We start from the raw sequence: 115,343 nt of genomic DNA, 5'->3' as shown, positions 1-115,343 counted from the left end.
CGAAAACCAATTCAATGATCATATGCTCCCCCGCAATATATTCAGTACTTCTTGGCTCAACATGAAACCAGGGTCAAATAGTCATTGACTTGTCTGTCGTTACATAGAAATTACGCTGCATATTTAACAATGGGGGAATGAATATGAACACCAATCGATTGGCAACATTGCTAGCAGCAGGCTTTTTTCTGGCTGTCCAACCAATGGCGGTAAATGCAGGTGAAAAAACAGACTTTATTGTGGTCAATGAAGAGATGGGTGTTCCTGTTTTCCCGTATGATATTACGGACAAACCTTACAAGATTGTTGGGCCAGTCAGAGCAGGCGTGCGTAAGGCAACCATCTTCAGCAAAGAACCTTCGCAACAAAAAATATACAATGAGCTTTGGGAACGCGGGGAAAAAATGGGCGCAGATGCAGTGGTCAACGCAACCTACGGCGACAGCCACATCACTGCTATGAGTTGGGGCAAAACCAACGCCCTGGCCTTCGCAGTGAAATTTTTGACCGCAGAAGAAATTGCGGCGGGCGAAACAGGCGAGACGGCCATAAGCCCATCTGAATATACGAAAGAGATGTTCAAGAACGCCAACAAGAAGCCTAAGAAATAGACTGAGCCTAAGTGTTGAGAGTTTAAGATGGCCGGGGTGACTGCCTCGGCCATTCATTTTCAGTCTATCGCAAGTATTGTCCGCTTTGGATGCAAAGTCGACATTGAGTGAAAAGCTCAACGGTCTTGGTCCGCTAGCGCGGGATGAAAGCAAAACTCGGTCAAACTGATCCATTATGGCTGTAATTCTGATCTTCTCTGTCCGAAATTGTAAATGCGAGTGCGTTGCTTAATCCATTGAATTGTCCCATGTTTAAGCGTCGCGCTTCGAAACTGGATTAGTAGAATTTTACTAGGGGCATAGTAAAATGTCGAAATCGGATGTTTTTTCCGGCTCGAGTCATCGGGTCAGTTCTTTAAATCGTTCAGACGATTCCATTAGATTGATGGAATTTGGAAAGCGTGAAGCAGCATCGCTGTTAACGCACTTGCTGGATTGTGTTGTCGACCTAACCGGCTGCTCTGACGCCATGCTCGTCGCGTGGACGGATGGTCGTGCAGACATAATTTCATCTGTTGGCGTTCCACTATCTGCCAGACTGCGATGGAATGAGTTTGATCTGGGTACGAAATGGCAGCGCCAGATCGTCAATGAATTTGAAGTCCAGGACGCTCTCAATGATCCGTGGCTGCAGGATGAGAAATTCATTCAAGATGTGGCCAAATGGCGTTATGTTGCCAATTCACCTTTGCTTACAAGCTGGTCAGACACGATCTTTACAATCATGTGTTGTGATCCTGTCCCGGGCAAGATGCGCGAACAGGGCTTTCGTTTGAAGATCCTATCCCGGCTGGCGGACGTTTGTGCGAACGAGCTATCGCTGTTGCTGGATTTTTCAAATTTGATGGATGATGTGGAATTGGATAAAATTGATTCCTCTTCATCCGCCTTTTTTCAGGATAACGGTCAGGAATTTGTGCGGGAAATTGACGATAGGAACATAGTCAGCGACTTTTTAATGAACACGTTGATCAATGACCGGCGATTGTTGAGGCGCAAGGAAATAGAATATCTGGCGGTCTATAAATGGCGCAAAACGATCAAAGCGGAACAAATAAAAGCGATGCGAGCCATTAAAGCTTATGGCTCTACAAATCTTGAGCAGCAAATGGCCGTTGATTTGGCGCAGGCAACAACCCGTTTGCACGGAACGGACACAGTTAAGATAGTGACAAATGTACCGTGTGGACATAGCGGAAAAAAATGTCTGATCAGTAGAGTAGCACCATTAGTCGCCGAACAACTTGATCTCCCCTACTCGCAAACTTTCGCCTCTCTTCCCTCAGCGGGTAGCTCTCATCCAAAGACCAACCTTTCTCGACCACGCATGCGGCTCATCAAGAAACCTAGCGTCCCAATCCTGCTGCTGGACGACATAGCTACGTCCGGGCGACATATTGAGGAGGCCGCGACTTTGTTGCGTAAATACTCATCGACTGTATTGCCTATAGTGTGGTTGGCTGGTTGAAGGTCCGATTTCGGGATATTGTAGACATGAGAAGAACCCAACTGAAATTCATGCGAACGTGGTAAAGCAGTTCGCTTTCCAAATTGCTCTCCTCTCTTCATCGAATGGCTTGGTTCTGATCCGTTCCCAAAGTCAAGATCACCAGGTAAACATCTGAGACAATCACGCTTCGGAATGATGTTGACCAACCAAGAATTGGCTGGCCGATGGGAGTCCGACCAAGGGCCCCACTTCATCGGGACAAGGATCAAGCCTATCACCATTTTCGGGCTTACATTTCAGAAAACCGTAATGTTGTTTATTTATGGCTTACGGGAGTTGAGGTAGAACCCAATAGGGTGGTTTTGTGGAAAGCGAAGAAGCCAAGCCAATCGTCCGCTGTGCAATTTACACTCGCAAAAGCACGGAAGAGGGACTCGATCGGGAAGTCAATTCTCTGGAAGCCCAACGCGATACCTGCTCAGCGTATATTCGCAGTCAACGTCACCGAGGATGGGTGGAGCTTGCCGAACAATATGATGATGGAGGGCGATCAGGAGCAAATCTCTCCCGCCCCGCCCTTCAAAAGCTGATGGCTCATATTGAGGATGGACGCATTGATGTTGTTGTTATCTACAAAATCGATCGTTTATCGCGTTCGTTGCTGGATTTTGTTCGGTTGATTGACACCTTCCAGCGATTCGACGTTGCTTTTGTCAGTATTACCCAAGCGTTTGACACATCCGATAGTATGGGCCGTTTGGTTCTAAATGTACTTTTGACATTCGCGCAATTTGAACGAGAGCTGATGGCAGATCGCATCAGGGATAAGTTTGCGGTTCTCAAGCGCAAAGGAAAATGGACCGGAGGCAGAGCACCCTTCGGCTATGACAAAGTCGATAAAAAATTGGTAATATTTGAGCCAGAAGCAAAGATCGTCCGTGACATCTACGAACGTTACCCCAAGGCTAGGTCAGGCAACAGTCTGCTACAACAATTGCGCGCCGAAGGCGTCCACAACAAGGTTCGAATAACACAGGCTGGTCGCGCTGAGGGAGGACATTTGTTCGGTCCCGGAATATTGCACCGGGTTCTCACAAACCCCCTTTATCTGGGTAAAGTCGACTATGACGGTCAATGGTATGAGGGCGAACATGATGCAATTGTAACGCAAGCCCAATGGGATCGCGTTCAGACAAGAAGAGCGGAACGACACGAGTGTCAAATTCCCAGAAGACGCACAAGCGCTATGCTTCAAGGAATTCTATTTGATACCTATAATCGCAGAATGCACCCTGAGCTTGTCGAGAGAAAAGAGAAGCGATTTCGATATTATGCAACGGAACTTTCTCGCGAAGGTAAACGTCAGCGACTAAAGGTGGTCAGAACCGGTGCCGATGAAGTTGAAGCCTTGGCTGTGGCGGCGATCCGTGGACTGTTGGTTGACCGTCCAGCATTATCCGACGCAATTTCTGCTTTGGGCCAGTATGACGGCAAGACCTCTATGCTGTTGGGCAAAGGCCGTCAGATAGCGATCAAGCTGGGCAGTCTCGATCCACAGGCCGTTAACTCAGTGGTGCGAACAATTGTCAAGCGGGCTGAACTGGATCGAGAACGGTTACGTCTCTTTGTTTCCTGCTTTGAACTAAGCCGATTGTTGGATTGGGATGCAGTGGGCTTGTTCAAGGCTGGCGGGCAAATACCTACACGATTGCAGTCGAGAACATATCCATTAGATGCTCCTGCTGCGATTGTGCGCGAAGCAAGACAGGTTTGTTTGCCAATTGCAGTTGCATCCAACGCTTCAATGACAGACCCCAATCAGAAACTATTGAAACTGCTGGATGACGCCAGGGATGCACAAGCGGCCGTTTACGCGAACCGTGAAATGACGTTTGACCAAATTGCTCGTCAACAGGGTCACGCTCCGGCTGCCTTTTCGAGATTGGTTCGTCTAAATTACCTAGCACCAGATATTGTGACAGCCATTATAGATGGGACCCATCCACCAGGACTGAAAAGGAGTGAGTTTCTAAAAATGCCAGTGCCGCTAGATTGGTCACAACAGCGGTTGGTGTTTGGCTTTCCGGCACAACCGCCTGATGGTCAAATGATGAGAAACACCGCGAGGGGTCATGCACCGCGACGAAGCGAGTTATAAGAAGATCTAGACGCTAGGCGATTAGTATCAGCTTTGGGGATAAAGCAGGCTCCACCACCCCTTCAACATAAGATGAATTATCAACCGTTCCCCAAAGTCCGCTTTGCGCTCCAACACCAGCCATTCATATCTGCCTTTGCCGAACCCAAAGCAGTCATTGAGGATTATGCGATTTCATCGTCACCCTCAACTTCGCCCACGCCAGGAATCACCGCAGGTGCAGGCTCTCGCGGCGGATTGGCGGGACGAAACCTCGCACGGAAAGCGTCCTGATCGTTTAGTTTGATTAGTACCGGGTTTTCGCACGAAGACGCCTTCCCGAAAACCACTGCGTGGCGCGGCTGCAGCGAAGGAAGTACGGCTGCGTAGTCCGATCCAATATAGTTACCTAGGAAGTCCTTGCCTGTGTCATCAAAGGTCCGCATGGCGAAGATGGTGTTGCATTGGTTGAGGATTGTCTTTGTCACGTTGGCCGTTCGCTGTGTGATGAGCAAGCAACCGAGTCCGTACTTCCGACCTTGAAGGATAGCTCGAGCACTCGTCGCTGTGGCCATCTTGTCGCCTTCAGCTGCGACTGAATTCCACTCTGGAACTAGCGAGTGGGCCTCTTCGTAAACTAGGCAAAGACGCGCTTCGTCGGTCATCCCGAGTTCTTGCGACACAAACAACGCCGCATCAGAAAAGATTGCGGTGATTTCAGACGGCGTTAGGTGAGCTAGGTCTGCGTTGCCCTGATACATCCCAGACACCTGTTTCGTCACGCGAAACTGAGCTGGATTGATCACCCACAAATAATGGTCGTCGGCGGGAGCCATGAATTCTCGCATTTTCCCGTACACAGCTTGTTTGAAGCGGTGTCTTGAGCCTCCTTGCTCCTTGTTCTGATGTGCGACGCCACCTTGCCCAGCCGCCGCAAGTGCATCACGCCGGACTTGCTCGTGGGCTGGGTCAATAAAGTCCCCGAGGAGGTCATCATATTGATTGGTCAAGTCGAGGCAGACCACCTTAATGCCCTGCGCAATCATTCGCTCGACTAGCTCAATTGCAAGATAGCTCTTTCCCACACCGAGAATGCCGAGGATCGCTGTGTTGTGTGTTACGCACTCAGATGAATTGAGACGGACACCATATGGAGTGTCCGGGAAGTGTCCTATGCAGTCGTCTACTGGGCCATCTTCGGGCTCCTCGAGCAAAAAAACTGGGGCATTCATTCGAGGCATCCAAGGCACATGGCAAAACCGCCGACCGTCATTGTCCCAAGTGCCAATCTTGCGGGCCTTTGCCCGCGCATAACCGTACTTGTTCTTCTGTTGGACAACTTCATCACGGGTTACACCGTCCACCACCTGATAAATTACACTCTGGTTGTCCCCGATCCGCGCTTCAACTAGTGAACCCTCAGCCAACCCAGCCTCGTTGATGACCTCAAACTGCAGGTACTCTGGGATCGTTTCCGTATCTACAATTCCGCATAAGCGGTCGATCCATTGGAGCGCCCGAATGTCAGCCTTATCTTCGTCAGTTACTGTGATAGACACCGCCATGCTATCCGCAGCATAAGTGTTGACATCGTGTAGTGCTGCAAGGCGATTGGGTAGCGATGTGGTGAGAACTCTAAGAAGATTGCCTTCATCGCGCCCGACGTAATTGAGGGCTACACCTAACTGAAGTGGACCGTGCTGGTCAGAGAGTACCATTGGTGTTCCTTGGGCAATTGTGCGCGCCTCGGCCTGTCGAACTAGGACTATTCCGGGCGACTGGTGCGCTGCCACCGAGCCGATTAGGTCAGCTCGATCGATAGGCTTCGGCCGGTTCAGGAACCACAGGCCGTACTTGAATAACGCCTCCACCGGACGGAAAACTGTAATGATTAAGAATGTGACAAGGATCGCAAATACTTCCACCTGGGCATCACGATGGAATAGCCATGCCGCAGATGCGATGAGGACACCGAATAGGATGTTAGGGCTCCCTAAGCTGACTACAGCTCGTTCAAAAACTCGCCAAGTTGTTGACGGCTCGTCACTCAAGGGAGGGCGGAAAATCAACAAGAGGATGGAGACTAGTGAGACGGTTGCGCAAAAACCGATGGTCGTTCCGAGCACATAGGCATCGGTTGACCAAGGGGATACTGATGGCAGAGCGGAGACCAACGCCAACAGTGCTGTTACGCCGTTGATGAAAGCACCCGAAGGTGGTGTGAAATACGGATTAATTATACGGCTGCCGAAAAGTAGGCTGGCGATCCCACCATATAACCAAATGGCGTTCTCGTTCGGCTTCAATCCCGTATCTATGAGTGAAAACTGAACGAGGAGCAAAGCGAAGATGTAAAGTACTAAAGCAACTGCCCTAATTTTTACCTCAGGAATCAAGATTTTTCTCCCAATTTACTGACTCTTGACATGCATTTTGCGAGGCAGCAAGCCTAGGGAAAACTTTACTTGTTTGTAATTAGGCCATAATTTGACGACTTGGTGTAATTATTTGTTGTGATCGCATAGTCCATCAATCGATCCAGAGTTGACCAACTATCAATTAGCGGGTTTTGCAGAATGTATAATGTAAGCAGAGATTATGACCGCGTTCTTATTTAATGAAGATCACCCTGACATGGGTTCCATATTTGGCCCCAAGTGTGCCGCGCCAATAATCAAGGTGATTGAGAATACACCAAGTGCTCCCGCGTTAAGGCTCCTGAGAGGCGGACTTTTGCATCACCGATACTGCTATGAACTTACTGAAATCGAACTCAGCACAAAGGACGACCGCGTTGGAAAGCTGGGTGTGAGTTCATCATCGCAGTCCTATTCTCCTAGCAAAGATCGTCTGATGAGTATCATCTGTGATTTGGCCGAGACAATGGCTGAGTGCGGTTCCAGTATGCCGGTTGAACAGATTCAAAATATGCTTGGGAAGATGAATGTCTGGGTCGTCGCAATACCAGACTTAACGCCCGATCTGAGAAGCCAATGCGAGCAGGCTTTGCAAGCCTTCGGCCCATTCTTAGGTTGGGTGGAAGTAAACTGGGACAACCCAATTCATCACGATCTATTTGCAGAGTCGCTATTCCGAGACATGTTCGTGAGTGGACAGGGCCTTTATTGTCAAACTGATTGGCCTGTTGGTTCTATAGACTGGGAAGACGATGAAGCGATGGCCGCTGCGTACCAGTCTAAGAACACCGCGGTTTTGTTGAGCCCCGAACAATTCGAAGCGCAAGCACCACCTATGCCTTCGATGGGAACAATTGATGAGCGTGGACGCCTCTCAGTTTCTAGGATGGTTGGAGAAGAACCACACCACCGTGAGAAGGTTGGAAGACAACTCGCCGGCGCTTCCAGTGCAGCGGTTGGCGGCTTTGTAAATTTCAAAACAACGAAGCCAGACGGAGGGTTGGAGTTCACTGTACCGGAACAAAAGCTGACTGCTTATCTTTTGAATCTCGATCATCCAAAAGGTGGAGCCAAAGCACAGTTCTTCAAAGACAAATTGGATATATCAAAAGAGGACTGGCGGTACCTTGCAGACCAATTCTGTCAAGCTGGGCAGCATGCAGAACTCTATCGTCTCGACGTGACTGGCTATGGCGTAATGCATGGGGCTCTAGCCCTAATAACCGGCCGAAACGGGCAATGCGCAGTTGTTGAAACGGGTTGGAAATTGGGAGAAGATGGACCTGCCCAGTTCATAACCGCTTATCCGGGAGATGAAACCGAGGCTGCATACTTAGAACCTGTGGTTGGGCGGGTGCCTTCTCTGGATTGCCTACCTCCCCAGCGTTGGCAGCAAATCCATGAGCTAGCACATAGCGAAGGTATGAAGCGGGCCGAAGCCAAACAGCCGACACCCATGGTTTTGGAAAAATATGGCACCATCTGGGAAGGGATGTGCGGTTTTGGCTGGGTCTTTCTTCCCGATGCACGCAAGCCATTTCCCAAATGGGCGCTTGAGAACAAGTTAGGCTACCCATCCCGGCCCGGCGTCCACATCAGTTCGAAAGTCATAACCCAGTCAATCGACAAGAATTTCTCATATGCTCAAGGTTACGCTGAGGTCCTTAAAGCCAATGGCATTGATTGCGAGGCGCAGAGTCGGCTGGATTAGGGCCACATCTCAATCATTCGTTACCACCTCCGTCCAAGCCAAATCAACCTATCGAGTATCCTAAGCTGGTTGTCCGCATTATCACGATTTGCGGCCCAAAGCTGACCTTCGGCAAACGGCCCAAAAGCGGACATTCGCTACTAGGGCGCAACAAGCTCCAAATGCGCTACTTTTAGCGCCATGGCAAGTTCATAGATGGTCACAATGGTCGGATTGCGCTTTCCGCGCTCAAGATCAGAAATATACTGCTGAGAGAGCCCTGATAGCTCACTGAGCTGCTCTTGTGTCAGCCCTTTTTCCTTCCGGATCCGACTGACATTGTCACCAACAAGTTTTCGCATATCCATGCAAGAAACCATTGGCTTGTCTGGGTGCTCTTGTTTATCAACTATAGTATGTAAATAGTTGGAGATAACAAATGGCTGATAGCAAGGTGACAAAAGCCCTTACCGAAGGAATGCAGATCCCGTGCCCCAAATGCATGGAGCCGATGAACATAGTGGGGCAGCGTTGTCCGAACTGTCAGTTTGAGTTTTCTGAAGAAGAGGTAAGGGCAAATATTGCTTCCAAGAAAGCCATTCCAAAAGGCTGCCTGACCGTATTCGGGGTACTCGCCGCCATAGTTGTCGTCATAATTCTGGTGGCAGTTGTAGTCGGGCCGGATCAGAAAGCTGTTGCAGAAAATCCTGCCAAAAAAGAACCAGCTGCTGAAAAACCTGCTGCCACAAGAAGCGGAAAAATCAGTGCAGGGGAGGAATATACATGGAATCAGGTCGCCAAAGAAGTTGTGGGCAAGAAGCTCCGCGATCCGGATTCTGCAATATATTCCGATATGAAAGTCTATCCGGGAACTGAAGATAGATCGACAATCATTTGTGGCTACGTAAACTCCAAAAATGCATTTGGCGGTATGACCGGTAGGCAGAGATTTATCGCAGGCGGTACTGTTATGTTGGAGGAACAATTTACGAAACAGCAAATGAATATTGCCTGGAACAGATTCTGTAGGTGAGGGTGGCCCATCAAGCTAAATAGTTACCGAGCGGTTTTATGTGAGACCTTTACCTGTCTCGACTGTGTACCCGCTCAATTTCTGCATGATCAGTTTTCTGAAGGCCTTCAAGCAATTCGCTGACGGTTAGGCCCATAGCTGTCGCCAGTGTATGAACGGAATTAATCGTTGCATTTTTTATGCCGCGTTCAATGCTCGAGATGAATGTTCGGTGCAAGTCAGCACGATCGGCAAGCTCTTCCTGGCTCCAACCTCTTTGTCTGCGTTGTTCCCGAACAAGCAGGCCAACTCGCTTCTTGATTTCCATGTGTATCAAGAACCGTGATGCGGCCTATTAATCTACAGTCTACTCATCTCATTTTCAACTTGACTGTTGGTAGGTTGCATGGCTGTACACAGTCATGAATGAGATTAATAGACTACAATTCAATCCTATCTCTCCAAGAGAGGTGAGGTACATCAAGTTGGGGCCAAATAACGCATGGGCTGCATCAAGTTTCCAGAATAATCGCATTGAATTCGGACATGGCGCTGTCCCTCATGAGTACGCTGCAGCAGGTGATTGGGATCGTGTCCGTGCTTGCTGGGGTGGCGAGATTTCAAAGGGAAAAACCAGCGATTATCTGCGCGAAGTCAATGATTTCTATACATTGGGATCAGGCTGCCTTTGGATAACTTTCGCTGATGGCCGATTATATTGGGCATTTGCCGAACCAGATGTTATTCTCAATGACAGGACGTCTGAAGCTATTGGTTCTCGGCATAGGCGGGTTATTGGTTCATGGCAGTGTGTTGACAGGTTTGGAAAAACACTCTGCATGGATGATATTTCGTCCAAACTCACCAAGACTGCGGCCTATCGCCAGACGATCTGTCGTGTCGATGCCAAAGACTATGCGCTACGCCTCATAAATGGTGAAGAGAATCCTGAACTGAAGATAGCTAAAGCAGCCCAATCCGACTTCGTGGCCGCGCTATGCCCACTGATACAATCACTTCATCAAAATGATTTCGAGTTACTGATTGACTTGTTGTTCAGCCGACTGGGCTGGGTCCGCATCTCTGGCATTGGCGGCAATCAAAAAGACACAGACTTTGTTCTGGAACAACCGGCAACCAAAATGCGTGCCCTGGTTCAGGTAAAATCGGCAGCAGATCAGAGCGTTTTAGACAAGTGTGAGAGGCAGTTTTCTAATATGCCGGGGGATATTGGTTTCTTCGTCTGCCATTCGCCAACTGATAAGCTTCAGGCGCGCGGTGATCTCAATATCTGGCAGGGATTTGAGCTAGCAGAACGGGTTGCTGAAGCTGGTCTAATTGATTGGATCTTCGCGCGTGCATGTTAAAGCTGCCTAAGCCGTTGTTGGCATTTTCAAACCGAAGGAATTTTGACGCAAATGTAAACTAAGGCTTTATTTTTGTTTGCATTTTTCTGTTTCATATATTATATCTCAAATATCACAAAGATGTCTTGACCCATCTAGGTCAGCGTAGATGTCTGTTCCGTGATCTTATGTGTTGTTCTTTCTGTGACTGAGCAACAAATGCCTTTCTGTGACTGGCATATAAAGCATTCACAAATCGACAATTGAGCCGGTGCTGCCCTGTTGCGCGTGATCGTGCTAAGCGGTTCGCGCACAATTCAGTGGCCTGGCAACGAAACCTTTTTGGAGTTTGTCATGAAAGACATATCAAATATTATAGCCCGTCAAGTCACAGGCCTCAAACCCGCCAAGCGCAATGCGCGTACCCATTCGCCGGCGCAGATTAGACAAATCGCTGCCAGCATGGAGCAATTTGGATTTACCAATCCTGTTCTGATTGATGCAAACGGCCAGATAATTGCAGGTCACAGCCGCGTTGAAGCCGCCAAGCTGCTGGACATATCGGAAGTCCCAACGCTTTGCCTCGATCATCTAAGCGAAGCGCAGGTGCGAGCTTATGTCATTGCAGACAACAAACTTGCAGAAAATGCAGGTTGGGATCCTGATATTCTGGCGCTCGAGTTCCAATATCTCGACTGCCTGGATCTTGATTTTGAACTCACCATCACAGGCTTTGAAATGGCCGAGATTGACGGGATGCTCGTGATTGAGCCGGAGACGGAAGAACCGGATGTTCCGGAAATATCCGATGGCCCAGCGGTGACGCGGCCAGGCGATTTGTGGACCATTGGAAAGCATCGCCTCTATTGCGGTGATGCTACGCATAGACAATCTTTCGACGCACTGTTTGAAGGTTCCAATCCGGCGCAGATGGTCTTTACCGATCCACCTTATAATGTACCTATTTCAGGACATGTTTGCGGTCTGGGCACCGTCCAGCACCGTGAGTTTGACATGGCATCGGGCGAAATGACCGAACAGCAATTTGAAGATTTCCTGAAATCAGCGCTTGGTCATGTTGCTGCCGCGTCAATTGATGGCTCAATCCACTATGTTTGTATGGACTGGAGGCATATGACCGAGCTGCTGTCAGCTGGAAGTACTTCCTATGATGAGCTCAAAAACCTGTGTGTCTGGACCAAGACCAACGGCGGCATGGGTTCGCTTTATAGATCACAGCATGAGCTGGTATTCGTTTACAAAAAAGGCACGGCCCCGCACATCAACAATGTGGAGCTCGGCAAACATGGGCGGAACCGGACCAATGTTTGGCAATATCAGGGCATTAATAGCTTCGGTGACAGCCGGGATGAAGATCTAGCCACGCATCCCACGGTCAAGCCGATAGCAATGGCCGAAGATGCCATATTGGATTGTTCCAAACGTGGCGGGATCATTCTGGATGCCTTTGCCGGCAGTGGGACCACGCTGGTCGCGGCGCATCGAGCTAGCCGTGTCGGATATGGCCTGGAGGTAGATCCTGCCTATTGCGATGTAATTGTTCGACGCATGCAGGAAGAAACAGGTGAGGCGGCTGTACTGCACGGCACCGGTGAGACTTTTAATGCCCGCGCTGAAGTGGCTGATGAGAAGGAATTGGCCGATGCCTAAAGAATATGATGTGGGCTACAAAAAACCGCCAAAGCACAGTCAGTTCCAAAAAGGAGAGAGTGGTAATCCTTACGGCCGCCCTAAAAAACGCAAACAGGAGCCGGTTCATGATCCAAGTATGATTTTGGCGGAACCGGTGACGGTTAAATCCAATGGTAAGACGAAGAATCTATCGGCGCTGGAAGCTGGTTTACGTAAAAAGACCCAGGAAGCGCTAAAGACTACATCGACGCGGAAACTCCTGAAGGCGATCGAAATGTTCGATCAAGCAGGCTTGGTAAAGCGACCTAATGATAAGAAACATCATTCCGTTCTGCGCATACCGCGGCGATATGACAGCCAAGAGTTCATGGAAAGATTCCAGAAGGAAGGGCCGCCGCCCTGGGATGGACCGGATGATGGCTTGCCGATGGATGAATCGCAAACCGATCCTATTTCAAAATATGGAGTATCCCATGACTGATAAAGACAGTGATCAAAGCTCAGCGGGTTACGGCAAGCCCCCTAAAGACCGACAGTTTGCACCTGGCAATAGCGGCAACCCCAGAGGTCGACCGAAAGGGGCAAACAACAAGGCTACCATATTACGCGAGATTGCCGACGAAGAGCACCGCGTGACCATTGGCGGTGAAACCAAGCAGGTAAAAACCATCGATCTATTGTTCATGCGATTGCGCGAACTGGCGATGAAAGGTGATGAGAAGGCACTTGATGCCTACACGGATTGGTTAGACCGCTTTGAGCTCGAATCGCAATCCACTTGGTCATGCGGGCTGCTGTTAGGTGAGGGCTTTTACGGCCCGGGTGATACCACACTCACAGTTGAACAGGTGGATGGCACCACCTCCACTTGAACTATACCGTGTTCAGAGCACCACTGCTGTCCAAAACACCTCCAGTATTATTGGATCGTTACTCTTCTGATTCCCATTTTGCTCCCTTAGTGGACATGACCGCTTCCTTCCGATTCGGACGGTATTTATTTGGGTTTTAGGTCCTCGATAACGCTGGCATTAACCCAGAAGATGTCGACATTTCTATATTTATCTGAGGTAATATCTCGCTGGAAGAAAAGGTATTTTCCATCAGGAGTCACCCTTGCCCCGAATTCTCCAGCCACTGTGTTAATAGTATCGCCCATCTTAATTGCTTCGCCCCAAGAACCATCAGGCTTTCGGAAACTGATAAAAAGATCGGCGTTCCGAACAGGGCTATCTCTTTGACCATCCCAGATAATGTAGCTCTCATCCGGAGCAATAAAAGGGTGCGCATTCCATCTTCCGGTATTGATTTCTTTTGGGAGCGGTTTCGGGTCTTCACGTTTTCCATCCAGCTTTCGCGAATAACGAAGAACACCATTGCCGTCTCTGGTTGCTTCATCAAAAACATAAGTGCCCTTGGATGAAGTAGTAAGTCGCATAATGCGTATCTCTTCGAAAGGAGAGCCCAAGCTTTTTAATTCGGACCATCCGGTCTTGGTGCGTTCTTTGTACCGCTTGCCCAGATGCATGACTTTTCCATCAGGAGAGATGAATGGCTGGCCGACTCGGGGCGATATCACTGCTTCCTGCCATCGGTTGTTTTCATTTGTAAAAACAACAAATTCCTGTGCTCCGCTCAGCCCATTCTCTCTAATATAGTAAAACTCATTCATATCGGGCGTGAAGACACCTCCAACTTCCCAACCTTTTGTAGAAACAATACCCGGCGCAAAGACTTCGGGCGTCAGACCAGGAGGCTTTTGTCCGAGATACCGGCCTGGATCGCTACTTCGTTCTGATAGCCACCTTATGCCTCGTATAACGGTCTCCGGAAATGCGGAGCCATGGTTAGAGTCATCGATGATTGTCAACCCAGCAAAATTTAAGCCCGAGTTTCCCTTTTGCCGAAAGGCCGAACCCAGACTTTTGGTGCGGTCCATCTTATCTTTTTCTAGCTCTCCGATGGATAGAAAGACACCTGTATTTGGTGGATATTGAATGGAATTCAATTCGGTTTCTAACATTTCCAACCGCGCCATAGCTGCCGAATTGAGGGCAGGACTGCCAATAATATAGTTATCGAAACTGCCCGGTTTGGCCAAAAGGATATACGCACCAAACACTCCGCCTAGTGAGTAGCCAAAATACGTGCGTTCCCCCGGTTTTGTGCGATAACTGCTTTCCACATATTGAATAACATCATCGCGAATAAACGAAAGATGCCTTGCCGCCTGTCCAAATTGATATTTGTCTTGAAGTTCAGAGTTTCTTGACTTGACTATCGAGTAGTCCCGAAACCGGCTTTCGTGGGCCGTTTCGCCTCCTAGGTTTTGCTGCCATGATATCCCAACCAGAATAACTTCCGGCATCAAATATTCGGTAGCACCGGACAACATTTCCATATGCCAGACAGCATCTGTGGCGTAGATTACTGGATATTTCGTATCAGTGTTTTTTGCGTAGTCTTCCGGCAATTTTATGTAGAGTTCATATTGCCTATCGGCACCGCTATCGTGGATTGGTACTACCTGTGTTCGCGGCATGTCATATGGTTTTTGTTCGTTTGCCTGCGCAGTCGCAAACGGAAATAGAAGCAAGAAAATCCCTAGGAAGCACTTTTTAAATCTCATAACATCACCCATCATAGTTTTGATTCATGCTCAATTCGTAAAAGCTGGCAATACCCTCTCGGCCACCATTTGCATCGTGTTGAATTCATTGTCATGGGCTGTGGCCACAACCACCAAATCAAGTTCATCAATCGCAATGATGAACTGTCCAAATGCACCCTGAGCAGATGCCGTAGAATAGATTTTGCCACCGACTTTCATGTCGGTCTGCCACAAATAATAGCCGTAACCAGGATTAGAAATGTTATCGCCGTTAAAGAAGGCACCCTCATCGCTGACTTGGGTAATCCTCGAGGCCGCTTTGGCGACAAACGCTTCAGAAATCAGTTGTTCACCATTCCATTTACCTTTGCTCATGACCAGAGTGCCCCATTTTACCATATTGCGAGATGTCATGCCTGACCCATTGCCGCTTCTTGGCAGTCCGCCGATGGCGGTCCGCCAACTGTATTTTGCGATGCCCAGTTTATCGAGAAGTTCGGTTTTGATAAAATCGTTGGCTGTGCCGGGTACGGCCGCATCAAGGACCTGCATGACCATCATGGGGTCTATCCCATTGTAATCAAAACTTTGAGAATCCGAACTAATGGGCGCACTATGCTCAAGGTAAGCTTGAATCATCTCCAGGGTTGTTAAGCGGTTGGCATTTGCTTCAAGCTCCTCGGTTTTCTCTTTACTGACGCGAATACCCGAGCGCATCGTCATTGCCTGATTAAGGGTGATTTTTTCAGCACCTGGGGCAAATTTTGAGGAATCCAGATCCTTCAGAAAACCTACTAACGGTTTATCCAAGTCAGCCATGGTCAGATAACCCATTTCTATAGCACGACCAATCGCCATGCTGGTGTAGGATTTGGTTGCGGACGCTTGGGGGTGAGGCAGATCAATACGGCCGCGCAAGTAGTAAGACTCAAACAAAAGCTTACCTTTGTGGGTGATCAGCAGGCTATCAAATTTGCCAAGCTTACCGTCAGCAATCTCCTGTGCCAGATTGACAATCATGTCTTTGTTGCCGCCATCGACACCAAGCTCACCAACGACAAGCCCATCTTTTTTGCTGATCGGGGTTGTATCGATATAGGCATTTTTAAATGTAGGAATGGCGAAAAATCGACCTTCGGCTTCGCTGGCGACTTCATTGGTGGTAGCCACTGGTGCGAAGTTGTCATTTTCTTCGGCAGCGGCCAAGTCAGCAAAGCCCCACAACAAGGCCATCGCTAGAAAATGTTTGAATTTTGAATTGACAGTCATCCTAATCTCCTAGATTTTCATCCATAGTCACGTCCGCGATGTACGAAATCACCGCTTAAGGACCAACACAGTAGCCGTCATCGAAGGCCGGTGGTCATGGCAATAGATTGAAACTTCACCGGGGTCTGCGGCGAAAAAATCAACCGTTTTCATCGTCCCTCGTGTCACTTCGACCATCTCATTTATTTTTGGCCCCGTTATCAGAATTGAATGTTTGGGGCCGTGAACTCCAACAAAATTCAGCCGAACATGGTCACCAGAGAATACGGTCATCTGAGAGGGAGCAAATACAAAAGACCGCATCTTCCAGCGACCACGATCGTCCGGTGATGTTAGTTGAAGCCCACCACCTTTGGGTAAACGACTATCCGGAAATGGTTCGGGTGGATGTGATTCATCTCCATTAATATTGGCGTTGCCATCAAAATGAACCGAGTGAACGTAAAACTCTTTGACATTGCTTGGTTTTGATGGCTGGACGCCAGCCTGCGCGGGAAGTAGTAGCATTACCGCAGCACTGAAAACGGATAAAATTCGCGGCAATGTATCGCGCATTACATTAATCTCCATGCTTTTACCGTTGATCAAGAGCTCAATTCCAGTTTCAAGTTTGACGACTAGAATTTGAAAAGGTTCCAGCGGATTGGAAAACACTGTTGGCGCCCTATCAATAATCAGAGCGTTTCAGAAATCAGGGCGTTTCAGACCAATCCCCGGCAATGGATGTAATCCGAACACAGTTTTTCCGCCTAGCTCACTCTGATCGTGATTACCCCAATCGAATAAAATTGAAGTACCGCCTTCTAATAAACGAAACTTTTCGGAGTTTTACGCGTCCAACCTGTAGCATCTGAAGAACTTTTAGGATTTGTCCGAATGAACTCTTGTTTGAAAGCTGATCGAGCGGAGCACCAATTCAAAGTGCCACTTTTTGTGAGCGCGGTCGCGCCTTTTCAGCTTCATATCAGAATTGCACAAGGCGAGGAGTTGTTGGCTGATCAAGGTCTCAACGTGATTGATCAACAAAGCAGTATGATCAGCACCGGCTGTGAAATTGAAATTTGCGACACCATGCCTATACGGGTCAAAGGGCAGATAAAGAGTGTCAACAGAACTGGTAATTTTGACGCCACGTTTGTTCCGGTCGATCTGTCGCCGTGGACAGGAATTCTCCGCGATAGAACGTTGGATTTTGGCGCACGGCTGGACCGATACCAAAGCAACATCGCCAAACTTTCGCCAAATTCTACATCATATGAATTTACAATCGAACACAGAGAGCTCCCTGTCCGGGATATGGCTGCACGCGTTGCAAAGGAGTTAGGTGTACCGGTGCCACCAGAACTCTTGGCATTCGTGACACGCAGGGCCATAGTCAATACCGACAGTTACTATGAGGGCCCGGCTAGCAGGTGGCAGTCGGAAAAAGAGAGCGCCAGATGGCCTAGTGTAACTGAGGCAGAAATTGCTGAAGGAACACCCCCTGAATATCTTCCCGCGAAAGGCACCGACGTCCGTGCGTTTTATGATCGCGTGCGTGTGGTTTATGTCAATGTTGGCGATGGGATCGCCTATATTATATGGGACCCGACAGCATGTGAAGATCAGCCAGCGTTTTTTTGGATAGAAGAAGACACTGGTGAAACAATAGCTTTCGAATATTCCGATGGAAAACCAGTAAGCGCACAAGATGCGCTGCTCGCGCCGTTAGATTGGTCGGACCGGTGGGAATATATGCGAACTGAATGGCTCGATGAAGATTGGGCTGAGCAAGATTACTGGCTGGTACAGGCAATCGAAAAAGCTGGCTTTGATCCAGCGGACAAACGCATTCTTCCCTTCGGTATGAGTAATACCCAAGGCCATCTCATAATATATTTCGAACAACGACGTAGACTGCCGCTATTGCGCAAGGTTGTTCCACAGTTTTTTTCAAAAACCAAAGCTGGTGGCCGCGATAAATTGGTCAAAATTGTTGATGAAAGGTCAATTGGTGAATCCAAGGTCTAAAAGATCGGTATGGTAAAAGACCTGATCTACCCGTCTTTTTGCAAGGTACTTTTCGGCGGCGACATGATAATTTGGAAACTCGGGAACCTTTGACAACATATGTCGTCAAACGGGGTGAATACAAAGGATGCCGATATGAATAGTGTTGCGCAGGACTATGAAGAGATGAGTGATATCCAGCTGGCGCAGCGTGCTGCTCTCCGCGATGAGATTGCAGTTACATTGGTTACCAAGCGTAACAATCAACGTATGTTTAGGGCGGCATGGAGTGTTTTGCGAAATCATGCTGATGCCGAAGATGTGGTCCAGGAATCTTATCTGAGGGCATTTCGTTCATTGCAGAGATTTGAAGGAAAATCGTCACTTTCTACATGGCTAACGAGAATAGTATTAAACACGGCAATCGATCGAAAGCGATCCAACGATCGTAAGATGAAGGCGCTCGAAAGTCAGGATATCGCGATCATTGATGCCTATCGATCCAATTATTCATCCAATAGCGAGGCCAGTGATTTGCCAAGTTCTCAGCTAGCCCGCGCTGAACTGTCAAAGTTTTTGAAATCAGCCGTTCGGCGTTTGCCGGATCCGTATCGGACAGTTTTTGTTTTTAGGGATATTGAAGGCATGTCCATTACAGAAACTGCTGAAGTAATGGAAATTCCCCCTGCCACAGTAAAAACCCGCCTGTTTCGTGCAAGACGCTTGCTGCGAAAAGACATCGAAGCAGAATTCGGTGACGTTTTTGACGATACAATAACGTTTGCTGGAGTCGACTGTGAGGCCATGACCACCCGAATTGTCGGTGAAATTTGCCCCCATAAAACTGGAGAAGAAGAATGACTGCAAGTGAACTTACAATGCCCTCGCGCCGTGCATTAATTGGCGGGGCTAGCAAGACGCTATCCGTTGCCGGACTGGCCATGATCGTCAGCGGTTGCTCATATGCCGCAGCGCCGACCAGCGCAGGTGCTACAAGCCAGGATGTCGAAATACTGAATGCAGCAATAGCGTTGGAGCATGAAGGAATAGCGGCATATCAAATAGCTGCCACAAGCGGTTTACTGCAACCTGCGGTTGTTGAAATTGGAGTTACGTTCCAAGGCCATCACAAAGGCCACCGTGACCTACTTATCAAAGCGGTGGAGCAGCTTGGCGGAACAGCAACAGAGGAGCAATCTCAAGATCATTATGTAGAGGCTCTCGGCGTTGCTTCTTTAAAAAATCAAGAGGATGTTTTGCGTCTTGCATTAAAACTCGAGCGCGGTGCAGCGAACGCCTATCTTGGACTGATACCGTCACTCGGGAATGACTTCCACCAAGTGGCAGCGCAAATGGCCGGAGATGAAGCATTTCATGCTGCTATTCTTGCGAGTGCGTTGGGGGAATCAATCCCCAAAGCCCCTCTTATGTTTGGCTAGCTTTCAGAACTTTAGCGCAATTTGGAATAGTAACTATGGGTACCAAAGCAAGCACCTGGGTCGGCATTGGACTGACAACAACAGTGATTGGCGGAATATTGCTGGCTAACGGGTCGCAATCCCAGCAGCAAACCCGCCATGTGGCCGGCAATGTAGCAGAGATAGCTCCCTCCATCCCTTCTCTTGCATTGCCGGTCACCATGGCTGCGGCGTCCAATCATGCCGCTGCTGGAAAGAAACTATATCAGGCCAAATGCGGTGCGTGCCACTCGCTGGATAAAAATAGGGTAGGTCCGCGTCACAGAAATATTGTCGGTAAACGAGCCGGAACTGTATCCGGATTCAGATACAGCAATGCGCTCAAAAAATCCAAACTGACTTGGACGGCTAAAAACCTTGACGCTTGGCTAGCAAACCCATCGAAGCTTGCGCCGGGAACATCAATGGGTTTTCGTCTGACCAAAGCGGATGAACGTTCAGCCATTATTGCATATCTAAAATCAGTGTCTCGCAAGGCCAAATAGAAGTTGGATTGAGCTAGCGAATAAGAAGACCCAACGTGTAAATATGGAGACTTGATGTGGCGCCAACCGCACTAAAAACACCTGCGCAAATTTATAGCAGTAACGAGAATGATGAAAGCCATGTGTCCCGCGCAGAAGCTGAACTGTCTGTTCGACAGCTAATCCGTTGGGCCGGCGATAATCCAGACCGAGAAGGCTTGCTAGAGACGCCAGCGCGAGTGGTAAAAGCATTTGAAGAATGGTTTTCTGGTTATAATCAGGATCCAGCCGAGATCCTGTCGAAGACTTTTGAAGAGGTTGAAGGTTATAACGACCTTGTTCTTCTGCGCGGTGTTCGCCTGGAAAGTTACTGTGAGCATCATATGGCACCAATTATTGGCACAGCACATGTTGCCTATCAGCCTGACTCAAGAGTTGTTGGCATCTCAAAATTGGCGAGATTGGTGGAAGTTTATTCCAAGCGTTTGCAGATTCAGGAAAAACTAACGACCCAAATCGCAAATACGCTCGATGCGGTTCTCAAACCCAAAGGAGTCGCAGTTATGATTTCTGCGGAACATCAATGCATGTCTACACGAGGTGTGCACAAACATGATGTTGACACAATCACCAGCCGGTTCACGGGTTGTTTTGAAACCGATACGGGTCTGCAAAATCGGTTCTTTCAACTTGTTGGATAACAGATCCACTTTTGATGAAATCGTGTTCGGGCGCAGGTCCAAACGATGAAACGCAGAGTAAGAGGAACAATATGAAACAGTTTTTAAACCTAATCGCAGCATCATCAATCGCAATGTCTGGGGTATCGTTCGCGCAAGCGCAGCAGAGCTTGAAGGCTTTAGCTATCGGAACAATTGTAATTCCGGCCGATACAATCGTAGTTGTTACGCCAATCGAGGAAATTACTTCCAAAAAGATGAAAGAAGGAACGAAGCGGAATTTCCGTGTTGCCGAAGCCGTCACTAGCAATGGCGTGACTGTTATTCCGCTCAACGCTCCTGTTGAAGGAACCGTAACATGGCGCACGGGCAAAGGTATTTTTGGCAAATCAGCAAAGTTTGAAATCACCTTTGACAAAGTTGCAGTCGATGGGACTGAATATGCTTTGCGCGGAAAGCATCGTCAGGAAGGACGTGGTAACACTGCTGCTGCTCTTCTGGTTTCAGGTATCATTACCGGTAAATCAGCAGTTATGGTTCCTGGCCAGCTTATTAATGCATTTGTCTCCAAGGATATTTCGATCAATAACTAAAAATCATCGAAAACGACGCGGTAAATTGGCCGGGTTTTTGCCTAGTCTTTTTACGTCCAATATATGACCTAAGAACAAAGTGATAGGTTCTATTTTTATTCCGGTTCTATTAAGGCGTATCTATATTTTCACATATTCCTCTGTTCACGTTGGCGCTGTGCCCATAGACTAAATCACCCCCGTACCAACCTCCGATCATCAAAGTTGCCAAACCTGCAACCGAAAGCCCCACCGGTAGGCCCGTAAGAAAACCCAATTCTCCGTCCTCAAACCTCAATATGACGGCAAAAATATATATACACCAGCTGCATATCATAATGGCAGCATGTCGAACGATATTGTCAAACAGAGTTGATTGTGTTTTGAGCAGTTTCCCAAAATCCCATATCCCAGCCGCAATTGTAAGAACTGCTGTTGCAATGCCAATCACCAGCAAAAGCGTTGAAATTGGCCACAAGGTTTCAGAGTGAATATCTAAGCCGGCTGTAACATCTAAACCAGTACCAATGCCAAGGGCGCCGATCGGGAAATGCGCCAGCGCTGGATGCAATGGGTGCAATTTTATCATCCTTTCGATCAGCCCAGAGCCAGAGGTATTAGAGTCAGTACGCCTGCAACCGCTGCCAGAGCATGCACCACCACTATGGCTTTAGGAGGCAATGCTTTGCGTAGATGATAGGAGGCAAGTAAAAAGCCACCAAGTGCCGCGGCAACCAATATTGCTAGTGGCGTTACTATACCTGGAGATCCTTGCAAATAGGCTGCGATCAATAACAGCAATCCTCCTGCGCCCAATCCTGCATGCAGAAGTGAGACGCTCCAAGGCGCTAGATTTCCACCAAGTATTTTAACCGCCATGTAGATTCCACCTAGCGCCGCAATTCCAAATACAATAAGAGCGTATAGTTCCATGTTATTTTCCTCCTGAGTTATTGTTTTTCCCAAAACAAATTTATGGCCTCGCTCACCTCATGCGTGCGTTCCATTTGTATGAACAAGCCTCCTCGTTCAATTTCCACTAACGTCACGCTCCCGCCTAAAGTGTCACGTAACCAGAAAGCCCAGGGAAGCCCGAAGTAACTGTCTTCAGTTCCCCAAACGAGCAAGGATGGAGTCTTCAGTTCCTTTAGTTGCGGTTCATATTTTGCCAGTTCATCTTCGGACAGGGACAAAATAAACCGTTCGAATTGCTTTCTTCCATTCTCGCTTCCAAAACACGGTTCAAGCAGTTCTGCGATATCTTCCTGTTTCAGATTTTCGGGATTTTGAAAGCCGCGTCCGGGAAACTGACTGCGAGCCAGATCAATATTGGACATCATTGACGCTATGAGATTTCCCAATTGTCCATCTTTTGCTAATGGAATAATACGCCGCAGGTCTGCGGGTGGCCCGAGATTATAATGCACGTCGCAGTTCGTTAGACTCATACTCCGTACCATTTTGGGGTATTTGATCACGAATAATTGCGCAACTGCACCTCCAAAATCGCTCGCGATAATGTCAACTTTGTCATGACCCAAAGTTCGGCAAAAATTTGCTATCATTTCCGCCTGACTATCCAGAGAAAGGTCTTGACCCTCAGCCGCTTGGGTTCGGCCGTGCGCTAGTAAATCTGGTGCGAAGCATTCTCGAACAAACCTTAATTTATTTATCAGCGGTCGCCAAACAGCATTGTTAAGCATCAACCCATGAATAAAGACTGCGGGCGGCCCAGCGCCCATCGAAACAAAAGAAACAAGGCCTTCAGCTAGAGCAACGTTTTTACGTTTTTTGTGATATGATTCTTGATCCATATTTGTCCGTAAAATTGTAGGCAGAAACAATTAGACGAGAGTGGGTGAGAAAAGTTTCGATCTATGGCCGATTTCCAAGTAATCGACTTATATGTTGGAGATTCGATTGGGCGCAGCCCGAATCCGCTGCCCGTTTTTGCGCCCTTAGCGGACATTGGCGCTGCGGCTGCTTTATCTCGAAAACGAACATTAACAGTAGTTTTTGGAAATCGGTACAATGTCACCGTTCCCTCACTACCAAACTGCTCATTAGCTGGAAAACCTTAGAAGGAAGGTATCTCGAACAGGGAATCTGAAATCCCTGTTCAAGGTTGCGATTACCCTGATCAAGCGCACAAACTTCCCTGATACTGGAAAAACGATTCCCTGATATCAATCGGGAGATTTGGTCAAAAAACCATATATTCTAAATGGTTGACCGAGGATTCGTTGTAGTCCTGTCCAAAAAAACTGAAAATTCCCTGTTATTGGCACCCAATAATAGGCAAACTCCAACCGAGACCCGTTCTCGACAGACTGCACCGCGCACCACTTTTTTCCCAAGTTTTCATTGTCTCCGGATTTTGCGTTTGTGCGCATGAATAGTAGCCATATTTCCGCAGGTTAGCGATAGGGCCCGCTTTATACTGTCGAAGAGAGACCATTTGTCAGCGCCGAACACTGCCACAAAAGCCCATTTATCTCGATGGCCCAAAACGCTGGCACCAGATGCACATTTGGATTTAGGCGGTTTTGCGCTCTAGTTGAAACCGAGGAGCTGGCGCTGTGCTTTCCAGCAGAGCGGAACATTGCCAATGCGCAAGATCTTGCGACCAGTCAAATCGACGGGCTGAGTACCATCAACTATTGCCGAGATAATATCAGGTGCCAGATAGCTTATGCGAGCTAGCTGTTGAATGTGCCTTTGGTTGTATTCCGAAATCATGGGGGATGGTTCTCGACGAACCAGAAAACCCTGAGCTGCAAATGCATGAGCAACTAATCGAAGTAGAATTGGATCGGGCTCTCTAGAGGCCGCTGCGGTATTAATCGTCGAGCGATTGGAATTTTCAAATCTGTTCGATTTCATCGGACGGTATCGAGTCGGATCATATGATTCGACAACGAGGATCAGTTTGCGGATTCTTGCTGCCCAGTTAACAAAAATCAGCAGTTCATTTGCCGTTCACGCAATGGTTCAGCCTGCCGTCATCAACGTGAAAATTCCATGAAACCAGAGTGAAGGGGCACTTAAAAGCCGCCTTCTCCCGTTTACACTGCTGTCACTTTTCGAAGATCAGGGGGCGGGGCAATTACTGAGCGGCGATCTCATCAGGGTCAAAGCGGATTGCATGACTGAAAGGGTTTTTATCATGAGTATCAAGACGATGGAGAGTATGAATTTCAAGACCGCCAAGCGGGCTTTTGTTACAAGGAATGTTCGCATCAGTGATGCCAAAGGCTATCGCAGCGACCTGAAACCGCGAAATGGAGATCTTTGCGTTGCTCGGGTGAGCAAGATTGGGCATCACCAGCGTATAGAGCAGCCAGATGGTCGGCGCGCGCGGATGTTTCCTGGCGATATGATCATTGTCGCCTATTCAAACCGCTATGCGACGGATCAGTTCGAAGGCCGCGTGCCGGACAGCGTTGAACCTTGTTCTTTGGTAGCTGCCGGTGGCATAGCCGCCAGCTTGATTTCACGGCACAGCAGCACCAAAAAACCAACTGCTATCGAGCCGCTCGGAATTCTGTGCAGGGCCGACGGCAGTGCCATGAACGTGATGGACTATGCGCTTGAACAGGCAGCCGTCGGGCGTGCGGTCCGACCTCATATGGCGCTTGTGGTTGGATCCGGTATGAACGCCGGTAAGACCACCACCGTTGCCGCCATTATCAGAGCAGCAAAACAGGCCGGCCTTAAAGTGGGTGCGATCAAGATAACCGGCACAGGCGCTGGCGGCGATCTTTGGTTTTATAAGGACTCCGGTGCCAAGGTTACGATCGATTTCACCGATGCTGGCCATGCCGCAACGGTTGGCCTTACTCTGGCTCAGCTCGAAACAATCGCACAAAAGCTCTACGCCGAGGCCAGCAAAACCTGTGACATCATCATCGCCGAAATCGCCGATGGACTGTTCCAGACCGAAACTGATCTGCTGATGAAGTCGCCGAGATTCCAAGCGATGGTTGACAGTGTGTTGTTCGCCAGCGGCGATCCCATGGGTGCACTGGCCGGTGTTCGGCACATTCGGGCATTGGGTTTGATACCCAGCGCCATATCGGGTGCTCTGACGGCCTCTGATCTGGCCGCGAAAGAAGCCGCAAAGGCCACCGGTTTGCCGGCGCTGACGCTGAGTGAGTTCGCACAAAATGAGCAGGTCCTGAGTACAATCATGAAACCCGCCCGAATTGCGAAAACGCCGGTTTCCGTGGAAACCGTCGAAGGCTTTGGACTTGCAAGGGAATATTCCGATGACAGCCGGTTTACCGCAGCTAGTTAACCGCAATCGCGGAACCATCCTGACCATATTGGTCCTGAATGGTTTCGCGCAGGCGGCGGCCATAGGTGGCATTGGTCTAGCATTGAAGTTCCAATTTGATGCGATGCAACATGCAGCTTCCGGTCTGACCACTTTGGTTGCACCAGCAGCTATCATGGCGGCCCTGGCGTTGGTCATTGCCGCTCTGAAATGGCGCGAACGCATCGATATGGAAAGACTTGGTCAGGACTATGTCTTCGAAACGCGGATGCGAATTTTTAGTCATATCAGCAGCATGTCCGCCCAGGGCATCGAGGAGCTCCGCAAAGGAGTAGTGATGCTGCGTTTTGTGAATGATCTGACGGCTCTGCGCCAATGGATCAGCATGGGTATCGCAAGCGCCATAGTTGCCATGACGATTTTGGTGGGCGCGCTGGCATTTCTAACCGTTATCAATCCGATGATCGGACTGGTTTCTCTGGTTGTGATGTTTGTGGGCGCTGCATCCATTTTACTGACCGGCAAACATGTGGATCATACCATTCGCGAGGCGCGCCGCCGCCGAGGCAATATCGCTAGCAATATCGCAGAGAAACTAGGCAACATGGTGATGATCCAGGCCTTCGGACAACGGCGTACAGAGCGCAAGAAGCTCCGCCGGCAATCAAAGAGCCTGAAAAACGCTATGGTGGCTCGGGCATCTGCGACCGGACTTGTCCGCGCTCTGGCCTATCTGGTTACCAGTCTGACACTGGTCGCGGCGATGGGAGTAGGTGCCTTTGCAATATATAGCGCAACGGCGACCATGGGAGAAATTGTGGCGGCTTTCGGGATTTTGACGCTTGCAACCCCGGCGCTGAGCGGATTTGGGCGATTGTTCGAATATTGGAAAGATGCGGGCGTTGCGCGTGAAAAGATCGGTTCGATCTTTCAACGGGGTCCAGCCATTTTTCCTTCCTCCAGCCGCAAGCCCTTGCAGAATGTCAAAGGCGAGCTGCGCTTTGATAATGTTTCCTCGGGTACGGTCATCCGGGAGTTCTCCGCCACAGCCAGCCCGGGGGCAGTGATTGCTGTCAAAGGCATTAGCGGTAGTGGCAAAACAACTTTGTTGAGATTGGCCCAGCGTCTCATTGATCCTGACGCTGGCTCTATCCGGCTGGATGGCCGTGACATATTGTCAGTCCGCACCGGCGAATTGCGTAGAACGATCTCGATTGCATCCAGTCTGATGCCGCTGATGCGCGGCACCATTTGGTCGAATATCGCCTATGGATGCGTTAAAGCCTCACCGGAAGATATTCGCCGGGCAGCATATAGAGCCGGAATAGCAATCGATAATCCCTATGCCGCGTTGCATTCGGAACGTGCAGTGCATGAGCAGGGCACGAATTTGAGCGCGGGAGAACGCGCCCGCATCATTCTCGCCCGTGCTCTCGTCTGCAATCCCAGGGTGCTGTTGTTGGACGAACCAGAGCAGAATCTGGATGAACTTGGCATTGCAGCATTACGACGGGTGATCAGTACTTTCGAAGGCACGGTCATAATGGCCACCCATGATCAGCATCTGCTCGGCATGGCAGATGACATCTGGACCCTCGCCAAGCAACGCGGCCCGGCGCTGGATCGCGACAAGGATGATCAACAAACGCAAACCGGCCTTGCCGAACCTTCAAAAATAGAAAGACATGGATATGGCTTATCTCGAGAAACTAACTGTAAGAGAAGATGATATTCCCTCTCCGGACATAAGGGACCGAATACACATCCGCGGGCGTATCATGGCCTTGACTACGCGAGGACCTTGCGGGCTTTCCTATTTCATCTATCGACCGCGGCAAACTTTCGGGCAGGCTGAAAAGGTGATCTTTTCAATCCATGGCTATACGCGCAACGCGCTGCAGCATGCCGTGGTTTTACAGGAACTGGCGGAAGAAAAGGGTATGACCATCGTCGTCCCGCATTTCACCCGCAAGAAGTTTCGCCGCTATCAGCAAGTCCGGTCACATGGGCATAATCCTGCACCCGACATCGCGTTGATGGAACTGATAGATGAACTGCGCGAAATCGAGGATCTTGACCTTTCAACGATCCGTGCAGTTGGTTATTCTGGCGGTGGCCAGTTTCTTCATCGGTTGATGATGCTGCATCCTGATATTGTTGGCCGGGCAGTTCTTTTCGCGCCTGGTTGGTACACGATGCCCTATGGCGGCTACTCTTATCCGCTAGGGTTTGGACAGTCCAAGAACCTGGGAGATCGGTCGCTTTCTCTGGACGGATTTTGCAATGCCGAAGTGCTGGTATTGGTCGGTGATAACGATACCGGTCGCAGCGCGTCACTGAATCAAGACAAACAGATCGACTATCTGCAAGGTCGCACTCGGGTTATCAGAGCCCAGACGTGGGTCAGGGCGATGAATGCGGAACTCCCATCCGATTGCAGCATCAAACTGCAGGTGTTGAAGGGTCTGCGTCATGGGTTTCGCAGGAATTTTGAGACCAAGGGCTATGGTCGCCTCGTTCTCGATCAATTGCTTGATGAAGTCCCTGCACCGCCGGAAACTGATGAAAGCCAGAGCTCTTGAAACAGGTTCTCTGCGTGTTCGTTGGCGGCCTTGCGAGTTGCTTGCCGGCTTCTGCCTTGGCAGGGGAGATTAACGCGGGCTCTGACGGTATTGAACTGGAGTCCGGAGAGTTTCGCCTGACCCTGGGAGGGCGACTTCATCTTGACGCAGTGGTTTCGGACAGCGACGTCACGAATATCGAGGATGAAGTCGATATACGCCGCTTGCGCTTGGATGCCACGGTCGAGATTGGCGATGACTGGCGTGCGAAATTTGACACAGATGTTGGAGGCATCTCTACCGGCTTGCGCAATGTCTGGCTTTCCTACAGCGGCATCGACAATCTAACGATCCGTGCGGGAAACTTTACAACGCCGTTTCTCGGCGAAAGACAAAAAAGCTCGAACAATCTGAAGTTCCTCGAAAGATCGCTTTCGGCCGCACTGGCGCCGAACTTTCGTGCCGGAGCCTCGGCCACCTACGCCGGCGACAATATCGCCGCAACGGTCGCCTATCTTGGCAATGCGATTGATGCCGGGGATGACAGGCAGCCGAGGGAAGATGGAACAAGTCTGGTCGGAAAACTGGTCTGGGCACCGATCAGAGAGCGCAGCAAAACTCTATTTGCGGCCACCGCCATTGATCACCGCAATCTAAACGCCGGAGCCCGAACCCGCGTGCGTTCGACGCCGGAACTTGGCCTAAGCTTTACCCGCCTGATCGACACCGGCAATCTTCGGAATGTAGATGGTTATACAAATATCGCTGTCGAGGCCGGATTCGCTCAGGGGCCGTTTGTTGTAACAGGCCAATATTTGCACCGATTCAATGATTCCACCGATCTCGGCAATCCTGAATTCTCGGGCGGGTCGCTTGAAGCTGCTTATGTCCTGACGGGCGAACGGCAGCGGTTCAGCCTGTCGAGCGGAAGCTTCGGAACAATACGGCCATCCGGAAAATGGGGAGCGGTGGAACTGGCCGCAAGGATAAGCTTCCTGGACCTTGAGGACGGCCCAGTAACCGGCGGCAAGGAAATGAATATCAGTATGGGCACCAATTGGTATCTGGGAAAAAATGTGAAAATCGCGCTAAACTATGTGCACGCAAGGGCCAATCCGGGTCGCTTTGGATTTTCGGAATCCGTTGATGCTTTGGCAACTCGGTTTCAGTTGGCCTTTTAAAGACGAGGTAGGAGTGTTTGTCATGCCATATTCACAGGACAGTCCTATTTTAACATGCTGGTCAGAGCGAATCCCGGAAGGTGGCAAACATGAACCCCCCGTTTAGTGGAAGATTTCCGCAAATGTTCTTTAACTCGCGCAAATTGAAAATGTCGTTTCGTGTGCGGTTGTTTACGACGCTCGGTGCCTTGCTGATGCTGGCAATTTCTGCCAGCATAGCAAATTTCTACGGCACCACCCGATCCAGTCTGTTGTTCGAACGCAACCAGCTCGCGAACGATGTCGTCCACAGTTACAGCGAAGCAGCAATGCTCACCGAGCGACTGGTAAAAAAAATGACCGTGGCAGTCTATCAACCACCGAACAGTTCGATTGCGCACATCACCGAAGTAAAATTGCAGATCCAGACCCAGCTCGACATGGCCCGGCAAAATATTGCCAAGGAAGTGGAGCTGGTCGGAAAAATCGAAGATGAAGCGCAGGAGCTGGAAGAGCTGGCAGGGTTGGAAAGGTTGATTGGTAGGGCAATCAACCAGTTTGACGAGATTTTGCTGCTCCGAGATTCCGGCCAAACGGAAATGGCCCAAGAACGATTTATCGCCGTTTTGTCGAGCCAGATTGAAAGCCAATTTTCGGAATCCATCAACGCTCTGCTTGCGGAAGAACGATCGGAAATCAATGAAGCACAACGCGATATCGAAGCTCTCGGGCAACAACTGAAGATTTTCGCCAGCATCATCATCGCACTGGCATTGCTTTTTATCATGCCCGCAGTGCTGCAGCTCGCGCATATCTTCAACCGGTCCATGAACCAACTGCAGGAAGGCCTGGATAACTATGGCCAGAACCGCTTTGACTATAAAATACCCCATTTGCCGGCGCGCGAATTTGACTATTTGGGGCACCGGTTCCACCGAATGGCAGAGCAGATCGGATCTGCGCAGGAAAAGCTTCTGACTGCCAACGCCGATCTCGAGGCAACAGTTTCTTCGCGCACCGAAGAGCTGGAACAGGCCAACAAATCTTTGGTCGAGAAAGATGAGGGCCGGAAAAGGCTATTTGCCGACATCAGCCATGAATTGCGAACACCACTCACTGTCATCCGGGGAGAGGCCGAGATCAGCCTGAGAGGAAAGAAGAAGACGGCGGAAGAATATGAGTCCAGCCTGCAGCTTATCGTCGATCAGGCCATTCACACAGGGCGCTTGATCGATGACTTGCTATTTGTCGCACGCTCTCAGGCCGGGGAATTGAAACTGGTCAGAAAGCCGCTGGACATAGTCCGGCTGGTTGAAGAGAAACACCACGCGTTCGAAGCGCTCGCAGCCCGCAAGAATATCTCAATGGAGATGGAGCGGAATATATCCGGGCTAATCGTTTCAGGGGATCAAGGCCGGATTGGCCAAGTTCTTGCCATTTTACTCGATAATGCCATTCGATATGCGCCTCTAGACAGCGAGATTTTGATCTATTTGAATCGATCGCCCGGAGGGATTGCAATTACCGTCGACAACGTTTCCGACGCGGTCAGTGAGGAGGATATGCGCTATATTTTTAATCGTTTTTACCGCGGAGGCAATGCCGGAGAGATCGATGAAGGCACTGGATTGGGGCTTCCGGTTGCGAAGGCTATTGTCGAAGCTCATGATGGGACCATCGCCATTGAGCAGAAGGACAATGACATCATCTCGGCGACGGTTGTTCTCCCGGCAGAAAAGCAGATGAGGGTCGTGTCATGAGAATTTTGATTGTTGAGGATGATCTGCGCGTGGGCGACTTTATCAGTCGTGGTCTGAAATCTGAAGGCTATGTGGTCAAGCTGATTGATAATGGCGTGGCCGGATATCGGGATGCGCAAGCCAATGAATATGAAGTCATTATTCTGGATTTGATGCTGCCGGACATGTCCGGAACCCAAATCTGTCAAGCGTTGCGCAGCGAAGGCGTCTCGACACCGATTATGATGTTGACCGCCATGGATTCTATGAATGACAAAATCACCGGCCTCCGCATGGGTGCTGATGATTATATGACCAAGCCATTTTCTTTCGACGAGCTGGTTGCAAGGATAGAGGCGCTGGGACGCCGCGCCATCGGCTATAGCGAGGGCAATAGCATACTTGAGGTCGATGATCTGAGATTTGACCTCAAAGCCGTGCGCGTATGGTGCTGCGACAAAGAACTGACCTTGACTGACAAGGAGCTCGCAATTCTGGAGCTTCTGATGAGCAAACCCGGGGAATTGTTCAGTCGCGAACGGATATTGAGCAATGTTTGGGGGATGGATACCGACCCACTGACCAATGTTGTGGATGTTTATATCGCCAAGCTGCGCAAGAAAATTGATTGCAATCCCAAAGCACCTCATATCGAAACTGTGCGTGGCCGCGGCTATCGGCTTTCGAAATCGTGTGACTGAGGCCTTTTCGATATCATCCGGGAAAGAAGTAACGGGATCGCCTGAAAGCCTCTCTCGGATCCATGCTGGTCTCCGCTTATGCGTTGCCCTTGGCCTAGTCGGATCGATCATGCTTGTCCCGCAAAAAGCCGGTGCATCTGATACGGAAAATGAATTTGGGGGACAGGAAATGCTCTTCCTGCTTGAGGAAGCCTATACGCAGGAAAAGGGAGAATGGCAGATCGGTGTATCGCTAGGCCAAGCACTCGAAGGGGCGGATGAAAGACAATGGGAGTTCGAGCTCGAATATGGTCTGACCGATCGCCTGCAAGTTTTTGCGGAACTGCCTCTCAGAGATAGCCGAAGCGGCGGCATTGGCGATCCCGAAATTGGGCTGGATTACGCGCTGCTCAAGGATAACGGTGACAATATTCCTGAATTTACAATTGGTGCAGCCCTGACCGTTCCAGTCGGCGAAAATGATAGTGGCCCGGGTAATGGCGGTGTCGGATATCAACTGAGCGCCCGGCTCAGCAAGGCGCTGACCACCGATTTTTTTGTTCATGCGCTTGCAGAATATGAAGCGGTTCCCAATGCCCGGCAGGATGGTGAGGATTTTTCGTTGCGTGAATATGCACTCGGAGCTGGATTGGCTTACTCCCCCACAGAAGGACTATTCCTGGTCGCAGAATATCTGTGGGAAAACGAACGCGAAAAACAGAATGACGTTATAGAATCAGAATCCGAACACTTGCTGTCTGCCGGTATTACCTATGAATTCGACAATGACCTATCCATCGGGCTGGGTGGTGCGTTCGATCTGAACTCCCATGCCGATGCACAGCTCTTCGCCCTTGTACAATGGGAATTCTAGCGAGTATTTTTGCGACGTTTCCAGCGTCCGCTTTCGAGATCAAACGGACGTCATCTAAACGTCTGGATTTGGGGCGCAAAGCGGAAGTGATTTTTTGAATCCGTTTCATGTGCGAAAAAGCGAACCCCGGAATTCGTCAGAACCGCACACCGACCTGGACATTGATTTTGGGAGATCGGTCAGCGCTTTCGAAACGGTCTTCATTGATTGGCATGGCGGTTTCGATGTTGAAGTCCACTGGCCCCATCTGCGTACGGATACCTCCGCCAGCAGATGAAAGGGATCCGTCACCAAAGCCGGTGTCGATATTGGTAACATAACCGCCGTCGACAAACCCGTATAGCTGGACCCAGTCCAGCCAATTTGTGACGTTGTCAAAACCTTTGCGCAACTCCGCAAGGCCCATGATGCCTTCATCGCCAAAACGTTCGCTGAAATCATAACCTTTGCCGAAATAGGGACCGCCGATCGCTATCTCATTAGCAGACAGTAGAGGGCGCGAAGCGATTTGACCATTTCCGGCGATACGCGCTCCGAAGCCGTGACCAAAGTCCAGAATGGCGTTGACCCAGGCATTCGCCTTTGTGAACTCGCCGCTGCCATTGAACCGAGAGTTCAGGGGGTCGCCTCGGCGGCTCGCGCCCAATATGCCAAGCCCACGGGTCACACCGATGCCGCCGTAAATGCGGCCAGAACCGATTTTGTGATTACCGGTAAAATTGAGTGCAGCCGTCGCGATCTTGTCGTCCTGGAACCGGACACCGTCCTGCGACTGTTCAACTTCAAGATAGGCGAGCTCTGCATTGAGCCAGAGATTGAAATCATTGCTGCGTTTAAGCGACTGGCTAGCGAAGATAGACGCAAATCGACTGCGACCTGTATAATCGAGTGACCGTAAACGGCCGCCCGACTGTGTCCGCCCAGCGGAAACGGAAAAACCGACAACAGTATCGCCATCGCCAATTGTGTTGGCATATTTCAAACTCACGAAGTTGAGCTCTTTGGGCTGGGCAACAGTGGTGATGACGCTGCTCGTCAGCACGTCACTGTCGGTTAGCAGGCCAGCTATATCGAGCTGCAAACGGGCGCGGACAGGGCCGAGAGCATCCGGCCCGTAATTATCCAGCGCAGCATAGCCGCGAGCCTTCTGTTCGCGGACCGTGACGACGAGCACCCCGCGACCTTCTTCCCGCAGATAGGTTGTATTTCGAACTGTAATATCTGGCAGATCACCAGCGAGTAGCAACTGTTGCTCGACAAGTTCTGATTGGGCGGCTTCGCATTTCAGTTTCAGCAATATTCTGCGCAATTTTTTGTTGCGCGAGCCAATGATCCGCACTTCGTCAATGGCGCCCGGATCCAGTCGGACCTTTACGACGCCAACTTCGACCGATTGCGGAGGTATAAACGCACTGGCAAAAATATAACCTTCCTGGCGCGCCATCTCGGACACGGAGCTGGCCAGTGACTTCAGCACTTCTTGTGTGGCGCTTTGCCCAATATATTGCTCATATCCCGAGGCGAGCCTTTCCGCGGCAATAGGCAGTTCGCTATCGATATTTATGGCACCAATCATAATGGCATCCCCATCGACTACTGAGTTTGCCTGTCGATTTTGAGCCACTGGCAACACCGATTGTTCCGACAGGGGATTCTCGGCGCGCTGGCTATTTTGATCGCCAACGCTTTCAAAGGGATTGGCTGCTTGCTGTGCAGAAGCACCAGTGCCGGAACAGGCAAAGCCAGCCACCAATACAAGACACCCCAAACGCAACAACGTACACTCCGACAATTCTAATCGAAGGTCCGTTTACGTCTAATGTCTTAGGAAAAGCTTATCGAAACAGCTGTTTAATGAAAAATTCAGGGTGTTTCTAAACGAGAAGTTCGATCATCTTACTTAAAAGCTTGAACGAGTGGGAAAAGTTATCTCACCTGTTTGAGGAAAGTATCGATGCATAAACTGGCCAAATTCATAGCAATTGCAGCATTTGCAACAGGAACCACCGCCCATGGCGCGACTCCGGAATGGAAGCTTTCTGAAAGCAATGGAACCGTTAACATATTGCGATCGGGCGTATCGAAAATTGCCATTGCTGGTGGCGATCTTCGTCCCGGTGACGTTATCCGCACAGGGAAAAAGGGCCGTGCTGTCCTGGTCCGTGGCCAGGAATATGTGGTGGTTTCGCCAAATAGCCGGCTGCGGATTAGCGAGCCGAAGAAAAGCGGCGGTGTCATGCAGTTCTTTGAGGAGCTGGGCAACGTCATTTTCCGGATCGACAAGAAGGGCACTCCACATTTTGGTGTAAAAACACCTTATCTGGCGGCTGTTGTAAAAGGCACGACCTTTAGCGTCACGGTGACGGAAACCGGTTCCGCGGTGCAGGTTACCGAGGGTGCCGTGCAGGTTTCTACGCTAGACGGAGGTGCAACACAGCTATTGTCGCCCGGTATGATCGGAATGGTCAAAAATGGTGACCAATTCCGGCTTTCGATCACAGGTTCGGAAGAGAAAACAATCATCTCGCCAAACGGGCCAGCTGAAAGCTCGGGAACAACGGCCTCAGAAGACGTGATTGCCAGCGACATCGCCACTGGCGGTTTCGAAGGTATAATCGAGGCTCCGGTCAGTGAATCTCCGGTATCGCTGAGTGAATTGACGGGTGGTCTGGTGAACAGCGGTTCATCGACAAAAGCCAATGTGCAAATGGCTTCGGTCAATGCGCCCAATCTGATTGATCTGGCGCTGTCCAATGCGAGCACGAACGGTGTCCCCGGCACATTTGGCAATGGCAACGGTGGTGGCAACGGCAACAGCAGCGGCAACGCCAATAATGGCAATGCAGGCGGCAATGGTAACGGCGGCCGCAGTGCCAATGCGAGTAACGGCAACACGGCTGGCAATGGCAATACCAATGGCGGCGGAAGCGCCACTGCGAGTAACGGCAACGCGGCCGGTAATGGCAACACCAAAGGCGGCGGCAGTGCCAATGCGAGCAACGGTAACACGGCTGGCAATGGCAACGCCAATGGCGGCGGAAGCGCCACTGCGAGTAACGGTAACACGGCTGGCAATGGCAATGCCAATGGCGGTGGCAGTGCCAATGCGAGTAACGGTAACACGGCCGGTAATGGCAACGCCAAAGGCGGCGGCAGTGCCAATGCGAGCAACGGCAATACGGCCGGAAATGGCAACGCCAACGGTGGCGGAAACGGCAACGGAAACAACGGCAACGGCAATGGCGGTTCCAATGGCGGCGGTAACGGAAACGGCAATAGCGGCAAGGCGAACGGGCATTCGAAATAAGGCTTAACGCGACAGACGCGTTGACAGTGCCTGAGACCAACAAGCATCAGTCCGGTTGATGACAAGTTAACTAAAATTACAACCATCTGTTCTAAAGAGGGATTCTCGTTTTCAGGGAGACCGTTTTGAACGGAAAACTGCCTTTTGTTGATCTGTTGACCGCGCACCGGCTCTTGGTTGCGTGGGCACTGGCATTGCTTTCGGCGGCGTTGCTGGTCATGGCGGGTATCGGCGGCGATGTGGAGCAGCGTTTTCAGACTTTTCGCGCGGAGATCCTGGAAAAACCTGCTTCGGGGGACTTCCTGCTCGTCGAGATTGATGCAAAGTCGCTTCAGGCCCTTGATCGCTGGCCATGGCCGCGAAGCCATTATGCCGAAGCAATTGATAAGCTGTCCGGCCTGGGTGCCGAGCAGATTGTGTTCGATATCGATTTTTCTGCGCACTCTACGACAGAGCAGGACCAGGAATTTGCAGAAGCCATCGCACGATCAGATGCCTCTGTCGTGCTTCCCACATTCCGGCAGAAAGATGCCGCCGATCAAAGCCGCTATGTCGAAAGCTTGCCAATCGAAGAACTGCGCGCGCATGCTTTCCTGGCGTCTGTTAATGTGCATCCCGATAATAATGGGCAACTCAACACATACAGCTATGGCACCGTAACCGATGGCACTGTCCGCCCATCGCTCGCCAGCATGCTCGCCGATTCCTCTGGCAATATTGAGAAAAGCTTCGCGATCGATCAATCCATAGACCCAAGCACCATTCCCCGGCTCAGCTTTATCGATGTGCTTGAAGGCAATGTTCTTCCGCAGTCTATAGAGGGAAAGAAAATCCTTGTCGGCGCCACTGCAATCGAGCTGGGTGACCGCTACCCCATCAGCCGGTTCGGCGTGGTGCCAGGTGTCTTGATCCAGGCGTTGGCGGCAGAAACAATGTTGCAATCTACCGACATGGCAAATTTGGGGAAATGGCCTCCCCTCATCGCCGCTTCTGCATTTCTCATGATACTGGTCCTGTCGGGACGCTGCTCTCACACGATGTTGACCGGCGCAGTCTGGATCATCGGACTGGCTTTGTTTGCCAGTATCCTGGCGTTCGAAAAAAATGGCTATCTGACTTATTCGAATGTGCCGGCGCTTTTTTTCCTGCTCATTTTTCTTGTGCTTGAAACATTCTCCCGGACCCGATTGGCTTTGAATGAAAGTCAATTTTACAATGAAACCAGCAATTTACCCAACGAAACTGCTCTCCAACAGTGGTTGAGAAAGAATGGCGGGGCCAATATCGCCACGCTGCGAATTTCGGAATTTCGCGATCTGTTGGTGGTTACTGATGTTGAGTCCCGGATTGAATTATTCGGAAATATTGCTGAACGGCTCAAATTTCTGGCGGTTGACGGCTGTGTATATCATCTCGATTCCGATATTTTTTCCTGGATCGTCAAAGACGAATATCGTGACGACATTGCGGCCCATTTTGACACGGCGGCCACGCTTTTTCATTCTCCGGTCATCGCCGGCGGCTCAAAAGTACGACTTGATGTCAGTTTCGGTATCAGCAACGAATCAGTCGACAAAGCAAAAATAGCTTCCGAACAGGCTGCCAATGCAGGTAAAAGGTGGATGTGGCACGATGCTGTAAAAGCCAGCGCGGTAGGCGAAAAGCAAAGCCTGCTCGTCGATTTGGATCAGGCTCTGGCCAATGGCGATATCAATATTGTCTATCAGCCCAAATGGGACTTGAAGGAAGACGGATTATCCGGAGCGGAGGCGCTCGTGCGCTGGAACCATGCGGAACGCGGCAGAATCAGCCCGGACCTCTTTATTCCAATGCTGGAAAAAGCCCGCCGGATCGACGATATCACCTTGTTTGTTCTGCAATCCGCATTGCTGGATCTGGCCTCCTGGGAAGACGCCCGACCCGGCTTGAGTTGTTCGGTGAATATCTCAGCGCAATTGCTTGGCGACAGCATGTTTGTTGAAAAAGCCATTGCGCTGGTGGAGGCTTCCAAAGCCCCGAATCAGCAAGTGACCTTTGAAGTAACCGAAACGGCGACGCTGGCAGATCCCGATTTATCCATAATGGCTTTGCAACGCATCAGAGATGCGGGGATCAGGGTTTCCATTGATGACTATGGTACCGGACAGTCTACGATGAGCTACTTGCAGCGTCTTCCGGCCGATGAAATCAAAATCGATCAAAGCTTTGTGAAGACCATAGTCACTGAAAAATCCAATCAGGTGATCGTCAAGTCAGCGATTGAAATGGCGCATGCCCTCGGCTTCAAAGTCGTTGCAGAGGGCATCGAGGACGAGCATTGCTTGAACCTGTTGACCAGAATGAAATGCGATATCGGCCAAGGTTGGCACATCTCCAAACCGGTTACTGCAGATATTTTCCGGGCCGCCTGGCTTGAAACGACAGCCCTTCAGGAGCGCAAATCAGCTTAAACCGCCTTTTCCTTTCGCCTTTTGGTTTAATGGGTTAGGTGATTAATCGGTTAACTTCTGGCGGTTGCTTTCGTTAATGATCGTCCGTTAGATTTCAAAGTCGTTTCAACGGGGCAAAGTCATTGAAAGAAGTTTGGTGGGTGAAGATTACCGGTGGGGCAGAACCCATACAATTTTATGCGGGCGTAACGAATGTAGATCAGCTGATTGAGCTTGCTGAGCGCAACGGCTTCACAATCGATCTAGAGGATGTCTCAAGGGCCCCCAATGTAATGGGTGTCAAAGCAAATGAATGGAAAGCTGTACCTTGAAATAGCTCCAGTTTTTAGTTCCAATTTTTATGTCGGCTTTCACTCAAAAGCGGACGCCAGTCGAAAACGGGCTGGCGTCCAGCATCGGTCAAATCTCCGTCTTCTCAGCTAAGATCAGCGCATCTTCGATATCGACGCCTAGATAGCGAACAGTGTTCTCTAGCTTGGAGTGGCCGAGCAGGATCTGAATTGCCCTAAGGTTTCCGGTGGCCTTGTAGATGATCGAAGCCTTCGTCCGGCGAAGCGAATGCGTTCCGTATTCCTCAGGCCGCAAACCAATCGCCTCGACCCACTCATCAACAAGCCTAGCGTATTGGCGTGTGCTCAAATGTCTTGAGTGATCGACGCGGCTTGGAAAAACAAAGCCTTCGACTGACCCGCCTCTGCGTTCCAACCAACTGAATAGACTTTCACGCGCATCAGATGCAATCTCAAATTGAACTGGCCACCCTGTCTTGCGCTGCGTAATTGCTGCTCGCTTTCGTATTTCAGGACCGTTGACTAGATCGCCGATCTTAAGCTCTACGAGGTCACAACCTCTTAGCTTGCTGTCTATTGCAAGATCGAAGAGCGCACGATCGCGAATACGTTCTTCGCGATCAAGAAAGAACCGGATCGCCCATATCTGTTTTTGATTGAACGGTCTTTTGGGACCAATCTTCGCGCCGAAATTCCATGGCACGCGGTTTTGTGCAGCAGGATCAAATTGTGAATACGTCATTTGCTTTCTCCTTGGTCGGAATGACCTCGGAGAACATCCGCTTCTAGGAGCTAAGAAATCGAATACCTACGTCTTAGACTGGGGCGCAAAGCAGACCGTCCACTTTGCGCCCCAATATCGGACGTTCCGATGGAGTCTTCTATATCCTGAAAGCGGACGTCAGGACTTTATGATAACTCGAGCCTAAGAGGTCTGTAAACCAATGTTCCCCTGGTTTACTGTTGGTCAGCAATGTAAATATCTGCGGCCAGCCAAACTATCTAAAACATATAATGGTCATCCGGCGACCCTTGCGTTACCAATATTCGCTCTGTCACTTAGTATCTCCGATGAAAGCAAAGTCTATGGCGACGCAGGAAGTTTTCAAACATGATGAAAGTCGCAGTTCGGCTGCGTTGATGTCAGACCAAGACATAATTGCGCGCATATTTGATCATATCGACAACAAAACTACCGATGTTGGCCAATCCAGCTGGAAGGAGCCAACAAAAAACTATCAATCTGCCGAGCGACTTGATGCAGAGTTGGCATTGTTACGTACACGTTGGGTCGTCTTTTGTCCTTCTGCGGCATTGCCTAAATCAGGCGACTATATCGCGAGGGATACAGCTGGAATCCCATTGGTCGTAGTCAGGGGAAGCGATGGAAAAGTCAGAGCTTTTCGCAACGCATGCCGGCATCGCGGCGTCCAGATTGCCACTGGTCAGGGTTGCACCAACGTGTTTGTATGCCCTTACCATGGTTGGTCCTATGGCAATGATGGGGCACTTCGCAGCGTGCCCCATAAGGAAGGGTTTCCTGACTTGAACAAGGAAAATCGCGGCCTAGTTTCTGTAGATTGTTTGGAAAAAAATGGACTGGTGTTCATAAAGCAAGGCCCGAGCACCAATGGCGTCAAAGATGAGACCGATTTGCCCGACTTAATCCCGGACGGATGTCGCGTCATCAAATCGGAAACATTTGAAATTGAGGCGAATTGGAAGCTTCATCTGGAGAGCGCTTTAGAGGGCTACCATATCCGTTCAACCCACCAGACAACTTTCTTTCCGGTTCAATATGACAATTTAACAGTAGTTGAATCATTTGATCAGAACAGCCGAATTGCTTTTCCCTATCAAGCCATTGAAGGATTACGGGATAAACCAAAATCAGCTTGGTCATCCAACGGCAGGATAACTTTTGTTTATCACCTCTTTCCCAACATCATTATTTCAACCTTCCCAGATTGCATGCAAGTTGTAATCTTGGAACCACTCGGACTTGAATTGACGCGCCAGCATATGTTTCTGTTGTCCGATTGCGCGGAAGAGGGAAAAATACTGCACGCTATTTTAGAAGGACAGGAATTTGCCAAAGCGGGCGCTATGGAAGATCGCGAGGTAGTTCTTGGCGCACAGCGCGGCTTAAAAAGCGGCGCAAATGAATTTCTGGAATTTGGTTTGTTTGAAAGCGCCATTGGCCGATTTCACGCGGCACTAACTGGAGAGCTAGCGAACTTAGCCTCATAACAAGGCTGAAATTGTTCATCCAATTCCAAGTGTGATCTGTGTCCGCAATATCCCGAAAGCGGACGCTAGACAGTTCCATAAATTCCATTTTTCCCCAATTACAGCAGGCATATGGGCGACTGCATCATTGCAGCGCTGAAATCTTTCGAAACAACCTGATCCTGAAATCAGGCGCCGCATCTGCGGCCAGGCACAAGTAGACACCGGTAATTGACTGTCGGCGAAACTGAGGCAGATCAAAATATCCATTCGACCAATCCTGACGGGCCAATCGGTAGCTACCATAGATATGCTCACCCAATTGTTCTGATGAAATCTCGCCCAGCAAAAGACCTTTAGCTTTGGCATCGCGGCAGATCGCAATCGGTTGTGCAACGAATTTTGCAAAAACCCCTGTTTCACTGTCATGCTCAAACAAACCGCTACGATCGCCGGCAATAAATGCTGCTCGGTAGTAATCTTCATCAGTTGCAAAAAGTTCGGCAAGCCTGTCGATCTGAGCTTCAAACGCTGCCTCAACCTCGCTTGTATCAATATTTGCTTGCGCCTCGTCAATCTTGGTCAGGAGATCGCCGATGATAAGGTTCAGTATGTCCGGCTTTCCACCGATCAGGTTGTATATGGTTGGCACGGTCACATCTGCGCTAGTGGCAAGGTCTCGCAATTTCAGAGCGTCAAAGCCTTCTTTTGCGATGGTCTGCCTCGCGGCTGCCAAAATGCGCTCCTTTCGTTTTCGTTTATTTGTAGAGCGGGCAGATGGTTGTACTGAGCGTGCCGTTGTTTCCATTTGGACACCATAAACTGTGTTCGATCTTGACTCAAGATTTTAACGGCGTTAAATATTTTAACAACGTTAAAAAGAGGAGACGATTCGTGTCCAAGTTCGATTTCAACAAATCCATCGAAGCCTGCGCTTCCTATTATGGTGACGAAGCAGATGCGGTAAGAAGCTATATGAACGAGGGACTGGAAGCAGCACTTGCCTTGCCGAACCGTGGTCCCATTCGTTTCAATGAGGATGGCTCCCTTCCGCAAGACATCGCTGATGCCTATTCACAATATGGTTTCTATGTCTTTGAAGGGGTGATTGACGAACAAGAACTCAAAGATATCGAGAAAGATATGCAGGACCTGCGAAGCAGGTTTCCGACCCATCCGGGATCAGAAGTCGATTCAAAAGGGCGTCCCGCGATCGGCTTGGACAGCAAGGCGCCGGGCCTTAACTGGAGCAAGCCACTTAGCGATCCGCTTGGCGGCACTCAACTTGCCAATGGTCGCCATCAGGTAAAATTGAAAGAGCTCGATGCAGCGGATGATGCACCTGAAGCCACTCCATTCATTCTGCTGGGTTCCCTCAGGTTTTCTGATGCCGCGCTTCGCACCTATGGCCATCCTGAACTTTTGAAAGTTGCCGCATGCATTAATGGAGAGGATTTTGCACCTTTTAACGAATCTCTGTTCATCAAGGATGCAGGAGTAGGCGCAGCAGTTTCCTGGCATCAAGATGGCGACACATATTGGGATCATCAGGACTTTGATGAAAACATCCACGGTTTCAACTTCATGGTACAGCTGTATGGGAGCACGCCGGTCAATGGCGTCTGGGTTGTGCCTGGCACACACAAACTGGGAAAGATGGACATCAAGAAGATGGTTGAGGAGTCGGGCGGCGAGCGACTGAAAGGTGCAGTACCAATTGTCTGCGCACCGGGTGACGCGATTATATGCAACAGGCAGCTTGTTCACGGTTCTTTCGCCAATACCGGCTTCGAACAGCGCCTGACGGTTAATTTTGGATTTCACAAACGATCGTCTGTTCTGGACGTAAAAGGTGCCGGTATCCATTGCCCTGTCGAGACTTATGATCAAGATCTGATAAACGAGCGATCAAAGGTTATTGGATATGCGATCGATGCGCGACGGAAGAAATATCCGGATGAACAACCTTATGTTTACAAACCCTTTCTTGAATCGGGTGAAACCCATGTTTGGAATCCCGAAGCGAAAGCCAGCCTCAAAGACTATAATGTGTACGATCTGAGTATCTAGGGACACCCATTCTCAATTCGCTTTCCGAGGCAAGTTTTACATGACCGATCAGACTAAAATACTGGCGATGCATCCCGAAATGCACACGCTGTTTCCCAACAAGCCAGATCGCTGGGAATTTATCGACACGTCCGAAGACATTGATCAGGTAATTTCCAATAACGGGCATGCAGTAGAAATTCTGCTCTCGGCCAGCATTGAAAAGCTCGACAAAGATATGCTTGGCCGCTTTCCAAACCTAAAAATGATCGCCTCGATCTCGGCTGGATTTAGCAACATTGATCTCGATGAATGCAAAGCCAGAAGTATCAAGGTAACAAATTCCCCCGGAATGAATTCCGGAGATGTCGCGGACGTTGCCGTGACGATGATGACATCCCTGCTTCTGAAAATTCCGCAGAATCACGACTATGTGATGTCAGATAGCTGGGTGACCAAAGCTGGTCCGCTTCGCCACTCGTTGCGGGGTATGTCGGTAGGTATCGTTGGATTGGGTTCAATCGGTAGAGAGGTTGTCAAACGTCTTGAACCATTTGGTGTTGAACTAAAATGGTGGGGGCCGCGGAAGAAAGAAAATGTCGAGCTTCCCTATGTCGCATCTCTGGATGATCTGGCCGAACAATCACGCGGTTTGATAATATGCTGTCGGCCCGATCAGTCGACCTATCATCTTATCAACGAGAGTTTGCTTAATCGGTTGGGTAGCGACGGCATATTGGTCAATGTCTCAAGGGGCAGTGTGGTCGACGAACCAGCGTTGATCGCCGCGTTGAAATCGAGATCCATAGGTGGGGCAGGTCTTGATGTATTCGATCCTGAACCAACTAGTGGTTCCAGATGGACAGATGTGCCCAATGCCATCCTGTCCCCTCATCAAGGCGGATCCACATATCAGACACTATTTGCTCAAGCCCAGCTGGTTCAAAACAACATTGAGAATTTTCTGGATGAAAGGCCATTGCTGAGCAGCGTGCTATAGAATTTAACGTCCGCTTTTGCGCCAAAGCGGACACTAACGTTATGACCGCTTTGCGCCCCAATCTCGGACGTCAAGATTGACTCCGTTGTATCCCGAAAGCGGACATTTTTGTTATCCAGTTTGGCAGTCAGAAATATGCAACTAGCGGAAGCTCAAGGCATGGCAGCCGTTCCCAAAAAACAATTCTGGAGTACTACCATCATCTCCCGCAAAAAACCGCTTAAAGAGAATTCACTGACTGCTTGGCCCGAAGGTTTCGAAATGGATTTGATCGGCAGGTGCCCCGCGTTCTTCCAACCCTGATTGGATCGTAGCGAGAAATGCTGTCGGGCCGCATAGCATGTAGTGTGCGTCGGGGCCTGCGCCCAGCCCGATCAACCCTTCCGGCGTGATCCGTCCAGGAACATCGAATTCGATACCCTCGTTGTCGCTTTTCAACGGCTGACTGTAGTAGATTACCTTTTGCAGATTCTGATGCGCATCGCGACTATCCAGCCGGAACATATGTCCGAAATCCAATCGGTACAGATCACAAACCTCACAGTGACAATGGTTATATCATATTCGTTAAACTTCATCAGTTCAGTGAGAATGACACCAGACAGTTTTCCATCGACACAAATACAGCAGGATTCCGAGAAACCGAAATAGCTGGGGTTTGGCAACTACCTCTCCACAGTTTTGAGCAAGGGCATTGTGCTCTGATTCGACTAAATCCGGGTGCAGTTCTTGATCCAGATACCGGCTTGCCGGGTGATGAGTTACTGGTGCTGAATATCGCGACTTTAGTCATTAGCGTATCGTGTCCGCCAATTGCGCGCGGAATTTCGGATGCGCCAATTCGATCAATGCCTCGGCCCGCTGAGTCAATGATTTGCCTTTAAGGTCGGCAAAGCCATATTCGGTGACGACAATATGCGTGTCATTGCGCGGCGTCGTGACCGGACCATCGAGCGTTGGCACGATCCGCGACACAGTCCCGTTCTTTGCCGTGGACCGGCAGGCGATGATGGATTTACCGCCTTTCGAAGCCGTGGCACCGCGGACAAAGTCCAGCTGTCCCCCCGCGCCGCTATATTGGCGGCCCATCAGATGTTCCGAATTGCAGGCACCACCAAGATTGACTTGCAGCGTCGCATTCACCGACACGACATTGTCATTCTTGGAAATATGGCGCGGGTCGTTGACAATATCGACCGGCGCGCTGTGCATGGTGGGATTATCGTCTAGAAAATCATAAAAGGCGCGATCTCCCATCGCGAAGGTAAAGACACTACGGCCATGATAAGTGGTCTTCGCCTGATTGGTCGCCGCTCCGCATTCCGCCAGACGCGCCAGGGCTGGGGTCATCAATTCTGTATGGATGCCCAGATCCTTGCGATCCTCCAGCAGCGCACAAACCGCACTAGGCAAAGTACCGATCCCCATTTGCAGACAGGCGCGATCATCAATCATGCCCGCAATGGTGGATGCAATCTTTTGTTCCTCTGCGATGATCGCCGGGCAGGTCTCCTCCCCGAGTGGGACATTATTCTCAACTATGGCATCAACCTCAGAAATATGGAGCAGTGACTCTCCAAAAACCCGGGGCATTTTCTCATTCACCTCAACGATCAGGTTTTTCGCGCTTCGGGCTGCGGTTGATGAATAGTCGTTGCTGGTGCCAAAGGTGAACCAGCCGTGGCGGTCCATGGGTGATACGGTTGTGATAAAACTGTCGAGCGGGACTTTGTCTCTCAGCAATTGCGGTGAATCGCTGAATGCGACGGGCACGAATTCAACCGGCGGGATGCCTTTGCGGGAAGCATCTTTAAGCAGCGCCCGTTCTATGGAACTGAGGAACATGCAATGCGGGCGGACATGGGCCAATAGACCGGGCCGCAGCACGGTTTTTCCGGCATGGGCCATGGAGTGAAAATACCACAGTTTGAGATCGCTCAGATCGCCTGCCTCCGCGCGTGCCGCCAAAGCGGACAGCAAAGCAGGCGGTTCGGCAACCGCCATGCCCATGGCGATATGGGACCCTGATGGAATGCCATATACGGCTTTGGCGGCGCTGGTCAGCTTGGCCGCATATTGCTCTTCGAAAGCCATCAACTGGCGATCAGGGCTGCACGGCGATTTTCAGCACGCCGTCGCGTTGATTGGCAAACAGGTCATAGGCTGTTTCGATATCATCAAGTGCAAAATGATGGGTGACCAGCGGGCTTGCATCGACACGGCCAGACCCGATCACATCCATCAACCGGCGCATACGTTCCTTGCCGCCGGGACAAAGCGTGCTGACAATGGTGTTGTCCCCCAGACCGGCCGAAAAAGCATCTAGCGGTATCGTCAGGCCTTCGGAATAAACGCCAAGCGAAGACAGTGTCCCGCCAGGCCGCAATACCCTGAGTGCTCCTTCAAATGTCTGTGTTTTACCCAAGGCCTCTATCGATACGTCCACTCCGCGACCATCTGTAATCCGCATGATTTCGTCGACGGGATCGACCTTGCTGAAATCGATAACATGATCCGCGCCCATGCTTCGCGAAATGTCCATCCGTTCAGGAATTGATTCGACCGCGACGATAGTAGTGGCGCCCATCATTTTTGCGCCAGCCGTTGCACAAAGGCCGATGGGGCCTTGCGCGAACACCGCAACCGTGTCGCCAATTTGAATCTTGCCCGATTCCGCCCCGCTAAACCCGGTCGACAGGATATCGGGACACATCAACACCTGTTCGTCGGTCAACCCATCCGGCACCGGCGCAAGATTGGCCATCGCATCCGGCACTTTGAGATATTCTGCCTGTGCGCCGTCAATTGTATTGCCAAACCGCCAACCCCCTACGGCTTTCCAGCCATGATCATCTTGACCACCGCATTGAGAATGAAAACCGCACATCGAGGCATAGGACGTCCCCGTCGGTGTGATGGCCCCTGCGATCACCCGCTGGCCTTCTGTAAACCCTTCAACCGCGGAACCCATTTTTTCAATGATTCCAACTGGTTCGTGGCCAATGGTGAGGCCGCTTTCCACGGGATATTCACCCTTCAATATATGGATATCCGTTCCGCAAATGGTCGTCGTCGTAATTCGGATCAACGCATCAAGCGGACCAATGTCGGGAATCGGCTTTTCACCCAATATGATCCTGCCGGGCTCGATGAAAATCGCCGCTTTCATATGGTTTTCCATTGGGGGCTCCATAGCAATGTCAGATATGGGCCGGAAAATTAAGGAAAATGAGTGAAGGCGTCTCTACGCAATTGCGCGTAGTATCGATCGTGAGCGGCGCGGCCATTCCGTAACAATACTTATCGCTCACGCGACGCTTGCGGCCTAAATTCCCTATTCTCACAATCAATTATAGGCAATTATGGGAAGATCAGCGTGCTGAAACTTGGGGACAATTTGCAGGTTGTCAGTGTCAGCACAAAAAAGCTGACCGGTTTCTGCGCCTAATGTCCCTGCCTTTGGAATCCGCGACGATAGAGCGCGACAGCCTTTATTCCATCCGCGGTCTGACGAAAATCTATGGTGAAGGACCAACCGCGGTTTCCGCTCTGCGCGGCGTCGATCTGGACCTGCCAAAATCCGCCATGGTCGTGTTGCTCGGAGCAAGCGGGTCGGGCAAGTCTACCTTTCTCAACATCATCGGCGGGCTGGACGAAGCAACCGCCGGAACGGTAATGTTTGAGGGGCAGGAGCTGACCGCGTTCGACCCGTCTGCATTGACCGAATATCGGCGCAATTCGGTCAGCTTCGTGTTTCAATTCTACAATCTGGTCGCCTCTCTGACCGCGCGGGAAAATGTTGCGCTGATCACGGAGATTGCCGAAGACCCGATGAGGCCAGAAGAGGCACTGGCCATGGTGGGGCTGGAAAGCCGTATCGATCATTTTCCGTCCCAGCTTTCCGGTGGTGAGCAGCAACGCGTTGCCATCGCCCGTGCCATTGCCAAGCGGCCGAAAGTCATGCTGTGCGATGAACCAACAGGAGCGCTTGATAGCGAAACCGGGGTTAGGGTTCTGGAGGCGCTGGATCAAGTCAACCGGGAGCTTGGTACCACGACGTTGCTCATCACGCACAATGTTGTGATTGCCGATATGGCCGACAGGTTACTGCGCTTTGCCGATGGAGCGCTGGTTGAAGATCGCGACAACACGGAGCGCGTCGCGCCGTCGGCGATGCAATGGTAAGCCCACCAACCTGGCTGGGGTCGCTGGACCGCAAACTACTGCGCGATATTTGGCGCCTGCGATCGCAGGCACTGGCCATCGCACTGGTCATTGCCGCCGGGATCGGGATGGTGGTGATGTCGTTCGGCATGCTCCGCTCTCTCGAGGCCAGCCGCGATACCTATTATGACCGCTACCGCTTCGCCGACATTTTCGCATCTGCCGTCCGTGTGCCCGATAGCCTGCTGGAGGACATTCGCGCGATTGATGGCGTCAGCGTCGTTGAGGGCCGCCTGACCAGCGGCGCGACGCTTGACATTCCGGGGATATCCGAACCGATAACCGCGCGCATACATTCTTTGCCTGAGTCCGGCATGCCGGCTGTTAATGCCCTGGTCCTGCGTAGCGGTCGGTTGCCGGATCCTGGCCGCCCAGACGAAGTGCTTGCCAGTGAAAAGTTTGCCGAGGCCGCCCGCATAGGAATTGGTGATGATATTGATGGGCTGCTCTACGGGACCAGGCAAAAATTTCGCATCGTGGGGACCGTGCTCTCCCCCGAATATGTCTATGCCATCGGCCCGGGCCAGATATTCCCGGACAATCGCCGCTTTGGCATATTGTGGATGGGACAGGAGCATCTCTCCGCCGCGCTGGATTCGACCAACAGCTTCAATGAAGCCCTGATCCGGTTGGAACGCGGTGGCAATGTGCAGGACGTGATCGACCGGGTGGATGTCATCCTCGAACGCTATGGCGGACGTGGCGCCACACCGCGGAAAGACCAGCTTTCTGACCGTTTTCTGGAGAATGAACTGACTCAGCTCAGCAGCATGACCGCCATTCTTCCACCGATATTTCTTGGCGTCGCGGCCTTCCTGATAAATATGGTCCTGTCACGACTGGTGGAATCGGAGCGGGAGATTATCGGCCTGCTGACTGCCTTCGGTTATCGCAGCCGGACTATCATGTTTCACTACGCCAAACTGGCGCTGGTGCTGTCTCTCCCCGGGCTTGTGCTCGGCCTCTTGTTAGGTTCATGGATGGGTCGGGGACTGGCCGGCCTGTACCAGGATTTTTTCGTCTTCCCGTTCCTCACCTACCGTGCGGGCTTTGACGTGTTTTTCATCTCCTGCATGGTTGCGATTTTCGTTGTGTTGCTGGGTGCAGCGCAAACCGTCCGACGGATTGGCAAGCTGACCGCTGCCGAGGCCATGCGTCCGCCGGTGCCGCCCAATTATTCCGGCGGGTTTGCCCGATTGGTTGGACGGATTAAAGGGCTGGATGAACCGACGCGAATCATCCTGCGAGGGGTGGCTCGCCGGCCCTTGCGATCCATGCTGGGATCGGTCGGCATCGCGGCTGCGCTAGGTCTGTATATCACGTCTGCCGGATCTACGGACAATGTCCGCATGATGTTTGACCTGATGTTCGATCAGGCCAATCGAGCGGACGTTAATGTGGTCTTTTCTGAAGATCGCGATGATCGAGCTCTGTTTGAACTTGCGCGATTGCCCGGTGTGATGCGGGTCGAACCGGTGCGCTATGTCGGTGCCAAACTGAGCGCAGGTCATCGTTCCAAATCCGAAACGATCACGGGGATGAAACCGGCTAACGATCTTAACCGCTTGGTCGATTTGGACAATGGCGTTGTCGAACCGCCGATGCAGGGTCTGATGATATCCTATAGCTTGTCGAACGAGCTAAATGTCGGGCCAGGGGATCTGGTGGATATTCAAATCACTGACGGACGCCGACCCCATGTCACCATGCCGGTGACCAGCATACTCAGCAGTCCGGTGAGCAGTCCAGCCTATGTCGATTTCAAAAATCTGGGCCCGATCATGCGGGAAGGAGCATTGTCTTCCGGCGCCTATCTGAGCGTGGACGCGAACGAGACCGACAAGCTGTACCGGCGGCTGAAAGACATGCCAATGATTGCCGGTTTCTCTCAACGAGCCGCCGCTCTGCGCGGTAGTGAGGAAACGATTGCCGAAACTAGGGGTATCGTCCAACTGTTCAACGTCGCTTTCTCCGGCCTTATCGTCTTTGGCGTAGTCTATAATAACGCCCGGATAAGCCTCGCCGAGCGCGCCCGTGATCTCGTTTCGCTCCGCGTGCTCGGCTATCGTCGATCCGAAGTTTCTTATATATTGTTGGGCGAGCTTGCGCTCATCGTATTGGCCGGACTGCCACTCGGCATGATGTTCGGATATTATCTGTCGAAGCAAATCAGCGAAGCTGTCAGCGGGGATCTCTTCATTATCCCCTTTGCCCTTTCGGCCGCCACCGTCGCTTTTGCAATATTGGTTGTGCTGGCAACCGCCGTATTGTCAGCCATATTCGTCAAGGGACGGCTAGACGGGCTTAATCTTGTCAGCGTGTTGAAAACGAGGGAATGAAGTAATGGCCAGTAAACAATTCCGCCGCCCGGGGCCAAAAATCCTGATCGGAGCAATCATATTGCTGATATTGGTTGCGATTTTCTTTGCCGTCCGCACTCCGCCGATTGATGTCGATACCGCAGAGGTGGTTGAAGTCCCGCTGCTGGTGACGATCGATGACGAAGGCGAAACGCGGGTCCGCGACATATTTATCGTTACCGCACCGATTAATGGCCGGTTGCTGCGGGTGGAGCTGGAAGCAGGCGATGAGGTCGTGGCAAGCCAGACGGTGGTCGCGCGCATGATGCCGGCGCAACCCGATTTTCAGAACCCGCGCAGCGAAGCCGAAATTCGTGCAAAGATCAGGGCACTGCAAGCCACCGTGCGATCGTCTGCGGCAAGGATCAACCAGGCCAAAGCGGATCGGAAACTGGCAGCCGCCAATTTCGAGCGAACCGACGCCATATTCAAACGCGGCTTTGCGACGAAGACCGAGCATGATGCAGCCAAGGCAGCGCGCGACAGCAGCGTCGCGCAAGTGACAGAAATTTTGCAAGCTCACGAAACCGCCCAATTCGAGCTTAAAGCCGCTCAGGCCAGTCTGATGGGTCCATCCTTTGGCAATGGCCGGGACAACGCACTCAACATTACGTCGCCCGAAAGCGGATCGGTGTTGCGGGTAACGCAAGAGAGTGAAACCCTGCTGGCCGCCGGAGCAACAATAATGGAACTGGGTAATCCCGCTGATATTGAGATTGTCACCGATCTTTTATCCAGCGATGCGGTTAAAATAAAGCCGGGTAACGATGTGCTGATCGACAATTGGGGTGGTGAGCGTCCGCTCAAAGGCAAGGTTCAGCGGATAGAACCGTTCGGCTTCACCAAAATTTCGGCCCTCGGCGTTGAGGAACAGCGGGTGAATGTTATCATAGACTTTGTCGATCCTCAGACGGCAAGGGAGCGCCTGGGCCATGGCTATCGGGTGATAGTCCGGGCGGTCGAATGGTCTGGGGACAATGTTATCCAAGTGCCGATTAGTGCATTGTTCCGTGACGCTGGAGACTGGTCTGCTTTTGTGATGGATAATGGGAAAGCAAGGCTGGTTCGGGTAAAGGTCGGCCGAATGAATGATGAGCGCGCACAGATCACAGAAGGCTTGAAAGAAGGAGAAACCGTAATACTGCATCCGAGTGAAAAGATTGAGGACGGAACAAGGATCAGACTAAGAAAAGGCTCTGACGGTGGATAGCACAGGAACGGCTTTTCCAAACTGAGCAACAGCTTCAATGTTTTTTGAACACAAGAGTATCGCGGCGGTAGATGTCAGGGTGAAAAATCAAACTGGCATCGTCGGTCCCTTCCACCGTAAAATAAGCGATATAAATCGGGATGGATTCAGCCATATTCAGCGCTTTGGTGTGACCTGCATTCAATATTTCGTCTACTTCTTCACCCGAATGATCATTTGCCAATAGTGTTTTGGCAAAACCGATGGCGTCGTCCACCCTGACACATCCGTGACTGTAGGTTCTGACATCGTTGGCGAATAGTTTCTTGTTTGGCGTATCGTGTAGATAGACCGAATGAGCGTTCGGCATGATCAATTTCATCAACCCCAATGCATTGCCTGGCCCCGGTTGCTGGCGATAGCGACCGTTTTGGAGAACATAGCCTTTCCGGCGGGCGGTTGCCGGACGATTACGAACCATCGCGCCGATCCCTTCAGCCACGATCGAAGAAGGGATTTCCCACCAGGGATTGAAAATGACACCGCTGACTTTGGCATCAAATACCGGTGTCGGTGTCTCTGTCTTGCCGACAATAACAGGCCACGAGCGTATTTTTCTATGATTTTCCCATAGTGTGACTTCAAAGCTGGCGACATTGACTATCAGATAGGTTTCACCGAGATAATGCGGCATCCAGCGCCATCGTTCCATATTCAGAGCTATTCGCGCACGCTTCTGTGAATCGGTTTCCGTTCTCAATGCTTTTTTAAGTGCTTGATAATGAGGGTTTTGCGGTTTGTACGCGTCGTATAATGGCCCAAGTTCGTTCCTGCGTAGTGCCAGAGCTATCAACTTCTCATTGTCAATCAGATGGTCGCGGCTTTTGATATGCCACTGTGCGCGGCTCAAGTCCTTAAGGCATCCATCCAGATATGTTCGTGCGAGCTGTATGGCGGCAGCAGTTGCGGCACTTCCGTCTTCAAGAGGAAAATTACTTGATATCTGGCAATCGCCAAGGCTTTCCGCCGGCATATCGTTGATCAGCGCCTTCAAATGAACGACTTGAGCAGGAGTCCATTGCATCCGATTTTGTGGCTCAGCCGAAGCTGTTTCAACCGAGAATAGAACAGCGATGAAAATAAGCAGTTTTCTCATTCTCCCCTTGTTTCGGGCGCGCTTCCTCCCCACAATCAGTATATCTACCTAATCCCAAGCATACCGGATTCTGTTAGAATTTTAAGATGAAACGCAGAACATTACTGAAAACAGGCCTGTTGGGATTTGGTGCTTTGGTAGCGCCTACACTGCCAGCTATCGCCAAAACGCCGTCACTGCTTGATCCCAATTTGCTGAAAAAGGCCAAGGCGGCTCTGGACACACATCATCTGCCGATCAAACACACTGATGTGATCGGGATTGCGGATTATGCATTGCATTCGGCCAAACCCCGCTTTCATCTGGTCGACCTGATGAACGGTCGTACGACATCATTTCTGGTCGCGCATGGTAGGGGATCGGACAAAAGACATACTGGCTGGCTACAAAAATTTTCCAACATACCTGGTTCAGAGGCTTCTTCGGGTGGGAGCTATGTAACCGGGCAGGCTTATATTGGCAAACACGGCCGTTCCCGCCGTTTGGCCGGACTGGACCCAAGCAATGACCTAGCTTATCAGCGCGCCATCGTGATCCACGGCGCGTGGTATGTCGATAGCAAGATGGTGAAACAATACGGAAAAGTAGGGCGCAGCCAAGGTTGTTTCGCTTTTTCAGAAACCGATTTGGACCATATTCTGCAGCGGCTTGGCACCGGGCGAATGCTTTTCGCTGACAAGGGCTCAAACGAAATCGGTACTGCACTGATTTAGGTATATCTGCGGATAGCATCCTTGAGCACGGCAGGTGAATTTGGTTTTAGTCTCAACGGAATTGTCATGGCTCAAATAGTGCAACAAAACCCGGGGCGCCCGAACGAATTGCCGACCTCGCCGCCATCCGAAACCCCGCCACTGGAACCGGACCGGATCGACGATCCGGGATCACCCGAAACACCGCCCCTCCAACCAGAACAACCACCCCAGCGGCCACCGGAATATCCCGTGCCTGACGAACTGTCCGATTAATCTAAAGCCCGATGACAGCGATGAAACGATCAGTCCAACCGATCGACTAGGGTTTGGCCCCATTTTGCGCCCACATGGCCAAAGCACCTATGGCGAGACCTGCGCCCGTTGCGGCCACTATGCTTGCAAAGGGATGTTGCTGCACTTCACTGGTAATTGCGTCTTTCCTCTGTTCTCCAGCCTCGCGGAGCTGTTCACTGCGTTCCCGCAACAACTCACCTTTTTCCTTGAGCGTTTCTGCAGCTCTTTCGGTCCATTGCTGCATCCGTTCGGATGCATCGTCGGCGAGATCGTCCTTCAAACCGCGAATGTCTTCTTGCAGGCGTTCCAGATCGCTGCGGATGACAGCAATCTGACTGCCATAGTCGTGATCATGTTGGGGATGGCTTACCACTGCTTCTTCATTCATGGCTATCGTTCCTTCTTGTTTGTTTGATTGTAACACCTGTGGCGCAAATTATGCCCTCAGGATGACCCGGTCATTACGTAATAGCCACTAGATCGGCGGATCCGGTTATCAGCGTTTCGGCCATTCAATCGTCGGCCCCAGATCGACCATGACTTGCCGTGCATTGAAAACCTTCTGGCCATCTTGCGGCATTGGCCCTCTGCCCATTTTTATCTCCGTATGCGCTTCGAATTTTTCGACTGTCCGGACATCAACATCATAGGTCCAAAACCGGCTTCCGACATGAGGATGCCAGGTGGTCCAACCACCTCCGCGATAATAGCGCCAATGCGGCTGCCAATAGAGATAGCCCGAACCATACCAGGGGTCATAGCGCGGCGACCGATCAACATAGGTCCGCCGGTCCCGTTCGGTCCGATGGTCGATCAGCATGAACCATTCATAGCCATTTTGGTCGGTAAGCTCTGCCGCGCGGTAGAGCAGATAGCCCTCGACGCGATCGCGCGAGGTAAAAATATTTCCGGCGAAACCGACCCGATATCGATCTTCGGCCAACCGTTTGTCTGAATAGCCGCCAGAAATTTTCTGGCCAAAGAGATTGGGCTGATAGGGCGTTGCACTGGCACAGGCGACCAGCATTAGCGTCAGCATCACGGTCAGGATCGACCGGGCGCGCGCGCCAAAGGAGCGCAATAAGGGCATGATTAATCTCCCACAAGTCTGCACTGCTGGTCGGAACCAGAGCACCACAGTTTCCACCGGCGGGTCATTCCTGTCTCTACGTATTTATTCGGAGCGAGGGTGTTTGACCTGGATCGATTGCCAAATTCTTTTGATTATATCAGCCCCCTTTCGCGCCATATATCTTCACCATTATCAGCCGCGTCCTGGTGGTTGCTCGCTTCGATAAGTTTCTTGCATGCGGTGTTTTGGGACAGAAAAACCTGGCCCGTTAATTCATCAAGAAAGTGCGATCTTTTCAGGCGGTCCATAACTGGCCCTTTCACTTCGGAGAAATGCAGACGGATATTGGCGTCATCAAGCCTGTGATTGACCGCTTCGATGCTTTCCAGCGCAGATGCATCAATAGCATTGACGGCCGAGCACATCAGGATCACATGACGGACGTCCTTGTGGTCAGCGACCTGTTCCAATATGAATTCTTCCAGCCAGCGCGCGTTGAGATAGGTTAGGCTTTCATCGATCCTGATTGTCAAAATACGCGGATCGGTGAACACCTTATGGCGGTCAATATTACGAAAATGCTCTGTTTCGGGCACGCGTCCGACAATCGCGGCGTGGGGCCGCGAGCTGCGCCACAAAAAAAGCGCAAGGCTAAGAGCGACGCCTGCGATAACGCCGGGTTCAACCCCGGCAAGAAGAGTAATGCCAATGGTTGCTGCCATCGCAGCAAAATCGGTTTTGGAGTAGAGCCAGATGGTGCGCGGTGTTTTTAGATCAACCAGACTGAGTACCGCGACAATGATGGTTGCTGCTAGGGTAGCGATCGGTAGCGAAGCCAGAAATGGCGTGAGAAACAGAGCAGCGATAGCGATACCGATGGCGGTAAAAGCACCAGCGGCTGGCGTTTCAGCACCGGCATCAAAATTGACGACTGATCGCGCAAACCCACCGGTCACTGGATAGCCACCGGAAAATGCCGCGGACAAATTGGCTGCGCCCAAACCGACCAGTTCCTGATCCGGGTCGATACGCTGGCGCCGTTTTGCAGCCAGAGTCTGCCCGACCGATACTGATTCAACAAAGCCGATAATGCTGAGTAGTAAGGCCGGAATGGCGAGTTTCTGCCATAGCTCGAGATCAATCAATGGTACAGAAAAGGGTGGCAGGCTCTGTGGAATATCGCCAACCACTTGTACGCCTTTGGCCTCCAACCCCAGCGCAATCGTGGCAATTGTCGATACCGCAACGGCGGTGATTGGTCCGGTTTTGGCAGTCAGATCTGCAGCGCGGGGTTTTAACCCAAGGCGTATGAGAAGCGGCTTCAATCCCTTTCGAACCCAGAACAGAAAGGCGGTAGCCAGCACGCCTATGACAAGCGTCGGGACATTTACTGTGCCGATCGCCGCGAACAGGCTTGTTATGAGCTCAGGCATCGCAGCGCCGCTGGCTTTGACGCCAAGAATGGATTTTAACTGACTGGTTGCGATGATGATACCGCTGGCGGTTATGAACCCGGATACTACCGGATGCGATAGCAAATTGGTGAGAAAGCCGAGTTTGAACAATCCCATCAGCAACAGGAATAAACCTGACAGCAGCGCAAGCACCAAAGCGGCTGCGATAAACTGAGCGCTTCCTGGCGGGGCGATGGTACTCGCGGCGGTCAGGGTCATAAGCGATACAACTGCAACAGGACCAACCGCCAATGTTCGGCTGGTGCCAAATATCGCATAGGCAATCAGCGGCATGATCGACGCATAAAGCCCAATCTGTGCCGGTAACCCTGCGAGCATGGCATAAGCCAGGCTTTGCGGGATCAGCATGATCGTGACAATTATGGCCGCAACCCCGTCGTTGGTAAGGGTGGTCGCATTATAGGTTCGACCCCATTCGAGGATCGGAAAATATCTCGACAGCTTCATTTGCACGTCAATTCGCACCAATATGATGCGGTTTGACCATCCATTCGCGCCCCTTGAGCATCCCATGCCAGTAAACCGGCGGCAGGATCGTATCCTTCAGCAACCATGCCAGCCGGGAGGGGCGCGTGCCATTGATCAACCATGTGGGAAAGCTCGGTAACAGCTTTCCGTCATAGCCGAATTCGGCGAGGATGATCTTGCCGCTTTCCACTGTCAGCGGGCAGCTGCCATAGCCATCATAGTCGGCCACTGGCGGCTTGCTTTCCAATGCGGCCAACGCATTGACTGCGACCACCGGTGCCTGCTTGCGTGCGGCCGCCATGGTTTTGGCGTTGGGTGCGCTACAGGCGTCGCCGAGCGAGAATATATTCGGGTATGTCCTATGTCGCAATGTTGTCTGATCGACATCGACAAAACCGTTTTCTGCGGCGAGCGGGCTTGATCGTATGAAATCGGGAGCGCTTTGGGGCGGGACGACATGGATCATGTCAAATGCTTCCTGTATGCGCTTGATCCTGTCTCCGTCTTTTTGTTCGAAAGTCGCGGTTTTGGCATCGCCATCAACGGCGACAAGCGTCGATTGAAAGTTCAGATGCGCATCATAGCGCTCGACATATTCCATCAGCGCCGGCACATAGTCCTGCACACCAAATAGCACCTCGCCAGCATTGTGAAATTGCACATCAATTTTTTGCAAAATGCCTGCCTTTTCCCACCGGCTGCAGGACAAATACATGGCCTTTTGCGGCGCACCGGCACATTTGATCGGCATGGGCGGCTGTGTGAACAGTGCGCGCCCCTTCCCCAAATCCCGAACCAGACTATTTGTGTAGGGGGCAAGATCATAGCGGTAATTGGACGTGACGCCGTTTGTCCCAAGCGCCTCTGGCAGGCCTTCTATCGCGTCCCAGTCTAATTTGATCCCAGGGCAGACGATCAGCACATCATAGCTGATTTTTTGACCGTCTGCCGTCAGAACAAGCTGGCTCTCTGGATCGAATGTTTTGGCTGCGGTCTTGATCCATTTGGCGCGGCTGGGGATCAGGCGTCTTTCTTCACGCCGGGTGAAGTCCAGAGAGAACACACCGCCGCCAACCATTGTCCAGCCGGGTTGATAATAGTGAACGTCAGACGGCTCAATGATGGCCAGTGTAACATTCTGGTTGCGCTTGAATATACTCGCAGCGGTCGCAATGCCGGCCGAGCCGCCACCGACAATGACAATATCAAAATTGCTTTGCTCACTTGCCGTGACTGGTCCTCTAATATTTCCATCACTTGCCATTGAACATCCTTCCCGATGATTTGCATGGATCAGTTTGTAACGCGGTGGGCCAGCATTCCTGCCAACATGGCTGCAACGAACACCAAAGCGGGCAGGGGATTGATGGCTAAATCAGCCAATCCCGGACCGGGGCAAAGACCGCTTATGCCCCAGCCGGCACCAAACAGCACCGCTCCGATCGCGAGCTTGCGATCCAATTTCTGTGTTCCCGGCAAGGAAAAATGGGCGTCTGCAAATGGCTTTTCGATCCGCCGCTGGACCAGCCATGCGATTGCCATCGGAATGATCGCGCCGCCCATGACAAAGGCAAGCGTGGGATCCCAATTGCCAAAAAAATCGAGAAATCCCTGGACGCGCGCGGGATCGGACATGCCGGAATAGGCAAGGCCAGCGCCGAATATGCTACCGGCAACAAGTGCGATAAAAAAGCGGATCATAGCAAGCCACCCAAGCGCATCAGCCCAACCGTCGCAAAGCCGCTTGCCATAAAGATTGCCGTAGCGGTGAGCGAACGCCGCGAGAGCCTCGACATGCCGCAGACACCATGCCCACTGGTGCAGCCTGAACCGAGCCGCGTACCGAACCCGACGAGCAGGCCGCCGACAATCATCGGGACCACCGATGGTGGAAAGCGCGTTACAACACCGCCGGTTGCAAGGGACACCAAAAATGCTCCCAGGGGCAGGCCGATGACGAAAGCGATCGCTATGCTTCGTGGCGCGCCGCTATCTGCAATAGCCGTCGCCCGCGCCGCAAGTCCGCTAACGCCGGCGATACGCCCAAGGCCAAGCAGCATCAATGCTGCGGCAGCGCCGATCATCAGACCGCCAATAAGGCCTTCAACCGGCATCGCGTGAGGAAAAGCGGCGAGCATCAGACGCCGTTCAACGGCAGTTTGAGATAGCGGACACCATTATCCTCGGCCGGCGGCAGATGACCCGCACGCATATTGACCTGAACCGATGGCAGGATCAGGCGTGGCATATCAAGCGTTTTGTCACGCGCGGTTCGCATCCTGACAAAGTCATCCTCGCTTATCCCGTCATGGGCGTGAATATTGCCTTCCCGCTGCGCAGCGACCGTAGTTTCCCAGACATATTGGTCGCGACCTTCCGGCAGATAGTCGTGGCACATGAAGAGACGGGTGGTTTTGGGAAGCTCTAATATCCGGCGGAGTGAACGAAATAGCTGGCGCGCGTCACCGCCCGGAAAATCAGCCCGGGCAGAGCCGTAGTCGGGCATGAACATGGTGTCGCCAACAAACACCGCATCGCCGATCACATAGGCTATGTCGGCCGGTGTGTGACCCGGAACATGCATTACCGTCACATCGATATTGCCAATTTTGAACGTGTCGCCATCCGCAAAAAGATGATCGAAATCAGACCCGTCACGTTGAAATTCGGTGCCTGCATTGAACAGCTTGCCAAACACTTGCTGGACGGTGACAATATGCTCGCCAATGGCAATTTTTCCGCCGAGCTTCTCCTGCAGATAGGGCGCCGCCGAAAGGTGATCTGCATGGGCATGCGTTTCCAGAAGCCATTCAACCTCCAGGCCCTGATCCTCCACATACTGGATCACATCGTCTGCGGATTCGAAAGATGTTCGTCCAGACGCGGGGTCAAAATCAAAAACACTGTCTACAATCGCTGCCTTTTTCGTTTCTTCATCATGGACCACATAGGTGACTGTGAATGTCGGTTGGTCAAAAAATGCCTTGATCATGGGGATGTTTTGCTGCGCTGAAGACACTTGATTCGAGGCATGAGTAAGTACCGAGTCGGTCATGGGATATCCTCTTACATTCATAATTACATAAATCGTGTAATACATTATATATGTTGCGTCAATGGGATCGCGATGCCAAACCGGTGCCAGAGGAAGACAGAATGACAGAAGAACAACCCAATATCCCAACAATGCTGCGCGTCGGCGATACGATTCCCGACTTTGAAGCCCGTACGACACATGGCCCGATCAAGCTGTCCGATTATCGGGGCCGTTGGTTGATATTCTTCTCCCATCCAGCTGATTTCACGCCAGTATGCACGACAGAATTCATCGCTCTCGCGAGCAAGGCGGATGCCTTTGAGAAACTGGATTGCGCTCTGGTCGGTCTATCAGTTGACAGTCTATATTCGCATCTGGCGTGGGTACGCGTCATTCAGGAACAGTACGGGGCAGCGATATCCTTTCCGATCGTAGAAGATCCCAGCATGGCCGTCGGCAAAGCCTTTGGCATGATCGATGAAAATGCGACTGACTCTACTGCGATGCGCACAAGCTATTTTATTGATCCCGAGGGAGTCATTCGGGCAACGACCTGCTATCCCTACAATGTCGGGCGATCGGTTGATGAAATGATCCGCCTGCTCACCGCTTTGCAAACAGTTGCGGACGGAGAAGCTCTTGCGCCAGAGGGGTGGCAGCCTGGCGAAGACCTGCTTGCAGTGCCCCCAGCCTCCGTTGCGGATATTGACGATAGTGAAGACTGGTTCTGCCGAAAGGTGACCCCGGCATGAGCGCACTGTTCGAAAGCCGGGAATTGGCAGACCGCGCCAGTGAAAAATTGAAAGCCTATGCACAGCCGCAAAGGCTTATGATCCTGTCATTTCTCGCTGGCGGAGAAAGTACGGTCAGTGAAATCGACAATGCAACGGGCATCGGGCAGCCCGCGTTGAGTCAGCAATTGGCCGCGCTTAGACGAGCAGAAATTGTGAAGACGCGCCGGGATGGAAAGCAAATCTGGTATGAGCTGGCCGATGATACGGCGCGTTTGTGCGTCAATACCATGGAAGTTATATTGAAAGATAACCCTGATAAACAGCAGCTCTTGGAAGCTGCAGCACCTGAAACGCTCCACAAAAAAGGTGGCTGTCCAACCGCTGGAACCGCCGGCTTTGCCAAAATCCTTTAAGCGGCCGAATGATTGGCCGTTCCTCACTCATGGACCAGCAGCAATCAGATCAGTACTTCAGCAACTGTCGCTGATTGAACACGGATTTTGAGTCCGAAATCCTACCGCAGTCTCAAACAGAGGAATCGTTTTCAAAACCAAAGTCCGCTTCCGGGACAAAGCGGACATTATTACGACCATGATCAATTTACTGGACGAAACTGTCCGATTGTCCTTGGTTAGAATGGTAAGGCGCCACAATTGCTTTCAATTTCATCTCCCGCGAAAGCCGCCTTGACAAAGGATAACGTGTCGCCAGTTGACCCTGGAACAACGGCGCGGTGGTCCAGCGTAGGGTAGAGTTTCGATACGATATTAGATCCTGCTTTGCAGGCGCGCTTGACAAATGCCGACTGCATGCGTGGCGGGGTGTCCTTGTCTTTTGCACCCGTGCCAACAAATGTCGGAACGGGAAGTTTGAGTGTTGGATAGCCCATTTGGGAAAAGGCCGAATAAAGATGCTCATCCGGAGCCTGTTTGAACACCCTATCATGAGTTAGTTTTTCTGCGATCACCTTGGCTTTCACGTCTTTATGGCAGGTATTTTGAACGGACTGGGCAATGGGCATGACTTCATCGGATACATAGTCGCCCAGTTTGAATTCCTTGTTGATCCGTTGAACCAGCGAAAGGGCGAGCAGATTATATCCCAACATCGGATCAACCCGGTCTCGCGGACGGCTTTCTTGCAGAGCAATCAGGGCCTCGGGAGAGAAAAATGGCACACCGGTTGCCACCGCACCGACGATATTGACATCCGGTGCATATCCCTCGGCATAAGCCGCGGTGGCTATGGCAGCACCAGCGCCTTGCGATTGGCCGAACAGAACGACCTTGTCTGATACCGGAAATTCGGATGACTGGACGGCCCGAATGATGTCGAGATTACTATAGGCTTCCGGGCGCGTAGCAAGATAGGGATGCGTTCCGGCGGTTCCCAGGCCTTGATAGTCGGACGCAACCACAGCATAACCATTCTTGAGCCAGAATTCGAGATGATCACGATCCTGCTGCTGCCTTCCATTCCAAGACGGAGCGCAGATGTCCGCTATCCCGACCGTACCATGTGTCCATGCCATAAGCGGCCAGCCGCCGGCTGGCGCAGCGCCTTCGGGCAAAAACAGAACGCCGGAAACGGGCAATAGCGCCTCGCCATCCAGCCCATCGGTTGACGAATACAGCAGGCGGACATTCTCGCCCGCTCCGGGATTGGATTGTTGCTCGTTCAACGGTTCTTTTCTCAAGAGCATACCCGGCGCTGCCAAGGCACCGTCATAGCTGTAGAAATCTGAGAGATAGCTGTCACCCAGCGTCATATTGGAAGGTGGGTTATCCGCCTTTACCATTGATGCTGTCTCGTCCATGGTCGAACAACCGGCCAACAGCAGGCTTGAGGCAATCGCTACAATTTTTAGACTATTCTTCATAAACTTGGCTTTCCATATGGATGGTCATGTTATTAGCTGGATTTCACATCGCGAAAGGCAGTGTTGCGATCCAGATCCGGCCCCTTGGGCAGGTTCAATACCCGCTCGGCAATGATGTTTTTCTGAATTTGGTCAGTGCCACCGCCGATGCTGTTCATATAGGCCTTGGCTGCGTCGAAATTCACATTAGCGGCGTCCAGGCTTTCTTCACCATCGAGCAATGCCTCGTTGCCCATCAAATCCGTCGCTATGGCCGCTTCGCCATGCTGGATACGCGACATGGCAAGCTTCCCCAATGACATGAGCGACGATGATCCGTTTTTCAGTATCTCTTCCTTTGCCCGCTCCATGTTCAAATTGTTAAGCTCACGATAGGCTAGCGCCTGAGCAATTTTCTGCCGGACGGCTGGATCGTCATATTTGTCATATTTGCGCGCCAGTCTGATCAACTGCGGTTCACTGTCTGCCTTGGACTTGCCCTGGCGCTCAGTAATACCTTGCCCCATGATCAGTCGTTCATAGGCAATGGCGGTCTGGAAAGATGTCCAGCCTTCATTGAGATTGCCGATAATATGCGAAGCGGGAACGCGCGCTTCAGTAATGAAAACCTCGTTAAATTCGGATTCCCCGGTGATCTGGTTGATCGGCTTTACCTCAACACCATCCTGCTTCATGGGGAACAGAAAGAACGTGATGCCGCGATGCTTGGGCACGTCCCAATCTGTCCGAGACAACAGCATGCCATATTCGGCTTCCTGCGCGTTCGAGGTCCATATCTTCTGGCCGGTGATGACAAACTCATCCCCATCCGGGATCGCTTTTGTCCGAACGCCTGCAAGGTCCGAACCGGCATTGGGCTCTGAATAGAGCAGGCAGCAAATCGGGCCTGTGAGCAGTGTTGGCAACATCGCGCGTTTCAATTCATCGCTGCCAACCTTGAACACCGTGATGGCACCCAAATGAAAGCGGTCACGCGAATGGCCCGGCGCCTTGCACTTTGCGAAAGCCTTTTCGATTATTCTGGCCTGTTTTTGACGAAGGCCCAGTCCGAACCATTCGGTCGGCCAGGTCGGCACGCAGAAACCTGCTTCGAAAACTGTTTTGAGCCATGTTGCTTCGTCATAGCTGCTATCGCCTTTTGCGCAGCGGCGATCTGAATCCCAATGCGCATCGAGCCATGTATCGACAGCATTTTCTATCTCTTCCGGCGAGCTGTTTCTATCGCATATGGTCATAAAGCTGCCTCCCGCGCTTTGAGATATTGTTCCCGGTAGTGATCAGAATGTCCGAACAAAGGGATGCTCGCGCGCGCTCTGCGCCAATAGAGATGCGCAATATGCTCTTCAGTATAGGCGATCCCGCCATGCATCTGGATGGCCTGCGCAGAAACAGCGCGAAAGGCATCTTTGCAAGTGAAAGCGGCAAGCGCGACAAACTTTGCAGCATCAACAGACCCAGCATCTATCATTCTCGCGGCAGTTAGGGCTGCAGACGTGGCAGATTCGACTTCCACCAACAGCTCCGCGGCCATATGTTTCATGGCCTGAAAGGACCCAATCGGGCGTCCAAATTGATAGCGCGTGCGCAGATATTCCATCGTGATGTCGAAAATGGCGCGGGCCGCCCCCGCCTGTTCGGCTGCTGCGGCTGCGATGCTTCGCATCGACGCCTGCCCGAGGCCGGAGGGTGCAAGGCCTTCCAGCTTAACCGCTTTTGCATCTGTTAGATGCAGTCGTGAGAGCCGCTGGGCCGGGTCATTGCTGGTCATGGGACTAACGGACACATTTTCAGAAGCGCTGATCAGATAGAGGGCTTGTGACCCGTTTTCCATCGTCCCAAGCAAATGATAGTCGGCATGACCGCCATGCGGCACGTAGGAAACGTCCCCACTAACCGCCCAGCCATCATTACCATGTGTTGCCGACAGGCTGTTTTCGTCATCGGCATAAGGGATGCAATCACCCGCTCCGCCGACCGAAACAACAAGCGTGCCGCCGGAAATTTTCGGGAGCAATTCCCGTTGTACCGAAACAGGTGCGAAACGCGCAATCAGTTCTGCGGCCACCACGCAAGTTGAAACATAGGGCACGGGTAGAAGTTTCTTGCCGATTTCCTCAGCCACCAACGCAACGTCAACGGCACCGCCGCCTATGCCACCCAGATCTTCGGGGACAGCAATACCGAGCAGGCCCATTGCCGCCATCTGCCCCCAAATGCCTTCATCATAACCGCGTTCCGACGCTATTCCCTGGCGCAGTTTTTCCTCATTCGCGTTGGTTTCAAGAAATCTGGCAAACCCGTCTCGCAACGCTTGGCGATCATTGTCTGAAATCTGGCTCATGTTGTGATGATCCCCTTGGCGCCGAAGTTCTGGTTTTGGGCTTTACAAATCAGAGGACTCGCGTCATAGAATGAAACCCGAACAAGTGTTCGTGTTTTAAGCAAAGCAAATTTGCAGAGTCAAGACACTGTTCGGGGAGGGGGAATTTAATGTCAGGCATCGTCAGGAAAATGCCAAAATCCGTTGATTTGCGACGTACCCCGCAACAGGGGCGCGGCAAAGAAAGCCGTTCCAGAATATTGGATGGCGCCAAGAAAATTCTTTCACAAGGTGGAATTGAAAAGTTCAACATGCGTCGGATATCTGCCGCATCCAGCGTCGGATTGAGTACGATTTACGATTATTTTCCAAGCAAGACATCGGTTTTGCAAGTTTTGCTGGAAGAGCGTTTGAAGCTGCAACTCGCCATATTTGACCATACGATTGCCAATATTCCGGCGGAAGCAAAGCTACCCGAATTCATTGATACCTATCTGCAAAATATGCGCAGCGAGGGCATGTGGTCCGCTTATGATTCCGGACTTAATGCCGCTGCTAGACAAGATGATAGTCTGCAGGATCTGTTCGATTGGCATGAAGAGGAAACGATCGACCGTTATGTCCGTGCATTTCGATTGGCAGGGTCCAATTGGGCCGACGCTGATCTGCGTACTGCTGCGTCTTATCTGATTTCGATTTCTGCTCAGTTTGAACCAGGGGCTGTGCCGTCGACGGACAAAGACGAGCGAAAGCTGATGCTAGAGCTGGTGCATCAGACCTTCGCCATGGTCCTCAAAAAACTGCTGGATGGGGGAACCAAACCAAACGGTTAATGCCAGTCGGGAATGAATAATAAAAACAAGTTTCATTTGTCAGGGAGAACAAAAATGAAAAATCTTAATAAGTTACTGATGGCTGTCATGTGCAGTACAGCCATTACCACGCCGGCATACGCGCAAGATCAAGGTGCTGAAGAAACAGTTGATGATAATGTCATCATCGTGACCGCGACGCGCCGCGCCGAAGACGTGCAAGATATTCCGATTGCTGTGACGGCGGTTAGCCCGGTTCAGTTGGAGCAACAAGGCGTTGTCAACGTTCAGAATATCGGCAGCGTTTCCCCAAGCTTCTCAACCTCCAATGCGCAAACCGCATCGGGTACGGTTGTGCTGCGCATAAGAGGTGTCGGTACCACATCAAACAATATCGGCTTTGAATCCGCGGTCGGCATCTTTGTCGACGGCGCATATCAGTCCCGCCCAGGCGTCGCGCTTGGTGAGTTTGTTGACGTCGAACGTGTCGAAGTCCTTCGTGGCCCACAAGGCACCCTGTTCGGACGCAACACTTCGGCCGGTGCTTTGAATATCACCAACAAGCGTCCAGACCTGGATGAATTTGGCGGCTTCGTAAACGCGACCTATGGCAATTTTGATCATATCAGTGTGCAGGGCGCCATTAACGCACCAATTATCGAGGATACGCTCGCATTTCGTTTGACTGGCGCTTATCGCCAGCGTGACGGTTTTGTTGATATTATCGACAGCAATGGTGGAAGTGTTGGTGATTCCAATGATACGAAGCAATATCTGATCCGTGGCCAGTTGGGCTTTGAAAGTGATAGCGGTATTCAGGCGCGCTTGATTGCTGACTATTCCAAGAGCACGGCGAGCTGCTGTGCTGCGATTGAGGTTCTGCAATCTGGTATCGAAACGGCAGGATTATTCAACGCAGTGGGCCTTGGTCCGCGCGGCGGTATGGCCGGACCAGATGTTGCTCTGACTCCGTTCGACGTCACGGCAGCACAGCGTGCCGTGGACAATCGGATTGCAACATCCGACCAGCGGGCTGACCCGTCCAACGATCAATGGGGCATTACGGCGGAAGTCGAAGTTCCTATCAGCGACAGTGCTGACGTGATTTACATCGGTTCCTATCGTGAATATCGGGCAGAAGAAGCTTACGATTCTGACTTCTCAGGTCTGGATGTCTTCAACGTCCTGCCAGGCAGCGACACGGCCATTGATACCATGACGCATGAACTACGTATTCAAGGCGAAGCCTTTGATGGTGCGTTGAGTTGGTTGGTCGGCGGTTATTATTCCGATGAGGATATTACGCAGTCCACCAATTTCGGACTGGGTCAGGATTATGACCGGTTGGTCGGTGCGTTGCTGGCAGCTGCTTCTGGCGGAGCCACATTGAACCCGGCAGACCCTCTTTATGCTGGCGGCGCGACCTTCTTGGGTGCGACACCACTCCAAAATCTCACTGGTGTTGATCCCTCGACAGTGCGAACCACCAATGCCTATACGCAAAGCAGTAAGAGTTGGTCGATTTTCACCCATAATACGCTGGAAGTGGCGCAAGGGCTGAAACTCACCGTTGGTCTGCGCTATTCGGATGAAAGCAAGGATGGCTCCTTCACGCAACCAGCGATCACCAACAACGTTTGTCCGGCAACATTGGGACAATTTGCGGCGGGCAATATTGTTCCAGACCCGACTCTTATTCCGACGGTACTTGGCCTTGGCTGTTTTGCATTTGTGGCGCCAGCCATTGGGTCAGATGCGATTGCATTCCCGCTGCCACGGCCTTTCGTCAGCGAGTTTAATGACGAGGAGCTGATCTACACCGGTAAAGTGAGTTATGAATTTGCTGATCCGGTAACGGTTTATGCAAGCTTCACCCACGGCTATAAGTCAGGCGGGTTCAACCTGGATTCGACCGCTGCCGCCGGCGGTGCAGACCCGCGATTTGCTTCGGAAGAAGTGGATGCCTACGAGGTTGGTCTAAAAGCCAAATTCCTGGATGATGCGGTGACCCTGAACGTTGCCGGTTTCCACGAGGAATTCACGAACTTCCAGGTTCTGGAATTTACCGGAGCGCAGTTTACGACGTTCAACGTGCCCAGCGCGAAATCAACCGGCGTTGAAATTGAGACTGTCATTCGTCCGGATGAGAATTTCACAATCAATGGCGGTTTGACCTACACGGATGCAAGATATCCGAGCGATTGTGCTGGTACACAAACCTCTCCCAATGTTCTGAGCCTGTGCGGCAACTCGCTGACCAATGCTCCGAAATGGGTGGGTATCATGGGGGCAACCTATGATCGTGACCTTGGTGACAGCCTGAAATTCTTCGTCAATGGTCAGCTTCGGATCGAAAGTGATCGTCGGACATCAACGCAGGCGATCGTTGTTCCCAATGCTGCAGCCATTACAGCGGCGGGCAGCGTACAGGCGGCTGTTGATGCAGCGGCTCTCAATCCGTTCGATGTTCAGGATGGCACGATCAAAATCAACATGCGCGCTGGTATCGGCGACATTGATGATGCTTGGGGCATTGAAGCCTGGGTGACCAACCTGACCAATGAAGTGACGCGCGGTGTTACGTTCAACACGGTGCTGCGTTCAGGTTCACGTTCGACCTTCATTCAGGAACCACGCATGTACGGTTTGACCCTGCGCGGAAAATTCTAAGAATTAAACAGTTTGGGGGCATTTCGTCACCACAAGGAGGGGCCGGTTTTCCGGCCCCTTTTTTTGACCTCGGTTGATGCCGGTTGCGCAGTGCGATGATCGGTGCAAAAGTCCGGCTATGAATAGCTATAGTTTCCAAACGGTACCGGTCCTGCATTTTGGCGAGGGCTGTCTTTCAATGTTGGCTGATCAAGTCGCTGCGCTTGGCGGAACCCGTCCGCTGATTGTCACCGACAAGGGCATTATCGGCGCTGGTCTTATCGCTCCTGTAGAGCAAGCGCTGTCCGATGCTGGTCTGACAGCGCATATATTTGATGCGGTCATAGCCGACCCGCCTGAAGTGGTGGTCGAGCAAGCCATTGATTTAGCGGAGAGCGCTGATGTCGATATTGTCATTGGCCTGGGCGGCGGTAGTTCACTGGACACCGCTAAAGTTGTAGCAGCGCTGGCGGTCGATAATGCGCAGGTGCTTTCGGACATTTATGGTGTGGGCCAACTGGCACGCAAAGGCTTACCGACGATATTAATCCCGACGACATCGGGCACGGGTTCCGAAGTGACCGCCATCTCTATCCTGACAACGGGTGAGACGACCAAGGCCGGAATCGTGTCGCCGCATCTGTTTGCCGACGCCGCCATACTCGACCCCACGCTAACACTTGGTCTGCCAGCCGCCGTGACCGCAGCTACGGGTATAGATGCGATGGTCCATGCGATAGAGGCTTATACGGGCCGTCATGCGAAGAATCCGGTGTCCGATATGCTTGCGATTGAGGCACTGAAACTGCTCACCGCCCATATTGAAACCGCCTGTTCGGACGGCGCCAACATGGTCGCACGCGAGGCCATGTTGCGCGGCTCTATGCTGGCGGGACAGGCTTTTGCAAACTCGCCGGTCGGTGCGATCCATGCGCTTGCTTATCCGCTCGGCGGGATTTATCATATCCCGCACGGCCTCTCCAACGCGCTCGTCATGCCGCATATCATGCAGTTCAATCTGGAAGCAGCGGCCTCGCTCTATGCGGAATTGGCCGATGCGCTGGATGTGCCAAAAACGGGTCCGAATAGCGCGGAAGCCCGGGCGCAGGAATTGATCGACTATCTCGAAGGGTTGGCTGTGAAGGTGAACGCGCCCCGTCGCTTGCGTGAAGTCGGCATCGCTGAAGACGCAGTCGATGAGCTGGCTGAGGCCGCCATGTTGCAGACCAGATTGCTGATCAACAATCCCAAAGAATTGGACCTCGCCGATGCCAAGCGGATCTACGCCGATGCATGGTAAAGAGCGTACCCCACCACCTGTGTGGGATGATTATCGCGTTGGTTCATCCATCACCACTCGCTGGAATGACAATGACCCTTATGGTCACGTTAACAATGCAGTCTATTATTTCTGGTTTGATAGTGCGGTGAATCGCTATTTGATCGAACAAGGTGCGCTCGACATTGAAAAGAGCGATGTCATCGGACTGGTGGTCCAGACTTCTTGCGAATATTTTGCGCCTATTGCCTTTCCCGATCTGGTTGAGGCACGCATCCGCGTCGAGAAGCTCGGTCGGACCAGCGTGACCTATGGAGTCGGTTTGTTTCGCGGCGATGAGACGACCGCATCGGCGGCAGGCAGCTTTACTCATGTCTATGTGGACCGGGAGAACAGGCGACCAACGCCGCTGCCCGCGCCCTTGCGTTCTGCGCTGGAATTGATAACCCTTTAACTGAACAGTTAAAGGACCAACATCATGCGCCACGCCGCTGATACCGAAGAACGCCAGCAGTTTCGGGACATGATCCGGCGTTTTGTCGAATCCGAGTTGCAGCCTCATGCCGATGAGTGGGACGAAGCAGGAGAAATCCCCTGGGAAGTCCATCAAAAAGTAGGCGCGCTTGGCACCTGGGGCTTTGGTGTCGCTGAGCAATATGGCGGGCTTGGCTTCGACGACATGTACATGCGCTGCATCTGGGGAGAGGAGGCAGCGCGCGCCCATAATGGCGGTACATTGGCGGCGCTGGGCGGGCGCAGTATCTCTATCGGCCCGATCGAGAAACTGGCCTCTCAGGACATCAAGGACCGTATTCTCAAGGACATTGTCCAAGGGCGGGTTGGCTCCAGCCTAGGTGTAACCGAACCGGGCGGCGGTTCTGATGTGGCGAACATGAAAACGACGGCGCGGCAAGATGGCAATCACTGGGTCATCAACGGGTCAAAAACCTTTATTACTGGCGGAATGACATCGGATTATTTTGTCGTCGGCGCCCGGACCGGTGGGGAGGGATTGAACGGGATTTCGCTCTTTCTGGTCGAGACGGATATGGAGGGGTTCTCCCGCACCGCGCTAGACAAGAAAATGGGCTGGTGGGCGTCGGATCAGGCAACGCTCTATTTCGATGATGTCCGTGTCCCCGCTGGCAATATGCTCGGCGACGAAGGGCGCGGTTTTATCCAGATCATGCACAATTTCAACTATGAACGGCTCGGCATGGTTGCTCAGTGCCTGGGGATGATGCGGGTCTTGCTGGAAGAGTCCATCACCTATGCGCAACAGCGTGAAACTTTCGGGAAACCGCTGAGCCAGCACCAGGTTATCCGTCACAAGATTGCCGAGATGTCAGCCCGGGTTGATGCGACTGAGGCTTGGGTCAATCAGATTTGTTTTCTGGCAGAAAATGATCGAATGCCGGTTGACCAGATATGCAAAGCCAAGTTTTTCAGCACCAAGAACCTGGAATATTGTGCTAGCGAAGCGATGCAAATCTGGGGCGGCGCTGGCTATTTGCGGGGTAATGTCGTCGAACGTTTTTACCGCGAGGTGAAAGTCATGGCGATTGGCGGCGGATCAGAGGAAATTATGCGCGATCTGGCTGTGCGGCAAATGGGTCTTTAACACAGCTAGACTTTTTTGTTTGCCAGCCCGATAGCATTTCAATGTCTGTCCATTCCGATTCCCCGTCACAAGGCGCACCAATACTGCCCATTGGATCCGTGCTGACGGGCTTGGCCTTTTTTTGCCTGATGGACGTCACGATGAAAAGCCTCAGCATCTCGCTGGGCGCTTATAATGCGATATTGTGGCGGGTGCTGCTCGCGCTTGGCCTGGTCAGCATATTATATCTGGCGCGCCGCCCGAAAATGCCAGCTGGCCCAACGCTGAAAATCCATTTGCAGCGCGGAATCATAACAGTCTTCATGGCCTTCCTGTTTTTCTGGGCATTGATACATGTCCCTATTGCCGAAGCGGTGGCGCTTTCATTCATCGCGCCCATTATCGCGCTGTATCTGGCGGCCGTGTTTCTAGGGGAAACCATTCACCGCAATGCAATTTTCGCGTCTGTTCTTGGTCTTGCCGGTGTCGTCGTGATTGGCTGGGGTAAAATGAGCGGCGATTATACCGATGAAGAGCTGCTCGGTTTCGGGGCCGTCCTGTTATCGGCGCTGCTTTATGCGGCCAATCTGGTGATCCAGCGCAGTCAGGCTTTACTCGCAGACCCGATCGAGATCAGCTTCTTCCAGAATCTTGTGGTCGGGGTAAGCTATGGGCTGGTCGCTCCGTTTCTGGCTGTCGTACCGGATGTCCAATATGCGCCGGAATTTCTGGCAGCCGCTTTGCTATCGATCATTTCTGCGCTGTTCATCGCCTGGGGCTATGCGCGGGCGCAGGCCCAGGTGTTGATCAATCTGGAATATAGCGCCTTTGTTTGGGCCGCGATTTTCGGATGGGTTTTCTTTTCGGAACCTGTCAAGCTGCCGACGATATTGGGTACGGTGCTGATCGTTGCAGGATGTATATTGGCTACCCGTCGCGGGCGACCCGTTGCCCATGTTGAAACGACAGCAATCTGATGGCCCCGTGCCGCTAAAAATCAAGAACCGTGATGCGCGCCGCCTGTGGCTGGACCGGCAGGGTTTGGCCCGTACGCCAACCGGTTCGCTCGATCTGCTGCAAATCATCACCGATCTCGGCTTTGTTCAACTCGATACGATCCGTAATGTCACGCGCGCCCATCATCATATCCTGTGGAGCCGCAACCAGAATTATCGCGAGCCGATGCTGAATAATCTGCTGGCAAATGAGCGCACTGTTTTCGAACATTTCACTCATGATGCATCGGTATTGCCGATGGAATTTTATCCACTCTGGCAGCGCCAGTTTCGCCGTCTGGGAGAACGGGCGGGCAAGCATAAGGTGATGGCGGAAGAAGATATCGCTGCGATCAAGGCGCGGATAGCGGACGAAGGGCCTTTATCAACCCATGCCTTTGACACGAAGGTCATTGGGAAAAAGGAAATGTGGGCGCGGCCGCCGCATAAACGGGCGCTGGATCAGCTCTGGTATGCCGGGGAGCTTGCGACATCGCACCGGGATAAATTCGTCAAATATTATGACCTTGCCGAGCGCGTGGTTCCGCCTGCATATCGGCAAATGGAGCATAGTGACGCGCATCAGATGGACTGGCTTTGTAAGGCAGCGCTCGACCGGCTGGGCTTTGGAAGCTTAGGCGATATACAAAGATTCTGGGCGGCGCTCGACGCCCGGGAAGTCAGGGCATGGGCAGATACGGCTTTTCATCATCTGGTTCCAGTCGAGCTGGAAACCGTCGGCGGTGACTGGGTCAGCATGATCGCTCGGCCGGACATTGAAATTTTGCTGTCCAATCTTTCCCCGCCAACATCGCGGCTGCGCATATTGAGCCCTTTTGATCCTGCGGTGCGCGATCGTACCCGGCTTAGCCGGCTATTTGGTTTTGACTATCGTATCGAAATTTTCGTCCCCGCCGCCAAACGGCGCTGGGGCTATTATGTTTATCCGCTACTGGAACGGGACCGGTTTGTTGGCCGTATCGAGTTAAAAGCAGACCGCAAAGCGGGCCTGTTGAAGGTCATTCAGATATGGTCTGAAAAGGGGATAAAATGGACCAATGATCGCGCTGGCAAGCTTGATGCCGAGCTGGCGCGTCTGGCACGGTTGATCGACGCCGATCGTGTCGAATGGCATTGCGGCCGGATAGGCCGCTAGAGCAGGTCTCTATTTTACGATACCGCTAAAGCGCAGCTCGCCTGACGCACCCGAAGCAATCGCCTGATCGAAAGTCCAGCGAATATGCGTAACATCACTTGGCTGGGCGGCACGGGTAACACTGGTGTCCGGGGCATCGGCACTTTCGCTGGCCGTATCTGTTACCGTCAGTTCGGTTAATTTTCCAAAATTTTGGCCGCCGTCTACTGACACCAGGGCCCAATCCTCATTGACGCCGGTAAAGGTCACGGCTTTGTGAACCGGATTGTTGACAACGAACCCCGTCACCGCTGCGTCGCCAGTGTTACGATATGTGTTTACAAAAACGAGCTTGTCGCCGGGAATTACCTTCACCTCGGTCGGCTTGTATAATTTTGTTGATTCCTGTCCGGTTGCATCCGGTTCGGTCCGCTCCACGAGCACTGCGCTTTCAATTTTTACATTGGCACGCAGATCAGCGCTCTGGATGGCAGCTTGCAATGGCGCGGCATGTGCTGTGGCGATACCGGCCATCAACATACCGGCGACAAGAATAGCTTCAATCAACAAGGTCTTTATACTCGACATGATTTTACATCCCCACATTGCTGCGGCCCGATACGCAGGGCCGCTCATATCCACCCGCCGAATATGGTAGAACTTGGTTAACAACCGGTTAAAATCAATCATCAGGACATGCTGAATGGATAGGCGATCAGCGGCTCATGCCGACCCGTTTATGCAATCATTTAGCAGATTGTCCGTCTAATTGATTGGCTTGCCGGAAATTTCAGCTATTTTATTAGCTTCCTTTGAACCGAACGGCTAAAGCACCGGCTATGGGCCTGACCGCGTATCGTTACTGCCTTTTCATGTTGCTGGTTGGTTGTATGCTGGTGGCCTTGTCACCGGTCGTATCATCGCCGGCATTTGCACAAAAAGCTGAAACCGAAAGCCAGGCTGATGGCGTGGTCGGCGGTAACGATACCGATACTTCAAGCGACCTGGAGCCATTGGATCCTGATAAGCCGCTGGCTGAGTTGCCTGACTTTGGTGTCGAATGGCCGGAACTTGACGCTCCGTTATCCGACAGTCCGGCACTGGAAGAACCGGCTGTGGACACGGCCCGTGATGTGGAGATGGATCGCCGCCTTGCCGAAGAAGAAATTTCTGAAATTGAAGATCAGGATATCAGGGCCGAGGCCGAAGCCGAGCTGGAGCAGGGCATTGCCGCCAGTTTTCAGCCTGATGACAGTTTGGCAGAGCGCCGTTACGCGATAGCATTCACGGGATTGCCCGACAATCTGAGCACAATGTTCAACCAGCGCTTTCAAGCGCTTTCTGCCTTGGAGGAATATCGGGGCGATGAAGCAAATTTTGCCCAGATCAAGCGGCGTGCGGAAACAGATCGCGAACTGGTTGAGCGCTTGCTGCGTATCGAAGGCTATTATGATGCAATTGTTCGTAACAGCTTTGCGGCGGGACGGGGCACTGACATAGATGTAACAATTGCTGTTACGGCTGGCCCCCAATATCAGCTCGATGCAATCACGCTGAACGGTCTGGAGCAAGCGGGAGGCAGTGATGCAGAAAAATTCCGCAATGCTTTCGGGCTGCAATCGGATGACGTCATCAATAGCGACCGGATCATGGAAGCACGGGCCAGGCTGGACGAGGAAATGGCTGAAAACGGATATGCCTTTGCCGAAACTGCGGAGCCGGAACTGACCGTCGACCATGCGGAGCGTAGCGGTGATCTTGATATCGTCGTTACGCCTGGTGAGAAGTATGTTTTCGGTTCGATCCTGATGGACGATACCGAGTTGTTTAGCGCTGATCATGCCGAATTGATCGCGCGTTTTGATGCAGGCGATCTCTACCAACAATCAGATGTTGAGGATCTTAGGCGCGCCTTGATTGCCACCGGACTGGTATCGACGGTCACACTTCAACCCGTAGCCGCAGGTGATGAAGAAGGTGTCGTGGATATCGCGGCCAGCGTCACGGCGGCACCGCTGCGCACAATATCGGGTGCAATCGGCTATGGGACGGGGGAAGGACTGCGCTCGGAAGTCAGTTGGGAACATCGTAACTTATTCCCGCCGGAAGGACTGATCCGGCTGACCGGTGTCTTGGCGACACAGGAACAATCGGGCAGCATAACCTATCGGCGTAACAATTTCCGCCGCCGGGACAATGTTCTTAACGGTCAGGTCGCGCTTAGCAATGTTGACAACTCAGCCTTCGAAGCGCGCACATTCTCTGTCTCGGCCAGTCTGGAGCGGCAAAGCAATCTCATTTTTCAAAAGAAATGGAACTGGTCAGCGGGGATTGAACTGCTGGCATCGCAGGAACGCGATATTGATGGCAATATTCAGACAACATCGCGGGACACCTTCTTCATCGGCTCCCTACCCCTAACTTTGGCTTATGATGGCAGTGACAATCTGCTGGATCCGACCAACGGTTTTCGCCTGAGCGCGCGATTGGCACCAGAGGCTTCATTGCAGTCAGGCAGTTTCTTTTATGCCCGCAGCCAGATTGATGGCAGTGCCTATTATCCTGTGTCGGATAAAATTGTTCTGGCCGGACGGGCAAGATTGGGCTCGATTGTCGGTGCCGGCAGCAACCGGATTGCTCCATCGCGCCGTCTCTATTCTGGTGGTGGCGGTTCGGTGCGCGGTTTCGGTTTTCAGCGGATCGGTCCGCGCGACGTGAATAACGACCCTTCCGGTGGTCGCTCCCTGGTCGAATTTTCACTGGAGGCGCGCGTGCGTGTAGATGCATTTGGCGGCAATTTTGGCGTCGTGCCCTTTATTGATGCTGGCAATGTTTATACGAACTCGCTGCCTGATTTTACCGGGCTGCGTTTCGGTACCGGGTTGGGCGTGCGTTACTATAGCGACTTTGGGCCCATCAGGGTGGATGTCGGCACGCCAATTAATCCGCAGGAAGGAGATTCCCGGATCGCCGTCTATGTATCGCTGGGTCAGGCATTCTGATGGACAGTGAAGAGCCCATCCTGGATGTTGAGGCGGCCAAACCTCGCCGCAGGGTCCGCCGCGCCATCTGGGGGTTTTTGGGATCGATTTTGCTGTTCGGTATCATCGTTCTGGCTGGTGCCGCTTATTGGTTGGACAGCGATAGCGGCCACACTTTCATCATCGACAAGGTCGAGGCACTGGAGCCCGAAGACGGCCTGCGCATCGGTATTGGCGCTATTGAAGGGTCGGTTTACGGACAGATGGAGGTCGTCGACCTTGAGCTATCTGATCCCCAGGGTGTGTTTTTCCAGGCCGGCCGCGTCGGGGTCGACTGGAATCCGCTGGCATGGATCTTTAACGAGCTGAACGTTTCCAATGCGGTGGTTACCAAAGCGCGTCTGGACCGACTGCCACAGCTTATTGATACACAGGAAGATGGCCCGCTGCTGCCTGGTTTTGACATCTACCTGGGTGCTTTTCGGGCGGATAATCTGGCTGTCGGTAGAGCCATTACCGGTGAAGAACAGCGCGCTGATCTGGCCGGCGCCGTTGATATCCGGTCCGGGCGCGCGATGATCACTCTCGATGCCGCGACGACGCGCAGCGGCGACAAGATAAACGTGATTCTCAACGCGGAGCCAGAGCGCGAGAAACTTGACCTGAATGCCGAGATCACGGCTCCGGCCGGTGGCGCGATCGCTGGTTATCTTGGGTTTCAACAGGATTATGCGATCACGCTTGCTGGTGATGGTGACTGGGCGAAATGGGATGGCAATCTGTCGGTAACCAGTGCTGACCAGCAGCTTGCTGACATGACGCTGGAGGCTCGCGACGGACTGTTCGGCTATGATGGTAGTGTCGCGTCGGCCTTGCTGCCGTCCGGATTGGGGCAAAGATTGACCGCACCGCAGCTGGCGATCAATGGCAATGCGTCGATCGAGGATCGGCTTGTCATGATTGATTTGATGGCGCGTTCCAATGCCGCAACCGTAACCGCAGTGGGGGGGATTGATCTTGCTCGCAACGCTCTGGATGCGCTGCGGGTCGAATTTGATGTGGGCAACCCCGGGGCATTGGTTGTGAATATGAAAGCGCAGGATCTGGAGTTGAAAGCGCTGCTCAATGGCAAATTTTCGGAGCTGCGCTACCAATATCTGCTGACCGCACCGCAGCTGGCACTTGGCAAAACGCTGCTGAGTAATGTCAATGCATCGGGCGAGGGGCAGCGCGATGCCAATGGTTTTGATGTACCAGTGGAATTGGCAGTCGGCTCACTAATCGGCAATGGTGACCTCCTGAAACGGCTTTTGTCAGGGTTTAATGGCAAGGCCTTTTTGCGGTTGGAGAATGGACGACTCTATGCTGACAATGCGGTTATCACTACAGATACCGCACGAGGCACGGCTGATATCGAGGTCCCTTTAGCGACCGGCAAATATCAAATTGCAATAGATGCACAGGCGCCGGGATTTGCTGTGCAAGGCGTTGGTGTGGCGGATATCATAGCGACAGTTGTGTTGGAGCCCGGTGCAGGCGGCCTTGCGCTGAACGGCGATGTCACAGCCAATTTGCGGCGGTTCGACAATGTCTTCCTGCGCGAATTGGGCGGCGGCCTGCCGGTGGTGAAAACGGGTCTGGCGATCGGCGATGACAAGAAACTACGCTTCACTGGTCTTGATATTCAAGCACCCAAGCTTGGTTTCAAGGGCCGCGGGGTGCAGCAAACCGCGACCATATTCGAGTTTACCGGCAGCGGTATGCATGACCAATATGGCCGCTTTGATCTTGACCTTGAAGGACCATTGGCCCGGCCGCAGATTGGAGTCCTGCTTGATAGCCCGCTACCTGCTGCGGGCCTTGCCGCGGTGCAAGTCAATCTCGACCCGGTGGACAATGGATTTGCATTCTCTGCTACGGGCGGATCGACGCTGGGTTCTTTTGATGGCAATGGAGCGATTATTACCCTGCCGGGACAAGATACGCTGGTCCGTGTTGAACGACTGAAAGTATCTGACACGTTGGCAACTGGCACCATTCGGCCCACCGCATCAGGCCTGGCCGGCAATCTGGCGATTAGCGGCGGCGGCGTAGACGGGAATGTCCTGTTTGAACCCGGTGCCAATCGCCAACTCATCCAGGCGAAGCTGACCGCCAAAAATGCCCGCTTCGATGGTGAGCCGCCGATATTCATCCGCACAGGCGCGCTGGATGCCGATGTCGTTCTGGTCGAGGGTCGATCAGATATAACCGCAACCGTGCGGGCACAAGGAATTAGTCAGGGCGACCTGATGGTGGGCCGGATCGCGGGGAATGCAAAACTGACAAACGGGACAGGTAACGCCACCTTCTCAGTTGCGGGTACGCGTGGCAGCACGTTCAATTTTCAGGCGAAGGCCGATATCACCCCGGACCGGTATGTGATGACAGGTCAAGGTCTGTTTGAAGGACGGGTTCTGAAGCTTCGCCGTCCACTTGAACTGCGCCGTGTCAGTGGTGGTTGGGCTGCTTCGCCGACAATATTGACCTATGGCCGGGGTTCGGCCCGTTTCTCGGGAATATGGGCCAGTGACTCATCCCGGCTCGATCTGACGCTTTCCAAAATGCCGCTATCGCTTGTGGATATTGTCAATGATGATCTGGAGCTGGGCGGAGAGGCCAATGGCACTGTCAAACTGACTCAGACCGGCTCGCAAATGCCTGTTGGTGATGCCAAGCTGACGATCAACGGCCTGACCCGTTCAGGACTTATTCTGACTTCCACCCCGGTAGATCTGGGTCTCAATGTCGCGGTGTCCGCACGAAATGCAGCGGCACGGGGGATTATTAAATCGCAGGCCAAGACGATCGGCCGGCTTCAGGGCCGGATAACAGGCTTTGGCGAAGGCAATTGGAAAGAGGAATTGCTGCGCAGTCCGTTGTTTGCGCAGGCGCGTTTTAACGGCGCGGCTGATGCGCTCTGGCGACTAACCGGGGTAGAGACATTTGATCTGACCGGTCCAGTTGCCATGAGCGCTGATGTCGGCGGCACACTTGCCAATCCGGAAATTCGCGGGACCGTTAACACCACCAATGCACGGCTGGAAAGCGGACTGACCGGAACTGTGATTTCCGGTATTACAGCAAAAGGGCGGTTTGACGGGTCACGGCTGGTCCTGCCCAATATAACGGGCACTACCAGGGGTGGCGGATCGGTAAGCGGCAACGGCAATTTCAACTTCGCGGTCGCGCCGGGTGAAGGCATTGGTATCATGCTTGACCTCACCGCCCAACAAGCGCGCTTGATAGCGCGGGATGATTTTGCCGCAACGGTAACTGGTCCAATTCAAATTCGCAGTTCTGCCGAAGGCGGCCTGATATCTGGTGATGTAACCCTCAACCGCAGCTTCTTCCAATTTGGGAATGCCAGCGAAACAGCAGCCTTGCCGCAAATCAAAGTCCGCGAGATTAATCGCCGGGCCGATGAACGCCCCCGGGTGGTTAGCAGCCGTCCCTGGCGGTTTGCGCTCAATGCCAACGCGCCCAATCGGCTGCAGGTTGAGGGATTGGGCCTCGACAGTGAATGGCGGGCCAATTTTAAAGTTTCCGGTCCCGTCGATAATTTTGCGATGATTGGCAGCGCGAACCTCATTCGCGGGAACTACACTTTTGCTGGTCGCCGTTTTCAGCTCGAACGCGGTCGCATTCGTTTTGTTGGGGATCAGCCCCCCAATCCGGTGCTGGATATTGAAGCAGAGGCGGATCTGACCGGCCTTAATGCCACAATCAATGTTACCGGCACCGGCAATCGCCCCGAAATCGCCTTTAACAGCATACCCGCTCTGCCGCAGGATGAGCTGTTGTCGCGCGTTCTGTTTGGCGCCTCGATATCTGACCTGTCCGCACCAGAGGCTGTGCAACTGGCCGCTGCCGTTGCTTCTCTCAATAGCGGCGGCGGGCTCGACCCCATAAACCAGCTGCGCAAGGCTGTCGGCCTCGACCGCCTGCGCATATTGCCGGCAGATGTCACCACCGGTCAAAGCACTTCCATCGCGGCGGGGAAATATATTACCCGGCGGGCCTATGTCGAGCTGATAACCGATGGTCAGGGTTATAGTGCGACGCGGCTGGAATTTCAGATCACTCGTTGGCTGTCGATATTGTCCAGCATCTCAACATTGGGACGACAGAGCGCGAATATTCAGATATCCAGAGATTATTGAGAAAGCTTATAATCGCATGCAAATCATCAGAGAACTGGGCCCGCTGCGGAACGCCTTGCAGAATATCCGGCAGGAAAAATCAACATTGGGTTTGGTTCCAACTATGGGTGCCTTGCACGCGGGTCATATGAAGCTCGTTGAGACTGCAACGGCTCAATGCGATGTTGTTGTGGCCTCTATTTTTGTCAATCCGACGCAATTCGGCGAGGGCGAAGATCTGGATGCCTATCCACGGCAGGAGGCGGCCGATGCCGCTCTTTTGGAAGCGGCGGGTGTGGAGCTGGTCTGGGCACCGACAGTGGATCAGATCTATCCTGATGGTTTTGCCACCAATGTCAGCGTCAGCGGAGTAAGTGCTGGCCTGTGCGGCGGGTCACGGCCCGGCCATTTTGACGGCGTCGCGACAGTGGTTGCAAAATTGTTCAATCAGGTTCGGCCTGACGCAGCCTTTTTTGGCGAGAAGGACTACCAGCAACTGGCTGTCATCAGGCGGATGGCACGCGATCTTGATTTCACGCATGATATTGTCGGTGTGCCAACGGTTCGCGATCCCGATGGCTTGGCTCTGTCTTCTCGCAACGCTTATTTGACGGCCGGCCAGCGCAGTCAGGCGGCAGCTTTGCCCGACGCCATGCGCGACGCGGCCGAGGCGATAAAAGGCGGCGGCGACGTTACCAGTATCTTGGGCGAAGCAGAGGCAAAAATACTGGCATCTGGCTTCCATGAAGTGGATTATTTTGAGCTTAGAAATGCCGATACGCTTGAAAATATGACGGTTTTTGACAATCCGGCCCGTTTATTGGCAGCGGCGCATATCGGCAGCACCAGATTGATTGACAATATCGCTGTAACTTAGGATCAGCGCGGGATGCGTTAACCTTGCAAATTTGTGTAAAATATCGGTTTTATGGCGTTTTTGAACTCTGCCGGACAAGTTTCTGCAGGTTCCGTTAACCATTCTTTTAAGAAATTGCTGTGAAAGTCCACCTGTCGCCAAATGAGGCGCAATAGGAACAGGGACTTGAAGACTATGGGCAACAGCATGAAAAGCGCAGCCTTTTTGATAGAAAGCCGGCTCGCAGAAGCGGCACGGGGCAGCAGCAACGCATATTTTGATCTTGGTGTAATCTATTCCACCGGTTCGGAAGGTGTGGACGTTGATCTGATCGAAGCACATAAATGGTTTAATCTGGCGTCACTATCCGGCCACGATGAAAGCAAAGTTTGCCGGGCAGAAATTTCACTGGAAATGACCGCTCGCGAAATTGCCGAAGCACAGCGCGAAGCGCGCAGCTGGTTGCAGGAAACCTCGCGCCGCGCCGCTTAAAGCGCCTAACCGGATTTCTTGAACGGCCCCATTTCGGCCAGAAATTCAATATCGGCGGCAACCGCCCGCCGTTCCCGGTCCAGATAGTCGGCTATGGCCGACCGGAAACCGGGATCAACAATATAATGAGCGGACCAGGTCGGCACGGGTTGATAGCCGCGCGCCAGTTTATGACTACCTTGCGCTCCTGCCTCGACATATTTCAAGCCCCGCGATATGGCTGCATCGATGGCCTGATAATAGCAAATCTCGAAATGCAGAAGCGGCACATCACGGCTACAGCCCCAATAGCGACCGTATAGAGTCTCTTCACCGATCACATTCAGCGCGCCTGCAATCGGGATGCCGCCCTGAACCGCCAGGATCAGCAACAGCTTTTCGCCCATTTTCTGGTGCAGCAAATCAAATGCGGCGCGGGTCAGATAGGGTGTTCCCCATTTGCGCGCGCCAGTATCCTGATAAAACTGCCAGAAATAGTCCCAATGTTCATCGGTGATATCATCGCCGGAAACATGGATGATTTCTGCCGCTTCCTGCGCCTTCCGGCGTTCTTTTTTTATCGCCTTGCGTTTGCGCGATGACAAGGCCGCGAGAAAATCGTCAAAGTCGGCATAGTCATCATTGCGCCAGTGAAACTGGCTGTCCGTGCGGATCATCCATCCGGCTTCGCGGAAAAAATCGAGCTGGTTTTCGGCTACAAAAGTCGCGTGAACCGAAGAGATGCCGTTATTGGCAGCCAGTTGCTCGGCGGCGCGCAATATCGGTACGGCCATGGTTTCGTCTTTCAGCAGCAGGCGCGGGCCGGGCACAGGCGAGAAGGGGGCAGCAATCTGGATTTTCGGATAATATTGCCCGCCAGCATTTTCAAAGGCATGGGCCCACTGCTGATCAAAAATATACTCGCCCTGGCTATGGGACTTTAAGTAGCTGGGCAGGCAGGCCGCTATCTTTCCCGTTTCATCCTCGATGATGATGGGAAGTGATTTCCAACCAGTCCCGGGTCCGACGCTGCCCGATTCCTCCATCGCCGAAAGGAAGGCATGGGATATGAAAGGATTAGCCGTACCCGCGCAGGCATCCCATTGATCCGCCGACAAGCCAGCAATATCGTCCGCCACGCGGGCGATAATTCCGGTTGGATCGTCGGTTGGTGATGGAGGAGATTCTGACATGTGATGTGGATGCTATCAGGTCTGCGGCATCTCATAAACCGGTTCGTCAGCATGTATCGCTGCGATTTTCTCCTGTTGCGCTGTGCGGACCGTCCAAGTGACGACTGGCAGGCCTCTCTTGCGGTTTGATGCAGCAAAGGATGATGGAAAATCGCGTACATCATAAGCCAGAAAATCAGGCTTTGCCGTCCATAGGCTCTGATGCCGTGCGATCCGTCCTTTCAGGTTCTTGCTGCCCTCTTCCGTCACGACCAGTCCGCGCACGATATGCGCCGCATTTTTGCGAAACCAGGCGGATACCAGCGGGTTGAATGACATGATCGCTGCTTTGCCCGTATAGCCTTCCAGTGCTCGTCGCACAGAAAGGCACAAGGGACCAACCCGCATATCATTGGACTTGATTTCGATCAGTATCGGCACCTGCCCGGCGACTTGCGCGAGTGTAGCGCGAAGGCGCGGGATTTTTCCATGCCCATCATTAAGGTCGATCTGGTCAATGTCGCTGGCGCGCAGATTGGCCAGCCTGCCCTTCTCTCCCGTCAAGCGGTCCAACTCAAAATCGTGAAAAACGAAGGCAGTGCCGTCTTCGGCGGCCTGCACATCACATTCAATGCCATGGCCTTGTCTTATAGCGGCATCAAAGGCCGCCGGACTATTCTCCAAAACACCGTTTCCGTGCAGCCCGCGATGGGCATAGGGCTGGCCTTTCAGGAATGCGACCCGGCCTGGCTCAGGCGCCGGTGCCAGCAGCGCATCAAGCCGGCTTGAGAGCGACAATAGCGTCCACCTCAACCGCAACGCCAAGAGGAAGTGCAGCGACACCGACAGCGCTGCGCGCATGTTGCCCGGCAGCGCCAAAAATGATCTCCATCATGTCAGAGCAGCCATTGGCGACTTTCGGATGATCGGTATAGTCAGCCGTGCTGTTCACGAACACGCCGAGTTTTACGATTCTATCAACCCGGTCCAGTGATCCGGCCGCCTGCTTGATCTGTGCCGCAATCATCAGGGCACAGGCTTTAGCCGCCTGCTGCCCTTCTTCAAGGGTCATGCCATCGCCCAACCGGCCGGTAATCAGCTTGCCATCGGTCATTGATACCTGGCCGCTAATGTGTAGGAGACCGTTGACTTCCACGGCCGGGACATAGGATGCGACAGGCGCGGCGGCCTTAGGAAGCTCTATGCCTTTGTCGTTCAACGCTTTTTCAATATTGTTTGTCATGGCACCAAATCAATCATGTCTTGGCAAACTGGTCAAGCTCTTCCGGCGGCAAATCTATGGTTGGCGCGGCTTTTCCAGATTCAAATTTGTCGATGATCCAGTCAAGCGCATCAGACCAAAGGTCAATGCGGTCATGAGCGGCGGGATTGGTCTTGATATGCTTGGCCAATATCGGTTCACCGACCATTTGCAATCGCCAAACGTCAGGCGCATATTTGGAGACGCTGCCATGTTGATGTCCCAGATCATCGACAAATACGGTCACACTGGGATTATGATCGGCGACAATTTTCGCCAGTGGTTCACCCTTGCCGCCCTGATTGCAATAGACGGGAAAATCAATCCCGACCGCGCGCAACTGGGCTGCTCGGGCATCCCTGCGATCATCGAGAAGATTCGTCAGGATCACGACATCAGCGGTTTCGGATAACCTGTTTATGGCTTCGACAGCGCCATCTATCGCACCCTGCCGATGCATTTCACCGTCAAAAAACTCCTTGAGCATCGGCCAGACAGCATCCTGCGGGACCAATGTGCCATCATGCTTGTGGCGCAGCGCGTCAACAAAACTGCCGGATTCCAGGTCGAAATGGATATGTTTGTCGGCATCCAGCCATTCGCGAAACGGCACGACCATATGCAGCAATACTTCGTCGCAGTCGCTTATCAGAAGCGGCTTCTGGCTCATGTAAAATCTCCGGGATTATTTAGATATTGGGCCGCGGCGGCCAGTTTTTCAGGCGGAACGCCGATGGATTCCGCGCAGGCAACCAGATCGGGTTCATGATTGGCAAGAAATCCCAAAAGCGAGGAAAGCATCGCCGGGTCTTCCAAGCCAGAGCGCAGCTCTCTCGGGTCCAGGCCGGTTAAGGCGAGCAGGCGCTGTGCACGATCTTCGTCCTGCAAGACCCAGCCGAGGGCTTGTAGCGCCAATATTTCGGTTTCTGCAGAGATATTGCTATTTGTTTCCATTTCGGCTTTCGCCTAAAGGGTTAACTGGGCGTTTGGAAGGGGCAAGTCGCACCGTGGCAAAAAGAGTTCTGGTCGTAGAAGATAATGAGCTGAACCTGAAACTGTTCTGCGACCTGCTGCGCGCGCACGGTTTTGTTGTCGAACCGGTGAAAGATGGCCGCGAAGTGCTCGATAAGGCGCGCAGTTTCGTGCCCAATCTGGTGATCATGGATATCCAGCTGCCGCACGTCAGCGGCCTGGACCTGATCGAGCAGATCAAGAAGGACGGACAGCTCAAAGTCATACCCATCATGGCGGTCACTGCCTACGCGGGCAAGGGTGATGAAGACCGGATTTTGACTGCCGGAGCAGAGGCCTATGTTTCAAAGCCCATATCGGTGGCGAAATTTATCGAATCGGTACAGGGCGTCCTGCAACGATAATCGCGATTCAGTTTTTCAAATTTTCAGCAAAAAAGCTTATTTGATTTTCGCTTCTTTGAATTCGACATGCTTGCGCACAACCGGATCATATTTGCGCTGCACCATTTTTTCGGTGAGATTGCGCGGGTTTTTACGGGTTACGTAGAAAAAGCCGGTATCCGCCGTGCTGACGAGTTTGATTTTTACATTGGCTGGTTTCGCCATGGCGCATTCCTTAAAAGCAATTTTCTGAAGGTGCGATTTGCCCAAAAAAGCTGGTGCAATCCGCAGCAATTGAGCGCGCTAATGCTGAAACCCGCGATGATTGTCAAGAAAAAGCATAGGAACGGCCCGTCTGAAACAGTCCCGGCACCATTTACTGCCCATTAACCATATTTTTGCATGGTGCACCGGTAAATGAGGCAATCCTATGGATCATGATCAAAATCTACTCGTTCAGGCAGAAATGCTAGCTTTGCTGGAGGGCATGCCATCTTCTCTGGTGGAAAAGCATCCGGTGCAGTTTCTGATGCATCTGGATCAAATCCGGCAAAAAGCGGCGCAGTATCATTTGACCGCCTTACATGATCTTAGCTGTACGTTTGAATCAGCACTGCAACAGGCGCTGCAAAGCGGTAAAGGAGTCATTGTCGCCGAGTCATATCTGGGTGCCATGCGGGATGCGTTGAAATGCGGACCACTGAACAAGGCTGTGGTGGAAACGTTGATGGCCAATGTAGCGTTGCGATTGGGCGGACAGCCCTAACGGCCAGTCTGTGGATGCATTCCTGACATCTTTATTCGCGCTGCTTGTGGCGGAAATTGGTGATCGGCCGCAGATTTTATGTGCGGCGCTTGCCATTCGCTATGGGCGTGTCACTCCGATAATCTGGGGGTTAGGACTGGCAACGCTGCTCAATTGTCTGATTTCCGCACTTGGCGGTTCTGTGGTGAATGAGTGGATTAGCGAAGAGCCGCTGCGGCTTTTCTATGCTCTTTCTTTGCTGCTTGCAGGCATTGGTATGGTGGCTTGGCGGCGACCGGTTGATCTGCTTGAAAAATGGTCTCTGGGGCCGTTCTGGACATCATTTCTGGGTCTTTTCATTCTGCAATTTGGCGACAAGGGCCAATTCATACTGGCAGCGACAGCCGCGCGTACCGATGCCTGGGTCTTTGCGGCCGCCGGTGGATGGATTGGCGTTATGCTCGCCTGTGTTCCAGCCTTGATATTTCAGGAAAAACTGGCGCAGATGTTGCCGATCCGGACCATCCGCTACACGGGTGGTTCCATATTTCTGATAATCGGTTCGATCATGGCGCTTAGCGCCTGGGGGATATTCTAAAAAGCGGGAAATCCGATTAAAATATTATTTATATATCGATAAATACGATTATATAAAGCCAAGCTTTGCGTTGGCCATGTCGGATGTAAACGCCTATTTTGCTCTCCATAAAGTCCAAGAATGATGGAGAACCGATATGACAACTGGTGACAATGCAAGAAAAGCGCTGGCCGAATCCCTGAATACAGTGCTGGCAAACAGCTTTGCGCTATATTTGAAAACCAAAAACTTCCACTGGCACGTGTCCGGCCCGCATTTCCGCGACTATCATCTGATGTTTGATGATCAGGCCGCGCAAATCTTGGCGACGACGGATGCAATTGCCGAGCGTGTTCGTAAAAATGGCCAGCGGACGCTGACGTCTATTGGTGATATTGCGAAACGGCAGGATATTGCAGATAATGACGCTGGCAAAGTTTCTGCGGAAGATATGCTGAAGGAGCTGCGTCAGGACAATCTGGCGCTGGTGGAAAATCTGCGAACCGCGAAAGAGCTGGCTGGCGAGGCTGGTGACAATGCAACAGACGGCATTATCGACGACTGGACCGACCAAGCCGAAGAGCGGGCGTGGTTTTTACTTGAAAGCGCACAGAGCGCCTGATTTCCGATTGGCAAATCGTTATGGAAGGGCCGGTGGACGAAAGGTTCCGCCGGCCTTTTTCATTGATGCCTGCCTGTCAGACAAAAAAATAGCGGACTTTCGCCCGCTAGATTTTCTCATTCCAGCCTGTGGTCAGGTTGTAACGACTATTTGGAAACCAGATTAACTGCTGCGGTTTTGCCGCGACGGTCCACTTCGAGTTCAAACTCCAGCTTGTCGCCTTCTTCCAAGCCGCTCATGCCAGCGCGTTCGACAGCCGAAATATGGACAAATGCATCTGGCTGGCCATCATCACGCTGGATGAAGCCAAAGCCTTTCATGCTGTTGAAAAATTTGACGGTGCCGCTTGCTTTCTCGCCGGTCAGCTCACGCTGGGGTGGCCCGCCGCGATCTTCGCGCGCGACAGGTTCCGGAGCCTCAATCAGGTCACCTTCAATCTGAATATCAGATGCGGAGACTTTGCCGCCGCGATCAACCAGAGAGAAACGCAAGCCTTGTCCCTCCGCGAGGCCTTTAAGGCCAGCGCGTTCAACCTGACTTATATGCACAAATACGTCGTCACCGCCGGTATCCTGAACAATGAAGCCAAAGCCTTTCTGGGCATTGAAGAATTTCACCTTGCCCGTGCTTTCGCCCACAACCTGATCAGGCATTCCGCCTCCGTGGCCGCCGCCATGGCCACCACCGCGCTGTCCGCCGCTATAACCTGTATCCGGCCGCGTATATCTTTCTACTGGAGGGCCGCTATCACCTTGATACCCATCAAAATTCTCATCGCCAAAGCTATCACGCTTGTCCCGGCCTCTGCCACGCCGGTTTCTGTCAAAACCCATTCTTGAATCGTCTTTCACTTCGTCCGATAAATCAAATCCAATGTCGTAGCGGACGATAGCCCGAGCATTTTCCTACGCGAATCCCGATACCGCGCGGCGTAACCATATAGAAAAACCAAAGCTTATGCGAATAAAAATCCGCATAAGGTTAATTTCGGTTGAATCATATAAGAGTCAAATTCGATCGTTTAAAAGAGCCAGGTCTTTGGATCGGCAATAGGTTCCTGTTTCTGGGCTTTTAAAAGCGCCAAAATGGACCGTACCAAAACCCAGATCGCCAAGGCAATCAGGATAGGAATACCTATCAACACGATCGACAGAACAATCCCGATAACACTGCCAATCAGGCCGATAACAAAGGTCATGATGTGAAACTGCAAATGGCTCTCTTCCCAAGTGCCGGCCACTTCGTCTTTCCAGACAAAGGCCAGAACGACGCCGACAATGCCGGTCACGCCAACAAAGAAACTGGCAATATAAAGCAACGATATTATTGTCGCTTTGTTCATGTCAAAACCGCCTGATGCCGGTTCCGGTGTTTGGTCTGTCATCTCGATCTTCCCCTCTTTAAGGCTTCAAATTCTGAACTTTAACAGCAATCTAATTCTTGCTGTTTAGCCTGTGGTGCGGCACATACTATAGCCATGAGTATTATTTTTAAAAGATTTTCCGGTCCAACAGTGCGGAGCGAAGCGTAATGGCAGTATTTTTCCACGAAGAAGACCTGCCCGAGGGCGTGTTGGCGGATGGGCCAGTGGCCGTGGATACGGAAACCATGGGCTTGCAAACATTGCGGGATCGTCTGTGCCTGCTCCAGATTTCGGACGGCAACGGAGACGAGCATCTCGTCCGGTTTAGTCCCGGTAGTGACTTTGCGGCGCCGAATTTGAAACAGATATTGGCTGATCCCACCCGGACGAAGCTTTATCATTTTGCGCGTTTTGATCTGGCCGCCATCGAATATTATATGGGCGTCATGGCAGAACCGGTTTTTTGCACAAAAATCGCGTCACGACTGATCCGCACCTATACTGATCGCCATGGTCTGAAGGAGCTGGTCCGTGAGCTATTGGGTCAGGATATTTCCAAACAGCAGCAGTCCAGCGATTGGGGAGGACCGGAGCTGAGCGATGCACAGCGGGATTATGCAGCATCCGATGTCCGTTTCCTGCACCGGTTGAAAGACGAGTTGGAAGTTCGTCTGGAACGGGAAGGACGCACCGCGATGGCGCAGGCCTGTTTCGACTTTTTGCCGCACCGGGCGCGGCTTGATATTGCCGGTTGGCCGGAAATCGATATTTTTGCCCATGCCTAGAACATTATGCGGTTCAGCAATGATAAATTTCAACAGGTGCTCTGCGTTTACAGATAGATGACTACCACGACCGAACATATCAAAAACAAGCGTCAGCAATTTGCCTCCCCTGGGGGGAGCCATGACCGTAATATCAGGCTGCTGCGGGTGATATTGCCGCTCGGCGTCGGCGCCTTGGGTGCGGTATTGGCATTGGCACCTTTTACGACCGGCGGTGAGCTCAGCTTTGTGCTTGATAAGGATAGTGTCGATGTTGCCAAAGAACGGATGCGGGTAACCGAAGCACTCTACCGCGGTGAAGATAGTCAGGGCCGCCCATTTTCGATCAAGGCGGGATCTGCAGTGCAGAAAAGTTCACAAGAAGCGGTGGTGGAGTTAAATGATCTATCGGCGCGCATATTGTTAAGCGACGGGCCGGCCCAAATTCGCGCCGGCGCCGGCCGCTATAATATGGACCGGGAGGATGTCACGGTGCCAGGCACTGTTCAGGTGGAAAGCGCCGGCGGATACCGATTGACCACCAATAACGTCACGGTGGACCTGCAAAGCCGGTCATTAAAAAGTGACGCGCCGGTGGAAGGCCGCACGAACCTGGGCACCTTTCGGGCTGATAGCCTGAAAGCTGACATGACCAAACGAACAGTTACACTGGATGGCAACGCAAAGTTGCGTATCGTCCAAAACGGACTAAGAGGGCGATAGATGATCAAACGTTCTTTTCTCGCAGCCTCTTTGGGGGCGTTGGCGGCCACCGCTGGTGTACTGACATTGGCTGGCCCTGCTCCAGCGCAGGTTTTTGGCGGGCATAACAGCAATGCACCGGTGAATTTCGATGCCGGACGCATTGAGGTGCAGGACCGGGCTGACCGCGTAGTTCTTTCTGGCGCGGTGCGCGTTGAGCAGGCGGGCCTTGTCCTGAACTCGGCGCGGATGACGGTGGCTTATCGCAATACCAGCGGCATTGAGGTTGACCGGATTGATGCTTCTGGCGGGGTGACGATCCGCAAAGGGGGTGACACTGCGAGCGGGAACGTCGCGATTTATGACCTGAACCGCCGTCTGATAACATTGGTCGGCGGTGTGACACTGACGCAGGGCAGCAACAGATTGTCCGGTGGCCGGGTGATTATTGATCTGGCGTCAGGCCGTTCGACCATAGATGGCCGTGCCGCCGGTGGCTCCACTCCGGGCACCCGCGGATCTGATGGCCGTGTCTCGGGCACATTCACCGTGCCCCAGCGTACCGACTAAATTTCTCCAAATCGGCGATAACATTAATTTTTGGACCAAGTCTTGCGGTGTTTTATAGGCAGATTGGCGATAAAACATGGCTCTTTCGCGCCAAAAAGAACCATTTTCGATCAATCATGCATAAAGCTTGCCAATTTCGAGTGAATTGGGCCATGTTGTTAACCATTATACAATCTAATCAGGTTCAAACAGGACCTGAACCGAAGGACCAAAATGAACGACGCGACCATTATTGAAACGCCAGCCGTGGCCGACACCGGTTCCGCAATGGCGAGCGACGCCATGGAACATGGCCTGGCCGTTGTGTCTATTGCCAAGAGCTATGACAAACGCTCGGTCCTGTCAGATGTGTCGCTTTCGGTAGGACGCGGCGAAGTCGTAGGCCTGCTTGGCCCTAATGGTGCGGGTAAGACTACCTGCTTCTATTCAGTCATGGGGCTGGTGCGCCCTGATGCGGGCCGGATCATGCTGGATGGCGAGGATATCACGCCGCTTCCCATGTATCGCCGGGCTATATTGGGACTGGGATATTTGCCTCAGGAGACATCGATTTTCCGGGGGATGACAGTGGAGCAGAATATTCTGGCCGTACTCGAAATGGTCGAGAATGACAAAGCGGTCCGGGCAGAAGCTCTTGACCGCTTGCTCGACGAATTTGGCCTCACAAAATTGCGTAATTCGCCCGCCATGGCACTGTCTGGCGGTGAGCGCCGCCGATGTGAAATTGCCCGGGCTTTGGCGGCCGACCCCTCCATCATTTTGTTGGATGAGCCATTTGCGGGCATTGATCCGATTTCGATTTCCGATATTCGCGATCTTGTGGTGCAATTGAAAAATCGCGGCATCGGTGTGCTGATCACCGATCACAATGTCCGCGAGACCCTCGATATCGTGGACCGGGCATGTATCATCTATGATGGTCAGGTCCTGTTTGCGGGCAGCCCGGACGCGCTGGTCAAAGATGAAAATGTGCGGCGGCTGTACCTTGGCGAGGGCTTTGCGCTGTGATTAGGACGAGGCCGATATAATGGCATTGGGGCCGCGTCTTGATTTAAGGCAGAGCCAGTCACTGGTGATGACGCCGCAATTGCAGCAGGCGATCAAGCTGCTGGCATTATCCAATCTCGAGCTGGAAAATTATATTGCCGAAGAGATTGAGAAAAATCCTTTGCTGGACACCGGCGAGCTGAGCGCTGAAGCCAGAGGGGATGAAGGCGGCGACAGTGCAGCAGACCTCTCTCCGGAGCCCGGCACACAAGGCAGTGACGAGATATTGTCTTCTGGTCCCGCCGAAGCGGAATCGACGCTCGACATGGCGGGAGATGCAGATCAGTTTTCAAACAATAGCCTCAGCGAAAGCGATGGCGCTCTGGACGGCGGTCTGGGATTAAATGGCCCCTCTTCGTCGGGCAGCGGTGCTGTGGGCGGTGAGGCGCCGGACTTTGAAAATATGCTGGTGGCCGAAACAACGCTGGCGGAGCATCTGATGGAACAGGCCGGCGCTATATTGTCTGGCAAGGATCTATTCATTGCGCAGCATCTTATCGACCAGATTGACGAATGTGGCTATCTGCAGGCTGATCTGCTGGAATTTGCGCATAGGTTGGGCGTGCAGCTGGACGATGTGAAGCGCATATTAGCCGAGGTCCAGAGCTTGGAACCCGTAGGCGTTGGTGCGCGGGATCTGGCGGAATGCCTGGCGCTGCAGGCCAAGGAAGCGGATCGTTATGATCCTGCGATGGCGCGGCTGATCGACAATCTTGATCTGCTGGCCAAAGGGGCCTTGCCACAACTGAAACGCATGTGCGGAGTGGATGATGAAGATCTGATGGATATGATATCGGAAATCCGCGCCTATGATCCCAAGCCCGGTTGCAAGATTGGCGGCGGGGATGTGCAGGCGGTTGTACCGGATATTTTCATTGCGGAACGCGGAGGCAAATGGCTGATCGAAGTGAATAGCGCTACACTGCCCAAGGTACTGGTAAACCGCACTTACTTTACCGAGTTGAAAGACGGAGCGCAGGACAAGGCGTCCAAGGAATGGCTCAATGACTGCCTTGCCGATGCCAGTTGGCTGGTGAAAGCACTGGATCAGCGGCAGCGGACGATCATCAAGGTTGCCACCGAAATTGTGAAACAGCAGGAAAATTTCTTCCGCCAAGGGGTGGAGCATTTACGACCGCTGACGCTGAAAAATGTGGCTGACAAAATCGAGATGCATGAATCGACCGTTAGCCGGGTGACGTCGAACAAATATCTCTCCTGTTCCCGCGGCACGTTTGAGCTGAAATATTTCTTCACCAGCGGTATTCAGTCCTCGACCGGAGGAGAGGCGGCGTCGGCCGAAGCGGTGAAGAGCCATATCAAAGCGCTGATAGACAATGAGGATCCGAAGAAGATCCTGTCGGACGACAAGCTGGTCGCTCTGCTTAAAGAGAAAGGCTTTGATATCGCCCGGCGTACGGTGGCCAAATATCGCGAAGCGCTGGGGCTTGGTAGTTCGGTGCAACGCCGTAGGCAAAAGGCGCTTGAGGGTAAGGCGGCCTAGCCTGCCCCTATCTCCTTCCGTAACACAATAAATTCCAGCTCCTGCGTCTTCGGCAGACCATAGCGTGGATCATCAAGCGGGAAGGGGCGCCGCTCACCGGTCTGGCTATATCCCCGCCGCTCATAATAGGCGATCAGGTCGGCGCGCTGGAGGATGACGGTCATTTCTATCGCCTGCGCCTGCCAGTGCTCGGCAACATATTGTTCCGACGCGTCGAGCAATTTTTTACCCAGTCCACCCGCTTGGCGGTCAGGGTCAACCGTCAGCAGGCCGAGATAGGCAAGGCCCTTTTTGACGCGCATCAGTTGAACACAACCGGCAATGTCTTCGCCATCCATGGCGAGCAAAATGACCTGGTCTGTGCCCGCAATAATTTCCCGCAAAGCCTCTAAATCGGTTCTCTGACCGCCCAGCAAATCCGCTTCGTGGGTCCAACCGCGCTTGGCGCTGTCACCGCGATAGGCACTTTCCACCAATCCATGCAAGGCAGGTAGATCCTGCGCATTTGCTGTGCGCATATTCATGCCTTGCACCGTCATCGTTCAGCTCCCATCTGCCGGCCGCACACCTTCGGCCTCGATCTGATCATCACCGATCAGCAGCCCGGTGATGATGACCTGCTTTTCCACTTCATCAATTGGCGTGCGGAGCAATTCCAGGCGATAGCGCCGACCATCATCGGATTGCAGAACAAAGCCTGAGCCATCACGGATCAGAAGACCGGTATATTCGCTGTCGTTCGGATTGTCTTTCATCAGGCGTCTGCGAGTAATGCTTCGCTCAATTGCCACAACCGTTCGGCTGCATCATCGTCACAGGCATGCGGCGCAACACAGGCAAAGGGGGGCGAATTTTCGTCCATCAACTGGGCGACATCGCAATCCTCACAGTAAAGCCCGTGCTTGTCATTCAGCAGCGGTGATGTTGCAGCCCACAGGCTGGTCGTGCAGCCTTGCGCCGGTGTCTTGAAACCCGCCTTCGCCAGTTCCGATGGTTCGCCATCTTTATCCAGCCAACCCAATTCAATCTGCTCCTCCACCGGCAAATGGCGTTGCAGCGGTGTAAAAATGCCGCCCGGATGGACCGAAAAGGCTCTCCCGCCAAAACCTGCCATCCGCCGGCTGAGTGCATTGGCGAACAGGGCATTGGCGCTCTTGGACTGCGCATAAGATACCCATTTATTATATTCGCTATTTTCAAACGGGATATCTTCCCACAAAATGCCATTGCGTTTATGCGCGATGGACGACAACGCGACAACGCGCGGCGCATCGGCTTTTTCTAGCAGGGGCATCAAGCCTTTAGTCAGGGCAAAATGACCCATATGATTGATGCCAAACTGGCTTTCCCAACCGGGTCCCACACGCTCCAAGGGACAAGCCATGATGTCGGCATTGTTGATCAACAGGTCCAACTGACTCAGGCTACCACACATGGCATCGGCAAATTTCCGCACCGAAGCAATGTCCGACAGGTCCATGGTCGCAGAAGAAACATCACCTTCCACACCCGACAGATTGTCTGCCGCCTTGGCCTCATCACGCACAGGCACGATCACTTTCGCACCCTTGGCGGCCAGCGCCCTTGTGGTTTCCAGACCAATGCCGGAATAGCCGCCGGTGACAATCGCGATCTTGCCGGTCAGGTCAATGTCAGCCAGCACCTCATGCGGTTCGCTCTTCGCTGGAAAGCCGGAACCGAGTGGTTTCTGATCTGCTGCTGCCATATGGAAATATCCTTCTATTCGGGTTTATGCCCCACTATCTCTGACACAGGCATATAATCATAGCCCAAATCTTCAGCCACGGCGCGATAGGTGACATGGCCGTTCCATACGTTCAACCCCTCGGCCAGATGGATATCATCGCGCAAGGCCGCTTCCCAGCCCTTGTTCGCAATGGCGAGGGCGTGGGGCAGGGTGACGTTGTTCAGCGCATAGGTAGATGTCCGCGATACCGCGCCCGGCATATTGGCCACACAATAATGCACGACATCATCGACCACATAGGTCGGGTCCTGATGGGTTGTCGCTTTGGACGTTTCAAAACAGCCGCCCTGATCAATCGCGACGTCCGCGAGTACCGAACCGGGCCGCATGGTCGATAGCATGTCGCGGGTCACCAGCTTGGGCGCTTCGGCTCCGGGGATCAGCACCGCTCCGATAACCAAATCCGCCTCGGCGACACATTCGGCCAGATTGGCTTTGTTGGAAAAGCGCGTTTTGGCACGCGCTTCAAAATAATTACCCAAGGTTTCCAGCACTTCGGGATTGCGGTCGAGGATCGTTACGTCCGCGCCCAGACCAGCGGCCATCTGCGCCGCATTAAAGCCAACCACGCCGCCGCCAATGACGGTAACCTTGCCCGGCGAAACACCCGGCACGCCGCCGAGCAATATGCCGCGACCGCCATGGGCTTTTTCCAAAGCCGTCGCGCCCGCCTGGATCGACATGCGCCCGGCGACCTGGCTCATTGGTTTGAGCAAGGGCAGACCGCCCGAACCGGTGACGGTTTCATAGGCGATGCATGTCGCCTTTGACTTAACAAGGTCGGCGGTTTGTTCCGGATCGGGAGCAAGGTGGAGATAGGTGAACAAAATCTGCCCTTCCCGCAGCATCGCCCGTTCAGCAGCCTGCGGTTCCTTAACCTTCACCACCATATCGCATTGCTCAAAAATATCGGATGCCTTGGCGGCGATTGTGGCGCCAGCAGCTTCATATTCGGCATCGTCCGCGCCAATGCCGAGGCCGGCGCCGGTCTCAACCAGCACATCATGACCATGGGCGGATAATTCCCGCACCGATTCCGGGGTCAGGCCGACCCGATATTCATGATTTTTGACTTCTTTGGGTGTTCCAACGCGCATGATCGAGTCTCCTAAATATGTTCAGCCGATAATAGCGCAAACTGGGTAAGAATAATTTCGAAATAGTTGTTTCAAAACCCAATATGATGAAATATATTTCCGAAAAATCACAAGATCATCGGAAAAAATTCAATGGATCGACTCGATATCGCATTGTTGGAACATATGCAGCAGGATAGTCAGGTTCCGCTGACCAGCTTGTCTGAAAAAGTCGGTCTGTCGCCATCTGCCTGTCATCGCCGGATCAAGGCGTTGGAAAAAGATGGGGCGATTAAACGCTATGTTGCGGAGTTGGATAACCGCAAAATCGGATTGCAACTGGATGTATTCATAGAGATTCGTCTGACGGCACAAACCGAAATATCTTTTTCGGCCTTTGAAAGTGCAGTTCACCAGATTGACGAAATATTGGAATGCCATCTTATGTCTGGCGAAGCCGATTACCGTCTGCGGGTCGCTGCGCGGGACGTTGCCGACTATGATGATATTCATCGTAATTGTCTGGCGCGCTTGCCCGGCGTTGCTGCAATGCATAGCGCTTTTGCGATTCGTGCGATCAAGAAATGGTCGGGCTATCCGGTGGAGCGTTTACTGGGTTAAAGCGGCTTCATACGTCGAATTGGCACCGGAACTGTGCAAATATTGCCATAGCCGCCATGAGCTTCAATATATTGCAGCAGGGACGGGCTATAGCTGGCAAGATATTCATAGCGCGGCTGTTCGGATACCGGCAACTCGCTGGCCAGCTGAATTGATGTGATCTTTATATGCTCGGATTTGTCGGCATAGAACCCGCCCGCCGCGGTGCCGAGCGGCAGGTTGGTGACATGTTCCAGCCCGTCGATCACCCGCCCGACCATGCCAAAAGTCATGTCGAGACTGCGGGCCGCTTCACCAGTGACGATGGATATTTCCGCACCGGTCCCGGCATCCGGCGGATCATAGTGCGCGGGCGACAAGGCGCCGCGGCAGGTCAACGGAAAGGCCTTGCCATTCTTGGTACCAATCGGCCAGCCTGCGCCAAAGCCGACTTTGCTGCCATAGCTTTCATAAATCATCTTCATCAGCGGCCGGATCTCCGTGCCCTGATATTGATTGCTATAGGTGACAGCAGCATCGAGCGCAGCCATATCGGTATTGCGCTTGGCCCCCAGCGCCGCGTTGAAATAGTCGCTCTCCGGCACGGTTTCCAGATTCTTGGGAACCTGTTTATTGTCAGGATTGCCGCCAAATTGAGTCACGAAATCCTTGGCGACCCGATAGATTTTTGTCCCGTCCCACCAGCGCTGGGCAGCAAATTTGCGAACATTGCGGACATGTGCACCGGACATTTCGGCGGGGATCAGCTGGATCACCGCCTGCCGGCTATTGCCCTCGGCATCGTCGGGCAGGGTGAAGATCATCAGGTCACTGACCGGAATGGGCAGCCAGTGATCAGCGGGCGCGGCGTTGAGAATTTTCTCCGGTGTGGGCTCAGGCTGGGCCGCCTCTTCCTGCGCACGGGCAGGAGCGGCCATCTGCGCCGCTCCGGTCATCAGGGCGGCGAAAAGAAGAAGCATGGATTTTGTGTTGCGAAAAGGGGGCATTTCAAGAGGTTCCTTTTTCAAAGTTCACACAATTCACAGGGTGGTTTTCTCGCCCGCATGGCAGATTGCTCCCTTGGCATCGCGGATGCCGATGGCAGGCTGCGCATAGGCACGACCGAACCTGTCTGGCGGACCAAAGTTCACACAAATCACACCCCGATCATTATCTGCTGGTAGTAAGCAGCGCGAAGGGAGGGATGCAGAATTTGACATGGCCGGAAATTATCGTTTTCGCCGGCAGTAGGAAAGGCAAAATTCACACTTCTTTGCTGGCGCGGTTTAATCCGCCTTCACCCGCCGTACCGGCACCGGAATATTGCAGATATCCGCTCCGCCAGCTGGCTTGATAAAAAACGGATCGCGGCGATTGGCGCGGGCATCGGCATATTGGGCAAAGGCTTTGCTGGCGGTGTCGAGATATTCGAACCGGGGCTGCTCGGCATCGGGCAGGGCGGTGCCCAGCCTGATCGACCGGATTGGCACGCGTTTCTTGGGATCGGTATAAAAGCCCAGCTGCCCCTTGCCGCGTGGCAGACTGGAGAGATGCTCAATGCCTTCGACAATCCGCCCGACCACTGCAATATTGCGATCCAGATGGCGCGGCGCATGGCCGATAACGGTGTAGAGTTCGGCGCCTGTGCCGGTATTGGGCGAGAGGTTACGGCCAACGCCGACGGCCCCGTAGCAGTGGACGGGCCAGGCAGTATCCATGTCGGTTTGGTTAAACTTTATTCGATTTGCTTCCTTACCGACTACTTGATTGTTCATAGCAATCCGCCAGCCACTAAAATATCCGGTTTCTGGTGTATAAGCATCTTGGTTGGAAAAGGTCCTTATGAGGGGTTCGCGAGAACCTGTCTTTCCGTTGATGGTTATGTATCGAACAGTTTTTGAGTACTCACTCTCCGGCACCTCAACCAAACCTTCCGGCAAAGCCTTCTGCTCCGTCTCGCCCGATTCCGGATTGTCGTACCCTGCATCGCCCCATTGTACGACATAATTGTCCTGCACCCGGTTGATGCTGGTGCCGTCCCAGAATTTCGCTGCGGCGAGTTTGCGGATATTGCCAATCCAGCCTTGCGAGAAAGGCGGCGGCATCAGCTGGATGATCACGCGGCGCGCTTCACCCTTGGCATCGGGTGCCAGATCCATGACCAGCAGATCGCTGGCCGCTATAGCCTGCCAGTCGCTCGCTGGCGCCGCATCGACTATCGCATTGGGGCTGGGATATTCTTTTTTTTCAGGCTCTTGCGCTGAAAGGGAAGAAGCCGCCATCAGGGCGACAAGCGATGTGACGAATGGATATTTTTTCATGATCCCACCCTAACCCCAAGCAATGACTTGCGAAAGAGCGATTCGCACACTAGGGGAAGCGGCGCTGTCAGAATTTCGACCGTCTGATGATTCTGACCAGCATTGCGGAGCCGTGGCAGAGTGGTCGATCGCGCACGCTTGGAAAGCGTGTATAGGGCAACCTATCGAGGGTTCGAATCCCTCCGGCTCCGCCATTTTTTCCTAAGCCAAATATCCGGTATGGGGCACAACGCTGGTCTGGCTTATCCCAGCACCGCATGATTGCGCTTGCCATCGGAGGTAATCGTAACCTTCTCGCCAATCAGATCCCTGTCTTCCGGCGGGTTGTCCAGCAGGCCGATGCAGGGCACGCCATTTGCGTCCTGTAACCACAAGGTCGCGGCTCCGGCGACACCTTTTACATAGGGTAGCGCATAGCTTTTGATCACGCCATCACCTGACGCGAAATGATCGGGCTTTGTCCCTTCATCGGGTGGCAGGGCATTGGGCGTCGCGATCCGGTCTGGTGACCATCCGCCTGCCAGTGGCTGTGCCGCGTAAATGCCAACCGATTCCTTGTTGATCGCGCCGCCGTTGGCTGAGATCATGCCGGGCTTGCTACCATCCTGGCGCAGTGCCTGCACCAAAGCGACAATGGCATGGGTGCTGTAACTATTGCCGGGTCCGCCAAAGAAGCTCAGCCCGCCGGTCAGCGTGTAGCTCGCCAAAGCCCGATCGGGTTGGTTCAGCGCCTCCATCACCAGCGACACCGCGACCGGGAAACAGCTGTAAATATCAATCGGACCGATATCGCTCGCCTGCCGCTCGGCAAGGTCGAGCGCCTTACTCACCGCCCATTCGACGGCAGGGGATCGCGACAGGTCCATTTGCTGGCTGATGATCGGGACGCTCGCATCCGCGCCGCTGTGCAGGTAGATCATCTTGTCTTCGGCAATGCCGAGATCTTCCGCATGACCCGCAGTCGTGACGATTACCGCTGCACCCAGAGCCACTGCATCCTGCGCCACCATCCAGCGGCGATAAGGATCATTAAGCTGATAATTGCCGCCATCATCCTGCAGCAATAGTTCCGCACTCCAGTCTTTCGCAAATTGCGCATGCTCGCGGGTGGCGGCGACCGAGGAGAAAGCAGACCATAGTTCTGCCATTTCCGCTGCATAGCTTGCCCGGTCCATATTGAGGCGGCTGCGACGCGCGTTCTCCAGCAGGCCATAGGCCATCGGCATGGAGATAATCCCGTGGCGGAACTCATACATGGTGAGCACCGGAAATTCCGTGCGCTTGTCGACAAAGTCCCGATCCGAAGGCTGGTTCCAATCCATCTCATGGCCGGCCTTCTTGGCGCGCTTCACCGTGCCGATGGATTCCGAACCGCACAGAAGAGCTGCCTTGATTTTCCCTTCGTGCAGTTGGACCGCGAGCTCGTTCAGATGTTTTTGCGGACTTTGACCGCCGACATCGCCGTAAATCAGCTGCGCCGGATCAAGGCCAGCCGCCTGCGCAATCGCATCGGGGAAATTGTTCGGAGACCCATAATCATGCCCAACGCCGCTGTCATAGAACAGGCGGGTGGCGAGGAGACAATCAATCGATGCGCCGAGCTTGTCTGCCGCGCCGCTGTCGGTCAGTGCGGCTTTTGCTGCAGCCGAAGCCAGGTCAACCGGCGAGGGCCATTCCAGCCCCAATGCCTGCTTCAGCGATTGCCCGCTGGCTTCCCCCACACCAATAAGAACAGGTGCTTGGCGGTCCGAAATTGTCATGCGTGAAAGTCCCTCAAAATAAACAGTTCATCGATCGATTAAAACTGATAACAGACACGCATATTCATGCACCTAATAATTTGAGGATAAATTGATGAGCGGATGGCCGGAACTGAAATGGGATGTCGAACCAACCGGGCCGCTAAAGGGCCTGAAAATACTGGACATGTCTACGGTTGTTCTTGGCCCGTTTGCGACTCTCAATTTTGCCGACATGGGCGCAGAGGTCATCAAGGTTGAAAATGACAGCGGCAAGTTTCCCGGGGACATGATGCGCCATGCCGGCGATAGTCCGACCGGTGATCTCGGCCCGATTTTCACCTCGCTCAACCGCAACAAGAAATCTATCACGCTCAATGCCAAGGAAGAAGCCGACAAGGCGGTGATTGTCGAGCTGCTTAAACATGCTGATGTGTTTTTCCATAATGTTCGGCTCGCCGGAATGGAGCGGCTGGGCCTGGATTATGAGTCGGTCAAGGCAATCAACCCGGGCATTGTTTATGTTCATTGCGCGGGCTTTGGCCAAGGCGGTGAATATTCCCACCGGCAGGCTTATGATGACTTGATCCAATGTTCCTCCGGCTTTGCGTCGCTGTTTGAAAAGCGCGGTGACAGCGGGCGGCCCCTTTATATGCCGTCGCTGGTCGCAGACAAAACCATCGGGCTGTTCGCGGTCAACGCGACGCTGGCGGCCATGTATCACAAGGAAAAAACCGGCGAGGGCCAGTTTGTCCAGGTACCGATGTTCGAAGCCTTTACCTGGTTCAATATGGTCGAGAATCTATGGGGTGAAACCTTCATTCCCGGCAATGGCCGCCTCGCCTACACGCGTTCGATTAATCCCAATCGCAAGCCTTATCCGACCAAGGACGGTTATATCGGCCTCGTTCCTTATAGCGACGGGCAATGGGAAACCTTCTTTGAGCTGGGCGGCAAGCCTGGCGTGTTTGAAGAACCGCGCTTCGCTACCTATTCCGAACGCACCAAGAATATTACTGCGCTCTATGCACTCATTGAAGAGATTGCCTCGACCAAGACAACGGACGAATGGCTGGAGCTGCTCGACGAGCATAATATTCCCGCAATGCGCTATAACCAGATGGCTGATGTGCTTGAAGATCCGCATCTCCAGCAAGTCGGTTTCTGGACCGAGCGTGAAGGCGAGAAGATCGGCAAATATCGCTCGATCAAGCATCCCGTCCACTATTCTGCCAGCCCCGCCAATATCTATGCCGATCCGCCGACACTGGGCGCGGACAATGACGAAATCCGCGACGCGGTCGGACTACCCAAAACGGAGGATGCATCATGAGCGACAATGACACAGCACCGGTTCACGTCATGGCCAATTTCACCGTCCATGATGCGGCCAAATATCGCGTCTATGAAAAAGGCTTTTTCCCGATTCTGAAAAAACATGGCGGGACGTTCATTACCTTTGATGACGACAGCACTACCTTTGAAGGCAGCGCACCGCCCAAAGGGCGCGTGGTTCTATTCAAATTCCCGAGCGCGGCGGCTGCGACAGCCTGGTATAATGATCCCGACTATCAGGCTTTGTCCGAACATCGCCGGGCCGGGACGGAGCTCAAATTCCTGACGATGCTGCATCCGATTCCTGAGCAGTGATCGATTCGATAGTTTGCAAAAACTGCCGTCTACCTAAACGATAGAATCAAAAAAGCCCCGAGCAATTTCTTGCCCCGGGCTTTTTTAATCCAATCTGATCGACTGGATCAGCTGGAATAGTACATGTCAAATTCGACAGGCGCTGGCGTGGTTTCCAGACGGCTGACTTCTTCCCATTTCAATTCGGCATAAGCGTCGATCTGATCCTTGGTGAACACGTCGCCTTTGAGCAGGAATTCGTGATCCGCCTCCAATGCTTCCAGCGCTTCGCGTAGCGAGCCACAAACGGTTGGCACTTCAGCCAGTTCTGCTGGTGGCAAGTCATAGAGGTTCTTGTCCATCGCGTCGCCAGGGTGGATTTTATTTTCGATACCATCGAGACCAGCCATCAGCAAAGCGGCAGCCGAAAGATATGGATTAGCCAGCGCATCCGGGAAACGGAATTCAACGCGTTTGGCCTTGTCGCCTGCGCCATAAGGGATACGGCAAGAGGCAGAACGGTTGCGGCTGGAATAAGCCAGCAGCACCGGTGCCTCAAAGCCTGGAACCAGACGCTTGTAGCTGTTGGTCGTGGCATTGGTGAAAGCGTTACATGCCTTGGCATGTTTGATCACGCCGCCAATATAGTGGAGGCAGGTTTCGGACAGGCCAGCATATTCATTGCCGGCGAAAAGCGGCTTGCCTTCTTTCCAGATCGACATGTGGGTGTGCATGCCGGAACCGTTATCATCCTTGATCGGCTTGGGCATGAAGGTAGCGGTTTTGCCATAGGCGTGAGCAACCTGCTGCACGACATATTTATAGACTTGCGTCCGGTCAGCGGTTTCGACCAGTGTGCCAAAAGTAATACCCAGCTCATGCTGCGCAGCGGCCACTTCGTGGTGATGCTTGTCCATGGGCAGACCCATTTCCATCATTGTGGCAACCATCTCGCCGCGGATGTCCATGGCGCTGTCGACGGGAGCAACCGGGAAATAGCCGCCCTTGGCGCGTGGGCGATGGCCCATATTGCCAATGTCATAGTCACGGCCGGTGTTGGTCGGCAGCTCGACATCGTCAATTTTATAGCCGCTGCGGTCATAGCCATCTTCAAATTTCACATCATCGAACATGAAAAATTCAGGTTCTGGTCCGACATAGACAGTGTCACCGATGCCGGTGGACTTCAGATAGGCTTCGGCGCGCACCGCGGTGGAGCGTGGGTCGCGGCCATAAAGCGAACCATCACCGGGCTCGACAATATTACAGACCAATACCATCATTGGTGTGGCTGAAAACGGATCCATATATACTGCATCAAGATCAGGGCGCAGGATCATGTCGGACTCGTTAATCGCTTTCCAGCCTTCGATGGATGATCCATCAAACATGAAGCCTTCTTCCAGAACATCTTCGTCTACAACTTCGGCGCACATGGACAGATGTTGCCACTTGCCGCGTGGATCAGTGAAACGCACGTCGACCCACTCGATCTCATGCTCCTTGATCATTTTCATGATGTCTGCAGTAGTATTGCCCATTATTTCGTCCCTTGGTTTGTTTTGAATTTATTGAAAGTTAAATTGCGTCGCTTCGCTCTTTATCGCGCTGCCCTAAATTGCATCGCTGTCGCGTTCGCCGGTGCGGATACGCAGCGCTGATTCGACTGGAATGACGAAGATTTTACCGTCGCCAATGCGGCCGGTTTGGGCGGCGGTGGAAATGGCTTCAACGACTCGTTCAGCGAGATTATCATCAACGACGACCTCGAGCTTCACCTTGGGCAGGAAGTCCACGACATATTCCGCACCGCGATACAGCTCGGTATGGCCCTTCTGGCGGCCAAAACCTTTTGCTTCGGTGACAGTGATGCCGGATACCCCCACCTCATGAAGAGCCTCTTTGACTTCGTCGAGTTTGAAAGGCTTGATGATCGCTTCGATCTTTTTCATTTTATTCGTTCCTGTCCCGTTTACTCAAGTTCTGGCATGCTTATGCAGCACCAAAATCGGGCGCACTTGCCCGCTACAATTCAATTACCATGCCAGTTTGGAATCGTGAAAAGAATCGCCGGTAAACTGCTAAAGCTAAACCGTGACAGTTTCAATGCCGCCCAAAAAACGGGCATTTTTGCCATGCCCTGCCTAAATATTAGGCAGCCCTGAGCCGCATTATCTATCGAGCAATTGGCGCACTGACATCGGCGACATTGGCCTTGGTCCAGTTGGATCGATCAATCACATAATGGCGCAGCGCCTCGACCTGATCAGGCTTTAACTGCGATGAGAAGCTGACCATGCCATGCTGCTTCAATGCGCCGCCAGCGATAATAGAAGCCCATGCCTCGTCACTGGCTAAGGTTCCGGAAATGCGCAGGTCTGGAGTAAAGCCATTGCCGACCGCGCTGTCGCCATGACAGACCAGACAGAAGCGGCCGTATAGCGCTTTGCCCTCGGCAACCTGTTTCGGTGTTCCGGTTGGCTCCGGTGGATCCCAAACGACTTCACCTTTTTCCGGCAATGCAGGCAGAGCGGTCTTACCGCCGAGTTTCATCACAACCAGCCGCGGGATATTTGGCACCATGCGCGATGCGCCGCCCGCGACCCCGGCGACCAATGGGAATGCGCCGCCCTTGCTGGTCAGGAACGCGACATATTGTTCGCCATCTATCATGTAGGTTGAAGGCGCAGCGACAATGCCGGACTGCATGTCCATGCTCAAAAGCTCTTCACCGCTATCCGCCGCAAAGGCCTTGAACAGGCCAACGCTAGTGCCTTGAAATACCAGATTGCCAGCGGTTGTCATGGTGCCGCCATTCCAGGCAGCGGGATAATCAACCGACCAGGCAACTTTTCCCGCTTTAGGGTCAAAGGCAACCAGCTTGCCGGTCGTGGCAGCAATAGCCGCCTTATAGACATCCTTGTCATCGGGCAGCTGGCCAATTGCCCAGCCGATGCCAACGTTAAAGCCGAGTCGTTCACGCTTTTTGTCAAGATCAGAGGTTGGTACTTCGTACCCCTGCGGGATTTGCTGGGCCGGGATATAGACCAGTCCGCTTTTCGGATTGTAGCTCATCGGGTGCCAGTTATGCGCGCCGAGAGCGCCTGGGATGGAAACAAACGGCTCGCCGGTTTTATAGAAACGTGCTTCCGGCCTTTCTATTGGCCGGCCGGTTTCCAGATCATAGCCTTCGGCCCAGTTGATATTGTCGACAAACGGTTCTGCGCTCATCAACCGGCCATTGGTCCGGTCGATGACAAAGAAAAAGCCGTTTTTGGGGGCGTGGAACAGCACCTTGCGCTTTTCCGTCAAGGCCGTGGCTTCGCCATCTTCGGTTTCTTTGGGCCAGTCAATCTCGGCGATAATGATATGCTGCGTAGCGGTATAGTCCCAGGTCTCGGCGGGCGTTTCCTGATAATGCCAGAGATATTTGCCGGTATCGGGGTTTACCGCAACAATGGATGACAGGAACAGGTTATCGCCCTCTCCGCCGGAACGCAGCCCGTGATTCCACGGATTGCCATTGCCAACACCGAAATAAAGCTGGTCGAGTTCTTCATCATAGACGATGCTGTCCCAAACCGTTCCGCCGCCGCCGGATTCTTTCCATTCTCCGTCACCCCAGGTCTTGTTGGCGGCTTTGGCGAAAATCTCGTCGCTCGCCGCCCCATCCGCTTCACCTTCAGGGTTGGGAACCGTGTAAAACCGCCATTTCTGGGAACCGTCCGATACATTATAAGCGGTCAGATAACCGCGCACGCCAAATTCGGCGCCACCATTGCCGATGATCACCATATTTTTTACCACACGCGGCGCGCCGGTAATTGTGTAGGGTTTGCTATTGTCGGTGGTTTGCTTTTCCCACAACCTCGCGCCGGTATTGGCATCCAGCGCAATCAGGCGGCCATCAATCGTGCCGAAGAACAGTTTGCCACGAGAAATGGCTACGCCGCGATTGACGACATCGCAGCAGGCATCCACGGCCTTTTCGCCAGGCACCTCGGGATCATAGGACCAGAGTTCCTCGCCGGTTTTTGCATCATAGGCAAAGACTTTGGACCAGGCTGTGGAGATATATATTTTGCCATCGACAACCACGGGGGTCGCTTCCTGACCGCGTGCATCAGGTAAATCCTTGAACCAGGCGATGCCAAGCTCGCCGACATTGCTGTCATTAATCTGGTCAAGAGGACTGTGCCGCTGTTCTTTGGCGCTAAAGCCGATATTGCTCCATTCTGCGCCGTCAGCTGATACGCTAGCATCATCGCTCGTCTGGCTTTGGCAGGCGGCCAGCAAACAGGTTGCAAAAAAGAGTCCCAGACGGCGCATCATATTTCTCCCGAGCCGGTTTTACCTTCATGGGCAAAACCTGATTTAACTGACTAGCTAAATTTCAACGCTGCGGTCAAGGCTGATGCTTGTTTATGCGTAAGGCGGGCAATCCAGACCGGCGGGGCTTTTGGTGAAAATCTCGCAGCCGGTTTCTGTTATGCCAATGCTATGTTCGAACTGGGCCGACAGGGAGCGGTCGCGGGTGACGGCTGTCCAGCCGTCCTCCAGCATCTTCACGGCATATTTGCCGATATTGATCATCGGCTCAATGGTGAAGAACATGCCGGGACGCAGTTCCGGCCCCGTACCGGGCCGCCCGGCATGGACAACTTCCGGGGCATCATGGAACATTTGACCCAGACCATGGCCGCAAAAATCGCGCACTACACTATATCGATTACCTTCGGCATGGGTCTGGATTGCGTGCGCCACATCGCCCATGCGATTGCCCGGCTTGGCTTGTTCAATGCCCAGTATCAGACATTCATATGTCGTCTGGACCAGTCTGGAAGCTTTCACAGGTGTCTTGCCAATCAGGAACATGCGGCTGGTGTCACCGTGCCAGCCATCGACGATAACAGTCACGTCAATATTGACGATATCGCCTTCCTTGAGTTTCTTGTCGCCCGGAATCCCGTGACACACGACATGGTTGATCGAAGTGCAGCAGCTATGGGTAAAACCGCGATAGCCGAGGGTCGCAGGCACGGCACCTTCGCGGAAAGCATGTTGACGGACCATGTCGTCAAGCGCGCCAGTGGTCACGCCCGGCACAACGTGCGGCACCAGCCCATCGAGAATTTCAGCGGCCAGCCGGCCGGCCTTGCGCATGCCCTCAAAGCCTTCCGGACCGTGCAGCTTGATTGCGCCGGTGCGGCTTTGCGGGGTGGTATCTTCTACAGTCAGATAGTCAGTCATAGGTCACATATATGGATAATTGGCAGGTTTGACCATGAGAATTTTGGCAGAAATTTGGGATGGGGATCAGCGATCATTCCGGTTTTGCGGAACAAAACTGCGTGGCAGGCTGTTACCCTGGTCATCGAAATCATTCCCGGCCTGGGCAGAATCACTCATATGCCGGTAGATATAATCGATCACGATTTCGATTTCATAGAGCGCACCCATCACCAGTAAGCCGCGGCGCGGTCCGTCTGGCGCTTTGACATACAGGCCGGTCAAAGTGCGTTCAGCGCCCGGTGCGGTGTGATCCACATAACCGGTATCAAATCTTTCGGCCCGACGGTAATCAAAAACACCTTTTTGGCGATAATTCCAGTCAGCATTTTTGCCAGCAACGATCCGACCATATTCGATCGTCTGCGTGTCGCTGTCCGCGATCACCCGCCTGATACTGTTTTTGCGGCTGAGCATCAGCCATAACAGACCGAGACCAACCAGCGCAAAAAGACCGGCAACAGGATAGCGCAGGGGCTCGCTCGCAGCATCCATGTTCCAAGTGACAACAAACAACCCGAAAGCGATGAACGCCAGTGCAAAAGCCAAGCCGGCCATGAGCGAGACCATGCCCGGCGGTGCGGCATTTTCGTCTATGATCAGGCGTGGGCCGTCCTGGGAAATGGAGAGGGTTGCGTCATCATCATGCAACGCCGCTTCAAAACCAAATTGTCCCAATTGAATGGTCATAATATTCTCCCGTTGGAGAGGATCTGATGCACCCCATCTCAGTTTAGGTGCCGGACCTTACCAAATTGCAAATGGCCGTTGATGATTTGCCGAACTGCTCTATATCCAAAGGCCATGAACACAGCCCGCATTTACACAGCCGCCCTGATCGTCATTGGTGACGAGATTCTCTCTGGCCGTACGCAGGACAAGAATATCGCGCAAATCGCCAAGTGGCTGAACGTGCAGGGCATCAGGCTGGGCGAAGTGCGGGTGATTGCCGACGATATGGACGCCATTGCCGAAGCGGTGAACATCTTGCGGGCGCGCAACGATTATCTGTTCACCACTGGCGGCATTGGTCCGACCCATGATGATATCACGGTGGACGCCATCTCCAAGGCGTTGGGGGTCGATGTGATTATCCATCCGACCGCACGGGCGATATTGGAACGCTATTATGCTGACAAAGGCGGGATTAATGAAGGCCGCTTGCGCATGGCGCGCGTGCCCGATGGCGCAGAACTGATCGAAAATCGCATGTCCGGTGCGCCCGGAATAAAGATCGACAATCTGTATCTGATGGCTGGTGTCCCGCATATTACAGCCGGTATGCTGGATGCTTTGACCGGTACATTGGAAGGCGGCGCGCCGCTGCTGTCCGCAACACTAGGGGCGTGGGCGCCGGAAAGCGAAATTGCCGATGTTCTGACCGCCGCCGAAAATGCGCATGAAGGCTGCCAGATCGGCAGTTATCCGTTTTTCCGCAATGGTACGGTGGGCGCGAATTTCGTGGTCCGCTCCACTGATGCAGAGGAGCTGGCGACCTGTACGGCAGCGCTGAAATCCGGACTGGAAGAGGCTGGTTATGAGGTAACCGACGGCGGTATCTAGGCTTATTCGCGCATTGCTTTTAACGCAGCACCTGCAGCAAAAGGCGTAATCGCGACCAGCAGCAGTGATACGGCGCTCAGGAATAACAAAGCGCTACCGCTTTGATCGGCCAGGCTACCGGCTCCAAAGATCAGCAACGGAATGGCCAGCGGCACCAGCAGCAATCCACCCAAAGCACCGGCACCTTTCAGGCCCGCCGTCAGGGCTGCGATCATTACTGCGAGGCCCGCGAGAGCAGGAGTGGCAATCGCCAAGCTGGCGAGCAGGGTGATCAGCGGCGGGCCTTCCAAGCCCATTAGACCACTGGCGAGCAAGGCTGCGAACAGCAATGGCGGCCCAAAAGCCAGCCAATGGGAGATCAGCCGGGCAAAGGCGATGAACTCGTCGGTAATGCCGCGCACGAGCAATTGGTCATGGAAGCCATTGTCCAGATCCGGCTGCACCAGCCTGTCGAGCGGCAGGAGGGTCGCAAGCAATGCCGCGATCCACAATATGCCGCCACCGGTCTGCAGCAGCAGGTCGCGGTCCGGCCCCACAGCAAAGGGAAACAGGGTCGCCGCCGAGAGATAGAAAATCACCGGCAGCCAGGTCCCGCCGCTGGCATAGCTTTGCCGGACATCACGCCAGATCATCGTTCTGAGCGCGCCGATCATAGCGGCGTCTCCATCTCTTCCAGCGCTGCTAGTTCAAGTTGGAGGTCAAAGGAAATCGGCAGCGCGATATGACTTGCCGCAAGGATAATGCCGCCGCGCTCCAGATGGGCTTGCAGGCTTTTTCCAAGCAGTTCCACCGATGCGGTATCAAGACCATTGGCCGGTTCGTCCAGCAACCACAGGTTCGCAGCGGTCAGAAATGTCCGGGCAAGCCGTGCGCGTTGGCGCTGGCCGGTCGAGAAGTAGCGGATCGGCACCTCGGCGAGATGGCCCATGCCAGCTTTTTTCATCACGGCCGTACAATCATCCTCTGCTCTACCATCCAGCCTGGCCCAAAACCGGAGCGCATCCTGCAGCGGCAGATTTTCATCCAGCGCCATCCGGTCATCACATATGGCAACCGATGCCGGAACATGGATCATGCCCGAAAATGGCTCCAGCAATCCGGCAATAAGTCGCAGCAGGCTCGATTTACCGACGCCATTGGGTCCGGTCACCAGCCCGGCTTGTCCCGGTTCCAGCGTAAAATTCAGATCGCGAAACAGCAATTTGTCACCGCGCACGCACGAAAGAGCTTCGGCGCGCAGATTATCGCCGCCGTCTATCCGCATTTTGGTTGACGCCCCTCGGTTCATGGGGAAGACTTAAGCCACGAAATGGCGGTAAAGCCAAGCAAGGAGTATCGAAATATGGTGGCCCAACTAAATGATGCTGAACGGCAGGCCGCTCTGGCGGCGCTGCCTGACTGGGAATATGACAGCAAACGTGATGCGATCAGCCGGAAGTTCAAATTTGCCGATTTCACCGAAGCTTATGCCTTTATGACGCGCGTGGCGATCCATGCCGAGAAAGCGGATCACCATCCCGAATGGTTCAATGTCTATAATAACGTCGACATTACGCTGACCACCCATGATGCAGGTGAAAATGGCGGATTGTCTCAGCGCGATATTGATCTGGCGAAAACCATTGAGGATATTCTCTAGCTTTTATCGTCTACCCCAGCGAGAACATTGCCCAGATCGGCGAGCTCGACGGATTGTTTGCGCAGCCGGCCTGGCATCCAGCGTGCAGCGAAGGCCAGCTGCTTGGCCATTTTATTGACCGGCGTATGGACCTTTTTGCCATGGACGGCTTCCCAAGCTGCCGGGCCGATAATTGATACCGGACTGACAAGCACACCGCTTTCTTCCAGCCGCTCCTTGCCCGTCTGATTGGTGCCTTCCACCACATCCGAGATGATATTGGTGTCAACAAAGCCGGGCATCAACGAACGGGACTTGATGCCATATTTGTTAAATTCCAGATCGTGCGATTCCGCAAGGCCGCGTACGGCAAATTTGGTTGCACTATAGACACTGAGGTCGGCCACACCGTAGATACCGGCAGCCGAAGCCGTATAGAGCACACAGCTGTCGGGCGTGTTCTTAAGCATTTCAAAACAGGCTCGTGTGCCGCTGATGCAACCGGTAAAATTGATCGCGACCATCAGGTCGATATCCTCGTCGGTCATCTCCTGAATCGGGCCGCCTTCTCCGATGCCGGCATTGTTGAACAGCACATTCATCGTTCCGGCGGTAATTTCGCCGAAGTCGGCGACGGCAGATTTCCAGTTGGCGCGATCTGTTACATCCAGCCTGTGGATCGAACTTTGCCCTTCGGGCAGCAGCGATGCGGTTTCAGTCATCCCGGCATCATTGATATCGGCAATACCGATATACCATCCCTTGCCCGCGAAATAGCGAGCGACTTCGCGGCCCAGTCCTGACGCGCCGCCGGTGATGAAGATTGATTTCTGTCCGCTCTGATATGCCATTTTTGTTCTCGCCCTCTCATCTTTGTCTTATTGACATTAATGTTTGTTCGAGCGGTTTTTGGCGATCAGGTCAAGAGCGATTGGACATATTGAGTAAAGCTGGCCAATAGTGACTATAATGATTTCAACCTTTTCTGCCTCCGGTCCGGCGATCAGCCTCAAAAATGTCAGGCGTAGTTATGGTACGGTTACGGCCGTGGACGATATTTCGCTGGAGATCGCGGCGGGCAGTTTTGTTGCGCTGGTCGGGTTATCCGGATCGGGCAAGTCCACTTTGTTGAAAATGATCAACCGGCTGGTCGACCCCACCGCGGGTGAGGTTTTGATCGCGGATGACAATGTGAAGGCAATTGATCCCCATATTTTGCGCCGCCGGATTGGTTATGTGTTCCAGAATATTGGTCTTTTCCCGCATATGACGATTTCGCGCAATATCGCGATTGGGCTCGAGCTGGCAGGTGAGAAGGATGGAAGAGCAGAACGTGTCACCGAATTGCTTGAATTAGTCGAACTCCCTCAGGAAATGGCTGGCCGGATGCCGCATCAGCTAAGTGGCGGGCAACAGCAAAGGGTGGGCGTGGCCCGGGCGCTGGCAACGCGGCCGGGCTTGATGCTTATGGATGAACCCTTTGGCGCGCTGGATCCGGTCACGCGGGACAGCCTGGCTGGTCAATATAAAGCGCTACATGAGAAGCTGGGCCTGACAACGATAATCGTCACCCATGACATGGCCGAGGCGCTTTATCTTGCCGACCGGATACTGGTTATGGAGGCGGGTCAGATCAAGGCAGATGCGACGCCAGCGGAACTGTTGTCGGGCAGTGTCGGCGATGAAGCCGAAGCCTTGGTCGCCATTCCCCGTGCGCAGGCGGCGCATCTCATCGCGCTGGGCAATACGGACGGAGCGAAAAAGACATGACGGAGGCATGGCAACAGGCCTTTGTACGGGTTCCGGAATTGCTGGCGGCCCATGTGCAGCTCAGTTTCTCCGCTTTGCTGCTTGCCATGGCCTTGTGTTTACCCTTGGCCATATGGGCGGCGCGGGCGCCGAAAGTGGCTGCGGTCATTCTGGGTTTTGCCAGTCTGGTCCAGACGATTCCGGCATTGGCCTTGCTCGCGCTATTCTATCCCATTCTGCTGGGGCTGTCGGCTTTAGTCGGCGGAGAGATATCCGCGCTTGGCTTTTTGCCGGCCTTGCTTGCGCTTACGCTTTATGCGCTGCTGCCAATTTTGCGCAACGCGGTCACTGGACTGACTGGCGTGGCACCGGCCGCAAAACAGGCGGCGGACGGGCTCGGTATGACAGCGGCACAAAAGCTGCGTCTGGTGGAAGCACCGCTCGCAGCGCCGACCATCATGGCCGGTATCCGCACTGCCGCCGTCTGGACTATCGGAGCCGCGACATTGTCCACAACCGTGGGGCAGGCCAGTCTCGGTGATCTGATCTTTGCCGGCCTGCAGACTCAAAACTGGACATTGGTGCTTACCGGTTGTTTCGCCTCTGCAGGACTGGCGATTATCGTCGATACGCTGCTTGGCCTGATCGAGCGCGGTATCCGGGATCGCCAGAAGCTTATGGTGTGGGGCAGCGGGGCGGTTATCGGTATTGGCCTGGCCATTGCGTTGTTACCAATGCTGGCCGCGCGTGACGATGTCGTGGTGATCGGCGCGAAAGGTTTCTCCGAACAGTTCATATTGGCGCGGCTGATCGGTTCGCGGTTGGAGGAATCAGGCTATGAAGTCCGTTATCAGGACGGTCTCGGTTCGGCCGTGGTGTTTCAGGCGGTGGCGTCGGGAGATATCGATATTTATGTCGATTATTCCGGTACGATCTGGACCAACCAGATGAAACGGTCAGATACGGTGCCTGCCGATGACATGGTGAATGAAATTGCGCAATGGAGTGCGTCTGAGCATGGCGTGACCATGCTGGGTGCTCTGGGGTTTGAAAATACATATGCCTTTGCGGTACGTCCTGAAGATGCGGCAAGCAGACGGCTCACGACACTTGATGACCTTGCCCGCATTTCTTCCGACTTTGCATTTGGCACCGATCTTGAATTTCTCGAACGCCCGGAATGGGAGATGGTCAAGGCCGCCTATCCAATCCGGTTTAAAGAATCGCGCTCGTTTAATCCGACCTTCATGTATCCCGCTTTATCGAGCGGGGAAGTGGATGTGATCTCGGCCTTTTCTTCGGACGGCCGCATAGCGGCCAATGGATTTGTCGTGCTCGAAGACACGAAAGGTGCGGTGCCGTCCTATGAGGCGATGATACTGGTTTCTGAAGACCGCAGCGGTGATGAAAGGCTCATCAACGCGATCAAGCCGCTGGTCGGCGCGATCACTGTGGAAAATATGCGAGAGGCCAATTATAAGGTCGATCGTGAAGCCGACAAGCGCTCCCCCGGACAGGCGGCGCGCTGGCTGGATGAGCAGACCAGGAACGGGAAAGATCAGTAAGTGACAAGACAGTTTTTTGTAAGGTTCCGGCTGCGTCTTCTGGCCATTCTGATCCCGTTCTTCATGACCGCAATGCCTGCACAGGCACAAGTGGCAGTGACCTTTTACTCCCATGATTTTGGCAAAAATTTTCCGCACGCCTTTTTTGTGATGAAAGGCAAGCTGCAGAACGGCGAGACCGTGGATACCAGCTTTGGCTTCACCGCGGTCAATATCTCGCCCGGAATTTTATGGGGATCGGTCAAGGGCAAGGTAGAGACGCCCAAGCCCAAATATATCACCAACAGCAATCCGCATTTCACGGTGACCGTTGGCGATAACAAATATCGTGAGTTGATGGCGCTGGTTAAAAAATGGCGCGACAAGCCTCAGAAAAGCTACAGCCTCAACAAGCGCAATTGCGTCCATTTTGCCAGCGAGGCGATTGCGATATTGGGTTATCAGTTCAATGCGAAAACCAAATTCTGGAAAAAACCGCGATCCTTCATGGAAGAAGTGATGGCGCTGAACCCCATGCTGAAGAAATAGCGTCCGGCTGTTCGAAAGCTACATCACCATTGTGTTGTAATGATGCCAGATGAAAATGGCGACCGACCCGCGATGCGGCGACCAGGGCAGCGCAATCTCTCGCAAGTCCTGTTCTGATGGCCGCGTGTCATGGCCCAATATGTCGCCAACTCCGGCCTGAATGGCGAGATCGCCAGCGGGCCAGATATCGGGACGGCCCAATGCAAAGAGCAGATAGATTTCCGCCGACCAGCGACCAATGCCTTTGACTTGGGTGAGCCGCGCAATGGCCTCCTCATCGTCATCCGGCAAGTTGTTGAGGTCCAATCCGCCGGACAAAATCAACTCCGCCAGACTGCGCGCATAGCCCTGTTTCTGACG

At 52.7% G+C, this 115,343-nt stretch carries 115 protein-coding genes and 1 tRNA gene (2 of these 116 only partly in view); 64 read left to right on the top strand and 52 right to left on the bottom strand.

All coding sequences use genetic code 11. The features are described 5' to 3' along the window. A protein-coding gene (locus DK507_RS03340) for a hypothetical protein (RefSeq protein WP_109354766.1) crosses the window boundary here: on the bottom strand, positions 1–22 show its start. It extends 533 nt beyond the left edge of the window; only the first 22 of its 555 coding nucleotides appear in the window; it begins with the start codon at positions 20–22; its stop codon lies off the left edge, out of view. A 121-nt stretch (positions 23–143) separates the two neighbouring features. Between DK507_RS03340 and DK507_RS18015 the strand changes: the two genes are divergently transcribed. The 3 genes from DK507_RS18015 (at position 144) to DK507_RS03325 (ending at position 4,219) form a co-directional block, all read left to right on the top strand. Then, the gene (locus tag DK507_RS18015) at positions 144–611 is read left to right on the top strand and encodes a hypothetical protein (protein WP_254054237.1); all 468 of its coding nucleotides are present in this window, start codon (positions 144–146) and stop codon (positions 609–611) included. A 385-nt stretch (positions 612–996) separates the two neighbouring features. Beyond that, entirely contained in the window at positions 997–2,079 is a 1,083-nt protein-coding gene (locus DK507_RS03330) for a hypothetical protein (RefSeq protein ID WP_162558870.1), read from the top strand. Between the two features lie 346 nt (positions 2,080–2,425). After that, on the top strand, positions 2,426–4,219 hold the full coding sequence (locus DK507_RS03325) for a recombinase family protein (RefSeq protein ID WP_109354762.1): 1,794 nt from the start codon (positions 2,426–2,428) through the stop codon (positions 4,217–4,219). 164 nt (positions 4,220–4,383) lie between these two features. Here the strand turns inward: DK507_RS03325 and DK507_RS03320 are convergent, their stop codons facing one another. Then, positions 4,384–6,594 (bottom strand): ATP-binding protein, encoded by a 2,211-nt coding sequence (locus DK507_RS03320; protein ID WP_109354761.1) that lies wholly within the window; start codon positions 6,592–6,594, stop codon positions 4,384–4,386. A 202-nt stretch (positions 6,595–6,796) separates the two neighbouring features. Here DK507_RS03320 and DK507_RS03315 point away from each other — a divergent pair, with 202 nt between their 5' ends. Continuing rightward, complete coding sequence (locus DK507_RS03315; RefSeq protein WP_109354760.1) at positions 6,797–8,326, top strand: DUF6883 domain-containing protein; 1,530 nt, start codon at positions 6,797–6,799, stop codon at positions 8,324–8,326. 140 nt (positions 8,327–8,466) lie between these two features. Here the strand turns inward: DK507_RS03315 and DK507_RS03310 are convergent, their stop codons facing one another. Further along, complete coding sequence (locus DK507_RS03310; RefSeq protein WP_109354759.1) at positions 8,467–8,673, bottom strand: helix-turn-helix transcriptional regulator; 207 nt, start codon at positions 8,671–8,673, stop codon at positions 8,467–8,469. A 71-nt stretch (positions 8,674–8,744) separates the two neighbouring features. Between DK507_RS03310 and DK507_RS03305 the strand changes: the two genes are divergently transcribed. Beyond that, positions 8,745–9,338 (top strand): hypothetical protein, encoded by a 594-nt coding sequence (locus DK507_RS03305; protein WP_109354758.1) that lies wholly within the window; start codon positions 8,745–8,747, stop codon positions 9,336–9,338. Positions 9,339–9,387: 49 nt separating this feature from the next. Here DK507_RS03305 and DK507_RS03300 read toward each other — a convergent pair whose 3' ends face one another. Next, positions 9,388–9,645, bottom strand: a complete 258-nt coding sequence (locus DK507_RS03300) for a helix-turn-helix domain-containing protein (RefSeq protein WP_109354757.1) — start codon at positions 9,643–9,645, stop codon at positions 9,388–9,390. Between the two features lie 94 nt (positions 9,646–9,739). Between DK507_RS03300 and DK507_RS03295 the strand changes: the two genes are divergently transcribed. The 4 genes from DK507_RS03295 (at position 9,740) to DK507_RS03280 (ending at position 13,188) form a co-directional block, all read left to right on the top strand. Further along, positions 9,740–10,684: a hypothetical protein gene (locus DK507_RS03295; RefSeq protein ID WP_162558869.1), complete on the top strand. Its 945-nt coding sequence runs from the start codon at positions 9,740–9,742 to the stop codon at positions 10,682–10,684. A 333-nt stretch (positions 10,685–11,017) separates the two neighbouring features. Further along, positions 11,018–12,334, top strand: coding sequence for a DNA methyltransferase (locus tag DK507_RS03290; protein WP_109354752.1), 1,317 nt, complete (start codon positions 11,018–11,020; stop codon positions 12,332–12,334). Then, complete coding sequence (locus DK507_RS03285) at positions 12,327–12,797, top strand: DUF5681 domain-containing protein (protein WP_109354751.1); 471 nt, start codon at positions 12,327–12,329, stop codon at positions 12,795–12,797. Before DK507_RS03290 ends, DK507_RS03285 begins: the two co-directional genes overlap by 8 nt. Next, complete coding sequence (locus DK507_RS03280) at positions 12,790–13,188, top strand: DUF5681 domain-containing protein (protein WP_109354750.1); 399 nt, start codon at positions 12,790–12,792, stop codon at positions 13,186–13,188. The genes DK507_RS03285 and DK507_RS03280 overlap by 8 nt, the downstream gene beginning before the upstream one ends. Positions 13,189–13,313: 125 nt before the next feature. Here the strand turns inward: DK507_RS03280 and DK507_RS03275 are convergent, their stop codons facing one another. From DK507_RS03275 to DK507_RS03265, 3 genes are read right to left on the bottom strand one after another with little or no spacing between them, the layout of a single operon-like run. Continuing rightward, entirely contained in the window at positions 13,314–14,960 is a 1,647-nt protein-coding gene (locus tag DK507_RS03275) for an alpha/beta hydrolase-fold protein (protein ID WP_216822324.1), read from the bottom strand. A gap of 15 nt (positions 14,961–14,975) precedes the next feature. Next, positions 14,976–16,196, bottom strand: a complete 1,221-nt coding sequence (locus tag DK507_RS03270; RefSeq protein WP_109354749.1) for a serine hydrolase — start codon at positions 16,194–16,196, stop codon at positions 14,976–14,978. A 48-nt stretch (positions 16,197–16,244) separates the two neighbouring features. Beyond that, the gene (locus DK507_RS03265) at positions 16,245–16,850 is read right to left on the bottom strand and encodes a hypothetical protein (protein ID WP_109354748.1); all 606 of its coding nucleotides are present in this window, start codon (positions 16,848–16,850) and stop codon (positions 16,245–16,247) included. A gap of 222 nt (positions 16,851–17,072) precedes the next feature. On the opposite strand from DK507_RS03265, the gene DK507_RS03260 reads away from it, so the two are divergent. The 6 genes from DK507_RS03260 to DK507_RS03235 all read left to right on the top strand — a co-directional run bounded on the left by DK507_RS03260 (position 17,073) and on the right by DK507_RS03235 (position 21,400). Further along, positions 17,073–18,206, top strand: a complete 1,134-nt coding sequence (locus tag DK507_RS03260; protein ID WP_109354747.1) for a hypothetical protein — start codon at positions 17,073–17,075, stop codon at positions 18,204–18,206. A gap of 135 nt (positions 18,207–18,341) precedes the next feature. Then, a complete protein-coding gene (locus DK507_RS03255; RefSeq protein ID WP_162558868.1) occupies positions 18,342–19,046 on the top strand; it encodes an RNA polymerase sigma factor in 705 nt (234 codons plus the stop codon). Beyond that, positions 19,043–19,624 carry a ferritin-like domain-containing protein gene (locus tag DK507_RS03250; RefSeq protein WP_109354745.1) on the top strand — a complete coding sequence of 194 codons (582 nt, stop codon included), beginning with the start codon at positions 19,043–19,045 and terminating at the stop codon, positions 19,622–19,624. Before DK507_RS03255 ends, DK507_RS03250 begins: the two co-directional genes overlap by 4 nt. A gap of 35 nt (positions 19,625–19,659) precedes the next feature. Beyond that, positions 19,660–20,148 (top strand): cytochrome c family protein, encoded by a 489-nt coding sequence (locus DK507_RS03245; RefSeq protein ID WP_109354744.1) that lies wholly within the window; start codon positions 19,660–19,662, stop codon positions 20,146–20,148. 56 nt (positions 20,149–20,204) lie between these two features. Further along, the gene (gene folE, locus DK507_RS03240; RefSeq protein WP_367889545.1) at positions 20,205–20,828 is read left to right on the top strand and encodes a GTP cyclohydrolase I FolE; all 624 of its coding nucleotides are present in this window, start codon (positions 20,205–20,207) and stop codon (positions 20,826–20,828) included. Between the two features lie 71 nt (positions 20,829–20,899). Next, positions 20,900–21,400, top strand: a complete 501-nt coding sequence (locus DK507_RS03235) for a hypothetical protein (RefSeq protein ID WP_109354742.1) — start codon at positions 20,900–20,902, stop codon at positions 21,398–21,400. 109 nt (positions 21,401–21,509) lie between these two features. On the opposite strand, the gene DK507_RS03230 is transcribed toward DK507_RS03235, so the two are convergent. The 3 genes from DK507_RS03230 to DK507_RS03220 are packed head-to-tail and all read right to left on the bottom strand — an operon-like array spanning position 21,510 to position 23,193. Beyond that, positions 21,510–21,968, bottom strand: a complete 459-nt coding sequence (locus DK507_RS03230; protein ID WP_109354741.1) for a DUF2231 domain-containing protein — start codon at positions 21,966–21,968, stop codon at positions 21,510–21,512. Between the two features lie 8 nt (positions 21,969–21,976). Then, positions 21,977–22,312: a hypothetical protein gene (locus DK507_RS03225; RefSeq protein ID WP_174209013.1), complete on the bottom strand. Its 336-nt coding sequence runs from the start codon at positions 22,310–22,312 to the stop codon at positions 21,977–21,979. A gap of 17 nt (positions 22,313–22,329) precedes the next feature. Further along, positions 22,330–23,193, bottom strand: coding sequence for an alpha/beta fold hydrolase (locus DK507_RS03220; protein ID WP_109354737.1), 864 nt, complete (start codon positions 23,191–23,193; stop codon positions 22,330–22,332). Positions 23,194–24,545: 1,352 nt separating this feature from the next. On the opposite strand from DK507_RS03220, the gene DK507_RS03210 reads away from it, so the two are divergent. The 7 genes from DK507_RS03210 (at position 24,546) to DK507_RS03180 (ending at position 32,669) form a co-directional block, all read left to right on the top strand. Beyond that, positions 24,546–25,676, top strand: a complete 1,131-nt coding sequence (locus tag DK507_RS03210; protein ID WP_162558867.1) for a DUF1611 domain-containing protein — start codon at positions 24,546–24,548, stop codon at positions 25,674–25,676. Next, positions 25,648–27,384: an ABC transporter ATP-binding protein gene (locus tag DK507_RS03205; protein WP_109354734.1), complete on the top strand. Its 1,737-nt coding sequence runs from the start codon at positions 25,648–25,650 to the stop codon at positions 27,382–27,384. The genes DK507_RS03210 and DK507_RS03205 overlap by 29 nt, the downstream gene beginning before the upstream one ends. Continuing rightward, positions 27,347–28,237 carry an alpha/beta fold hydrolase gene (locus DK507_RS03200; protein ID WP_162558866.1) on the top strand — a complete coding sequence of 297 codons (891 nt, stop codon included), beginning with the start codon at positions 27,347–27,349 and terminating at the stop codon, positions 28,235–28,237. The genes DK507_RS03205 and DK507_RS03200 overlap by 38 nt, the downstream gene beginning before the upstream one ends. Continuing rightward, positions 28,234–29,397, top strand: coding sequence for an OprO/OprP family phosphate-selective porin (locus DK507_RS03195; protein WP_109354732.1), 1,164 nt, complete (start codon positions 28,234–28,236; stop codon positions 29,395–29,397). Before DK507_RS03200 ends, DK507_RS03195 begins: the two co-directional genes overlap by 4 nt. Before the next feature lie 89 nt (positions 29,398–29,486). Continuing rightward, positions 29,487–31,136, top strand: coding sequence for a sensor histidine kinase KdpD (locus DK507_RS03190; RefSeq protein WP_109354731.1), 1,650 nt, complete (start codon positions 29,487–29,489; stop codon positions 31,134–31,136). Then, positions 31,133–31,816 carry a response regulator transcription factor gene (locus DK507_RS03185; RefSeq protein ID WP_109354730.1) on the top strand — a complete coding sequence of 228 codons (684 nt, stop codon included), beginning with the start codon at positions 31,133–31,135 and terminating at the stop codon, positions 31,814–31,816. The genes DK507_RS03190 and DK507_RS03185 overlap by 4 nt, the downstream gene beginning before the upstream one ends. A 109-nt stretch (positions 31,817–31,925) precedes the next feature. Next, the gene (locus DK507_RS03180) at positions 31,926–32,669 is read left to right on the top strand and encodes a transporter (protein ID WP_162558865.1); all 744 of its coding nucleotides are present in this window, start codon (positions 31,926–31,928) and stop codon (positions 32,667–32,669) included. 136 nt (positions 32,670–32,805) lie between these two features. Here the strand turns inward: DK507_RS03180 and DK507_RS03175 are convergent, their stop codons facing one another. Continuing rightward, positions 32,806–34,446 carry a ShlB/FhaC/HecB family hemolysin secretion/activation protein gene (locus DK507_RS03175; protein ID WP_162558864.1) on the bottom strand — a complete coding sequence of 547 codons (1,641 nt, stop codon included), beginning with the start codon at positions 34,444–34,446 and terminating at the stop codon, positions 32,806–32,808. A gap of 177 nt (positions 34,447–34,623) precedes the next feature. On the opposite strand from DK507_RS03175, the gene DK507_RS03170 reads away from it, so the two are divergent. Beyond that, on the top strand, positions 34,624–35,976 hold the full coding sequence (locus DK507_RS03170) for a FecR family protein (protein WP_109354727.1): 1,353 nt from the start codon (positions 34,624–34,626) through the stop codon (positions 35,974–35,976). A gap of 125 nt (positions 35,977–36,101) precedes the next feature. Beyond that, positions 36,102–38,426: an EAL domain-containing protein gene (locus DK507_RS03165; protein ID WP_109354723.1), complete on the top strand. Its 2,325-nt coding sequence runs from the start codon at positions 36,102–36,104 to the stop codon at positions 38,424–38,426. A gap of 399 nt (positions 38,427–38,825) precedes the next feature. Here DK507_RS03165 and DK507_RS03155 read toward each other — a convergent pair whose 3' ends face one another. Then, a complete protein-coding gene (locus DK507_RS03155; protein ID WP_109354721.1) occupies positions 38,826–39,458 on the bottom strand; it encodes a tyrosine-type recombinase/integrase in 633 nt (210 codons plus the stop codon). A 344-nt stretch (positions 39,459–39,802) separates the two neighbouring features. Between DK507_RS03155 and DK507_RS03150 the strand changes: the two genes are divergently transcribed. Then, positions 39,803–40,966: an aromatic ring-hydroxylating dioxygenase subunit alpha gene (locus DK507_RS03150; protein ID WP_109354718.1), complete on the top strand. Its 1,164-nt coding sequence runs from the start codon at positions 39,803–39,805 to the stop codon at positions 40,964–40,966. Between the two features lie 124 nt (positions 40,967–41,090). Here the strand turns inward: DK507_RS03150 and DK507_RS03145 are convergent, their stop codons facing one another. After that, positions 41,091–41,681, bottom strand: a complete 591-nt coding sequence (locus tag DK507_RS03145; protein ID WP_162558863.1) for a TetR/AcrR family transcriptional regulator — start codon at positions 41,679–41,681, stop codon at positions 41,091–41,093. A gap of 158 nt (positions 41,682–41,839) precedes the next feature. On the opposite strand from DK507_RS03145, the gene DK507_RS03140 reads away from it, so the two are divergent. Then, entirely contained in the window at positions 41,840–43,015 is a 1,176-nt protein-coding gene (locus DK507_RS03140) for a phytanoyl-CoA dioxygenase family protein (protein ID WP_216822323.1), read from the top strand. Between the two features lie 40 nt (positions 43,016–43,055). Then, positions 43,056–43,994 (top strand): 2-hydroxyacid dehydrogenase, encoded by a 939-nt coding sequence (locus tag DK507_RS03135; protein WP_109354714.1) that lies wholly within the window; start codon positions 43,056–43,058, stop codon positions 43,992–43,994. Positions 43,995–44,225: 231 nt separating this feature from the next. On the opposite strand, the gene DK507_RS03130 is transcribed toward DK507_RS03135, so the two are convergent. Next, positions 44,226–44,498, bottom strand: a complete 273-nt coding sequence (locus DK507_RS03130) for a hypothetical protein (protein WP_109354713.1) — start codon at positions 44,496–44,498, stop codon at positions 44,226–44,228. On the opposite strand from DK507_RS03130, the gene DK507_RS18195 reads away from it, so the two are divergent. After that, on the top strand, positions 44,405–44,878 hold the full coding sequence (locus DK507_RS18195) for a cupin domain-containing protein (RefSeq protein ID WP_109354866.1): 474 nt from the start codon (positions 44,405–44,407) through the stop codon (positions 44,876–44,878). The genes DK507_RS03130 and DK507_RS18195 overlap by 94 nt on opposite strands. On the opposite strand, the gene DK507_RS03120 is transcribed toward DK507_RS18195, so the two are convergent. Beyond that, positions 44,787–46,088, bottom strand: coding sequence for an acetyl-CoA hydrolase/transferase family protein (locus DK507_RS03120; protein ID WP_109354711.1), 1,302 nt, complete (start codon positions 46,086–46,088; stop codon positions 44,787–44,789). The two genes, DK507_RS18195 and DK507_RS03120, sit on opposite strands and share 92 nt — an antisense overlap. A gap of 10 nt (positions 46,089–46,098) precedes the next feature. Continuing rightward, on the bottom strand, positions 46,099–47,175 hold the full coding sequence (locus DK507_RS03115) for an NAD(P)-dependent alcohol dehydrogenase (protein ID WP_109354710.1): 1,077 nt from the start codon (positions 47,173–47,175) through the stop codon (positions 46,099–46,101). Positions 47,176–47,441: 266 nt separating this feature from the next. On the opposite strand from DK507_RS03115, the gene DK507_RS03110 reads away from it, so the two are divergent. The 3 genes from DK507_RS03110 to DK507_RS03100 are packed head-to-tail and all read left to right on the top strand — an operon-like array spanning position 47,442 to position 51,788. Next, on the top strand, positions 47,442–48,179 hold the full coding sequence (locus DK507_RS03110; protein ID WP_109354706.1) for an ABC transporter ATP-binding protein: 738 nt from the start codon (positions 47,442–47,444) through the stop codon (positions 48,177–48,179). After that, positions 48,173–50,557 (top strand): ABC transporter permease, encoded by a 2,385-nt coding sequence (locus DK507_RS03105; protein ID WP_109354704.1) that lies wholly within the window; start codon positions 48,173–48,175, stop codon positions 50,555–50,557. The genes DK507_RS03110 and DK507_RS03105 overlap by 7 nt, the downstream gene beginning before the upstream one ends. Positions 50,558–50,561: 4 nt before the next feature. After that, on the top strand, positions 50,562–51,788 hold the full coding sequence (locus DK507_RS03100; protein ID WP_109354703.1) for an efflux RND transporter periplasmic adaptor subunit: 1,227 nt from the start codon (positions 50,562–50,564) through the stop codon (positions 51,786–51,788). Between the two features lie 34 nt (positions 51,789–51,822). Here DK507_RS03100 and DK507_RS03095 read toward each other — a convergent pair whose 3' ends face one another. After that, positions 51,823–52,923, bottom strand: coding sequence for a L,D-transpeptidase family protein (locus DK507_RS03095; RefSeq protein ID WP_109354702.1), 1,101 nt, complete (start codon positions 52,921–52,923; stop codon positions 51,823–51,825). Between the two features lie 86 nt (positions 52,924–53,009). On the opposite strand from DK507_RS03095, the gene DK507_RS03090 reads away from it, so the two are divergent. Both DK507_RS03090 and DK507_RS03085 read left to right on the top strand, forming a co-directional pair. Next, positions 53,010–53,636, top strand: a complete 627-nt coding sequence (locus DK507_RS03090) for a murein L,D-transpeptidase catalytic domain family protein (protein ID WP_109354701.1) — start codon at positions 53,010–53,012, stop codon at positions 53,634–53,636. A gap of 21 nt (positions 53,637–53,657) precedes the next feature. After that, on the top strand, positions 53,658–53,891 hold the full coding sequence (locus DK507_RS03085) for a hypothetical protein (protein WP_109354699.1): 234 nt from the start codon (positions 53,658–53,660) through the stop codon (positions 53,889–53,891). Between the two features lie 46 nt (positions 53,892–53,937). On the opposite strand, the gene DK507_RS03080 is transcribed toward DK507_RS03085, so the two are convergent. The 7 genes from DK507_RS03080 to DK507_RS03050 form a co-directional block, all read right to left on the bottom strand. Further along, positions 53,938–54,300: a YqjD family protein gene (locus tag DK507_RS03080; RefSeq protein ID WP_109354698.1), complete on the bottom strand. Its 363-nt coding sequence runs from the start codon at positions 54,298–54,300 to the stop codon at positions 53,938–53,940. A gap of 108 nt (positions 54,301–54,408) precedes the next feature. Next, positions 54,409–55,002 carry a hypothetical protein gene (locus DK507_RS03075; RefSeq protein WP_216822322.1) on the bottom strand — a complete coding sequence of 198 codons (594 nt, stop codon included), beginning with the start codon at positions 55,000–55,002 and terminating at the stop codon, positions 54,409–54,411. 134 nt (positions 55,003–55,136) lie between these two features. Next, complete coding sequence (locus DK507_RS03070; RefSeq protein WP_109354697.1) at positions 55,137–56,906, bottom strand: SulP family inorganic anion transporter; 1,770 nt, start codon at positions 56,904–56,906, stop codon at positions 55,137–55,139. Positions 56,907–56,913: 7 nt separating this feature from the next. Continuing rightward, positions 56,914–58,191: an FAD/NAD(P)-binding oxidoreductase gene (locus tag DK507_RS03065; protein WP_109354696.1), complete on the bottom strand. Its 1,278-nt coding sequence runs from the start codon at positions 58,189–58,191 to the stop codon at positions 56,914–56,916. A gap of 29 nt (positions 58,192–58,220) precedes the next feature. Continuing rightward, on the bottom strand, positions 58,221–58,628 hold the full coding sequence (locus DK507_RS03060; RefSeq protein WP_109354695.1) for a DUF6691 family protein: 408 nt from the start codon (positions 58,626–58,628) through the stop codon (positions 58,221–58,223). Next, positions 58,625–59,065 carry a YeeE/YedE family protein gene (locus DK507_RS03055; RefSeq protein ID WP_109354692.1) on the bottom strand — a complete coding sequence of 147 codons (441 nt, stop codon included), beginning with the start codon at positions 59,063–59,065 and terminating at the stop codon, positions 58,625–58,627. Before DK507_RS03055 ends, DK507_RS03060 begins: the two co-directional genes overlap by 4 nt. Further along, positions 59,065–59,982, bottom strand: a complete 918-nt coding sequence (locus DK507_RS03050) for an MBL fold metallo-hydrolase (RefSeq protein ID WP_109354690.1) — start codon at positions 59,980–59,982, stop codon at positions 59,065–59,067. The genes DK507_RS03055 and DK507_RS03050 overlap by 1 nt, the downstream gene beginning before the upstream one ends. Before the next feature lie 101 nt (positions 59,983–60,083). Here DK507_RS03050 and DK507_RS03045 point away from each other — a divergent pair, with 101 nt between their 5' ends. Both DK507_RS03045 and DK507_RS03040 read left to right on the top strand, forming a co-directional pair. Beyond that, positions 60,084–60,716: a peroxiredoxin gene (locus tag DK507_RS03045; protein ID WP_109354689.1), complete on the top strand. Its 633-nt coding sequence runs from the start codon at positions 60,084–60,086 to the stop codon at positions 60,714–60,716. Next, positions 60,713–61,111 (top strand): metalloregulator ArsR/SmtB family transcription factor, encoded by a 399-nt coding sequence (locus DK507_RS03040; protein ID WP_109354687.1) that lies wholly within the window; start codon positions 60,713–60,715, stop codon positions 61,109–61,111. The genes DK507_RS03045 and DK507_RS03040 overlap by 4 nt, the downstream gene beginning before the upstream one ends. A gap of 218 nt (positions 61,112–61,329) precedes the next feature. Here DK507_RS03040 and DK507_RS03035 read toward each other — a convergent pair whose 3' ends face one another. Genes DK507_RS03035 through DK507_RS03025 form a run of 3 tightly spaced genes read right to left on the bottom strand, consistent with a single transcriptional unit; the run spans position 61,330 to position 64,918 of the window. Further along, positions 61,330–62,577, bottom strand: coding sequence for a lipase family protein (locus DK507_RS03035; RefSeq protein WP_216822321.1), 1,248 nt, complete (start codon positions 62,575–62,577; stop codon positions 61,330–61,332). A 32-nt stretch (positions 62,578–62,609) separates the two neighbouring features. Next, positions 62,610–63,812 (bottom strand): acyl-CoA dehydrogenase family protein, encoded by a 1,203-nt coding sequence (locus DK507_RS03030; protein WP_109354685.1) that lies wholly within the window; start codon positions 63,810–63,812, stop codon positions 62,610–62,612. Then, on the bottom strand, positions 63,809–64,918 hold the full coding sequence (locus DK507_RS03025) for an acyl-CoA dehydrogenase family protein (protein WP_109354684.1): 1,110 nt from the start codon (positions 64,916–64,918) through the stop codon (positions 63,809–63,811). Before DK507_RS03025 ends, DK507_RS03030 begins: the two co-directional genes overlap by 4 nt. A 170-nt stretch (positions 64,919–65,088) precedes the next feature. Between DK507_RS03025 and DK507_RS03020 the strand changes: the two genes are divergently transcribed. The 7 genes from DK507_RS03020 (at position 65,089) to DK507_RS02990 (ending at position 73,388) form a co-directional block, all read left to right on the top strand. Continuing rightward, positions 65,089–65,730, top strand: a complete 642-nt coding sequence (locus tag DK507_RS03020; RefSeq protein ID WP_162558862.1) for a TetR/AcrR family transcriptional regulator — start codon at positions 65,089–65,091, stop codon at positions 65,728–65,730. A gap of 54 nt (positions 65,731–65,784) precedes the next feature. Then, a complete protein-coding gene (locus DK507_RS03015; protein WP_254054236.1) occupies positions 65,785–68,379 on the top strand; it encodes a TonB-dependent receptor in 2,595 nt (864 codons plus the stop codon). A 76-nt stretch (positions 68,380–68,455) separates the two neighbouring features. Further along, positions 68,456–69,658, top strand: coding sequence for an iron-containing alcohol dehydrogenase (locus DK507_RS03010; protein WP_367889544.1), 1,203 nt, complete (start codon positions 68,456–68,458; stop codon positions 69,656–69,658). Next, positions 69,627–70,091, top strand: a complete 465-nt coding sequence (locus DK507_RS03005; protein WP_254054235.1) for a thioesterase family protein — start codon at positions 69,627–69,629, stop codon at positions 70,089–70,091. The genes DK507_RS03010 and DK507_RS03005 overlap by 32 nt, the downstream gene beginning before the upstream one ends. A 24-nt stretch (positions 70,092–70,115) precedes the next feature. Beyond that, positions 70,116–71,258 carry an acyl-CoA dehydrogenase family protein gene (locus tag DK507_RS03000; protein WP_109354681.1) on the top strand — a complete coding sequence of 381 codons (1,143 nt, stop codon included), beginning with the start codon at positions 70,116–70,118 and terminating at the stop codon, positions 71,256–71,258. A gap of 41 nt (positions 71,259–71,299) precedes the next feature. Then, entirely contained in the window at positions 71,300–72,214 is a 915-nt protein-coding gene (locus DK507_RS02995) for a DMT family transporter (protein WP_109354678.1), read from the top strand. Next, positions 72,192–73,388 carry a winged helix-turn-helix domain-containing protein gene (locus DK507_RS02990; RefSeq protein ID WP_109354677.1) on the top strand — a complete coding sequence of 399 codons (1,197 nt, stop codon included), beginning with the start codon at positions 72,192–72,194 and terminating at the stop codon, positions 73,386–73,388. The genes DK507_RS02995 and DK507_RS02990 overlap by 23 nt, the downstream gene beginning before the upstream one ends. A gap of 9 nt (positions 73,389–73,397) precedes the next feature. Here DK507_RS02990 and DK507_RS02985 read toward each other — a convergent pair whose 3' ends face one another. Next, entirely contained in the window at positions 73,398–73,955 is a 558-nt protein-coding gene (locus DK507_RS02985; protein ID WP_254054234.1) for a hypothetical protein, read from the bottom strand. Between the two features lie 251 nt (positions 73,956–74,206). Between DK507_RS02985 and DK507_RS02980 the strand changes: the two genes are divergently transcribed. From DK507_RS02980 to DK507_RS02965, 4 genes are all read left to right on the top strand, one after another. Beyond that, positions 74,207–76,369, top strand: a complete 2,163-nt coding sequence (locus DK507_RS02980; protein ID WP_254054233.1) for an autotransporter assembly complex family protein — start codon at positions 74,207–74,209, stop codon at positions 76,367–76,369. Next, positions 76,369–80,550, top strand: coding sequence for a translocation/assembly module TamB domain-containing protein (locus tag DK507_RS02975; RefSeq protein WP_109354676.1), 4,182 nt, complete (start codon positions 76,369–76,371; stop codon positions 80,548–80,550). The genes DK507_RS02980 and DK507_RS02975 overlap by 1 nt, the downstream gene beginning before the upstream one ends. A gap of 16 nt (positions 80,551–80,566) precedes the next feature. Further along, the gene (gene panC, locus DK507_RS02970; protein WP_109354675.1) at positions 80,567–81,406 is read left to right on the top strand and encodes a pantoate--beta-alanine ligase; all 840 of its coding nucleotides are present in this window, start codon (positions 80,567–80,569) and stop codon (positions 81,404–81,406) included. A 174-nt stretch (positions 81,407–81,580) separates the two neighbouring features. Then, entirely contained in the window at positions 81,581–81,877 is a 297-nt protein-coding gene (locus DK507_RS02965) for an SEL1-like repeat protein (protein ID WP_109354674.1), read from the top strand. A 5-nt stretch (positions 81,878–81,882) separates the two neighbouring features. Here the strand turns inward: DK507_RS02965 and DK507_RS02960 are convergent, their stop codons facing one another. From DK507_RS02960 to DK507_RS02940, 5 genes are read right to left on the bottom strand one after another with little or no spacing between them, the layout of a single operon-like run. Then, a complete protein-coding gene (locus DK507_RS02960; protein WP_109354673.1) occupies positions 81,883–83,049 on the bottom strand; it encodes a GNAT family N-acetyltransferase in 1,167 nt (388 codons plus the stop codon). A 15-nt stretch (positions 83,050–83,064) separates the two neighbouring features. Beyond that, positions 83,065–83,841, bottom strand: coding sequence for a glycerophosphodiester phosphodiesterase family protein (locus tag DK507_RS02955; RefSeq protein WP_254054232.1), 777 nt, complete (start codon positions 83,839–83,841; stop codon positions 83,065–83,067). Next, positions 83,804–84,271 carry a RidA family protein gene (locus tag DK507_RS02950; protein WP_109354671.1) on the bottom strand — a complete coding sequence of 156 codons (468 nt, stop codon included), beginning with the start codon at positions 84,269–84,271 and terminating at the stop codon, positions 83,804–83,806. Before DK507_RS02950 ends, DK507_RS02955 begins: the two co-directional genes overlap by 38 nt. A 13-nt stretch (positions 84,272–84,284) precedes the next feature. After that, the gene (locus DK507_RS02945) at positions 84,285–84,959 is read right to left on the bottom strand and encodes a hypothetical protein (protein WP_109354667.1); all 675 of its coding nucleotides are present in this window, start codon (positions 84,957–84,959) and stop codon (positions 84,285–84,287) included. Then, a complete protein-coding gene (locus DK507_RS02940; RefSeq protein ID WP_109354666.1) occupies positions 84,956–85,243 on the bottom strand; it encodes a DUF3572 domain-containing protein in 288 nt (95 codons plus the stop codon). Before DK507_RS02940 ends, DK507_RS02945 begins: the two co-directional genes overlap by 4 nt. Positions 85,244–85,296: 53 nt before the next feature. Here DK507_RS02940 and DK507_RS02935 point away from each other — a divergent pair, with 53 nt between their 5' ends. Next, entirely contained in the window at positions 85,297–85,665 is a 369-nt protein-coding gene (locus DK507_RS02935) for a response regulator (RefSeq protein ID WP_109354665.1), read from the top strand. 36 nt (positions 85,666–85,701) lie between these two features. On the opposite strand, the gene rpmG is transcribed toward DK507_RS02935, so the two are convergent. Next, positions 85,702–85,869 (bottom strand): 50S ribosomal protein L33, encoded by a 168-nt coding sequence (gene rpmG, locus DK507_RS02930; protein WP_066741431.1) that lies wholly within the window; start codon positions 85,867–85,869, stop codon positions 85,702–85,704. A 205-nt stretch (positions 85,870–86,074) separates the two neighbouring features. On the opposite strand from rpmG, the gene DK507_RS02925 reads away from it, so the two are divergent. From DK507_RS02925 to DK507_RS02915, 3 genes are all read left to right on the top strand, one after another. Beyond that, positions 86,075–86,410: a hypothetical protein gene (locus DK507_RS02925; protein WP_109354663.1), complete on the top strand. Its 336-nt coding sequence runs from the start codon at positions 86,075–86,077 to the stop codon at positions 86,408–86,410. 10 nt (positions 86,411–86,420) lie between these two features. Then, positions 86,421–86,987: a TMEM165/GDT1 family protein gene (locus DK507_RS02920; RefSeq protein ID WP_109354662.1), complete on the top strand. Its 567-nt coding sequence runs from the start codon at positions 86,421–86,423 to the stop codon at positions 86,985–86,987. Between the two features lie 136 nt (positions 86,988–87,123). Next, positions 87,124–87,588, top strand: coding sequence for a Dps family protein (locus tag DK507_RS02915; protein ID WP_109354661.1), 465 nt, complete (start codon positions 87,124–87,126; stop codon positions 87,586–87,588). A 146-nt stretch (positions 87,589–87,734) separates the two neighbouring features. Here DK507_RS02915 and DK507_RS18150 read toward each other — a convergent pair whose 3' ends face one another. Beyond that, positions 87,735–88,421: a cold-shock protein gene (locus DK507_RS18150; RefSeq protein WP_109354660.1), complete on the bottom strand. Its 687-nt coding sequence runs from the start codon at positions 88,419–88,421 to the stop codon at positions 87,735–87,737. Positions 88,422–88,609: 188 nt separating this feature from the next. Then, entirely contained in the window at positions 88,610–88,972 is a 363-nt protein-coding gene (locus DK507_RS02905) for a DUF4870 domain-containing protein (protein ID WP_109354656.1), read from the bottom strand. A 146-nt stretch (positions 88,973–89,118) separates the two neighbouring features. On the opposite strand from DK507_RS02905, the gene DK507_RS02900 reads away from it, so the two are divergent. From DK507_RS02900 to rpoN, 5 genes are all read left to right on the top strand, one after another. Beyond that, positions 89,119–89,736, top strand: coding sequence for a ribonuclease D (locus tag DK507_RS02900; protein ID WP_109354655.1), 618 nt, complete (start codon positions 89,119–89,121; stop codon positions 89,734–89,736). A gap of 57 nt (positions 89,737–89,793) precedes the next feature. After that, the gene (gene lptC / locus DK507_RS02895) at positions 89,794–90,438 is read left to right on the top strand and encodes an LPS export ABC transporter periplasmic protein LptC (protein WP_109354654.1); all 645 of its coding nucleotides are present in this window, start codon (positions 89,794–89,796) and stop codon (positions 90,436–90,438) included. Positions 90,439–90,441: 3 nt separating this feature from the next. Next, complete coding sequence (locus DK507_RS02890) at positions 90,442–90,987, top strand: LptA/OstA family protein (RefSeq protein ID WP_109354857.1); 546 nt, start codon at positions 90,442–90,444, stop codon at positions 90,985–90,987. A gap of 267 nt (positions 90,988–91,254) precedes the next feature. Further along, complete coding sequence (lptB, locus tag DK507_RS02885) at positions 91,255–91,995, top strand: LPS export ABC transporter ATP-binding protein (RefSeq protein ID WP_254054244.1); 741 nt, start codon at positions 91,255–91,257, stop codon at positions 91,993–91,995. Positions 91,996–92,014: 19 nt separating this feature from the next. Further along, on the top strand, positions 92,015–93,538 hold the full coding sequence (gene rpoN / locus DK507_RS02880; RefSeq protein WP_109354650.1) for an RNA polymerase factor sigma-54: 1,524 nt from the start codon (positions 92,015–92,017) through the stop codon (positions 93,536–93,538). Here the strand turns inward: rpoN and DK507_RS02875 are convergent. Genes DK507_RS02875 through ald form a run of 4 tightly spaced genes read right to left on the bottom strand, consistent with a single transcriptional unit; the run spans position 93,535 to position 96,403 of the window. Then, a complete protein-coding gene (locus DK507_RS02875; protein ID WP_109354649.1) occupies positions 93,535–94,077 on the bottom strand; it encodes a GNAT family N-acetyltransferase in 543 nt (180 codons plus the stop codon). The genes rpoN and DK507_RS02875 overlap by 4 nt on opposite strands. Positions 94,078–94,080: 3 nt before the next feature. Then, positions 94,081–94,293: a DUF5818 domain-containing protein gene (locus DK507_RS02870; protein ID WP_109354642.1), complete on the bottom strand. Its 213-nt coding sequence runs from the start codon at positions 94,291–94,293 to the stop codon at positions 94,081–94,083. After that, entirely contained in the window at positions 94,293–95,264 is a 972-nt protein-coding gene (locus DK507_RS02865; RefSeq protein ID WP_109354641.1) for an oxidoreductase, read from the bottom strand. The genes DK507_RS02870 and DK507_RS02865 overlap by 1 nt, the downstream gene beginning before the upstream one ends. A 14-nt stretch (positions 95,265–95,278) precedes the next feature. Continuing rightward, positions 95,279–96,403 (bottom strand): alanine dehydrogenase, encoded by a 1,125-nt coding sequence (gene ald, locus DK507_RS02860; protein WP_109354640.1) that lies wholly within the window; start codon positions 96,401–96,403, stop codon positions 95,279–95,281. 132 nt (positions 96,404–96,535) lie between these two features. Between ald and DK507_RS02855 the strand changes: the two genes are divergently transcribed. Continuing rightward, a complete protein-coding gene (locus DK507_RS02855; RefSeq protein ID WP_109354639.1) occupies positions 96,536–97,003 on the top strand; it encodes an Lrp/AsnC family transcriptional regulator in 468 nt (155 codons plus the stop codon). Here DK507_RS02855 and DK507_RS02850 read toward each other — a convergent pair. Together DK507_RS02850 and DK507_RS02845 are read right to left on the bottom strand one after the other, a co-directional pair. Beyond that, a complete protein-coding gene (locus DK507_RS02850) occupies positions 97,000–97,962 on the bottom strand; it encodes a peptidylprolyl isomerase (protein ID WP_162558861.1) in 963 nt (320 codons plus the stop codon). The genes DK507_RS02855 and DK507_RS02850 overlap by 4 nt on opposite strands. Before the next feature lie 306 nt (positions 97,963–98,268). Beyond that, on the bottom strand, positions 98,269–99,303 hold the full coding sequence (locus DK507_RS02845; RefSeq protein WP_109354637.1) for a peptidylprolyl isomerase: 1,035 nt from the start codon (positions 99,301–99,303) through the stop codon (positions 98,269–98,271). Between the two features lie 106 nt (positions 99,304–99,409). On the opposite strand from DK507_RS02845, the gene DK507_RS02840 reads away from it, so the two are divergent. Next, positions 99,410–99,497: transfer RNA gene (locus tag DK507_RS02840), tRNA-Ser, on the top strand. A 48-nt stretch (positions 99,498–99,545) separates the two neighbouring features. Here DK507_RS02840 and DK507_RS02835 read toward each other — a convergent pair. Beyond that, a complete protein-coding gene (locus tag DK507_RS02835) occupies positions 99,546–101,063 on the bottom strand; it encodes a hypothetical protein (RefSeq protein WP_109354636.1) in 1,518 nt (505 codons plus the stop codon). A 94-nt stretch (positions 101,064–101,157) separates the two neighbouring features. Here DK507_RS02835 and DK507_RS02830 point away from each other — a divergent pair, with 94 nt between their 5' ends. Continuing rightward, positions 101,158–102,375: a CaiB/BaiF CoA-transferase family protein gene (locus tag DK507_RS02830; RefSeq protein ID WP_109354635.1), complete on the top strand. Its 1,218-nt coding sequence runs from the start codon at positions 101,158–101,160 to the stop codon at positions 102,373–102,375. Next, positions 102,372–102,692 carry a DUF1330 domain-containing protein gene (locus DK507_RS02825; RefSeq protein ID WP_109354634.1) on the top strand — a complete coding sequence of 107 codons (321 nt, stop codon included), beginning with the start codon at positions 102,372–102,374 and terminating at the stop codon, positions 102,690–102,692. The genes DK507_RS02830 and DK507_RS02825 overlap by 4 nt, the downstream gene beginning before the upstream one ends. Before the next feature lie 107 nt (positions 102,693–102,799). Here the strand turns inward: DK507_RS02825 and glnA are convergent, their stop codons facing one another. The 5 genes from glnA to DK507_RS02800 all read right to left on the bottom strand — a co-directional run bounded on the left by glnA (position 102,800) and on the right by DK507_RS02800 (position 108,650). Next, complete coding sequence (gene glnA / locus DK507_RS02820; protein WP_109354633.1) at positions 102,800–104,212, bottom strand: type I glutamate--ammonia ligase; 1,413 nt, start codon at positions 104,210–104,212, stop codon at positions 102,800–102,802. A 72-nt stretch (positions 104,213–104,284) separates the two neighbouring features. Beyond that, a complete protein-coding gene (locus DK507_RS02815; protein ID WP_108811770.1) occupies positions 104,285–104,623 on the bottom strand; it encodes a P-II family nitrogen regulator in 339 nt (112 codons plus the stop codon). Positions 104,624–104,846: 223 nt separating this feature from the next. Beyond that, positions 104,847–107,003, bottom strand: coding sequence for a PQQ-dependent dehydrogenase, methanol/ethanol family (locus tag DK507_RS02810; RefSeq protein ID WP_109354632.1), 2,157 nt, complete (start codon positions 107,001–107,003; stop codon positions 104,847–104,849). 90 nt (positions 107,004–107,093) lie between these two features. Then, positions 107,094–107,921 carry a type I methionyl aminopeptidase gene (gene map, locus DK507_RS02805; protein WP_109354631.1) on the bottom strand — a complete coding sequence of 276 codons (828 nt, stop codon included), beginning with the start codon at positions 107,919–107,921 and terminating at the stop codon, positions 107,094–107,096. A 66-nt stretch (positions 107,922–107,987) separates the two neighbouring features. Further along, positions 107,988–108,650, bottom strand: a complete 663-nt coding sequence (locus DK507_RS02800; RefSeq protein WP_109354629.1) for a hypothetical protein — start codon at positions 108,648–108,650, stop codon at positions 107,988–107,990. 114 nt (positions 108,651–108,764) lie between these two features. On the opposite strand from DK507_RS02800, the gene DK507_RS02795 reads away from it, so the two are divergent. Beyond that, positions 108,765–109,523, top strand: coding sequence for a molybdopterin-binding protein (locus tag DK507_RS02795; protein WP_109354856.1), 759 nt, complete (start codon positions 108,765–108,767; stop codon positions 109,521–109,523). A gap of 2 nt (positions 109,524–109,525) precedes the next feature. Here DK507_RS02795 and DK507_RS02790 read toward each other — a convergent pair whose 3' ends face one another. Then, positions 109,526–110,176 carry a heme exporter protein CcmB gene (locus tag DK507_RS02790; protein ID WP_254054231.1) on the bottom strand — a complete coding sequence of 217 codons (651 nt, stop codon included), beginning with the start codon at positions 110,174–110,176 and terminating at the stop codon, positions 109,526–109,528. Then, positions 110,173–110,787 (bottom strand): heme ABC exporter ATP-binding protein CcmA, encoded by a 615-nt coding sequence (gene ccmA, locus DK507_RS02785; RefSeq protein WP_109354628.1) that lies wholly within the window; start codon positions 110,785–110,787, stop codon positions 110,173–110,175. Before ccmA ends, DK507_RS02790 begins: the two co-directional genes overlap by 4 nt. Before the next feature lie 45 nt (positions 110,788–110,832). Between ccmA and DK507_RS02780 the strand changes: the two genes are divergently transcribed. Beyond that, positions 110,833–111,162, top strand: coding sequence for a 4a-hydroxytetrahydrobiopterin dehydratase (locus DK507_RS02780; RefSeq protein WP_301950662.1), 330 nt, complete (start codon positions 110,833–110,835; stop codon positions 111,160–111,162). Here DK507_RS02780 and DK507_RS02775 read toward each other — a convergent pair. Beyond that, positions 111,159–111,992 carry an SDR family oxidoreductase gene (locus DK507_RS02775; RefSeq protein ID WP_109354625.1) on the bottom strand — a complete coding sequence of 278 codons (834 nt, stop codon included), beginning with the start codon at positions 111,990–111,992 and terminating at the stop codon, positions 111,159–111,161. The two genes, DK507_RS02780 and DK507_RS02775, sit on opposite strands and share 4 nt — an antisense overlap. Positions 111,993–112,110: 118 nt before the next feature. Here DK507_RS02775 and DK507_RS02770 point away from each other — a divergent pair, with 118 nt between their 5' ends. From DK507_RS02770 to DK507_RS02760, 3 genes are read left to right on the top strand one after another with little or no spacing between them, the layout of a single operon-like run. Further along, positions 112,111–112,911, top strand: coding sequence for an ATP-binding cassette domain-containing protein (locus tag DK507_RS02770; RefSeq protein WP_109354624.1), 801 nt, complete (start codon positions 112,111–112,113; stop codon positions 112,909–112,911). Next, the gene (locus tag DK507_RS02765) at positions 112,908–114,455 is read left to right on the top strand and encodes an ABC transporter permease/substrate-binding protein (protein WP_109354622.1); all 1,548 of its coding nucleotides are present in this window, start codon (positions 112,908–112,910) and stop codon (positions 114,453–114,455) included. Before DK507_RS02770 ends, DK507_RS02765 begins: the two co-directional genes overlap by 4 nt. Next, positions 114,456–114,983 carry a hypothetical protein gene (locus DK507_RS02760; RefSeq protein WP_254054230.1) on the top strand — a complete coding sequence of 176 codons (528 nt, stop codon included), beginning with the start codon at positions 114,456–114,458 and terminating at the stop codon, positions 114,981–114,983. A gap of 18 nt (positions 114,984–115,001) precedes the next feature. Here the strand turns inward: DK507_RS02760 and DK507_RS02755 are convergent, their stop codons facing one another. Continuing rightward, on the bottom strand, positions 115,002–115,343 hold the 3' portion of the coding sequence (locus tag DK507_RS02755) for a DNA-3-methyladenine glycosylase (RefSeq protein WP_109354621.1). Its footprint extends 276 nt past the window's final position; only the last 342 of its 618 coding nucleotides appear in the window; the start codon falls outside the window, past its right edge — the gene reads right to left on this strand; its stop codon occupies positions 115,002–115,004.

Source organism: Sphingorhabdus sp. EL138, assembly GCF_900258045.1.
Lineage (GTDB): Bacteria > Pseudomonadota > Alphaproteobacteria > Sphingomonadales > Sphingomonadaceae > Parasphingorhabdus.
The sequence above is the reverse complement of the archived record's forward strand: the minus strand, read 5'-3'. Positions and strand labels throughout refer to the sequence as shown.

Coding starts and splice junctions, on each gene's coding strand:
- DK507_RS18015 (WP_254054237.1), top strand. CDS start 144: ATGAACACCAATCGATTGGCAACATTGCTAGCAGCAGGCTTTTTTCTG.
- DK507_RS03330 (WP_162558870.1), top strand. CDS start 997: ATGGAATTTGGAAAGCGTGAAGCAGCATCGCTGTTAACGCACTTGCTG.
- DK507_RS03315 (WP_109354760.1), top strand. CDS start 6,797: ATGACCGCGTTCTTATTTAATGAAGATCACCCTGACATGGGTTCCATA.
- DK507_RS03310 (WP_109354759.1), bottom strand. CDS start 8,673: ATGGATATGCGAAAACTTGTTGGTGACAATGTCAGTCGGATCCGGAAG.
- DK507_RS03305 (WP_109354758.1), top strand. CDS start 8,745: ATGGCTGATAGCAAGGTGACAAAAGCCCTTACCGAAGGAATGCAGATC.
- DK507_RS03300 (WP_109354757.1), bottom strand. CDS start 9,645: ATGGAAATCAAGAAGCGAGTTGGCCTGCTTGTTCGGGAACAACGCAGA.
- DK507_RS03295 (WP_162558869.1), top strand. CDS start 9,740: ATGAATGAGATTAATAGACTACAATTCAATCCTATCTCTCCAAGAGAG.
- DK507_RS03290 (WP_109354752.1), top strand. CDS start 11,018: ATGAAAGACATATCAAATATTATAGCCCGTCAAGTCACAGGCCTCAAA.
- DK507_RS03285 (WP_109354751.1), top strand. CDS start 12,327: ATGCCTAAAGAATATGATGTGGGCTACAAAAAACCGCCAAAGCACAGT.
- DK507_RS03280 (WP_109354750.1), top strand. CDS start 12,790: ATGACTGATAAAGACAGTGATCAAAGCTCAGCGGGTTACGGCAAGCCC.
- DK507_RS03275 (WP_216822324.1), bottom strand. CDS start 14,960: ATGATGGGTGATGTTATGAGATTTAAAAAGTGCTTCCTAGGGATTTTC.
- DK507_RS03270 (WP_109354749.1), bottom strand. CDS start 16,196: ATGACTGTCAATTCAAAATTCAAACATTTTCTAGCGATGGCCTTGTTG.
- DK507_RS03260 (WP_109354747.1), top strand. CDS start 17,073: ATGAACTCTTGTTTGAAAGCTGATCGAGCGGAGCACCAATTCAAAGTG.
- DK507_RS03255 (WP_162558868.1), top strand. CDS start 18,342: ATGAATAGTGTTGCGCAGGACTATGAAGAGATGAGTGATATCCAGCTG.
- DK507_RS03250 (WP_109354745.1), top strand. CDS start 19,043: ATGACTGCAAGTGAACTTACAATGCCCTCGCGCCGTGCATTAATTGGC.
- DK507_RS03245 (WP_109354744.1), top strand. CDS start 19,660: ATGGGTACCAAAGCAAGCACCTGGGTCGGCATTGGACTGACAACAACA.
- DK507_RS03235 (WP_109354742.1), top strand. CDS start 20,900: ATGAAACAGTTTTTAAACCTAATCGCAGCATCATCAATCGCAATGTCT.
- DK507_RS03230 (WP_109354741.1), bottom strand. CDS start 21,968: ATGATAAAATTGCACCCATTGCATCCAGCGCTGGCGCATTTCCCGATC.
- DK507_RS03225 (WP_174209013.1), bottom strand. CDS start 22,312: ATGGAACTATACGCTCTTATTGTATTTGGAATTGCGGCGCTAGGTGGA.
- DK507_RS03220 (WP_109354737.1), bottom strand. CDS start 23,193: ATGGATCAAGAATCATATCACAAAAAACGTAAAAACGTTGCTCTAGCT.
- DK507_RS03210 (WP_162558867.1), top strand. CDS start 24,546: ATGAGTATCAAGACGATGGAGAGTATGAATTTCAAGACCGCCAAGCGG.
- DK507_RS03205 (WP_109354734.1), top strand. CDS start 25,648: ATGACAGCCGGTTTACCGCAGCTAGTTAACCGCAATCGCGGAACCATC.
- DK507_RS03200 (WP_162558866.1), top strand. CDS start 27,347: ATGGCTTATCTCGAGAAACTAACTGTAAGAGAAGATGATATTCCCTCT.
- DK507_RS03190 (WP_109354731.1), top strand. CDS start 29,487: ATGAACCCCCCGTTTAGTGGAAGATTTCCGCAAATGTTCTTTAACTCG.
- DK507_RS03185 (WP_109354730.1), top strand. CDS start 31,133: ATGAGAATTTTGATTGTTGAGGATGATCTGCGCGTGGGCGACTTTATC.
- DK507_RS03180 (WP_162558865.1), top strand. CDS start 31,926: ATGCTTGTCCCGCAAAAAGCCGGTGCATCTGATACGGAAAATGAATTT.
- DK507_RS03170 (WP_109354727.1), top strand. CDS start 34,624: ATGCATAAACTGGCCAAATTCATAGCAATTGCAGCATTTGCAACAGGA.
- DK507_RS03155 (WP_109354721.1), bottom strand. CDS start 39,458: ATGACGTATTCACAATTTGATCCTGCTGCACAAAACCGCGTGCCATGG.
- DK507_RS03150 (WP_109354718.1), top strand. CDS start 39,803: ATGGCGACGCAGGAAGTTTTCAAACATGATGAAAGTCGCAGTTCGGCT.
- DK507_RS03135 (WP_109354714.1), top strand. CDS start 43,056: ATGACCGATCAGACTAAAATACTGGCGATGCATCCCGAAATGCACACG.
- DK507_RS03130 (WP_109354713.1), bottom strand. CDS start 44,498: ATGTTCCGGCTGGATAGTCGCGATGCGCATCAGAATCTGCAAAAGGTA.
- DK507_RS03120 (WP_109354711.1), bottom strand. CDS start 46,088: ATGGCTTTCGAAGAGCAATATGCGGCCAAGCTGACCAGCGCCGCCAAA.
- DK507_RS03115 (WP_109354710.1), bottom strand. CDS start 47,175: ATGGAAAACCATATGAAAGCGGCGATTTTCATCGAGCCCGGCAGGATC.
- DK507_RS03110 (WP_109354706.1), top strand. CDS start 47,442: ATGTCCCTGCCTTTGGAATCCGCGACGATAGAGCGCGACAGCCTTTAT.
- DK507_RS03105 (WP_109354704.1), top strand. CDS start 48,173: ATGGTAAGCCCACCAACCTGGCTGGGGTCGCTGGACCGCAAACTACTG.
- DK507_RS03100 (WP_109354703.1), top strand. CDS start 50,562: ATGGCCAGTAAACAATTCCGCCGCCCGGGGCCAAAAATCCTGATCGGA.
- DK507_RS03095 (WP_109354702.1), bottom strand. CDS start 52,923: ATGAGAAAACTGCTTATTTTCATCGCTGTTCTATTCTCGGTTGAAACA.
- DK507_RS03090 (WP_109354701.1), top strand. CDS start 53,010: ATGAAACGCAGAACATTACTGAAAACAGGCCTGTTGGGATTTGGTGCT.
- DK507_RS03080 (WP_109354698.1), bottom strand. CDS start 54,300: ATGAATGAAGAAGCAGTGGTAAGCCATCCCCAACATGATCACGACTAT.
- DK507_RS03075 (WP_216822322.1), bottom strand. CDS start 55,002: ATGCCCTTATTGCGCTCCTTTGGCGCGCGCGCCCGGTCGATCCTGACC.
- DK507_RS03070 (WP_109354697.1), bottom strand. CDS start 56,906: ATGAAGCTGTCGAGATATTTTCCGATCCTCGAATGGGGTCGAACCTAT.
- DK507_RS03065 (WP_109354696.1), bottom strand. CDS start 58,191: ATGGCAAGTGATGGAAATATTAGAGGACCAGTCACGGCAAGTGAGCAA.
- DK507_RS03060 (WP_109354695.1), bottom strand. CDS start 58,628: ATGATCCGCTTTTTTATCGCACTTGTTGCCGGTAGCATATTCGGCGCT.
- DK507_RS03055 (WP_109354692.1), bottom strand. CDS start 59,065: ATGCTCGCCGCTTTTCCTCACGCGATGCCGGTTGAAGGCCTTATTGGC.
- DK507_RS03050 (WP_109354690.1), bottom strand. CDS start 59,982: ATGACCGACTCGGTACTTACTCATGCCTCGAATCAAGTGTCTTCAGCG.
- DK507_RS03045 (WP_109354689.1), top strand. CDS start 60,084: ATGACAGAAGAACAACCCAATATCCCAACAATGCTGCGCGTCGGCGAT.
- DK507_RS03040 (WP_109354687.1), top strand. CDS start 60,713: ATGAGCGCACTGTTCGAAAGCCGGGAATTGGCAGACCGCGCCAGTGAA.
- DK507_RS03035 (WP_216822321.1), bottom strand. CDS start 62,577: ATGAAGAATAGTCTAAAAATTGTAGCGATTGCCTCAAGCCTGCTGTTG.
- DK507_RS03030 (WP_109354685.1), bottom strand. CDS start 63,812: ATGACCATATGCGATAGAAACAGCTCGCCGGAAGAGATAGAAAATGCT.
- DK507_RS03025 (WP_109354684.1), bottom strand. CDS start 64,918: ATGAGCCAGATTTCAGACAATGATCGCCAAGCGTTGCGAGACGGGTTT.
- DK507_RS03020 (WP_162558862.1), top strand. CDS start 65,089: ATGCCAAAATCCGTTGATTTGCGACGTACCCCGCAACAGGGGCGCGGC.
- DK507_RS03015 (WP_254054236.1), top strand. CDS start 65,785: ATGAAAAATCTTAATAAGTTACTGATGGCTGTCATGTGCAGTACAGCC.
- DK507_RS03010 (WP_367889544.1), top strand. CDS start 68,456: ATGCCGGTTGCGCAGTGCGATGATCGGTGCAAAAGTCCGGCTATGAAT.
- DK507_RS03005 (WP_254054235.1), top strand. CDS start 69,627: ATGCCAAGCGGATCTACGCCGATGCATGGTAAAGAGCGTACCCCACCA.
- DK507_RS03000 (WP_109354681.1), top strand. CDS start 70,116: ATGCGCCACGCCGCTGATACCGAAGAACGCCAGCAGTTTCGGGACATG.
- DK507_RS02995 (WP_109354678.1), top strand. CDS start 71,300: ATGTCTGTCCATTCCGATTCCCCGTCACAAGGCGCACCAATACTGCCC.
- DK507_RS02990 (WP_109354677.1), top strand. CDS start 72,192: ATGTTGAAACGACAGCAATCTGATGGCCCCGTGCCGCTAAAAATCAAG.
- DK507_RS02985 (WP_254054234.1), bottom strand. CDS start 73,955: ATGTCGAGTATAAAGACCTTGTTGATTGAAGCTATTCTTGTCGCCGGT.
- DK507_RS02980 (WP_254054233.1), top strand. CDS start 74,207: ATGGGCCTGACCGCGTATCGTTACTGCCTTTTCATGTTGCTGGTTGGT.
- DK507_RS02975 (WP_109354676.1), top strand. CDS start 76,369: ATGGACAGTGAAGAGCCCATCCTGGATGTTGAGGCGGCCAAACCTCGC.
- panC (WP_109354675.1), top strand. CDS start 80,567: ATGCAAATCATCAGAGAACTGGGCCCGCTGCGGAACGCCTTGCAGAAT.
- DK507_RS02965 (WP_109354674.1), top strand. CDS start 81,581: ATGGGCAACAGCATGAAAAGCGCAGCCTTTTTGATAGAAAGCCGGCTC.
- DK507_RS02960 (WP_109354673.1), bottom strand. CDS start 83,049: ATGTCAGAATCTCCTCCATCACCAACCGACGATCCAACCGGAATTATC.
- DK507_RS02950 (WP_109354671.1), bottom strand. CDS start 84,271: ATGACAAACAATATTGAAAAAGCGTTGAACGACAAAGGCATAGAGCTT.
- DK507_RS02945 (WP_109354667.1), bottom strand. CDS start 84,959: ATGAGCCAGAAGCCGCTTCTGATAAGCGACTGCGACGAAGTATTGCTG.
- DK507_RS02940 (WP_109354666.1), bottom strand. CDS start 85,243: ATGGAAACAAATAGCAATATCTCTGCAGAAACCGAAATATTGGCGCTA.
- rpmG (WP_066741431.1), bottom strand. CDS start 85,869: ATGGCGAAACCAGCCAATGTAAAAATCAAACTCGTCAGCACGGCGGAT.
- DK507_RS02925 (WP_109354663.1), top strand. CDS start 86,075: ATGGATCATGATCAAAATCTACTCGTTCAGGCAGAAATGCTAGCTTTG.
- DK507_RS02915 (WP_109354661.1), top strand. CDS start 87,124: ATGACAACTGGTGACAATGCAAGAAAAGCGCTGGCCGAATCCCTGAAT.
- DK507_RS18150 (WP_109354660.1), bottom strand. CDS start 88,421: ATGGGTTTTGACAGAAACCGGCGTGGCAGAGGCCGGGACAAGCGTGAT.
- DK507_RS02905 (WP_109354656.1), bottom strand. CDS start 88,972: ATGACAGACCAAACACCGGAACCGGCATCAGGCGGTTTTGACATGAAC.
- DK507_RS02900 (WP_109354655.1), top strand. CDS start 89,119: ATGGCAGTATTTTTCCACGAAGAAGACCTGCCCGAGGGCGTGTTGGCG.
- lptC (WP_109354654.1), top strand. CDS start 89,794: ATGACTACCACGACCGAACATATCAAAAACAAGCGTCAGCAATTTGCC.
- lptB (WP_254054244.1), top strand. CDS start 91,255: ATGGCGAGCGACGCCATGGAACATGGCCTGGCCGTTGTGTCTATTGCC.
- rpoN (WP_109354650.1), top strand. CDS start 92,015: ATGGCATTGGGGCCGCGTCTTGATTTAAGGCAGAGCCAGTCACTGGTG.
- DK507_RS02875 (WP_109354649.1), bottom strand. CDS start 94,077: ATGACGGTGCAAGGCATGAATATGCGCACAGCAAATGCGCAGGATCTA.
- DK507_RS02870 (WP_109354642.1), bottom strand. CDS start 94,293: ATGAAAGACAATCCGAACGACAGCGAATATACCGGTCTTCTGATCCGT.
- DK507_RS02865 (WP_109354641.1), bottom strand. CDS start 95,264: ATGGCAGCAGCAGATCAGAAACCACTCGGTTCCGGCTTTCCAGCGAAG.
- ald (WP_109354640.1), bottom strand. CDS start 96,403: ATGCGCGTTGGAACACCCAAAGAAGTCAAAAATCATGAATATCGGGTC.
- DK507_RS02855 (WP_109354639.1), top strand. CDS start 96,536: ATGGATCGACTCGATATCGCATTGTTGGAACATATGCAGCAGGATAGT.
- DK507_RS02850 (WP_162558861.1), bottom strand. CDS start 97,962: ATGCTTCTTCTTTTCGCCGCCCTGATGACCGGAGCGGCGCAGATGGCC.
- DK507_RS02845 (WP_109354637.1), bottom strand. CDS start 99,303: ATGAAAAAATATCCATTCGTCACATCGCTTGTCGCCCTGATGGCGGCT.
- DK507_RS02835 (WP_109354636.1), bottom strand. CDS start 101,063: ATGACAATTTCGGACCGCCAAGCACCTGTTCTTATTGGTGTGGGGGAA.
- DK507_RS02830 (WP_109354635.1), top strand. CDS start 101,158: ATGAGCGGATGGCCGGAACTGAAATGGGATGTCGAACCAACCGGGCCG.
- DK507_RS02825 (WP_109354634.1), top strand. CDS start 102,372: ATGAGCGACAATGACACAGCACCGGTTCACGTCATGGCCAATTTCACC.
- glnA (WP_109354633.1), bottom strand. CDS start 104,212: ATGGGCAATACTACTGCAGACATCATGAAAATGATCAAGGAGCATGAG.
- DK507_RS02815 (WP_108811770.1), bottom strand. CDS start 104,623: ATGAAAAAGATCGAAGCGATCATCAAGCCTTTCAAACTCGACGAAGTC.
- DK507_RS02810 (WP_109354632.1), bottom strand. CDS start 107,003: ATGATGCGCCGTCTGGGACTCTTTTTTGCAACCTGTTTGCTGGCCGCC.
- map (WP_109354631.1), bottom strand. CDS start 107,921: ATGACTGACTATCTGACTGTAGAAGATACCACCCCGCAAAGCCGCACC.
- DK507_RS02800 (WP_109354629.1), bottom strand. CDS start 108,650: ATGACCATTCAATTGGGACAATTTGGTTTTGAAGCGGCGTTGCATGAT.
- DK507_RS02795 (WP_109354856.1), top strand. CDS start 108,765: ATGAACACAGCCCGCATTTACACAGCCGCCCTGATCGTCATTGGTGAC.
- DK507_RS02790 (WP_254054231.1), bottom strand. CDS start 110,176: ATGATCGGCGCGCTCAGAACGATGATCTGGCGTGATGTCCGGCAAAGC.
- ccmA (WP_109354628.1), bottom strand. CDS start 110,787: ATGCGGATAGACGGCGGCGATAATCTGCGCGCCGAAGCTCTTTCGTGC.
- DK507_RS02780 (WP_301950662.1), top strand. CDS start 110,833: ATGGCGGTAAAGCCAAGCAAGGAGTATCGAAATATGGTGGCCCAACTA.
- DK507_RS02775 (WP_109354625.1), bottom strand. CDS start 111,992: ATGGCATATCAGAGCGGACAGAAATCAATCTTCATCACCGGCGGCGCG.
- DK507_RS02770 (WP_109354624.1), top strand. CDS start 112,111: ATGATTTCAACCTTTTCTGCCTCCGGTCCGGCGATCAGCCTCAAAAAT.
- DK507_RS02765 (WP_109354622.1), top strand. CDS start 112,908: ATGACGGAGGCATGGCAACAGGCCTTTGTACGGGTTCCGGAATTGCTG.